The organism is Segatella maculosa DSM 19339 = JCM 15638, assembly GCF_000382385.1.
Lineage (GTDB): Bacteria > Bacteroidota > Bacteroidia > Bacteroidales > Bacteroidaceae > Prevotella > Prevotella maculosa.
Map to the genome: position 1 here is coordinate 1 of NZ_KB908327.1, position 115,343 is coordinate 115,343.

Here is a 115,343-nt window from a genome sequence, read left to right on the forward strand (position 1 = left end):
GTCAATGGGATTCAGCTTATTACCAAGCTGAAAAATAATATGAAAGGTGCGTTGATGAGCGTTCCCGATAAGTTACTACTCAGAAAGAGGGCCATCATAGAAACCATAAACGATGAACTTAAGAATATAGCGCAGGTAGAACATTCCCGACATAGGTGCTTCGACAATTTCATCGTCAACCTTCTGGGTGCCATTGCTGCCTATTGCCTATTTCCAAAGAAGCCATGCGTCAGAGTGCAAAGGACATTTGACACACAGCTTGCTTTATTCTAAATTCATCGAACTCACGTTAATATATTTAATCTGAATTATGACAATACGATAGAGAATAGCCTTGGAGAATATGAGGATGGATTTCCTCCAATCAAAGATGGAGAGGATTATAGCCGCTTTTCAGTAAAGCGTTATTATGAGAACAGAAGAGGAGTTTCAACAATAGCACATCTTCATGGTCAGATATTGTTCAGCGAGGTAAGGGAATACCCGTTTGATTATAGCATTCGGGATATGGTAAAGAACAGAAATTATCAGACTGCATGCAAAAACAGAATTGGAGGACAGTTCCCCCTTCTAATCAAGCGAAGGAAGAGTATTTACAGCCAGTCATTGTATCAGGTTCGAGGAAAACAGTAAAAATGACGTTTGCACCCAATAATGTGTATTTGTCTGACTTGGCAAGAAAGGTTGTTGAGAACAACCGCCTAATGGTTGTTGGCTATTCCTTCGGGGACTTATATCTGAATGAGATTTTGGGGTTGGGAATTGCTGCACATGGTGATGAATTCAAGGTGGTGATTATCGACAAGTTCCCTTCATATATAAACTCATATATCTCATGGTTTCAGCATCTGACTCATAGATGCAATCCACAAGAATACACTTTTGTGTCAAGGCTCGCTAAGGATAGGCTGTTTGTTGAAGTTGGGCAGCAAGAGTTTCCACTTATTGTTGGAGATTATGGTGAACCTGTGGTTTCAAGAAATGGTAAACTGATGATGTGTATAAATGGGTTCAAGGATGCGGTAGTGAACCATAAAGAAACGATACAGAGGTTTCTTGGGGTCTGATTTTGGGTACATATTATCTTTCTAATGGCCTTTCTGCTCATTGAGGGAGATGGAATTGGCACAACTATCATACCCCCGAACGGCTTGTAGTATGATGACTCGTCCAATTGCAGGATCATCTCCCATGAAACCTTTTTGTCCCTCGAGGAAAAAAGTGTAATCTTGGATCTTGGGGGAAAGCTGGGGGACAAATTGGGCTAAGAACGGCAAAAATGAAAGTGAAAAATCAAAAAACTGCAAATATAGACATAATTCTTAGCGTTTGAAATAAAGCGAATTATGAGCTATATTTGCAGATGGTATGCTTTTCTTTGCAAGAAATCACTTTCCCACGCAGAATCTACTTTCCGATGCAGAAGTGCTTAAAAATATTTCCAAGAACTTCATTCGTGGTTATCTGTCCGCCGGTAATCTCTGCCAATTGGTCAAGACAGATACGCAGGTCCTCACTGATGAGGTCTCCGCTAAGGCCGAGATTCATACCCTCAATAACGCGTTGAATGCTCTCATCGGCATGGGTCAGTGCTTCGTAGTGCCGGGCATTCGTTACGATAACGCTATTCTCGTTAATGTCGGGGATGTCGGCTGCACGATAGATGGCAGCCTCTAAGTCTTGAATATTCTGTTTTAGTTTTGCAGAGATAAAGACCGCGGGAGAATATGAGGCTGCAGTATTGGACTTTACAGTCATGCAATCCATCTTATTAAAAACGGTAATCAGTTTCTTTCCGGTCGTCAGACGCTGCATTCTTGCATATTCTTCGGCCAAAGGCTGTCGGTCGACGACCCATAGAACGATGAATGCCTCTTCCATTTTCTGATAGGCGCGTTCTATACCCAATTGCTCGACCTTGTCATCAGTCCTACGTATGCCTGCCGTATCGATGAACCGGAATGTTATCCCATTGATTTCTGTCGTATCTTCTATGACGTCACGGGTTGTTCCATGGATATCACTGACAATGGCCTTATCTTCGTGCAGCAGGCAATTAAGCAATGTGCTTTTCCCTACATTGGTTTTCCCTACGATTGCAACGGGCACACCTTTCTTCAAGGCATTACCTGTCTCGAACGAACGCGCAAGCATAGTGATTTGTTGATGGATTTGCGCTGCAAGTGCCTTTAATTCATCTCTATCGGCAAACTCCAATTCTTCATGGTCAGAGAAATCAAGTTCGAGTTCAAGCAAAGAAGTAATCCGTAGCAGCTGCTCACGAAGCACAGATAGTTCACTACTAAAATGTCCTTTCAACTGACTAAGTGCAAGTTTGTGTGAAGCCTTATTCGATGCAGCCACAAGGTCGGCAACGGCTTCTGCCTGACTCAAGTCCATCTTGCCATTTAGGTAAGCCCGTTTGGTGTATTCGCCGGGTTGTGCTTGCCTACACCCCGCATCGATGAGTGCTTTTACCACTTGATGCAGGATATAACCCGAACCATGACATGATATTTCCGTACTGTCTTCGCCCGTATAGCTGTGAGGAGTACGGAAAACACCAATGAGAACATCGTCTATAAGATTTCCTTGTTTGTCATGTAGTGCCCCGTAATGCAACGTATTCCCTTTGGCTTCCGCAAGTTTTTTGTTGCTTATACCATGGAAAACCCTTTCCGTAATCTCAATGGCCCTATCGCCACTGACCCTTACGACACCGATGGCTCCCCCTTCCGGAGTTGCCAATGCACAGATCGTCTCTCGGTCCATCAAATACGCTCCAACACTTTCTCTATCAAACCGTCAATGGTGTTCTTGTATCCTGTGTTTGCCTTTTGTGCGAGTCGGTTGGCTATCACCATACAGCAAGTCATGGCTTTGTGTCCCATCAACGCTGAAAGTCCGGCAAGTGCAGAGCTCTCCATCTCGAAGTTGGTAATGCGAAGCCCGTTATACTCAAAACGCTCTACCTTCTTGTTCTGTTCGGGATCGGCCAAAGGAATGCGCAACTCGCGGCCCTGAGGACCAAAGAAACCACCGCAAGCGATTGTAATGCCGCGTACCATATCGTTTTGAGCGATACGGTCTATCAGTTCCTTATCACCGTCAATCACATAAGGTGCACAAAGTTGCGGGTTCCAGTGCATATGCTTCGTGAATGCAGCTTCCAAATCCAAGTCGCAGACCTCGTTTCTTCCGGCATAGAAGTTGAGCAATCCATCAAAGCCAATACTCTTGATGCTGGCCACATACGTTCCTGAAGGCGTATTGGGCTGCAAACCGCCACAGGTCCCGATGCGTACCAAGGTCAACGTGCGATGCGTATCTTTCTCTGTGCGTGTTTTGAAATCAATATTCGCCAAGGCATCCAGTTCATTGAGTACGATGTCTATATTGTCACAACCGATACCCGTACTTTGCACGGTGATACGCTTTCCTTTATATGTGCCGGTTATCGTATGAAATTCGCGGCTTTCAACCTCGCATTCCTTGGTATCAAAGTGCGATGCCACCAAAGCAACCCTACCGGGGTCGCCAACCAAGATGACCTTATCGGCTAATTGTTCGGGTTTTAGATGCAAATGAAAGATACTTCCGTCCTCGTTGATGATCAACTCAGACGCTGCAAAATATTTCTTCTTGTCCATACGAAATGTTTATTTATGGTTTTCGATATTTCGGATTTCCTTTTCAAGTCTTGTTATCTGCAACTGCTGTTGTTCCAATTCTTTCTCCCTATCAAGGATTTGCTGCCGCATAGCCTGCTGTTTGCCGCGTGAAAGAGAGGCATAGTTGTCACGTAATAGCTGTAATTCAACTTCATTTTTAATGATGTTGTTGCGCAGCGCCAGCAACTTTGATACGTTCTGCCGGTTTTCTGCCTTGAAGTCGGAAATGTTTTCCAACGTCACGCCATCATTCACAACGAAATGCAGACCGGCCTTAAACTCATCGCCGACTTTTCCACGCGTCGCCAACTGCTTCAACCTACCGAGAGCGGCCTGTCTGTCGCCATTCTTCCATGTCATGGCTATAGACTGAATACGTGCCTGCGCCTCCAACTGCGACGGCGTCAGATGGTCGTCCGCATAGGACAGCCGTTGCTTGGTAGGAACAAAAGTATAGATGCACACTTTTCCTTCGGGCATGTTCCTATCCGTCACCAACCAGCCCAACTCGTTTGCATCGTCAATAGCCAACAGATAATCATTGGCCGTGGAGTTATAAGGGAGCCCCATGTTCTCGGGCGCATAGAAGCGATGCTCTTCACGGTTATATCGCGTCATAAACAAATCGTAACCTCCGATGCTGTTCACCCCTTGTGCCGCAAAGTACAGTGTCACGCCATCGCTCTGCACGAAAGGATAGTTTGCCAACCGATACTTGTCGTCGATGGCGGCTATTCGCACAGGCGCATCCCATTTACCACCGAGCCTGTCTGTGCTGTAGATTGCCGTCTGCACAGTGTCTCCGTCGGCGAAAAAGGCCTGATTGCCGATGCCATTGATGAAAGCCGACGCTTCAGGATACTGCGTCCGACCCAAGAACTCCTTTGTGGTAAGTATGCTACCTGACAACCGGCTCATGGGAATCTTCGACAGAAAGTCCTGCTTATCGACAACGACGCTATCGACGAACAGCACCTTGGCCGTGGCCGGAAGCAACTCACGAAACAGCGCATTCTCCGGCGACACGCGTTTTGCAGCTGCGGCAGTCGGCTTTATCGGCGCTTTCCGTCCCTTCGGCTTTGTCTGTGCCCCGACTGAAAAGGGAAACAACAGCCACACGATTAAAAGACTTATTACGATTTTCTTCATAGAGTTTCGTTCTTTATGCGTCACAAAGATAAGCAAAAAAATAATAATGATGAAACTTTACTGGGATTTTAGGGCTTCTTGCCATAACCTGTCATAAAATTCTATCCGAAAGATTTGGCTATATCATAAATTAGCCTTACCTTTGCCGCCGAGATGATATTAACAAGCAATCATAATAAAGGTGTGAAGCTGGTGCAAAGAAACTTTGATTTCTCTGCATCTTTTAACGCTTATTATTTGGTCAATCCAAATAATTTGCTAACACACACACACACACACACACACACACACACACACACACACACACACACACAGGCGAGCGACCTATAACACATTACGCGTACGCGCGCGAGGCATGCCTCGCAACCCTTATAGACAAAGGACTTCCACGGAGTTTCCTTTGCCCCATGACCCGTGTCCCATGATGAGCAAAAATAAACCGCTTTTCGCTGTAGGGACGCACGGCTTGTGCGTCCGCTCAATGCGGTTGACGAGTGAACAAGTTAGCAGACTATAGGAACGGACGCACGAGCCGTGCGTCCCTACATACAAACAAGGTAAAAACAAGATAGATTATGAAGAAAACAGAATTTGAAAAGCGGGAGTACGTAACCCCCGAGATTGAAGTGTTCCCCATGTCGGGAGACTGTCAGCTGCAGAGCACGAGTATTCAGCTTGATGCGCCACATTCTACGGAAGAAGAGTGGCAGGAAGAAGAAATAGACGCAGGAGAGGTGGAAATATAGGCTCACCCCCGGCCCCTCCCAAGAGAGGGGAATACGAACTCGCGGTAATCATAAAGTTCAATGTTCAAACATCAAAGTTCAAAGTAAATCAAAGTTCAATGAAGAAGATATTATTTATAGCAGGCCTTGTGAGCACGATGTTGCTCGCGGCATGCAGCAGCGAAGAGAGCGTCGTCAAAGAGGACGGCAAAGTAAATGCGGCGAAAGACATCACGTTTCAATTCACCGAGGAAGCCTATGTGCCGGGTAAAGTCTCAACTGATAAGGCGGGAGCCAAAGGCATATATGCAGCAGAACCGCAAGCGGTGGACTTAGGTGATGGTTTGATAGCCGAAGTGAGTCTCGAGCCCGACACCATGGGCACAGTCCAAACGCGTGCACCGCAACCGATGAGCGATGGTCACTACACCATCTATGCCGTTGACGCCTCCAATGTACGCCATGACGGGATATCAGGAACCGTTTCGGGTGGAACGTTTACTCCTGATGCCGCTAAAAACTTAGAACTCAACGCCGGCGAAACTTATACTTTCGTTTGCTTCAACGATGCCATTACGGACAACGGTACGGACCTTCAGGCTATCGAAGGAGTTGTGAACCCAATGATTGGTACTGCAATCCATACTGTCAGCACTTCCGCTCATGACGTAGTAACTTTCGAGATGAAGCATCTGATGGCACGCTTACGCATTCAGATAAGCTCTCACATGGCACCTCCACAGAACCTCACTATGAAACTATGGCTCCCATCTATTGCCGATAGGAATGAAACTTTCGACATTAAAGGCGTGCATATAAACTCTTGGAGCGATGGTAACGAATTTAACGGCCCGACAATACCATTTTCCACCAACAAGCCCTATGTCTATTCTGCCATTAGCCAAGACTATACGACCACAAGTGACTATGTATATGGCTCCCAAAGTATATTAGGCGAAAGCTATAGTTTCAACTTTACCGGCACACTTCATGGAGAGTCGCTTACGAATATGACCTTTCCTCCAGGAACTTATTTTTATAATAACCATTCTTACCTCGTCAAGGTCAAATACAAGAGTAAAGGCCCACTCTATCTCTATCAAGACGGCACCGTGGGCTACCTCGGCGATAAGGGCACGCGCACGCCCATCGGCGTGGTGGCTATAGAGAAGACCAATGCGACCAACGGCACGGCTGTAGCATTGAAAGAAGCAATACCTGGTTATGGAGGTTGTCCCTGGAGCGATTACGGCATTACCGATGGTAATACGACGAGGAGCAGTGACTTCAACACCAACTACAACGACTTGAATGGTTACAAGTGGACGTGGGACGCAGCAAGCAGCACGGACGGGAAGGTGAAAGCCAATGAACAGACGAAATACCAAGCCTTCTATCATGCTGCCAACTACAATCCCGGCGTCGGCATCACCGGGGCAAACGTGGGCAAATGGTATCTGCCTGCAGCCGGAGAATGGCTTAGGGCACTCGAACGACTTGGCAAAGCTGGAAAAGCAACGACCTTGGACTATCAGACCATGTATTATATTGATTGGAAATATCTGAACAAAGCCTTTACTGCTGCCGGTGGAGAGGCATTGACTAATTATTGGTATCACACCAGTTCCGAGATTTCGGCAATCAAGACCGTTACTATTACCTTTGACAGAAATGGTAGTAATCCGCCGGCCAACAAGTATGCGCTCACCGACATGGATAACAAAGGGGTTGAGAATGTCCGCTCGTTTATCCATTTCTAAGCGCACATCCCCCTCGGAAAGAATTCCGTGCCGCCACGAAATGAATTCCGACGCGGCACGGAATTCAATGCGAGGCGGCACGGAATAGAAACGATCATAAAACAGAAGATTTTTTATCTTTAATATCAAATATTTTTCAACGCTTAAAAGAAAGGAAAAACTATGAGCAACAAACCATTGCAGTATGTCTTGAAAATGCGCAAGCTGAAAGTGAAAGGCAAGGAGAACAAAGAAGAAATGCAGGTGGCCATGCCCACAGGGCGTAAGCGGGTGGACTTCCGCTCATTCTGCAAGCAGGTGGCCAACAACACGACGTTCTCGCCGCAGGAAGTGTATGCCGTGCTCAACCAAGCCATTGCCGCAGCACGTGACATCGTAGCCAACGGCGACTCGGTGGAGTTCGGCGATATGGGTACGCTGAAGCCCTCGTTCAAAAGTACGGCGGTGGCCAAGGACGAGAAGTTCAATGCCAAAAAGCACATCATCAAGCCCGTGGTCAGGCTGCTGCTCTCGAAGAAGTATTTCGAGCTGAACGACGTAAGCTTCGAGCAGGTGGAAGATAAGAAGAAAGGCAAAGGAGAGATAGGGCAGCACGGGAATTAAAAGCCCTCAAACCCACCCCCTGACACCCACCCCCGGCCCCTCCCGAAGTGAGGGGAGGAGCCACCCCCCAGCCCCCTCCAAAGGAGGGGGAGACCGAGCTTGCGAGGAATTAGTTTGCACGCTGTTTGTGCTCCCCTCCTTCGGAGGGGCTGGGGGAGGTTATTGGGGAGGGCGCACGACTTACCTGTATTTAGTCAAAATCAAAATTCACCTTATGATTAACTCGCTTGTCTGTGTGCCCTCCCCGTTTAAAGAAAAGCCTCCCCCCAACCCCCTCCGAAGGAGGGGGAGGCCAAGCTTGCAGGCAATGATGAAAAATGCATGATAAACAAAATAGACCTTGTGAACTAAAATGTTCGCAAGGTCTATTTGCATTTTACTCCCCTCCCTCTTCGGGGAGGGGTTGGGGGAGAGGCTTCTTCTCCCCTCCCTCGGGAGGGGCCGGGGGTGGGCTTCCCTTTTCAACCTTTTTTGTATTCCTTTGCTTGTTTTATCACTCCCGTCGGCCATAACCCCGGTTTTTTTTATACCTTTGTAGACTTAAAAACTTAAATATAATCGAACTATGAGACTGATTATTGAAAAAGATTATGATGCGCTGTCTGCATGGGCGGCCAATCATGTGATCGACCGTATCAACGCTTTCGGGCCGACGAAAGAACGGCCGTTCGTGTTGGGACTTCCCACGGGGTCTTCGCCCATCGGTATGTATCGGGCTTTGGTCAAGGCTTGCGCCGAGGGACGCGTCTCTTTCCGCCATGTCGTCACGTTCAACATGGACGAGTACGTGGGGCTGCCCGAGTCGCACCCCGAGAGTTATCATTCGTTTATGGCACGCAACCTGTTCGACCATATCGATTGTCCGAAGGAGAACATTCATATTCTCAATGGCAATGCCTCCGATCTTGCGGCTGAATGCGAACACTACGAGCAGATGATAGCCGAAGCCGGAGGCATTGATTTGTTTATCGGCGGCGTGGGTGTAGACGGGCATGTCGCTTTCAACGAGCCGGGGTCGTCGCTTACTTCGCGCACCCGACAGAAAACGCTGACTACGGACACGCGCATCGTGAACAGCCGCTTCTTCGACGGCGACGTGAACAAGGTTCCGGCCTACGCGCTGACGGTGGGCGTGGGCACGGTGATGGACGCCCGCGAAGTGATGGTGCTCATCAACGGCCACGCCAAGGCGCATGCGCTGCAGGCTGCGGTGGAAGGACCGGTGACGCAGATATTCACCATCAGTGCGCTGCAATTGCACCGGCACGGCATCATCGTCTGCGACGAGGCAGCCACCGAAGAGTTGCGCGTGGGCACGTATCGTTATTTCAAAGACATCGAACACCAACACTAAAAAGAGGAGTATATCATGAAATTAAACCTTAGTTCGCAAATCGTATTGAACAAAATACCCGAAGAGTTTTATCATCCGCGTACGGCCGTCGAGCGCTCCGAGCTGACGCGCTGCGAGAAGATTCCTACCGACATCTTTCCGAAGGTAGAAGAGGGTGCGGAGAACATTGCCGACGAAGTGATGCGGCTCATCAACCAGCGGCGGCACGAAGGCCGTTATTGCGTGTTGGGACTGGGCACGGGCAAGTCGCTCGCGCCTGTTTATGACGCGCTCATCGACCGCTACGAGCGTCGATTGGTGAGTTTCAGCAACGTCGTCGTGTTCAATGCCTACGAATACTTCCCGCTCGACACCACCTCTGCCCACAGTTCGATAGCGCAGCTGCACGACATGCTGCTCGACCATGTGGACATCAACGAGCAAAACATTTTCACGCCCGACGGCACGTGTCCGCAAGACGAAGTGCAAGAGCAATGCCGCCTCTACGAGCAGCGCATACAGAGTTTCGGCGGGATCGACGTCATGCTCCTCGGTATCGGCCGCATCGGCAACATCGCCACCAACGAACCGGGTTCGGGGCTCACATCGACCTCGCGACTGATGCTCATCGACGCCACGAGCCGAGAAGAGATGACGATGAGCTTCGGCTCGCAGGAGCCCGTGCCGCCATGCTCGATTACGATGGGCATCGCCACGATTCTCGCCGCGCGGAAGATATTTCTCACGGCATGGGGCGACGATAAGGCCGAGATTATCCGCCAGACGGTCGAGGGACCCATCACGGAGACAATCCCCGCCTCGTTCCTGCAGACGCACAACGATGCGCACGTAGTCATCGACCTCGCCGCGGGCGCACGGCTGACGCGCATCGTTCATCCGTGGTTGGTGACCGGATGCAAATGGACGGATAAGCTGACGCGGGCTGCGCTGACGTGGCTCTGCCAAAAGGTGCACAAACCGATACTGAAACTCACCAACAAGGACTATAACGAGAACGGACTCTCTGAACTATTGGCCCTCTATGGCTCGGCGTACAACGCGAACATCAAAATATTCAACGACCTGCAGCACACGATCACGGGATGGCCGGGCGGAAAGCCAGACGCCGACGACACGTGCCGGCCGGAGCGGGCCAAACCTTACCCCAAGCGTGTGATTGTGTTTTCGCCGCACCCCGACGATGACGTTATCTCGATGGGCGGCACGATACGCCGGTTGGTGCAGCAGCAACACGAGGTTCACGTGGCCTACGAGACGAGCGGGAACATCGCCGTGGGCGACGAGGAAGTGACGCGCTTCATGCACTTCGTCAACGGCTTCAACCAGCTTTTCATGGGGAGCGACGATGAGACCATCGCGCGGATGTACGGGGAAATCAAGAATTTTCTGGCCGCGAAGAAGGAGGGCGAGCCGGACACGGCGGACGTGCGCACCATCAAGGGGCTGATCCGCCGCGGCGAGGCGCGAACGGCATGCACGTTCAATAATATCCCGCTCGACCGCGTACACTTTCTCGACCTGCCGTTCTATGAGAGCGGAAAGATTGAGAAATTGCCGATGACGGAGAAGGATGTGGAAATCGTGCGGCAATTATTGCAAGAAGTGAAGCCTCATCAGATTTACGTGGCCGGCGACCTTGCAGACCCGCACGGCACGCATCGAAAATGCACCGATGCCGTGCTGGCCGCACTCGACCTTGAGAAGGAAGAGGGGGCGGAATGGCTCGCCGACTGCCGCGTGTGGATGTATCGCGGCGCGTGGGCCGAGTGGGAAATCGAGAACATCGAGATGTGCGTTCCGATGAGTCCGGAAGAGCTGCGCGCCAAGCGCAATGCCATTCTCAAGCATAGCTCGCAGATGGAGAGTGCTCCGTTCATGGGAAATGACGAGCGCCTCTTCTGGCAGCGGGCCGAGGACCGCAACCGCGGAACGGCCAAACTTTACGACGACCTCGGTCTTGCTTGCTACGAGGCCATGGAGGCGTTCGTTGAGTATAAAATGTAGAAAGATTCAAAAGAAGAAGGCCTCCCCTTTATGGGGAGGCTTTTTTTTGTGCAGAATTTTATGTTTGTTGCGATTTCCGAGTCATCGGAAAGCAAAAAATCCTCGAGCGACGCACTTTCCAACCCCTTGGAAAGTAAAAAATCCTCGGGCGACGCACTTTCCAACCCCTTGGAAAGCAAAAAATCATCGGACGACGCACTTTCCAACCCCTTGGAAAGCAAAAAATCTTCGGACGATGCACTTTCCAACCCCTTGGAAAGTAAAAAATCATCGGACGATGGCTTTCCAACCCCTTGGAAAGCAAAAAATCTTCGGACGACGCACTTTCCAACCCCTTGGAAAGTAAAAAATCATCGGACGATGGCTTTCCAACCCCTTGGAAAGTAAAAAATCATCGGACGATGCACTTTCCAACCCCTTGGAAAGCAAAAATCTTCGAACGACGCTATTCTAACTCTTTGGAAAGCAAAATCATCGGACGATAATGTTTCCGAGGCCTCGGAAAGTGAAAAATCATCGGACGACGGCATTTCCGAGGCCTCGGAAAGCAAAAAATCATCGGACGACGGCTTTCCGAGGCCTCGGAAAGTGAAAAATCATCGGACGATGGCATTTCCGAGGCCTCGGAAAGCAAAAAATCATCGGACGACGGCTTTCCGAGGCCTCGGAAAGTAAAAAATCATCGAACGATGGCGTTTCCGAGGCCTCGGAAAGCAAAAAATCATAGGACGACGGCTTTCCGAGGCCTCGGAAAGCAAAAAATCATAGGACGATGGCATTTCCGAGACCTCGGCTGATGAAAAACACTTTGCGACGGCTGAAAATAGTTGAATGATGTGGGGCGGGTTATGTGTGTTTGATTGGAAATGAAAAACAGACCTTGCGGAATGGTGTTTCCGCAAGGTCTGTTTGTGTTTTTTTGCCGCCTGATGGGTATGGCTGGCTGTCGGAGCTATCGGCTGTTCGCGCGCGATGGGTGGTTGCCTGGCGTTTCGCGTTTCCGGATATATTCGCGGCATTCTTCCATGAGCCACTTGGGTGTGCTTGTTGCGCCGCAGATGCCGACGGTTTCGGCGTGGTTGAACCATTGCATGTCGATTTCGGCTGCGCTTTCTATCTGGTGGCTGTTGGGATTGACGCTGAGGCACTCTTTGAAGAGTACTTTCCCGTTGGAGCTCTTGCGCCCGGCTACGAAAATCACGACGTCGTGGCGGCCGGCGAATGCGGCTATGTTTGGCATGCGGTTGGCGACTTGCCGACAGATGGTGTCGAAGCTTTTGAACTCGGCGCCGGGGGAAATGTGGGCGCGTATGTAGTCGATGATGTGGTGAAATTCGTCGAGGCTCTTTGTGGTTTGTGAGTAGAGGTAGATGTTGCGGGTGAAGTCGAGTTTCTTGACGTCGTCGAACTTTTCGATGACGATGGCTTTGCTGTGTGTTTGTCCGACGAGTCCGAGGACCTCTGCATGTCCGTTTTTGCCGAAAATGACGATTTGACGTTCGGAATCGTTGGTTGCTGCGTTGTTCTCGTGCTGTTTTTTGATGCGCCTTTGGAGCTGGAGGACGACGGGGCAGGTTGCGTCGATGATTTCGATGTTGTTGCGGCGTGCGATTGCGTAGGTTTCGGGGGGCTCGCCGTGGGCTCGAAGGAGTACTTTCGCGTTGTGCAGCCGGCGTAGTTGTTGGTGGTCTATGGTGATGAGTCCGCGGGCGTGGAGGCGTTCTACTTCCATTCCGTTGTGGACGATGTCTCCGAGACAGTAGAGTGTGCCTCCCTTTTGGAGTTCTTCTTCGGCTTTTTTGATGGCGGTGGTTACGCCGAAGCAGAATCCGCTGCCGTTGTCGATTTCTATTTGTAGCATTTAGTTGACGTTGATTTTGATGACGACTTTTGGTTTTCGGGGGTCGTTGGTGATCATGAGAATGCGTGGTGTGCGCTTCGCGGTTTTGAGTTGGTCGGCGATGGCTGTTATTTTGAGCTTCGCTTGTGTGTGGGGCTCGATGGTTGTTTTGCTGAGGGAAATTTCGAGGCCGGAGGTGAACATTTGGAGGTTGCGCACTTCGAGTGGTGCGTTTCCGATGTTACTGAGTTCGATTTCGCCTTTCAGCCGTGGCCGACCGTTGAAGCTTCCGAGTGTGAGGCTGTCGGCTGAAAGTTTTATTTGGGGTGCGAGGCTGTTGGGTTGTTCGGCGGTGTGTTGGAAGTGGGGCAGCAGTACGGTGGACACGGGAATGAGTGTTGCTTCGGAGACTTTTTCGCCGGGTGCAAATCCGAGGTAGATGTTTGTCTGCGTGAGTCCGAAGTCGCGTAGTTTTCGCGAGTCGAGGGTGAGGGTGGCTACTCCTGCGTGTCTCGGTGCTATGCGCGAGGGGGAAATTTCGGCTGTGAGGTAGTCGGGGAGGTGCATGAAGAGGGGCTGGGCTGTTTTGTCGGAGTTGTTGAAGATGTGTATGCGCTTTGTGGGTCGGTCGCCCTTGTTGACGTCGTCGAATTCGCAGTCGTTGGCGTCGGTCTTCAGTTCGCCGAGTGTGAAGGGGTAGTTTCCTGCGAAGTCCTTGATTTCGCTGACGACCTCGCCTTGCAGGGTGAGTATGAGCGGTTCTCGGCCTGCGTAGATGGCCAGCTGCTTGTTGAAGTGGCCGAGCGTTCGGGCATCATAGACGGCGGTGATGGTGAATTCCTTTCCCATTCCGACGGTTTCGGGGTATGCCGCCGTCGTGCAGCCGCAGCTTGTCTTTACTTCTCGGATGCGGAGTGTTTTGAGGCTTTTGTTCTTGAGTTTGAAGTCGGCACTGACGGGTGTCTTGTAGAGTACTTGGCCGACGTTGATGGTTTTTTGTTCGGTGCTGATCCGCTGCGCCTGCGCGGGAAGTAGGGCAAGCAGCATGCAGGTCGTTAAGAATTTATTTCTCATTGTTCAATTGAATGGCTTTGTCGCGTCCGGCGAATTCGGGGCTGTACGTGCAGCGCGCCGTGCAGATTCCGCTCGAATATGAGCCTTCGCGGTCGATGTAGTATTCGGTTTCTATGATATGTGTGCCTTTGGGGAGGCGGTCGAAATAATAGCGGGTTGCGCGGTCGCCGGGCGCGTAGTAGTATCGGAAATTGTAACCGCTGGTCTGATCAACGGGTTCGAGGCATGCGGGGCGCTTGTCTTCGACCTCCACGAAGTCATAGTCGCGGTCGGCTTTGAGCGTGATGCGCACTTTTATCTTGTCGCCCACCTTGAAATCTTGGTTGATTTTGGCCATCTTGCCGTCGGCGTTGATAAGCTGGCGCGTCACAGCAAGCTGCGTTGCCTGGCTGTCAATATCCTTGAGTTTCTGGTCATATTCCGCATAGATGGCCCCCCAACTGATGTTGTTCGATTGCTTTTCGGCCGTCAGCGTGCCAAACGTCTTGCCGGTTTTCTCGGCCTTCACGACGGCCCTTCCTGCGGTGGGCTCGGTTGTGCAGAGCTTCTCTCCGTTGAGTGTCAGCAGGGTGTTGTTACCGTAATTCGTGAGGCTTTCCTTGGTTTCGCCCTGCATGAAAGCATAAACGGCATCGACGCAGTTGATGGGCGTGTCCCAACTTTGCGTACGCTTGCTTTGCAGGAGCCAGCGTTGCATTTCGCTGATGGTCTGCTTGTCGTTTGGGGTGATAATCTTCAATGCCTCGATGGCCGCCACTTCAGTCGGTATGCGATAGTCGAACCACGAATATCCCGCCCGCTTCGTGTCGAAATAACGGCCCATCTCGTCAGTGTAGACCGTATATTCCTTGAGGCTCTTCAGATGTTCCTGTGCCAACTTCATGTTGTGCCCGTTTCGTCCCAAGATTACGGCCATCATAGCCTTTCCGTAGATGGTAAACAACGTATGACGCTTCTCCACAAGGTTCAACAGATATTTATTGTCGGCATTATCGAGGTTCTCTTTGCGCAGCGCACAGATATAAAGGTATTGCAAGTCCGTCTCTGAGGGCAGCAGGTTCTTATAGCCCTTGGCTTCCCACGCTTTGAGTCGTACCACATCTTTCTTTACCTCTTTGGCCATGAACTTCATGCTGTTGGCTATCAGATTGCGGGTAGCTTGCTGTTCGCCCGTCATCATATTGAGGCGTTGCAGCATCTCGGTCACGGCCACGGTCATATAGAGCGAACCACTCATGCCAGGCCACCAAGAGAATGAGCCGTCGGCGCGTTGCAACTGGCGTAGACCGAAGAGGGCTTCTTCCTTGTAGCGATTGGCAGCCTCTAAGGAGTCGGTCTGGCCGGCAAGCTGCATCAAATAGGCCGACAATGTGTTGGCATAATACTTGGCAGCAAGACTGATGGCATCTTTTGTCGATGCGTGGGCAACGGTCGGGAGAGCCTCGACCATCATCCATGCCGGATTGTTGGTGTAGCTGACGGTTAACTTGTTGCTATCTTCCTTGACGGGGAAGAGCTTGTCAATGTCAAATGTCTTCGTGCCCGGTTCATGTTGACTGAAAGCCAAGGTGGTCACAACGTGCTCCATGTCTGACAGGATTGGCAACAGATGCTGCTCACCGTCACTGAACGTCTTGCCTTCGATCGTCATACGGCAAACCACAGCATCACCTTGGTAACCCATGGAACGAAGCTGCGAAGGCACAAACACGAAGTTAGTATTTGCAGTGGCATTGGCTTCAAGTGTAATACTTTTCGTCTCTGCCATGAGCTGCTTCTCGGTCTTTGGATCAAGCAAGTGCATCTCCACCTGTGCCGAAAGCGGTTTGTCGGTGGTGTTGACAATACGATTGCTAAGCACGGCCTTGTCGCCCATTCTCACGAAGCGCGGCATGTTCGGCATAATCATCACGCTCTTCTTGGCCACAGCTGTAGCCTCGATAAGAGCGTCATTCATATCCTTATCGTGAGCATAACCAAGCAGACGCCATGTGGTCACACTCTCCGGAAGCGTGAACTTCAGGCTCACATTGCCCTTACTATCAGTCTGTAGTGCAGGGAAGAAGAAAGCCGTTTCATTGAAGTTCTTGCGCAGGGAGATTGACTTCTGTGGTTTCGGCATGTCTGCTTCACGCTTCTTCCGAGGTGCATAACCTGTGGTGACCACCTCCTCATGAAGTTCGGAGCTTCTCGCACCGAAAAGACTGCTTGCCACTTCTTCTTTGGCCAGAACTACAGTGTCGGACATGCTTTCGTTCTTCATACCCCTCAACCCATAGACCTTTCCTTGCAGGTGGGAAGCAATATCCCAACCGATATGCGTGAAGTTGAAACCACGCACGTTGAGAAGTTTCAGTGGCATCTCCCCATAGAACTGCCAATTGTCGAACCGGGTGCCTGCCCATTGAATGCTTGCCAAATCCCAACTAAACCTTACGCCTGTGTCCCAACTGTGCAGATAGATGTCGTCAAGACTCATGTCATACATCGTAGCCATGAGTTGTGCACGGGAAGGCTTCCCATCTTTGTCAGTGAGCTGCAAGGTCCATGTCTCGTGCTGTCCCGGTGTAAGTCTGTCGCGGAATGTAATCCACTTTGCGTGCAAATCCAACTGGGGGTCAGGTCTACGGATATTGATATTGTGACTATGGAGCACGCCGTCTTTCACCCACGCATAAGCCACTGTGATGCCATCGAGATAAGTCTCTTTGTATTTGAAGGCACGTGTGTACATCTCGTCATTCAGCGTGAAGGTGCCGCTTTCAAGCACCTTACTGCCCGATAGTATCGTATAGGCCACGTAGATATCTTTCAGACTGCTGCCCAACTGCACATAGACGGGTTTGCCGTCGTTGCCGAATTGGTTGCTCGTCGTATAGCACCAATCCGGTGTATTCTCGGCCGGCTTCTTATCTTTCAGTGAGAACAAGACGAACGACCTGCGCAAGGTGTCTTCTCCGCAGACGGCTTCCAAGGTGTGATGCCCACTCTTCATCTTCGGGTAGTCGAGCGAAACCTCTTCGTTGCTGTTGGCCTGATAGGGCGCATCGTCTACCTTATAATATACCTTAGCAGCCACATTCTCGCCTGCAAGGTTCTTATATATAAAGGTGAAGCGCGTCAGACTGTCGCGATTGATGCGTTCGGGCAGGTTGCAATTGAAGTAGACCGAACGGTTGCCGAATGGCAGCGCAATCGTTCCTTCGTGGCTCTCGCCTGCACCGTCTGTCACGGTGGCACTGATATCATAGGTATAGTAACGTGGCAGGTTGTTCTTTCCTTCGGGAAGATGCAAGGGAACCCGAATCACGAAGTGGCCGGCCTCGTCGGTCATCAGTGTATCTTCTTTAACCGTGACTCGGCTCTCGTCGCTCCCACGCCACCAAAACCAATTGGGTCTGCGCACCACAGAGCAGACCACCTTTGCACCCTGCACGGGCACGCCTGCATAGCTCTTGGCCGTGCCTTCCACGCTGATGGTGTCGCCATTCTTGTAGCTCTTCGTATAGGGTGTGAAGTCCACGGTGAACGTGGGCCGCTTGTATTCCTCAACATGGAAGCTTGTCTCAAAGTCGTCGTTGGCTTCGATGGTGAACAAGCCCGTCTTGCCCGACTTTGGAAGGTCGAACACGACGCTGGCCGTCCCATACTCGTCCGTGCGCACCTTCTTCGTCTCCGTTTCCTTGTAATCGGCATCGTAGAGCGTCAGCGCGATGCTGTCATTGGCATTGACGGAGGCTTTCTTCGTGCGGTCGTTGACGGTGAAGTCTACCATGCTCACGTGCACCTGCTGACCGGGACGATAGAGGCTGCGGTCGGTAAAGAGTTGCACCTGACGCGTGATGAAGTCCTCCTCGTCTTCCTTCCCATAGTCGTTGCCCGGTGCATAATAAGACGTGCTGCTGCACGGCGGACAGAAGTCATCGGCAGCCGTGAAGGCTTGGCAATACATGTCGTATTCCTCCTTACTCCTCTTGTAGCTGACCTCGCCTTGGCGGTCAACCGTCAACGTGGCCTTCAAGCTGCGCTTGCTTTCCTGATAAGTGCGCGAGAAGATGCGTATCTTGGCGTTCGCAACGGGCCGACCCGTAGTGGCACTCATGGCGATAAGCCTCACCCTGTAGTTGGGAAGCCTAGTCTCCAGCACATACATGTCCGACACGTGGAGCAGCATGCGCACGGGGCGAATGTCCTTATTGTCGGTCGTGAACTCAACGAGATAAACGCCCTTCTCCAACGGCCCCACCGTCATTGAGTCGCTGCTCACCTTATAGTTGGGCAGCCCCACGTAGCGGTGGGTCACCGAAGTCGTCGTCGGTGCCAGCAACAGCTTTTCTATCTTGGCATAGTCGTGCTTGTCGGCAGGATTGAGCGGGCAGTAGGCCTTCGTATTGAGGCGCGTCACGCTCATCGTGAGGCTCTGGATATTGGTCAGCTGTCGGATACGGACCACTCTCTCCTTATGGGGCAGCAGCACCTGCGGGCCACATTCGGCAAGGAAGCTCGGCAGCGTGAGTCGGCTACGGGCATTGCGCAGGATATTCATACGCGGCCACGTGCCCCACTTGGCAAGGGCATAGTTCAGATAGTTCATCTTCTCCTCGGCCGAAACATCGTCGGCCAAGTCCATGAACTCATAGCGGGCAATACCCAGTTCGCCACCCACGGGCAGGTCTCCATAGCACGTGATGAGCGAGTCGAGCCGTTGCAGATACTTCGACTTCTTCGATTCGAACACATTGTCCTGCCGTTCGTCCTTCAACAGCTGCAGGGCACAGTAGCAGGCGGCACTGCGGTTGCCGTGGGCGTCATACCATCGGTGGAGCGTCCGGTAGTCCTTGGTGACGAAGCCGAGCACGTGCAGCAGGTCGTTGTGGAAGATTTGGCTGTCACTCCCCCCTATCATCAGCGGCTCATAGTTCTCGGCCTTAGTAGCGGCCAGCAGTGCAGGTTCCTGCATCGATTTGCGCAGCAGCGCATCGGCCACTTCCATCGAGTCGGCATTCCCCGCGAACCTATCCCGATAGCGGCTTCCCAGCACACTGTAGTAGATGGCGGCAGCAGCACGGTCGGTCTTCTCGGCCCTCAAGGCCTCGCCACGCAGACGCTGCAGCTGTGGCCCGAGCGAGTCGGGCGCAAGGTCCTCCCACGCGTCCATCAAACCGAACTGTGCCTTGATGAGCTGCCCGTAGGCCTTGTCGGCCCTGGCCTTCGCCGCGATTTGCTCGAGCACATGGATAGCCGAGCGCGGCTGGTTCTTCCTCTGCAACAGTTCGTATTGTTTCCACAGCGAACCGTAACTGTCTGCCATGACGGCCAAGGGCATCATCAGGGCCACGACGATAGTGCATATTGCCTTCTTCATATCCATTCTTTGTTTAGAACTGCGCCCCCCGACGCACCGTTCGGCTCGGGGCGGCATTGCAAAGATAATGCTTTTTCGCAGTCTTGCCTAATTATCCGCCTGTTTTTTCTTCCGTACCGCCCTCTTTCTGCGCCTTCACAATGCGATACATCTTGCGGTAGCGCGTGCCCACGTTCTCCAACCGGCCCTCGGCTTCGAGCCGCCGAGCCAACCTGTAGGCCACGGGGCGCGAAAGGTGTAGTTCAGCCTGCAGGTCGCCCACGAAGATGTAGTCCGCCTCGTCGAACCACCGCTCAAGCGTGGCATCAATCTCCGCAGCCGTAGGCGTGGCATGCTGTTCATAGCGATAGGTCACATTCTCGAAGCGCGTGTCCTCCAGCGCCTGCATCAGCCCCTTCTCGGGCCGGAAGTTCACCGTGCGCACGTGCGGATAGCGCAGCCTCATCTTCTTCGTCTTCGGGTCTTCGTAGAGTTCGCCCCTCACGGCCAGCGAGAAGTATCCCAGTCCCGGCAGGTGTACGCGGTTGCCGAGTTTGAGCTGTTCGGCCAGCTCGTGTTTCAGCGCGATGAGCGCGCCCACGAGGTCGGCCACGGTCATCGCCGTCGCCGTTTCAATGCGTTCGCCCATGCGTTCCAGTCCCACGGTTTCATACTCGTCGAGCACCACGCGATGCTCCTTGTTGTGCGGCAGTTTCCCACCCGTTTTTAAGACTTTGTAAGGTACAGTCATCGTCTTGTGTTTTAAGTTAATGTATACTTGTCCTCCTTATAAACGTATGCTTGTCCTCCTTATAGGAGTGCGGCAGCCTTTATATCGTGTTTGTCATTGTCAATATACTTGAATCATCAAATTATCACCATGGTGAGAAATATTTATCACCATGTAGAGAATTTCGTCTCACCATGGTGATAAATATTTCTCACCATGTAGATAATTCTCATATCACGGTACAAAGATAATGACAATCACGGAATAATGCAAGCGATAGTCCTATAATATTTAAAGAGTAATCCAAAGGCCCACCCTCGACCCCTCCTAAGGCCCACCCCGGCCCCTCCTAACACCCACCCCAGCCCTCCCAAAGGGAGGGAGACCGAGCTTGCGGGCTAATTGAGGAATAAAGATAGACCTTGTGAACTGAAGTGTTCGCAAGGTCTATTCAATTCATAATAACCTTATCCATCATTAGCCCGCAAGTTCGGTCTCCCTCCCTTTGGGAGGGCCGGGGTGGGTGTTAGGAGGGGTTAGGGGTGGGCTCCTCCTCCCCTTCCCTCCCCTACCTTCTATCCAGCTTCCCGTTGAACGTGCGGCGGATATGGTCCGTCTGTTCGTAGAGGGCGGGAACTTTGTAGGCCTCGAGCAAGATGGCAAGATGGCGGGCAATGACTTTCGTGTCGGGCACGGACGACGGTTCGGCCACGAACAAGAGCTTCAGGGCGCTGCCCGTGACGGGATGCGGGACGGCGGTGCAGATGCAATCGACGATGCCGGGCAGGGCGAGTGCGGCCGCTTCGACCTCGGTGGGGGCCACTTTGTAGCCTCCGACGTTGATGATGTCGTCCTCGCGACCGATGATGCAGAGGCGGCCCTCTTCGTCAATATGGCCAAGGTCGGCGGTGAAGAGCGTGTCGTCGTGCAGTATCTGCCGGGTAAGCTCGGGGTCGCCTGCGTATCGGGTCATGAGCGTTGCGCCTTGGCAGGCAATGGTGCCCTTGTCGGTGATGAAGAAGCGCGAATGGGGCATGGCGTGGCCCACGCAGCCGCCGATGCACGTGTCGTTGTAGTCGAAGGTGGCAATGATGCCCGTCTCGGTGGAGGCGTAGGTGTTGTAAAGGCGCGTGCGGGGAAGCAGGGCGCAGAGGCGGCTCATGTCGTCGGGCGCAATGGGTGCGGCTCCCGTCTCGATGAAGTCGAGCTTGTCGGCATACCGTTGCAGTCGTTTGGCGGCAAGGAGGACGAGCATGCGAATGTTGGCCGGCACGAGGAACGTGGCCAGTCGGCACGAGGGATAGTCCAATGCACGGAAGAAGGCGTTGAGGTCGGTCATGCCCTGCAAGAGGTAGAGCGTGGCCCCGCAAACAATCGTAGGAAAGACCTTGGAGAGCGAGCCGAAATGACTGAGCGGGCCGCAGACGATGAAGACCGTGTCGTGACGATAGCCTTGTGCGGCGATGAGGTTCGCAGCATCGGCCATGATGGCCTTGTGGCTGATGACGACGCCCTTCGGTCGGCCCGTCGTTCCCGTGGTGTAGAGAACGTCGGCCGTGTCGTGGGCGAATGTCTCGGTTGACAGTTGTTCCTCGATGGTGCGGAAACGTCGGGGCGGTGCGTCCTTGTCTAACGGAACGGCAATGGCTCCGGCCCGGTGAATGGCGAGATAGGTGACGAGGAAGTCTATGGGCCTGCTGCTTGCGAACACGACGGCCTGCCCTTTCCTGTCGCTTAAAGCCTCGGCCTTCTCGCACACGGCTTGGTGGAGCTCGCGGTAGGTGAGCTGCTGCTCCGGCGTGACGACCGCAGGCTTTTCGGGATAGCGGTCGGCGTTCAGACAGAGATGTTCTTCAATCGTCTTCACTTCTCCTGTAGTTTGGCTTCGACGAGTGCGGCAAGGCTTTCGAGCGACTTGAGGTTCTTGGGTGTGGCGTCTTCCGACTCCAAGGTGATGCCGTAGTGTGCCGACAAGAGCATGAGAATGGTTGTAACACCCAACGAGTCCAGCTCGCTGAAGAGGAAGTCGGAGTCAAGGTCTACCAGCGGCAAGGCCTCTTCCAAAAGACTGCGTATGTCTTCTTTGCTAATCATCTGTTTTGTTTGATGGTTGAGAGGGCAAAGGTAAGAAAGAAAATCCTGCAAACATATATGTTTAAGGGTTGTTAACATGGTATCCCTGAAATACAATTATCAAGGTAAAATATTTGCAGAATAGAAAAATCCTATTACCTTTGCATTGCAAACTAAAGATTACAATCTATTAAAATGAGCAACAAGATTATCCATTCAGGTGTGATAAAGTCTATCGGCGTCGATTGTCTTTATGTGGAAATCATGCAGGCGTCAGCGTGTGCTGATTGTCGGGTTGCCGGGAATTGCCATGCATCTGAGGCGAAAGTCAAGGTGGTAGACGTGTATTGTCGTGATGTAGCCCGCTATCATGTCGGTGAACGAGTTATTGTTTCTACAACGAGTCAGGTAGGGTTAATGGCAATGCTTTATGCTTATCTCTTTCCTTTGATCGTTTTGATGACGACTCTTATCTTGGTTCGTATCTGCACGAGGAGTGATGGATGGGCCGCACTTTCGGCATTAGCCACTTTGATACCTTATTATATAGTGCTCTATCTCTTCCGTGAGAGAATAAAAGAGCAGGTGCACTTCAATATCGAACAAGAATCTAACTAAAACATATCAGAACATTATGAATTTTGTGTTGACAGCAGTATGTGTTCTTGGAGCTATCGCATTGGTTGCAGCCATTGTGTTGTATGTGGTTTCCAAGAAGTTTGCTGTGGAGGAAGACCCTCGCATTGGTGAGGTAACAGCACTTCTGCCCGGTGCGAACTGCGGTGGCTGTGGTTTTGCCGGTTGTTCGGGCATGGCCGGAGCATTGGTTTGTGGTGCAGACAAAGGCTCTATCGAGGGGTTGGTCTGTCCTGTCGGAGGTGAGGAGGTGATGAAGCAGGTTGCTGATGCCTTGGGTATTACAGTCGCAATAGCAGAAGCGATGGTTGCTGTTGTGCGTTGTAATGGTAGTTGTGCGCATCGTCCGCGTATTGCTGCTTATGATGGTTTGCATACTTGTGCCGCCATGCATGCCACAGGTGCAGGTGAGACCGGTTGTGGTTTTGGTTGTTTAGGTTGTGGTGATTGTGTGGAAGCTTGTCTGTTTGATGCTATCCATATCAATGAGGAAACCGGACTTCCTGAGGTTGATGAGAATAAATGTACCAGTTGCGGTGCATGTGTAAAGGCTTGCCCTCGCCATATCATTGAACTTAGAAAGAAGGGGCCTAAAGGTCGCCGTGTTTATGTGCAATGTGTCAATATGGACAAGGGGGCTGTGGCGAAGAAGGCCTGCGAGGTAGCTTGTATCGGTTGTGGGAAATGTGAGAAAGTTTGCAAGTTTGAAGCGATTACGATAGAAAAGAATCTAAGTTATATCGACTATAATAAATGTCGTCTGTGTACGAAATGTGTAGACGAATGCCCGACAGGTGCTATCGTGAAAATTAATTTCCCGTTGAAGAAGATGGTGAACACAGAAGTTGTGTCGCAAGAAAGCGAGGTGAAAGTATGAAGTTGTTTACATTCAGAATAGGTGGTGTGCACCCACAGGAACATAAGCTGACAGCTGATATTCCTACAAAAGAAGCGGCTTTGCCTAAGGCTGCAGTATTTCCTTTGGGGCAACATATTGGAGCACCGGCAAGGCCTGTCGTAAAGCGTGGAGATAAGGTAAAGGTAGGTACATTGATAGCTGAGGCAAATGGTTTTGTGAGTGCTCCTATCTACAGTTCCGTATCGGGAACAGTAGCAAAGATAGATACATCGATTGATGCAACAGGTTATCGTCAGCCTGTCATTATTATTAATGTAGAAGGTGATGAGTGGGAAGAAGGGATTGATAGAAGTAGTGAGTTGGAAAACATGGAAGCACATCCCGAACTGACAGCCGAAGAAATTATCGAACGAATAAAGATTGCAGGCATTACGGGAATGGGAGGTGCAAGTTTTCCTACTTTTATCAAATTGTGCCCTCCTCCAACTGCCAAGGCAGAATGTATTATTGTCAATGCAGTTGAATGCGAACCTTATATCACGGCAGACTATCGGCTTATGATGGAGCATGCGGCAGAGATATTGGTCGGCTTAAAATTATTAATGAAGGCAGCAAAAGTAGAAAAAGGCTATATCGGTATAGAAGAGAACAAGCCGAAAGCCATTGAGTTGCTGACCGAATTAACAGTAGAAGATTCACAGATTACCATTGTTCCGTTGGCGATGAAGTATCCCCAAGGTGGTGAGAAGCAGTTAGTTGATGCAGTGATAGGAAGGCAGGTCCCGGCTCCACCGGCTATACCTGTTAATGTTGGAGCCATCGTTCAGAACGTAGGTACGGTGTTTGCCGTTTATCAAGCTGTAATGAAACACAAGCCTTTGTTTGAGCGATATACGACTGTTACGGGCGAGCATATCAAACAGCCGGGTAACTTCTTGGTGAGAATGGGAACGCCTTTCAAGGACTTGATAGCAGCATGTGGAGGACTTCCTGATGGGGACAATAAAGTGTTGGCAGGTGGTCCGATGATGGGAAAATCGGTGATTAGCTTAGAGGTTCCTGTAACTAAAGGCACCAATTCCATTACTGTTCTAACAGATGCCGATGCACATCGCAAGCCTATTGAACCTTGCATTCGTTGCGGCAAGTGTGTGGAAGTGTGTCCGATGGGACTTGAACCCTATTTGTTAGCAACGCTTTCAGCTTTCAAACACTATGAACGTTTGGAGCAAGAAGATGTTGTTTCATGTATTTCGTGTGGTTCTTGCCAGTTTACTTGCCCTTCACATCGTCCTATACTTGATAATATCTTGCAAGGAAAGGGTGTGGTCATGAGCCGTATTAAGGCGAGGAATCAAAAATAATTGATGATTAAGATAATAATGGGGAATTTAATTGTTTCTTTAAGTCCGCATGCGCATGGAACCGAAAGCGTTGAGAAGAACATGTTTGGTGTCGTCATTGCGCTTTTGCCTGCAGTGCTGATTTCTCTTTTCTATTTCGGATTGGGAAGTGCAGTCGTATTGTTAAGTAGTGTGGCTGCATGTATGTTTCTTGAATGGGCCATTTCCAAGTATATACTGAAACGTCGACCTACGCTCTCTGACGGTTCAGCCATAGTGACAGGATTGCTTTTGGGCATGAATCTACCGAGTAATCTGCCGGTATGGATTATATTGATAGGTGCCTTGATGGCTATTGGCGTGGGGAAGATGAGTTTTGGTGGGCTGGGTAATAATCCCTTTAATCCAGCTTTAGTGGGGCGATGTATTTTGTTGGTGAGCTTTCCGGCGCAAATGACTTCATGGCCTGTTGCCGGTCAGATGAGTAGTTATTTAGATGCAGAGACAGGTGCCACGCCACTTAGTGTGATGAAAGCGGCTATTAAGACCGGTAACTCAGACTTGCTAACAACGCTTCCTGACACTTTCCACATGTTATTGGGCAATAATCCCTTGGGTGGAGCCGGTACAATTGGCGAGGTTTGCGCCATTGCTTTGTTGTTAGGCTTTATTTATCTGTTGTGGAAAAAAGTCATTACATGGCATATTCCTGTGACTATCATTACAACAGTGTTTGTTTTCAGTGGTTTGCTCCATTTGGCAAGTCCGGTATATGCAAATCCGTTTGTTGTAATATTGAGTGGTGGCATCATGTTGGGTGCAATCTTTATGGCAACCGACTACGTGACATCCCCAATGACCCATAAAGGGCAAATCATCTATGGCATTGCCATTGGTTTCTTGACTATTGTCATTCGCAACTGGGGCAGTTATCCTGAGGGAATGAGTTTTGCGATTTTGATTATGAATGCCTTTACACCGCTTATCAATCTCTACACGAAGCCAAAGAGATTTGGTGAAAAGTTAAATCGATAAACATTTAAAAGAATAAGAAAGATGCAGAAAATCAAATCATCTTTACCCAATATGGTGGGCGTGCTGGTAGGTTTTTCATTGCTGATAGGTGTAATCTTGGCTTCTGTTAACCAAATAACCGAAGGACCTATCAAGATAAAACAGGAGCAGACACTTGCTGCGGGCATCAAAACAGTTATGCAATGTCAGCAGATAAGTGTGGCGGCGCCACTTGAAGTAACAGATACCATAGACGGAAAGCTTTCTTCTTTCGTAATTCATGCTTGTGCCGGTGCAACGGGAGAAAGATTGGGAGCTGCTGTCGAAAGTTCTACAAATGCTTTTGGTGGCGAACTAAAAGTGTTAGTCGGTTTTGATACAAATGGGCATATTTTGGGATATACCATATTGGCCAGTTCAGAGACTCCGGGACTGGGAGCAAAGGTTGATCAATGGTTTCAAAAAGACGGAAAGGGAAACATCATTGGCAAAAATCCAAAAGGAGGCTCGCTTACTGTCAGTAAAGATGGTGGTGACGTAGATGCCATTACTGCCTCAACCATTACAAGTCGGGCTTTTCTGAAGGCAATTAATCAAGCCTACCGGGCTTATATGAAAATAGATTGGGCGCATGAAAAAGTTTGTTTTGAGCCGACGAATCAGTAGAACAAGAAAAACAAAGACGATGAGCAATATTAAAATATTATTGAATGGATTGATTAAGGAAAATCCAATCTTTGTGCTGTTCCTTGGTATGTGTCCTACACTTGCTACAACAACAAGTGCAATCAACGGTTTGTCCATGGGACTTGCTACAATGACAGTGCTGATATGTACGAATTTCGTGATTTCATGTATCAAGAAAGTTACACCCGACATGGTTAGGATTCCCGTTTTCATCGTTGTGATTGCGGCTTTCGTAACGATATTGCAGATGTTTATGAGCGCCTATGCGCCTGACTCTGTCAATAAGGCATTGGGTATTTATATCCCTTTGATTGTCGTGAACTGCATCATATTGGGTCGTGCAGAGAGTTTTGCCTGCAAGAACACTCCTTTGACCAGCATTTTTGATGCCATAGGAATTGGTTTAGGCTTCACTTTAGGGCTCACTTTGTTGGGAAGCGTCAGAGAATTGCTGGGTTCCGGAAGCCTTTTCGGTCTGCGTATGCTTCCCGAAACAACCAATATTCTGTTATTTGTTCTGCCACCGGGTGCATTTCTTACACTTGGATATCTCGTAGCAATCTTTAATAAAATCAGAACTTCTAAGTAATTTGAACGATGGAATACCTATTGATATTCGTTTCGGCAATCTTTGTCAACAACATCGTCTTGTCACAGTTCTTGGGCATCTGTCCATTTCTCGGGGTATCTAAAAAGATAGATACTGCCATAGGAATGGGAGGTGCACTGGCTTTTGTCTTGACTTTGGCCACCATTATTACATGGCTCATTCAGAAATATGTGCTTGATGCGTTGAATCTCGAATACTTACAGACGTTGGCGTTTATTCTTGTCATTGCAGCTTTGGTTCAGATGGTTGAAATCATCTTGAAGAAAGTTTCTCCTTCACTCTATCAGGCCTTGGGAATCTTTCTTCCTTTGATTACAACAAACTGTTGTGTGCTGGGTGTGGCCATTCTTGTCATCCAAAAAGACTACACATTGTTGCAAAGTATCGTCTATGCTTTCTCTACGGCACTGGGCTTTGCGCTTTCTTTAGTGCTGTTTGCCGGACTTCGTGAGCAGCAGGAATTGGTCAATATCCCGAAAGGTATGCGAGGAATGAGCATCGTTCTTGTCACGGCTTCACTACTTGCTTTGGCCTTCATGGGGTTCAGTGGCCTTGAGAGCGGATTGCGAGTTTTGTTTGGATTGGGCTAAAAATAATAAATATTTACTACAATGGTATATGATTTTTCGTTTAATTTATGTACCTTTGTTGCAATATAAACATAAACAATTGCTATGAAACAGACAATACTTGTTACGGGCGGCACGGGCTTTATCGGCTCGCATACGGCCGTAGAGTTGATAGAAGCAGGCTATGAGGTGGTTATTATTGACGACCTGAGTAACTCAAAACTGGAAGTGCTCGACGGCATCGAGCAGATAACGGGCACCAGACCTGCCTTTGAGAAGGTCGACCTACGGGACAAAACGGCTACCGAAAACGTTTTTAAGAAGTATCCAAAGATTGAAGGTATCATTCATTTTGCTGCTTCCAAGGCAGTCGGAGAGAGCGTTCAAAAGCCTTTACTCTACTATCGTAACAACATTGTTTCATTGATTAACCTGTTGGAATTGATGCCGAAATATAACGTAAAGGGCTTCATCTTCTCTTCAAGTTGCACGGTTTATGGACAGCCGAAACCCGAGAATTTGCCCGTAACGGAGGAGGCACCGCATCAGAAGGCCACCTCCCCATACGGCAATACCAAGGAAATCAACGAGCAAATCATCTATGATTACATTCATAGCGGAGCCGATATCAAGAGCATCGTCCTGCGCTATTTCAATCCAATCGGGGCGCATCCGTCTGCCTTGATCGGTGAACTGCCCAACGGCGTGCCTGCAAATCTCATTCCTTTTGTCACGCAAACGGCCATGGGTATTCGCAAGGAACTCACTATTTTCGGCAATGATTACAACACACCCGATGGTACTTGTATCCGCGATTACATCTATGTGGTCGACTTGGCAAAGGCACATGTAGCTGCCATGCGGCGCGTATTGGACGAGAAAACCGACCGTATCGAATACTTTAATATAGGAACCGGACACGGAAATACAACTAAGGAAATCGTCGAAACATTTGAAGAAGCGACGAGAGTTAAGGTGAACTGGAAGTACGGTCCACGCCGCGAAGGCGACATAGAAAAGATATGGGGCGACTGTACCAAGGCCAACAACGTACTCGGTTGGAAGGCCGAAACACCGTTGAAAGACGTACTTGCCAGTGCATGGAAATGGCAAAAGAAACTGCGTGAAGACGGTATCATGTAACAGAAATAAGGAAAACAATCCTGTCTGTAATGACTTTAGACGGTGATTTCGTTTCTCCTGCGGTCCGAGTCTGCGATGAATAGTCGCAGACTTTTTTGGTTAAATAACATTAAACATTGGCTTCTGCGAGACCGTAAGCACGCGTGTGCCGATAAATATTCATACCTTTGCACGCGCTGTCACGTGTTGGCAGCATTAATTCAAACCTAATTAAAATTTTAAGAAATGGCAACAAAAATCAGATTGCAGCGCGGCGGCCGTAAAGGCTATGCTTTTTATGGTATCGTAATCGCTGACGTTAGAGCACCACGTGATGGTAAATTTACTGAGAAGATTGGTACTTACAATCCAAATACCAATCCTGCTACCGTAGATTTGAATTTCGACCGCGCCCTCTATTGGGTGGAAACCGGTGCACAACCCACTGACACTGTCCGCAACATTCTCAAGAGCGAAGGCGTTTACATGATGAAACACCTCCGTGGAGGTGTTAAAAAGGGTGCTTTCGATGAGGCTACTGCACAGAAAAAGTTCGATGCTTGGAAGGAAAACAAGCTGAAAGGCTTTGAGGCTATCCGTGAGAAGGATGCGAAAACAAAGAAGGATGCCGAGAAAGCTGAGCTCGAAGCAGAGAAGAAGATGAATGAAGCTATCGCCAAAAAGGTAGCTGACAAGAAGGCTGCTGCAGCTGTTGAAAAGGCAGAAGCAGAAGCAGCAAAGCATGCTGAAGAGACGGAACAGCAACCAGAAGAGGCCGCTCCGGCTGCTGAAGCAGAGGCTCCTGTAGCTGAAGTGGAGGCTCCGGAAGAAGAAACAGAAACTCCGGCAGAAGCATAACACTTTTTTAACGGAATAAAGAAAAGGGGCGAACAGCATGTTCGTCCCTTTTTTAGTGACTTTATCCATTCGGTCGTGCCGGTTTATGGCCGAGATGGAAATGTAGGGATACACGATTCGTGCCTTCACTCAAGATGAATTGAAAGTATCCTTGACCTTTAAATTTCTTGAAAAAACTCAGAAAAGTTTACAATATCATTTCTCTTTGCTTTTCAATAAGGCGAGGTTATGGGACGATTTGGATTGTTCTGTCATGCAAAATGGGGTATATTGGCATACAAGATGGGCCATCTTAGCGTGCGAAATGCCCCATTTCGCGATGCAATATGGCCTGAATTGAAAAAGATTTCACCCCGTTCATCGTCTCGTTTGCAAGGTGATATGAAAAAGGGAAAGCATGATGACGCTTTCCCCTGATGCAAATATACGAAATATTGCAGGCGAATGCAAATCTATTGTGAAAGATATTGACAAACAAAAAGGCTTTCTTCAGCCGCAAGGAAAGCGGTGCATAAGAGGCGGAATAGGGAGATAGGGAAGGTATGGCACTTATTGAATCCGTTCATTCTCACCTGTTTTTAGAAGTAATTTGCTCTTTGAAAGTTTCTTAAAATCAGAAGACAGCCTCTTATTTTAATATAAATTAGTTGCTGTTATGGCTGTCTCTTGCCGATTTGTTGTAATTTTGCGTTCATAAAATTATAATTGAAACAAACAAATTATGGCTGAAACGTTAGACATTCGTGAACTGAATATGATGATAGAGCAGCAAAGTGGTTTCGTGACCAACCTTGTTGCAGGTATGGATCAAGTGATTGTCGGCCAGAAACACCTGGTAGATTCGCTGCTCATTTCGCTGTTAAGCGATGGTCATGTCCTATTGGAAGGCGTGCCGGGATTGGCAAAAACACTGGCCATTAAAACGCTTTCGCAACTGATAGAAGCCAATTTCAGCAGGATACAGTTTACGCCTGACTTGCTTCCTGCCGATGTTATCGGTACGCAAATCTATTCGCAGAAAGACGAAAGCTTCCATGTGAAGAAGGGACCTGTGTTTGCCAACTTCGTATTGGCAGACGAAATCAACCGAGCCCCGGCCAAAGTACAAAGTGCTTTGCTTGAGGCAATGCAGGAACATCAGGTGACTATCGGTGAAAAGACATTTTCTTTGCCGAGTCCTTTCCTTGTCATGGCAACACAAAACCCTATAGAACAAGAGGGAACCTATCAGCTGCCCGAGGCTCAAGTGGACCGTTTCATGCTGAAAGTCGTGATAGATTACCCCACGCTTGAAGAGGAAAAGCTGATTATCAAGGAGAACATTGCTGGCTGTTTCCCCACGGTCAAGCCTGTGACGAGCGCAACCGAAATCATGAAAGCCCGCGAGGTGGTCAGTCAGGTTTACATCGACGAGAAGATAGCACAGTATATTGCCGACATTGTCTTCGCCAGTCGTTACCCCGAACGTTACGGGTTGGGCGAGCTGAAAGACCTGATAACCTACGGCGGAAGCCCGCGTGCAAGCATCAATTTGGCCAAGGCGGCCCGTGCATATGCCTTCATCAAACACAGAGGATATGTGGTTCCGGAAGACGTGCGCGCTGTGGTTCACGACGTGATGCGCCATCGTATCGGCCTGTCCTACGAGGCCGAAGCCAGCAATGTCAGTGCAGAGGAAATCGTATCTAAGATAGTTAATAAGGTAGAAGTGCCTTGATGGATACATCAGAAATCATAAAAAAGGTCAGGAAGATAGAGATCAAGGCACGTGGCTTGAGTCAGAATATCTTTGCGGGGCAGTACCATTCGGCCTTTAAGGGGCGTGGAATGGCTTTCAGTGAAGTGAGAGAATACCAATATGGTGACGATGTCCGCGATATAGATTGGAATGTCACGGCTCGCTTTCATCGCCCCTATGTGAAGGTGTTTGAGGAAGAACGTGAGCTGACGGTGATGCTGTTGGTGGACGTCAGCGGCTCGCTTGACTTCGGAACTGTACGTCAGACCAAGCGTGAAATGGTGACCGAGATTGCTGCAACGCTGGCTTTCAGTGCCATTCAGAATAACGATAAGATCGGAGTTATCTTCTTTTCAGATCGGATAGAGAAGTATATCCCGCCCAAAAAGGGCCGCCGTCACATCCTTTATATCATTCGTGAACTGTTGGATTTCAAGCCCGTGAGTGTCCGGACGGACGTCGGTATGGCCGTGTCTTACCTTACGCGCATGATGAAGCGGCGCACAACGGCCTTCCTCTTGAGCGACTTCTACACGCGTGACGACTTCACAAAGGCTATGCAAATAGCCAATTCGAAACACGACATGGTGGCCATTCAGGTCTATGACCCACGTGCGAAGATGCTGCCGGATATCGGATTGATGAAGGTTCTTGATGCCGAAACAGGACATGAGATGATTATCGACACCGGTTCGGCTAAGTTGCGGCAGGCTCATACTCGCTATTGGGTGGAGCGCGAAGACCGACTTCATACGCTGTTTGCCAAGAGTAAGGTCGATTGGACTTCGGTGGCTACGAATGAAAACTTTACGAAAGCACTGATGCTGCTGTTTAAGAAAAGAGCATAAATGAGATTTTTAAGGAATATAATCATTGCGGTTGGAATAATGTTCTCGGCTGTAGGCCGGGCACAACAGGTGCAAGTGGAACAAACTATCGACTCCATTACCATTCTGATTGGGCAGCAAGCTCGCATGATCTTAGCTGTGACGGCCCGCCATGACGCAAAGATTGTTTGGCCACGTTTCAAGCCTTCACAATCTTTGGTGCCCGGTGTTGAGGTCGTAGAGCAGCATGACGGAGAGGTAACCGAAGTCGATGGCATGACAAAGGTCAGCCATGTTTACACGTTAACCAGCTTTGATGAGAAGCTTTATGCCATTCCTGCACTGACCGTAAAGGTAGACGGACGGACGTTTAAAGGCTCGCAATTGGCCTTAAAAGTGCTTACCGTTCCGGTCGATACGCTGCATCCTAATCAGTTTTTCCCGCCAAAAGATGTCCAAGACAATCCTTTCTTGTGGAGTGAATGGCGCATGGTATTTTGGCTGAGCATTGTCGTTGTGATGCTTTGTCTGCTGACTGGCTATTTATATGTGCGTTTGAAAAAGAACAAACCCATCATTACACGTATCAGGATTGTCAGACATGTGCCTGCACATCAAAAGGCGTTGCATGAAATAGAGGAGATCAAGGCTTCGCACATGGCAAACTCTGAAAATCAAAAGGAATATTATACAAGGCTTACCGACACCTTGCGAAAGTACATCGAAGAGCGTTTCGGCTTCAATGCCATGGAGATGACCAGCAACGAAATCATTTGTCGGTTGAGAGAAACCGGTGACCAAAAGGGCATTGATGAACTACATGAACTCTTTGAAACAGCCGATTTGGTGAAGTTTGCCAAGCATAATGCACTCATCAATGAGAACGATTTAAACCTTGTCAATGCAGCCAAGTTCATCGACGAGACCAAGACTGCGACGAAAGAAGTGGAAGAACGTATCGTTCCGAAGTTGAGTGAAGACGAAGAAAAGATGCGCAAGAACCGCGTAACGCTCAAGACCTTGATTTATACCTCGGTGGTCTTGGTGATTGTTTTGGTCGCTTATATTGTTTATCAACTGTCACAATTGTTAGGTTAAGCATCATGGAATTTGCAAATAAAGAGTATTTCATCTTATTGATATTGCTGATACCCTACATTTTGTGGTATTTCCTTTATCGCAACAAGCGTGAGCCTACGATGCTGATGAGCGACACTTTTGCCTATCGCCATGCGCCGAAGAGTTGGAAAATGAGATTGATCGATTTGCCAATGGGGTTGCGTTGCATTGCATTTGTGTTGATTGTCATCGTTATGACTCGTCCCCAGACCCACAACTCTTGGGACAATAAGCAGGTAGAGGGCATCGATATCATGCTGGCAATGGACGTCTCAACCTCGATGTTGGCTGAAGATTTGAAGCCTAACAGATTGGAAGCAGCCAAGAACGTGGCTTCGGAATTCATCGCTGACCGGCCCAATGACAATATAGGATTGACCATTTTTGCCGGCGAGGCCTTTACCCAATGCCCGATGACTACTGACCATGCGTCGCTGATAAACCTGTTGCAGAGCGTAAGAACCGATATAGCTGCCCGCGGATTGATTTCCGATGGCACGGCTGTCGGTATGGGATTGGCAAATGCCGTGAGCCGTTTGAAAGATTCAAAAGCCAAAAGTAAGGTTGTCATCTTGCTGACTGACGGTAGTAATAACATGGGAGATATTTCGCCGATGACGAGTGCACAGATAGCACGTAGCATGGGTATCCGCGTCTATACGATTGGTGTAGGGACGAACAAGGTGGCACCCTATCCGATGCCGGTGGCCGGAGGAACGCAATATGTGAATATTCCCGTGGAGATAGACAGCAAGACCTTGAGTGCTATTGCTGCCACGACAGAGGGCAATTTCTATCGGGCAACGAATAACAGGGAATTGAAACAGATTTATAAAGATATCGATCAGCTCGAAAAGAGCAAGATGGACGTGAAGAAATTCTCGAAACGCTATGAGGCTTATCAACCATTTGCGATTGCAGCACTCTTGGTTTTGTTGTTGGAAGTTATCCTTCGGACGACTGTTTTGAGAAGAATTCCTTAAAAGAAAAGGCATGTTAAGATTTGAAGATCCTGCATATTTGTGGCTGTTGCTCATCATTCCCGTTTTGGCAATGATGAGATTTGCGGTGTGGCGGCAGCGGAAAAAGAAACTGCGGAAGTTTGGTGACCCGGTCTTGCTGAAGGAGATGATGCCCGATGTTTCGGCATATCGTCCAACAATAAAGTTTTGGTTGCTGCTGACGGCCATCGCTGTTTTAGTGTTAATAATTGCACGTCCACAGGCAGGAACAAAGATTTCGCATGATAAGCGGAATGGCATCGAGGCTATCATAGCCTTGGATATCAGTAATTCGATGTTGGCCGAAGACGTTGTACCATCGAGATTGGAAAAGAGTAAACTGCTCGTCGAGAACCTTGTAGACCACTTCACGAATGACAAAGTAGGGCTTGTGGTATTCGCCGGTGATGCCTTCGTACAGCTACCGATAACAAGTGACTACGTATCGGCCAAGATGTTCTTGCAGAATATCAACCCTTCTCTGATAGCCACACAGGGAACCGATCTTGCACGTGCAATCACATTGAGTCAGAACAGCTTTACGCAACAGGATAATGTAGGCAAGGCAATCATTGTCATCACCGATGGCGAGGACCATGAAGGTGGTGCTTTGGAGGCGGCCCAGGCTGCCCATAAGAAAGGAATCAATGTCTTTATCTTGGGAATTGGTGACCCTAAAGGTTCACCGATACCTGATGGTGAGGGTGGTTACATGAAAGATAACAGCGGACAAACCGTGATGTCTGCGCTGAATGAGCAAATGTGCCGTCAGATTGCACAAGCCGGTAGCGGCACATATATCCATGTTGACAACACGAATGAGGCACAGGAGAAACTGAATGCGGAACTGTCTAAATTGCAAAGTGGGACAACTGACGTTGTCATCTATAGTGAATACAGTGAGCAATTTCAGGCTTTTGGTATTATTTTGCTGTTGCTGTTGGTGGCAGAAGTCATGTTGCTGGAATCAAAGAACCCGCTGTTGAAGAATGTAAGATTGTTTAAGAGAAAGCGATATGACAAATCCGTTGTTCTACTATTGGTCTGCATGTTGGGCGGAACAGTGTATGCGCAGACCGACAGACAGTATATTAGAAACGGAAATAAACTGTTTCGCGATCAGAATTTCATCAAGGCAGAAGTGGAATACCGTAAGGCCGTATCGAAAAAGCCGGATAATCCGCAGGCACTTTACAATCTTGGAACGGCCCTGTTGATGCAACAGAAGGATTCCTCTGCAACGGATATGCTGCAAAAGGCAGGAAAGTTGGAAACGAATAAAATTCGTAAGTCGCAGAGTTATCACAATATAGGGTATATCTGCCAGCGTCATCAAATGTATGCAGAGGCCATTCAAGCCTATAAAGAAGCCTTGCGCAACAATCCAATGGATAATGAGACGCGCTATAACCTTGCTTTGTGTAAGAAACTATTGAAGAATAATCCACAGAGCAAGAAACAACAGAAGCAGAAGGACAAGAAAGACAAGAATAACAAAGATAATAAAGACAAAAAGGACAAGCAACAAGATCAGAAGAAGCAGGATAAAAACGAACAGCAAAAGCCGAAAGATCGTATGAGTAAAGACAATGCTGAACAGTTACTCAATGCTGCCATACAGAATGAGAAAGCAACACAGCAGCGTATATCAAAGGCCATGCAACAGCGTGGTAGTCGTAGATTGCAGAAAAATTGGTAAGTAGTAGAGGTTGCTATGAGTAGACATATCAAGTATTTCATATTATTTTGGATTACCGTTATCTGTAGTGGTGACGCTTTTGCACAGCGTATAACGGTGGAAGTTCCTGCAAAAGTGGCTGCCGGAGAGAATTTTCGGTTGTCCTATATGGTCAATACGCAGGACGTAGAAGACTTCCGAGCTGGTAATATTCCGGCCGGTATCGAAGTCATAGCCGGCCCTTATACGTCGCAGCAGTCGAGCTATCAGATGGTAAACGGGCATACGAAGTCCTCTTCATCAATCACGTTCACCTACACATTGTATGCATCAAAGCAAGGCACATACACGATTCCCGCAGCACATGCAGTTATCAATGGGCGAAAAGTGGCCTCACGGACAGCGCAGGTTACGGTGGTAGGGCACGCTCGTAAAGGAAATACCGGCGGACAAGGCGAAGACGATGTGCAACTCCGTTCAGCCGGCTCTGGAATCTCCGGTAATGATTTGTTTATTCGCGTGAGTGCAAATAAAAAGCATGTGCATGAACAAGAGCCCGTTTTGCTGACTTATAAAGTTTACACATTGGTGGAACTGACCCAACTAAAGGGTGATATGCCCGATTTGACAGGGTTTCATACGCAGGAAGTAAAGCTTCCGCAGCAAAAAAGTTTCCATATTGAGCGTATTAATGGTCGTGCTTATCGGTGTGTCACATGGAGCCAGTATGTCATGTATCCACAGATGACGGGGAAACTGACGATTCCGAGCATCACGTTCAAAGGAATTGTCGTGCAGCAAAACAGGAATGTCGACCCGTTCGAGGCATTTTTTAACGGAGGCTCGGGCTATGTGGAAGTGAGTAAAGACATTAAGGCACCGGGTTTGACCATTCAAGTAGACCCGTTGCCCCACCGTCCTGCCGACTTCTCGGGTGGTGTGGGATCGTTTAACATATCGGCTCAAATCAATAAGACCGAAGTAAAAGCGGGAGAGCCATTAAATTTGCGGGTCGTGATTGGCGGAGTGGGCAATCTCAAGCTTATCAAGCAACCCGAAGTAGGCTTTCCGAAGGATTTTGATAAGTATGATGCCAAGGTAACAGACAAGACCCGACTGACAGTCAATGGGGTTGAAGGGAACATGGTCTATGATTTTCTGGCCGTTCCACAGAACCAAGGAGCGTATACCATACCGGCAATAACGTTTACCTATTATGATACGGCCGCACAAGGGTATAAAACGGTCAGGACGCAGCCTTTCCATATTAAGGTAAACAAAGGCGATGGTAAACGAAACAATGAGGCCGACTACGCTTTTGAAGACAAAGATATCCATGGCTTGATGAAAGGTGATGCCGATTTGCGTCCTGTTGGAGAATACTTCTTTGGCTCCATAGGTTATTTTGTCTCTTTGTTGTTGCCTTTGTTAGTTTTTGTTTTCTTGTTGATTGTGTTCAGAAAGCGGGCTATAGAGATGGCCGATATCGTGAAGCAACGAGGCAAACGGGCCAATAAAGTTGCAAGCAAACGACTTCGGCAGGCTGCAAAACTCATGCAAGCCGGTAAAGCTGACGAGTTTTATGATGAAGTATTACGCGCATTATGGGGCTATGTGGGTGATAAACTCAATATGCCTGTAGAACAACTCTCGCGTGAAAATATTGCTGACAAGCTGACCTTACATGATGTCAATGCCCACACAGTCAATAAATTCATAGAGGCTTTAGATGAATGCGAATTCGAACGCTATGCTCCGGGGGACATTGCAGGAAACATGAACAAGACCTTTGATTCTGCAGTCACTGCAATTACAGAGATAGAGCGTATTTTCAAGAAAAGAAAACATTGATATTGAAAGATAAAATGAAACGTTATATAACCCCAATATTACTACTGTTTGCATGCTTGTCGTTTGCGATTCCCATTGAAGCCCTGACAAAGCAAGAAGCAGACAAAGCCTATCGGGAGAGGAATTATCAGCAGGCAATAACAGATTATGAACATCTTCTGAAAGCGGGAGAGAGTGCTTCTCTCTATTATAATTTGGGGAATGCTTATTTTCGAACAGACAATGTGACGAAGGCTATCCTGAATTATGAAAGAGCATTGCTACTTGACCCGGGAAATCGGGACATTAGGTTCAACTTGCAGTTTGCAAAGAGCAAGACAATCGATAAATTTGCCGATGCCGACGAGATGTTTTTTGTGACGTGGTATAGAGAAATCGTGAACTTCATGAGTGTTGACGGTTGGGCTGTTACCAGTATTTTTACCATCATTCTTGCGCTTTTGGGATTCTTGGTCTATCTCTTTATTGATGCCGTCATGTTGAAGAAAGTCGGTTTCTTTGCCTCATTGACTTGTTTGGTATTGTTTGTTCTGAGTATCGTTTTTGCTTGGCAACAAGAAAACGCCTTGGAAAATCGAACCGGAGCTGTCATCGTTGCACCTACGGTGTGTGTCAGGAAGACACCGAGCAAAGCCAAAACCGAGTCGGACGAGTTCGTTATTCATGAGGGAACTAAGGTGGAAATGATAGACAAGAGCATGAAAGGTTGGCGAGAAATTCGTTTGCCTGACGGTCGGGAAGGTTGGATACCGGTTAGCAGTTTAGAGGAAATTTAACGAAAAGATTCATCTCTTGGACATAACGAACCTTATAGAATTAGACCGACGCATATTGTTTGCAGTCAATGGTTGCGACAATCTGATGCTGAATGGTATGATGGCAACACTTACAAGTGGTTGGTTCTGGATACCATTGTATTTATCGTTGTTCTATATTGTCATCAAGAATAATGAAACGATGGGGCAAATCGTGCTTGCCGTTTCTGGTTGTTTGTTAGCCGTTGTCTTGGCCGGCGGGGTAGACAACCTACTGGTAAAGCCATGGATTGCTCGTTTGAGGCCTTGTAATAATCCAGAAATCAAGTACCTTATAAATACGATTGTTTGGGTCGGTAAGGAACAATATAGCTTTTTCTCGGCCCATGCTGCCAATACTTTTGCCATTGCAACGTTTTTCTCCTGTTTGGTGAGAAGCCGGTCCTTGAATATAGCACTCTTCCTGTGGGCATTTACGAACGGCTTTACCCGTATTTATCTCGGTGTACATTATCCGTCAGATGTTTTGGTCGGAACTTTGTGGGGCATCATCTGTGGTTTAGTGGCCTATTCCGGCTATCATTATATTTATTTTAGAAGTAATCCACATGTGGATTATGTTTCCGGCCAATTCACTTCGACAGGATATAATCGTTCAGATGCAGATGTGGTTGTGGCGGTCTTGACTTTATTGATGATATGTGCTTGTATTGCAGGTACCTTTGTGCATCTCTGATGAAAAATAACAGAAAGAATGGATACGAAACATATTAAAACCGTCGACTATGATTATGCGCTGCCTGATGAACGGATAGCTAAATTCCCCTTGGCAAGGCGCGACCATAGCAAGTTGTTAATCTATGAGCACGGTAAGGTATATGAGGATATCTTCTATAACTTGCCTGATCATCTGCCGAAGCACGCGTTAATGGTGTTCAACAATACGCGTGTCATACAGGCACGTATGCATTTTCGTAAAGAGACGGGGGCACTCATCGAGGTGTTCTTGATGGAGCCTGCCGCCCCAACGGACTATGAACAGATGTTCCAAACCAAAGGGAAGTGCTCGTGGCTATGTATGATTGGCAATCTGAAGAAATGGAAGGAAGGTGCGTTGAAGCATGAATTTGCAATTAAAGGTGAGCCTCTTACGCTTTCTGTGACTATGAATCGTGAGAAGAGCGTACATCATGCGACGGGAACAAACTATCGGGTAGACTTCACTTGGGACAATACGAACATCAGCTTTGCAGAGATTCTGGAAGCCGTGGGTGAGTTGCCTATCCCTCCTTACCTGAATCGTGAGACGCAGGAAAGTGACAAGACCACCTATCAGACAGTCTATAGCAAGATAAAAGGTAGTGTTGCGGCACCAACGGCCGGACTTCATTTCACGGATGAAGTGCTGAAAGCCATTGATAATCGTGCTATAGAACGTGAAGAGGTGACATTGCATGTTGGTGCAGGCACGTTCAAGCCGGTCAAGAGTAAAGAGATCGAGGGGCATGAGATGCATACCGAATATGTTGTGGTGCATCGGCATACGTTGGAAAGCCTACTTAAGCATGACTGCAAGGCTATTGCGGTTGGGACCACGAGCGTAAGAACCTTGGAGAGTCTTTATTATATTGGGGTAAAATTAGCCTCCAATCCTGATGCTACAGAAGAAGAACTGCATGTGAACCAATGGGAACCCTATGAAGACGGGAGAGAGGGGAAGACGGTAAAGCACATCATGCCTGCCGAGGCCATTCGGAATATCGTCGATTGGCTTGACCGTTCGGGCACGGAGGTCCTGCATGGCAGTACACAGATTATCATTGCACCGGGCTACGAATACAAGATTGTCAAGATGTTGATAACGAATTTCCATCAGCCGCAAAGCACGTTATTGCTCTTGGTGAGTGCTTTCGTGAAGGGCAATTGGAAGAAAATCTATGACTATGCCCTGCATAACGGTTTCCGCTTCTTGAGTTATGGCGACAGTTCGTTGTTAATTCCATAGTCTGTTCCATATTCCTACAAACAACGAAATTGAAAAGAGATATGAAGAAAGGTGATAAAGTAAGATTTCTCAGTGAGACCGGCGGGGGAAAGGTTGTCGGTTTCCAAGGAAAAGATATTGTGCTCGTAGAAGATGAAGACGGCTTTGAGATTCCGTTCCCTATAAATGATGTTGTCGTAGTGGGTAATGAAGATTATACAACATCGAAACTTGTTCAGGCAAAGGCCGTCGCTGTAGAACAGAAGCCAGGCAATGCTATCATCCAAGACAATCGTAGTATTAAGTCGCTGATGCGCGAAGGACAGGACGAGATGGCTAATGCTTTTGACGGTCGGTATGACGTGATTGACGATACGAAAGCTGTCTCCTACAAAGCCCCGGCCGAGGAACGTAAGGGAGGCAATACGCTCTCTGCCTATATCGCCTTTGTGCCTGTCGATATCAAGGAAGTCACGTCTACCCGCTTTGAGACTTATTTCGTCAACGACAGTAATTATTACATGCAATTCAGCTATCTCGCAGCAGAAGGAAACAGTTGGAAACTGAAATATCAAGGCGAGGCAGAACCGAACACAAAGCTCTATATCGAGGAATTCGGGCGAGAAACATTGAACGACTTGACGCATATCGCTATTCAGTTGATTGCCTATAAGCGAGAGAAGAGTTTTATTTTGAAGCCAAGCATTGCTGTGCAGTTCCGTCTCGACCCTGTGAAGTTCTACAAACTGCACACGTTTCAGGACAATCCATTCTTCGAGTCGCCCGCTCTGTTGCATGATATCATCGTGAACGATGTCCCGGTCAAGCCTTTGGTTGTAGATGCCAAGGAGTTGAAGCATGAAATGTATGCCGGTGCGGCGCAAAAGATTGCAGCGCAAGCACAAGCCGACGGTTATGTCAGGCGTTATGAAAACAAGCAGAAGAAAGGCCATCCATTTCAGGCGAAGCATCGGAATGACGATATCGTCGTCATTGATTTGCATGCCGATGCCTTGCTTGACACGACGGCTGGCATGAGTTCCTTGGACATTCTCAACTATCAGCTGACGAAATTCCGCGAAGTCCTTGCCGAACATGAAGGCAAGAAAGGGCAGAAGCTCGTCTTCATTCACGGCAAGGGCGAGGGCGTTCTGCGTAATGCCATTGTGAACGAACTGCGCTATAAATACAAGAAATACACCTATCAAGACGCTTCATTCCAAGAATACGGGTATGGTGCGACACAGGTTACAATCCGATAAACTATGAACTACGGTTTTATCAAGGTGGCGAGTGCCATACCTTCAGTGCGAGTGGGCGACGTAAAGTTCAACACCCTGCAGATAGAGAACCTCATTGCACAGGCAGAGGGAAAGGGCGTCGAGGTTCTTGTGTTCCCAGAATTGGCCATCACGGGCTACACGTGTCAAGACCTCTTCCGCCAATCCCTATTATTGGACGAGGCCGACACGGCTATGATGGTGTTGCTTGATTTCACACGCAAGCTGAATATCATTTCGATTATCGGAGCGCCCGTTGTGGTGGGCAATCTGTTGCTGAACTGTGCGGTCGTCATTCAGCAGGGAGAGATTCTCGGCATCGTACCCAAGACCTATCTGCCCAACTATAACGAGTTCTACGAGAAGCGATGGTTCGCTTCGTCGCAGGACCTGCGGCCTACCGAAATCCGATATGCGGGCCACAAGTTGCAGGTCTCTGCCGCCCCAAAAGTTTTCGTGACATCACAAGGCGTGAAGTTCGGTATTGAAATCTGCGAAGACGTTTGGGCACCTACCCCGCCAAGCAACCACTTGGCCTTGTCGGGTGCCGACATCATCTTTAACCTTTCAGCCACCGACGAACTGGTGGGCAAGCACAGCTACCTCAAAAGCCTGCTTTCCCAGCAGAGTGCGCGTACGCTGTCGGGCTACGTCTACAGCAGTTGCGGCTTTGGAGAAAGCACGCAAGACGTGGTCTATGGCGGGAATGCATTGGTATATGAAAACGGCACACTGCTTGCCGAGGGCGAACGCTTCTCGTTGACGCCGCAGTTGGTCACAGCACAAATCGACGTGGAGCGCCTCCGTGTCGAGCGTCGCTACAATACGACTTTCTTCAACGCACAGCGAAACGACATGCCGACTGTTGAAACGACCGATTGCCACGGCATCGACGAGAAAGCTGACTTCAAGTTGGAGCGCACTTTCGACCCGCTTCCGTTCATTCCGCACACCGACAACATGGCCGAGGCTTGCGAAGAAATATTCAGCATTCAGGTGATGGGACTCGCCAAGCGCTTGGCGCACACCGCATGCAAGCACGTAGTCTTGGGCATCAGCGGCGGACTGGACTCTACGCTGGCGCTATTGGTCTGCATTCGCACGTTTGACAAGTTGCAGATAGACCGAAAGGGAATACTCGGCGTAACGATGCCGGGGTTCGGAACCACCGACCGAACCTATCGTAATGCCATGCGCCTGATGGAGGAAACGGGCATCACCATTCGCGAAATCAATATCGCCAAGAGCGTCGCCCTGCATTTCGAAGACATCGGGCACGACATGGCCGTCCACGACGTGACCTATGAGAACGCGCAGGCTCGAGAACGTACGCAAATCCTGATGGACATCGCCAACCAAGCGGGCGGCATGGTCATCGGTACGGGCGACCTTTCCGAACTTGCCCTCGGCTGGGCCACCTACAACGGCGACCACATGAGTATGTACGCCGTCAACGCAAGCGTTCCCAAAACGCTCATCAAGCATCTCGTGACCCATATTGCGAAGACGTTGCCACGTCCGTCGGCCGACATTCTTGCCGACATCGTCGACACGCCCATCAGTCCCGAGCTGATACCGGCCGACGCAGACGGCAATATCCGGCAGAAGACCGAAGACCTCGTCGGTCCTTACGAACTGCACGACTTCTTTCTCTATTATTTCCTGCGCTTCGGCTTCCGTCCCCGCAAGCTGCGCCTCTTGGCCTGCTCGGCCTTTGCCGACCGCTACGACGAGGCTACAATCACGAAGTGGCTCTCCACCTTCTGCCGCCGCTTCTTCAGTCAGCAGTTCAAGCGCAGCTGCCTGCCCGACGGCCCAAAAGTGGGAAGCATCAGCCTCAGCCCGCGTGGCGATTGGCGTATGCCGAGCGACGCCGCCGCCGAGTTGTGGGTAAAGGAAGCCTCAGAAATATAAGTACTCACAGGGAAGCCCACCCCGAAAGCCTCCCTAACACTCACCCCAGCCTCTCCCAAAAGCCTCTCCCCCAACCCCTCCCCGAAAAGGGAGGGGAGCCCAAGCTTGCGGGCTAATGATAAACAATACATAATAAACAAAAATAGGCCTTGAGAACTAAAGTGTTCGCAAGGTCTATTTGCATATTACTCCCCTCTCCTTGGGAGAGGGGCTGGGGGAGAGGCTTCATTCTCCCCCTCCTTCGGAGGGGGTTGGGGGGAGGCTTTTCTTTAAACGGGGAGGGCACACAGACAAGCGAGTTAATCATAAGGTGAATTTTGATTTTGACTAAATACAGGTAAGTCGTGCGCCCTCCCCAAGAAGCCTCCCCCAACCCCCGGGAACCTCCCCCGACCCCTCCGAAGGAGGGGAGGCCGAGCTTGCACCAAATTAGTTTACACGCTGTTCGCACTCCCCTCCCTTCGGGAGGGGCCGGGGGTGGGTGTCAGAGGGTGGGCTTTCGGTTTGAGGGCTCCTTAATTCCCGTGCTGCCCAATTCCCCCTTCCTCTTTTTTCTTCTTCTTCTTTTTCTCCTCGCCTTTCCATTCCTCCCATTCAATCGGCGTGTCGGTCAGACCGCGGGTAGCTACACGGCTGCCACCGCCGCGCTCGTAGTGGGTCTCGGGATTGAAGCGCACGCGCACGCCGACAATCTGATTGGCCGACACTTTCTCGGCCGCGTCCACACCGCCCTTGGCCGACACGGCCGTGAAGTAGAACGAGCCGATGCCGTCGAGTTTTACCGAGCGGCCCTGCGACATGTAGTCGGCCATCACCGGGCCGAGCGAGGTGAGCACTGCGGCCACGTCGGCCGGACTGACGGTCGACTCGGCGGCCAGTCGCTTGGCAACCTGTGCCGTCGTCACCGGATTGCCCACCAGTACCGATTGCGGGTACCACTTTTTGTTGATTTTTTTCAACATCTTCTTAAAAAATGCCATACGCAAAAATGTTAGTTGTCGGAATGCCGACTCCGAGGGCGTTTTGACAAGTATAGGACTTGTAGTCGACAAGTATAGGACTTGTTCCCCACAGGTATAGGACTTGTCATCGACGGGTATAGGACTTGTCATCGTGTCCTCCCATCTCCGTATTCATGTCCCTATATTTTTTGTCAAAACTTTTCATTGTCTTTATTCCGACGGGTTAATGATTATGTGAACTAAAAAATAAATATTTGTTTAACTGTTTTCTATTGATAAAGCGAAACTTATGAGGTTTATTTGAATGCCCCCACAGAAAAGCCATAGCTTCGAGCACTACTGTACCCCACAGCAATGTATCCCTTGATGAAGTCCAAGATATATGCACTATTGTTATTCTGTGGATGTGAACTCGATGACCAGTACATACCATCCTCGCTAATACTATAGAAGCTACTCCCGTCATACGAACCCAACGCAGGTAGGAAGAAATAGTCTGTATGATTAGGAACTGGACTTTTACTTGGTTCAGTTCGCATTGGCCAGGCCCCCGTTGATGTTCTCCAGTCGTGGGGGCTAACTTTCGGGTAGCCACTCTTCATCTGTGCTTCGGTAATGTGCTCATCGGCCATAATCTTGCTCTTCTTCTTCAACCAAACACCATTTATATATTGTAGATGACCTCCCACTGCATAGATCTCATTACCTCCTGTTCCCCAGTGAGCGTCGCCTTTGTAAGCATACCAAAACATCTCGTTCACATTAGGGCAATTCTTACAGGATTGAGTGGCACTGAAGGCACTACTCCCTTCGTGATAATAACGTGGATCTGAAGGCTCGTATGCATAATTACCATCGGGTGTCCCATCAGCCCTTAAATGCCCATACCAATAATCCTTTTTAGCATCCCACATATAGTATTTGTTACTATTTCTAGGCTCAACGTTAGCCGTGACATCATAGATATTGCCTTTGTCAAGGGTGATATTAGTCTTGGTATCCGTAACGACGGTCTCTAAGTTGGTCGTCGGGTCCTTGATGGTGTATTCTATTTTGAAGTCGTAGGTGTCGGGGGGAACAACGAGATAGGTGGCATTGTCCTCTTGGCGTGCGTCGGTGTAGAGAGGAAAGTTGGGAAGGGTAACCTCAATATAGTTGTTTCCAAAGGGAGAGCCTCCCCTCAAGAGGTTCTCACCATCAGTAAAGTTGTACAAATCTGCGAGTATGTTACGTCCTGCACCACCAAAATGGACTTTTGTTGCCGTAATTTTGATACTCTTCAGACGAATGTTTGGTGCAAGGTCCGCATTCTCACAGCGAGGTAGGAAACAGAGATAAGCAGGTTTATGCTCAAGTGTGAAATTGAATTTGTCGGGGTTGCCGGTATTACGTGCAACGCCCGAACCACAGTCGCCCCATTCGCCAGCCTTAGAGAAGTCATTAGCCGTAGTACGGGTCTGAGTGGGATAAACAGCAGTGGCAGTAGCTCTGTTATAAGCTCCATAAGAAGTGACAGAAGTACCCGTATAGCGCACTTCGCAGCCGTCGGCATAGTCTGCCTTGCTGCCGGGTAGGGTGAACTCGGCGCTGGCGCCGCCGTCGTGCAATGTTGTGCCCGTGCTCTTTTGCCATGTACCGTTTTTGTCTTTCACCCAAATGAAGTCGTCGCTCGTCCAATAGGCGTCGGCACCTTGGCCGGGCGTGTGCTTGATGTTCGTGCGTGTCTTCGCGTCTGCCGTCTCTTCCTCACCGTCTATCGACAGTCGCTTTGCCGAAGCCTTCGGTCCGTTGGCTGCGAAGATGACGCCACCCTTCGGTACTTCGGTTCCATTCTCTTTCTTTTTGTCCTGTGCAATTTCTTCATTGGCACAAGCTGCAAGCAATACCGCCATCATGAATAGTTGGCCAGTCTTTATTATTGTCTTTACTTTCATTTGCTCTTTCCTTTTAATTATTCTACAAGTTTATTCTCCCTCCCTTTGGGAGGGCCGGGGTGGGTATTATTCTTCCCACACATTATAGCTTGGCAGGGTGTTCTCCCCTCCTTCGGAGGGGTTGGGGGAGGCTTCCTCCCACTCTTCATCACTGCCTCGCTTTGCATTGCCAAAGCTACCACCTTGTCCGATGTGCTTGTGCTGACCGCTCACGGCCTGCAAGAGATTGTCATTCTCCATCGGATAAACCATCATCTCGGGCGTTGTGTATGCCCGCTTCTTACACTCCATTTTCTCCATATTTATTGTTGTTATCTTGATTTGTGCCACTTGCATGTAGGGACGCACGGCTCGTGCGTCCGCTCCAATGATATGTCCACTCGTCCATTTGCTCCGTGCTGAGCGGACGCACGAGCCGTGCGTCCCTACAACGTGTTGCGGTTTGCTTGAATGGACACCTACTTGCTCCCTTATTTCGTTCATTTTTTGCTCATAAAGGGATACGAAAATGCGAACAAAGGGAACTCCGAGAAGCCCTTTGTTTATTGGGGTTACGCGCTCTCCGCGCGCGCGTACGTGAAGACGTTTAAACGCCAGGTGCGCTAAGTGTGTGTGTGTGTGTGTGTGTGTGTGTGTGTGTGTGTGTGTGTGTGTGTGTGTGTGTGTGTTAGCAAATTATTTGGATTGACCAAATAATAAGCGTTAAAAGATGCAGAGAAATCAAAGTTTCTTTGCATCACCGTACACATCTTATTATCGTTGATTGAAAATATCATCTTGGCGGCAAAGGTAAGGCTAATTTCTGTAACGACCAAATGTTTAGACAGAAAAATCATTTTTGTTATCCACGGGATTGGAGTAGATGCCCAAGAAGATGTCTTTCAATACATCGGGCTCGTCAACGTCATACTCGTTCAGCCGGTTCATGTGGCGCAGAAAGGCATCACGCTCCACCTCGGTGTAGCAATCGCGATAGCGCGTCTGTCCGTGGCGCAGGTCGTGGGCGATGTAGTTATTGGGCCGGAGTTGATAGGCGCGCAGAATGCGGCGGTCTATCAAACGGGCCACGAGCCGATGGTATTCGTTGTTCGTGGTGCTGTCGAACTGACGCAGGTCGGCCTCGGTCAGTTCGTCGCAGAGCGAGATGTCGACACGGCCTTTGCGCTGCACGATGCCCGTGAGAATACTCGTGAGATCCTCGCCCGGCTTCTTGATATAACGCTCCGAACGACTTCCGTAGCATTCGATAGCTTTCAGGATATCGCAGCTTTCCCATTCGTAGCTGATGCTGACGGGAACGATGTGTAGACTGCTTAAAGCTTCGATTTTGTCTTCGGGCCGGCTCATGCAGAACATTTTTATAATGCCTTGGTCGGTATGGTCGTTGCCGTCTTTCGTCCGCCCATTGCGCTGGGCTATCCATACGCTCTGCCCTTTCTTCCCGATGGTATAGCGGATATAGTCGCTCAAATGGCGGGACGACATGTAGAAGTCTTTGAGTCGGCCGCCCCGCTCAACGCGGAACATCTTGTTGCTCTTTCCGATGTCGGTTACCAGTCCGGGCGTCATTAGGTTGGCTCCGAAAGTAATCTCCGTGGTGTCGCGTCCCCGTTCGGCAAAGAGATATTGCAACAGCGAGGCGTCGAGCATGATGTCGCGATGGTTGCTCACGAAGAGATATTGCTTATCGGGCGATAGCTTCTCGAAACCATGGAAAGAGAGTTCGGTGATGGACCGCTTCACCACCTGCTCGTTCACCGGCACCATGATGCCCAATTGAAATGCCCGCGTGGTCTTGAAAGAGAGCACGTGCTGCCGCACCTTCTCCAAGTCTTGCCCGGGAAATATCCACGAAGACAATAACGGAAAGGCCTCGCTGTAGGCGATACGCTGCATGGCCTCAGGGATTTCGTCATCATAATAGGGCCGAATGTCGTCGAATTCATTGTTCATGATAAAAGTGTTTTAGTTCCGGAATAAATGTTTAAGCCACTCCAAGAAGCGATTTTTCCAACCGATGGCCTCGCGGCTCGTCTTGGCCGCAGTTGTGCCGAAGCCATGTCCACCCGTGGCATATTGCAGGTAGAGATGCGGTTTGCGATGTGCTGTCAGTGCGCTGTCCATGAGCTCAGCGTTGCGATGGTCGACAACGGGGTCGTCTTTGCAGTTCATAAGAAAAACGGGGCAGGATATTCTGTCAGCATGCAGCTCCATCGACAATGAATCGCAGATTATCTTGTTTCGCCACCGACGTTCGCCCAGCAGCCCACGCCTACTGCGCCGATGCGTGCAAGGAGCCGAAAGGGAAACGACGGGATAAAGCGCAGCAACGAAGTCGGGTTGCAGCGATTTTGGCAAATAAGCTGCACCGCACAAAGCCAGATGCCCGCCCGCAGAGAAGCCCATCACCCCTACCCTTTCATAGCCTTTCGCCCGAACGGCCTGCATGGCGTAAGCGAGCGCACGAAGCTGGTCGGGATATTGACTGCCACGAAAGAGCAGACGCGTATGCCACGCATAGCCGGCCCACCCCGCCGTGGGATAATGAAGCACATAAGCCGCCATGCCGTACGAAACGAGCCATCGGGCAACCTCGCTGCCCTCATATTTCTTGCTCAACCAGCAGTAACTGCCGCCAGGGCAGACAATAACGGCAGTTTGCCCGACACCACCGGGTAAGTATTCATAAAGACGCTTGCACGTGGGGACAGCCTGTTGTGCCATGACCGACACCGGCAGTAGCAGCAAGAAAAGAAGACGTTTAACGCTGTGCATAGGCTTCGTTGATTTTATTCACGATTACGTTTCTCCCCACGATGGCCTCTGCCGTCTGAATGGCCGTCAAGGGTACGCCGCAAAAGCCGTGGAGATTGACATTCTGGCCGGTCATCCACAGATTGCTCACCTTGGTAAACACCGGCACCTGCGATTGAGCAATATTGTTACAATCGCGGAAAAGTCCGTAGAGGGCTCCCTCCGGTTCGCCGTAATAATCGCGAATCGTCAGGGGAGAGGAAGCGAAACGGTGAGCCACCATGCCGTTGAAGCCCGGATAAATCTGCTCCATCAGTTGGGCAATCCGCTCCAGATGATTCTCTTTCCATTCTTCATAGGCTGCGCCACGATGTCCCGTCTGCGTTTCGGCCCAACACTTTGTAATGTCATAAGGCATGATAGCCGTGACGATGAGTTTAGTGGCAAACTTGCCTTGATGAAGCTCTGCGGGCGTCATATACATGAAACCGCGGGGCCAGTCCTCGGCATTGTATTCCCTATAGTTCCAGATGTATCCATAGTCTTTCTGAAAATAACAAGTATGGTTGATATAAGGGAAACGTCCGGGTTTGAAAACAAAATAGGCACAAAAGGAAGAATAACTGTTGGGTGCCTCGGCTATGCGGCGTCGATAGGCTTTAGAGAAAGCCCTGCTATCCGTGAGTTTCAACATCTCGGCCGGATGAATGGCGGAAATATAATGGTCGGCAACATAGCTACGGCCTTCTTCCGTTTTTACAAATGAGACCCGACGGTCGTCTATCTGCATGGCATTCACTCGGTCACCGGCGACAACCTTTCCCCCTGCGTCTTCGATTATCTTCCGCAAGGCTTCGGCCATCTGCTGGCTATCACCGGCAAATCTGCCCGGCCCACTGATGCAAAGAACGTTGATGAGCGCATGGATATAAGTCGGCGTCTTACCCCCCACTCCTCCGAACATGGGATTCATATAGCTGAGCACGTCGCGCAGTTTCGGATGACGGACATAATGGGCCACAAAACGATTGGCCGCCCACATAAAGCTTTCTGAATGTGTATAGACATGCTCGTTGGTCGGACGGAGATGAAAGAAATCTATCTCATCAACCATGTCATGCAAGGCCTCCACGTAAGCCCTTATGCCCGCCGCCTCTTCAGGAAACAACTTTGAGAAATAGGAAATAAAAGCCTCTTTGCCTTCGGGCACACGGTAGACCATGCCGTCAGACGCATACATCACCTGATCCATACAATCGTGGTCGACATCGCGGATAGCCAGCTTATCCAGCAGCCCCAGATAATGACACACCTTATGCATCGGGCCTCCGGGGCGAATGCCTCCTAAAATATGCATACCCGTTTCAAATCCGAGTCCATAACGACGGAAAGTCTGCAGGCCGCCGCCGATGACGCTGTTCTTCTCGAGCACAGTGACGCGACAGCCCTCCCTACTCAGGAAAGCCGCCGTAAAAAGTCCTCCCATTCCGCCACCGATCACGACAACGGTCCTGCAATTACGATTTTCTTCCATGTTTCTGTTCATCTATCTGCTGCTTTCACCCCAAATGCCCACCGGAAAGCCTTGCGCCCTAAGGCGATGTTAACGCAGCTTAACAGGCGAGACTTTCGTACCCCTACGATGTTAACGCAGATTAACAGGCGAGACTTGCGCACGTTGCGCAGTTAACACAGATTAACAGGCGGAACTTTCGTACCCCTACGATATTAACGCAGCTTAACGGGCGGAACTTTCGCACCCCTGCAATGTTAACGCAGCTTAACAGGTGGAGCTTTCGTACCCCTACGGAAGCCACTTTTCCTTCCGTTTGACATTTACGCACGCGAGCAAGGCTAACGCCCGATTTGCCCGAGCGCTTCCGCTCCGATGATTTCACCGCAGGTGACAAGCGTTCCTACCAGCACGCCCAAAACGCCATGGCTATTGATGTTCTGCCCCGTGAGCAACAGGTTAGGTATCTTCGTGCGATGATGCACACGCGAGGCCGGCCCCAACGAGATGTCCTTGGCAATGCCATACATGCCTCCACGCTCCGCACCGGTGTAGTCGCGATAGGTCAACGGCGTGCTGGTGTAGTAGCTTTCAATCTGCGAAGCGAGTCCGGGAAATTCTTCTTCCACAGCGGCAATCAGTCGCTCGGCATGCTCTTTTTTGAAAGCTTCATAGTCGGCTCCACGATGCCCCACGCGCGTATTTTCCCACTTTTCCACTTCCTCATAACGCATATAGGAAATAATCTGTCCGCTCTCGGCATAGCGTTGACCGTCTTCATCGCAAAAATGCATGTAAAGATAACCCATGGGCCAGTCGGCCTCGGTATATTGCTCGCAATTCCAAGGCGAAGCTTGCCGATAACCGAAGAAATTGCTGTTCATATAAGGCACCGTTTGGGGTTTGAACTTCAGATAGACCGTGAAGCAGCCCACCGTGTTGGGTAGTGCGGCAATTCTTCGGCGATAGGCCGGGCGCAAGAGGGGCGAGGCCGTCAGTTCCATCGTGCGTTTCGGGTGCAAATCCGAAATCACGAAATCGGCCTCCCACAGTTTCTCGTCGGCAGTCGTCACCCCTATGGCGTGCGTGTCGTCACACACGATAGCAGAAACCGACTGACGCGTGACGACCTTGCCGCCATATCTCTCTATCGTCTCGATAAGACTTCGGGCGATATGGTCACTGCCTCCCACGATGCGATAGGCACTTTGCTGGTAAAAGTCGGTTACGAAAGCGTGGACGGAAAAAGGAGTCTTCCCCCATTCGGCCGCATAAAGCGGGAGCGTTCCCATAAGCACATTGCGCAACTGCTCGTCGCGAACAATCTCGTTCATCACCTCGTCAATGCTCCGCAGCAGATAAGAAGCCGTCAAGACATCATCAATTGGTAGTGTCGACAGATGATGAAGCGAGGAAGCATGCGCCACACGTTCTATCAGATCGTAATACCGATTCAATTCATCAACCGACGATGGGAAAGAGGCAGACAGCTGTTTGATAAAAGCCTCACGCCCATTTGCTAACCGATAATGGCGACCTTCCAAAGAAACAACTTCATAACCTTCCTTATCCAAGGGGCTCAACTGCACGCGGTCCTTGATTTCAAGATAACGAAGCAAACGGTCCAAGGTCTGTCCCGGAGCCGCACTGCCTACGAAATGCATTCCGGTCTCAAACTTCACCCCTCCTCTATGAAAGCATTGCAGACAACCTCCCGGCTGATGTTCTTTTTCGAGTACCGTCACCCTGTGACCGTTCTTGGCCAGAATGGCTCCGCAAGCGAGTCCGCCCAATCCACTGCCTATGATGACACAGTTCTTCATTGCTCCTCCTTGATGATTTGAAAGTTATTCGGCAAGTAAGCCATATGCGCTACCAAGGCCTCGTCGTCAGGATCGTCAATTGTGACCATCACTTGCGTCTCCGCATGAACCAGTGCATAGAGATAGGGGAGTTCGCACTGACCGGCATGCCTGAACAGACGGGTTTTCAGACCACGTTCCTCAGGCGCATCAATTAAGTCCGAATAGCAATTGTTCCGCTGCAACAACCGATGGCAACGACGTTCGACACCGGCTCCCTTATAAAGATACTGATACTTCAAATAAGCAGCATAATAATGGGCATCTTCGTATTGCGCTCTCATCTTTTTGTAAGTTTCAAGATAAAGCTGATGAATATTACGCGTACGTTCCCGGTAACCATTACCCATGGTCACCGTGTCGGTTGACATGATACGCTTGAGAATGCGCATCGTCATGATTCCCTCACGCAACATAAAGTCATTCTTAGGCAATACGTGGTCCATACCATGGATAACGACCGGCACAATATCGGCATCAAGCTGTTCTGCCAAATAGAAAGCTCCTTTGTGAAAACGATGAATACGATGATCAACCGTACGTGTACCTTCCGGAAAAATACAAATGGAATAGCCCCGTTGAAACAAAGAACGCAGCTCGTCAAGATGGGCTTCCATTCCATCTGAAGCCGGAATAAACTCGGCATGATGAATAACCGACCGATACAAAGGATTGTTCCATGCCCATTGATTCGTCAAAAAGATAATCTTGGGGTGCAAGGCCATCAAACATAATGTGTCGAAATGGCTCTGATGATTGCATGTAATGATAGCCGGACGGTCGAATCGTTCCCCTCCTGCATTCTCTAATCTAAACTTCACGCCGGGTATTTTATTCACAATGAAACGAGCCATGGCATAAAGCAGACGGTGATATCTCAGCCGTTTCCTCTCTGTCGTACTACCTATATGGAAATAAAACCACGTGAAAGGTAACACAAAAATAAACATCATGAAGAGATAGAACAGCAGAGCCCAGACAGAACGGACTAATCGCTTCAAGGTTAGCGGAACTTCACGGGGAACGCCTTTCTTCATCGTCAACCAATTAAAGACAAGAGGCGGAAGATAATAAGCCATCAGAACGACTGTCGTCATTCCAAGAATAGTGACAAGTGCCAAAGAACGCAAAGCCGGATGACGAGCTACGATTAAACTCCCTATACCAATAAACATCAGTATAGCCGAAATTGCTATACTATGACGATAGGAAGCCAATCGCTTTTTCCCCGTAGCATGTTCATACAGCAATCCCTCGGTCATAAAAATGGTATAGTCGTCGCCCTGTCCGAAGATGAAGGTGGCAAGAATGATATTGACAATATTGAAATGAATATCAAAAATATGCATCAAACCCAATATCCACAACCAACTGACGGCCAAAGGCAGAAAAGACAACAAAGATAGTTCTATTTTACCAAACGAGAGCCACAAGAAGAAAAAGACAACAAAACCACAAACAAAACCAATATAATTAAACGAATCATTCAGGATCCGAACTAATTGACTACTGACATCTTTTGCTGAAAACACAAAATAGTTATCCTTATGCTCTCCTATAACCTGTCGGAGCTGAGACTCATTGGCCGTAGATGGTAGATAGTTGACAATAGTCACTTTCTCGGATTGATGACGAATATAGGTTCCTTCCAACAACTGCAATATCGGTTTGAAATAGGATACTGGTTGTACGGTTAATGAATCACCTTGTACATTAGCATAGAAAGGAGCAAAGGTGTCTTTTGTAAATCCTTGCGACATTGCCGCATGACGCACCTCGGAAACAACATCGGGATGGGTTGACTGCCAAAAATACCGCCACCGTTGTAAAGCCGCACGCTGCTTTTCCGGTGTAGGTGCAAAAGAACCTATGCCCTTTACCGTTGAATCGGCAACGGAGAGTTGTTTCAACAATTCTTCATTGTTCCGCAGTGCCGCTTCCAAATCCTTCCCTGTAGCAACTGCATATACCGGAGACGCCGGCATCGAAGATGTCAACAACTGCATATCCGAACGTTGTTCGGGCGTCATATAGTTGATATGGGAAAGGTCGCTGTCAAAAGAGGTCTGCAAAGAAAAGTATCCCAAAACAAGCGTCAGTATTGCCACAATGGGAAATGCGCAGCGGGTAAGCGCACGCGGGAAATGCAGTCGACTACCTAAAGAGACCGGTAAGGCGGTTGACTTCACCGCCTTTTGATAACTTCGGGCATAAAGTGGAAGAAACACGAACACGAACAGTAGCGTACCAACTAATACCAGCGAGCCAAAGACACCCAGATCGCGCATGGCTTTGGCCTCCAGCCATACCAAACACAAGAAGGCTGCAACCGTCGTAATATTCCCAATGAGAAGTGGCGACACCATTTCTTTCAAGGCAGTCTTCCGGTCGGAGACTTCACGTATATGGTCCAGAAAATGCAAGGGATAATTCACCGCAATACCAATGATAACCGAACCTATACCCAAGACTATAATTGAGACTTCATCTTGAAACAGAGCCATACCAGCAATTGCAAACAGGCAACCGAAGCCCACTGAAGCACCAATCCATAGAATATAGCTTAACCGTTGATAATGCCAAATGAGTATAGCCAAAATCAGAACACTCGCTATGGCCAAGGCAATGAGAGCGTCTGTTTTGATTTGCTGTGCATTGGTGACTGCTATCAAAGGCGCTCCGATGGCACTGACACGGATATCACGATACTGCTTTTCGGTCTTTTGGATTGCGTCTTGCAACAGTTCTGCTATCTCGGCATTCCGTTGCGTTTCGCTGGGACCAAACCTACTGTTCATCGTTATCAGGCCCGTCCGACCGTCAGCCGTGAACAGATAGCCGTCCGTTATCTGAAAAGACGAACTCAACTGAAATTGCTGCATACGCTTTAATGCAGGTGTAAAGAGATGCAATGGGTCGTGACGCATGGTCTGCATGGTTACTCCCGCAGTGGGTAGCATCATCAGTTTTTTATTTTCCAGCATCTGTTGTGCCACATACCCGGGTTGCTTCAACAGAGAATCGGCGTACCGATAATCCTGCGGCGTCAGGAAACGAGGCAGATTCTTACTGACAAAGTCCACGATATTCATCATGCCCGCCTCGTCCACCTCCACCTGTAACCGTGCAACAAGAGCCGACGAAGCCAAATATCCCCCCGTGGTCTCCATGGCCTCTTCCAAGCGTTCGGCGCTCACTTGGCGGTTCGTATCCCGCGAAGTAAACAGTACTGCAATGCGGTCTTGCTGTGCAAACTGTTCGTAGACCTCCTGATATTGCTGCATCTCGGCATCATGTGGCAGAAACTTGGCAATATCTTCTTCATAATGAATGCGTGTTGCCAAGAAAACAAAAACCGCACACAAACCGAAGAGCAAAGTGCCGGCCGTCAAGCGATGCCTGTTGAGATATTGATAGATATATAACATGCGTTCGATAAGATGGAAAGGATTTTAATATCCCTCTCGGTTTGGCATTTTCCTCCATGGGGGAATTAACTTCCTTTTAATTTTAGCGTCTTCCTCCATGGATGAGTTAACTTTATTTTGATTTTAGCATCTTCCTCCACGGGGGAATTAACTTCATTTTTGTTTTAGCATCTTCCTCCATGGAGGAATTAACTTCATTTTCATTTAACCTTCTTCCTCCATGGAGGAACGAATTTTCCTTTCAGTTTGACGGCTTCCGCCCCGGGGAGGACAAGGAACAACGTTGCCATTCTTTCAAGCGAAACCACAACGACCGTGGAAAATTATAAACCAACAACTTGGGAAGATAGAAAAACAAGGCCCCGACGCACAACAATGTGTTGAGCACACTGATACGGGCAAAGTCTAAGCCCGGTCTGAAATGCGTCACTCGTTCATGCTGTGGAGGATAATGCACCCGCACATCTTTCTGGCAGATTTCAACATCGAGCCAAGCTGCAAGCACCAGCAGTCCGAGCTCGGCCTCATAACGAGACGAAACAATCCACCAATCCTTCATGCGGCTCAAAGGATAGAGGCGGAAACCACTCTGCGTGTCGGCAACCCGCTGCAGAGTCTGTATGCAGAACCAGAAGTTTGAGAAACGGTTGGCAAACGTGTTGCCCCGCGGCATGTTGTCTTCCGTCAGATTACGCACTCCAACGATCAGCGCCTGCGGATATTTCAGGCAGACCTCAAGCAACAACGGAATGTCCTCCGGGAAATGCTGTCCGTCGGCATCAAGCGTTACGGCATAACGGAAACCAAGCTCGCGTGCTTTCCTTAAACCCTGCTTCAAGGCATGGCCCTTCCCCCGGTTGCGGTCGTAGCTGACAAGGATAATGTCAAAAGGCTGCAATGCGGAAAGCGTGTCGTCATCGCTCCCGTCGTTCACGACTATCACATGAGGAGTCTGTTGCAAGGCACGTGCAACGACATCGGCCACCGTCCCACCATTATTATATGTCGGAATGATGACGCAAGTATGATTGATGACAGTCTCGGACTTTTCCATTTATACGTATTGATAGACAAGCGAAAACTTTGTATAGACTTGCTCGCCCTGAACAACTACTCCTTTTACATGAATACCGGTCTCTGTCTCAGTTCTCTTATCAAAACGAATTGTCACGGTCGGAACGTCTGTCGGAATGATCGGAGCCGCAAACTTCAGGTTCTTCACCACTGCAAGTCGCAACCTCTTTTGCCCTTGTAACTCCAGCAGTTCAGCTATCATTTTCAGAATGCAAACGCCGGGCGTGATAGGATTGCCGGGAAAATGGGCGCGATATATGGGATGGTCGGCATGAAAGCGCACCGTTACACAAGCCTCGTCTTCTCGTTCCACCACACTGAAAAAGCTATCAATCAGTCTCATCTTTATGCTCTTTGATGGGAGTAAGCTTATAGCAAAGCCCAAACTTCCGATTATTCATAACGATACTGTCTGCTTCCCGACTAACAACCCGCTTATCGCGCTCAAGCGTCAAGTCGGTTTCGCGGGCTGCAAACAGATATTGCAGGTCCGCCGTCAGCACTTTCCGGATATACCACTTGTCGAGAAACGACACGACATCAACCAATACGACACGACTACGGTCGGCTGTCAACCGGAAAGTAAGCGCACTAATGCCAAACTCATTCATCAAGGCCGCCCGAAAACCTTCGATGCTGTCACGCCTGACAATCAACACACCGTCCACCTCGCCCGCTTTCACTCCGATTGTCATCTTGTATTCACAACGAGACCAGCCGTCGGGCAAGGGCACCACATAATCGTTCTGCGCATGCCCCCATAAGGAAGCCAGAAACAGACTAACGACCAACAAAAATCTGTTCAGGTATTGTTGCATTAATCTTCACGTTTGAGAGTGTTATCACGGTCGTATCGCCCGACGGCTCGGTCATGACGACGCGTGACACCATGCTATGCTGTTCATTGAAATAGAGCGTCACGCTCTTGAACATCTTTCTAATCTGCGAACGCCGTGGCGTCATGATGGCAACCCATTCACGACCTTGCAAATAAAGTCGGGACGTGAAGTCACGATTGTCCATCAGGTTCCGTCCCGTGATGCTGTTCATCATCATGCGCGCGATGCTCTTGAACATTTGACTGCTCTTGACGTCGATTGTCTGACTGCGCTTACCGTTCTTAATATGCACCTTCTCACCATTGATAATGAAAGTATATTGATAGGGAGAAATATATTCCCACCGCAGCTGCTGCTGATTGGTGAAATACAGATTGCCCGTCGACCTCACTTTATCGTTCAAGAAAGAGATGGTCTTCACTTGGGTGAAACTGCTTGTGATGCTTGTTATTTTCGAAGCAGCGGCATTGATTGTCTGGAACATCTGCGCCTGCTGCCGGGCTGGGACACTCTGCAACTGCTGTGCCCCAAGTCCGAGGCACGACGACAGCAACAGAACAGCGAATATTATTCTTTTCATTATTTCAAAAGTTTTATTTAACAACAAGAAAGCAACCTGCCATAATCAGCAACACGCCGGCCCATCTCGTCAAAGGAATTGTTTCGTGGAAGAAACACATTGCGGCAAACATTCCAAATACATAACTAAGACTGACCATTGGATAAGCCATAGAAAAAGGAAATGTGCGAACGATATACATCCACATCACCGTGGCCATACCATAACATATTCCGCAGCCAAGCCACCACCAGTTTGTAAGCTGATGGCCTAAGAATTGCCATGTCCATGCAAAATCGCCCATCTTCTGCAAAGCTAATTTCAACAACACTTGCCCACTGCACAGCAGCACACTTTGAACGATAGAAAGAAGTATCAGTCGCATATCGGCACGGTTTTTATTTCAGCATGGTCACCTTTGCTGTCGTGCCACACGCACACATCAACAAGCTCTTGCAAGGCCCGCCCGTTGTTCTCTACCGACAAGATGAGTCCCCGGCTTTCGTCGCTCACGCCAAGTTGCGCTCCAGTTTCAGCCATATTGCGCTGCAATTCAGCTGTTATTACGTCGTTATATGACACATATGACGTCCTAATATGGCCCATCTTGAGTTGCAAGAAAGCGTCCATCAGCGCACACTCAAATGACACGTTCCCTTGCGAGTACGTGCAATTGTAGCCGTGGTTGTGCGTGTAGAGGGCTATCAGCGCGGCCACCGTATTATGCGTAGACTGCATGAAGTGGGTAGGCATGCTCACGCTTTCTCCCTCCTCAGCCAACCCACGCAGCAAGGCCTCCGAATCAGCCACACAACCCAATGCCGTACCGTTGATGATAGCGTCGGGCTGTTCAATGCCACTCTCTTTCATGGCCTTGAGGGCCGTGACAAGCGCACGCTTGAACAATGGACCATAGCGACGAGTACGCCTCGGATCAAGATATAGGCCATAGTCTTCAGCCGAAACCTCACGTATGTCGGCAAGTATATAGACTTTATTCTGCATCATTTGACAAGATTAGAGAAGAATCATTACCCCCAAAACCGAAAGCATTACAGAGCACGTGGCGGAGCGACCCAGACTCACCGCCCACGTAAGGACAAATGCACGCCTCGTCGGGCACCTCCCAACCGAGATTGCGTGGAATGAACCCGTGTCGCAAGGCAAGCAAGGAGAACACGGCCTCGATGCTGCCCGAAGCACTCGTCGTGTGGCCGGTGTACATCTTGGTAGACGAGACCGGCGGAACAGCATCGCCGAATACTTCGCGGAGTGCCATGCTCTCACTGGCATCATTGTTGGGCGTGCCCGTGCCGTGCGCATTCACATAGTCGATTTCTCCCGGTTCGAGCCCTGCCTCACGCAACGCTTGACGCATAGCCAGCACAGCTCCCTCACCGTTCTCTGAAGATGCCGTCTGGTGGAAAGCATCGCAGGCGTTGCCCGTGCCGCTAAGTACGCCCAAAGCCTCCGCACCGCGCCTGCACCGGCTCTCTTCGGACTCGAGCACGAGATAGGCTGCACCCTCGCCGAGGTTCAGTCCCGCCCGTCGCGCATCGAAAGGGCGACAGACGGCCTCGTCGAGTATCATCAGCGACTTGAAACCGTTGAGATGGAAGCGACTCAAGCTCTCGCTCCCGCCCACGACAACGATGTCGCGAAGCCCACTCTCTATCAGTCGGGCACCGAAGATAACGGCGTTCATGGCCGAAGAGCAGGCCGTCGACGGTGTCGAAACAAAGTCGAACAGGCCGAAATAATCGGCTATGGCATCGCTGCAGGCCCCGCAATCATGCCGCATGAGCACCTCGGCATTGAGATTGTCTGGATAAAAGCGTTCGGTACGGTCCATTCCTCCCACGGTAGTTCCGGAGACAAGCGCCATGCCGTGCCGTTCTGTAAGGCCCGCCTCCTGCAAGGCTTCGCGCAACGCAAGAATACCTATCAGTTCGGTTCTGCTCACACGGTCGGTATAAGGAATATCGAGCAGGCGGCACATTTCTTCGTTGCTCAACTTGACCTCGCCCACTGGAAACTCCTTGTGGACGGTGGAAAGATGAGTGACGCGGCCCACGCCGGAACGTCCCCGGCGCAAGGCCTCGCACGTCTGCTGCTGGCCGACGCCGATAGCTGACACCACACCAACCCCTGTTATCGCTATCCGCCGCTTCATTTCAGTCGGTTCTTCGCCACGAAGTCGGCCATCGTGTCAATCGACTTGAAAACATCCTTACCGGCCTTCGGGTCTTTGATCCTGATGCCGTAGTTCTTTTCGAGCAACACGATAAGTTCCAAGGCGTCGATCGAGTCGAGTCCGAGTCCCTCATCACCGAACAAGGGTGCATCGTCGGCCAGTTCTTCCGGCTTCACATCGTCGAGGTTGAGTGCCTCGATCACCTTCTTCTTCAATTCTTCTTTCAGTTCCATAATTATATCATACATTTCTTTGTCGTTTACCATTCATTTACGCGAGGCCACTCCCAAGGGTGTTAAACACTCACCATCATGAGTACGGAACACTCACCACTGTGAGTACGGAACAGTCATCATCATGAGTACGGAACACTCGTCTTAGCGAGTACGGAACACTCACGTGCAAAGGTGTATTACACCTTTAGTTGGAGGTACGCTACACCTTTGATTAGAGGTACACTACACCTTTGGTCGGAGGTACGCTATACCTTTGGTTGGAGGTACGTTATACCTTTGGTCGGAGGTACGCTATACCTTTGGTCGGAGGTACGCTATACCTTTGATTGGAGGTACACTACACCTTTATTTGCGAGCATTAGCTCTCCCCTCCTTTGGAGGGGTTGGGGGAGGCTCACCCCTCCCCTCGGGAGGGGTCGGGGGTGGGCCTCAGATTCCGTTTGCAATCCACACTTCCGCCTCAAATCTATCCTCGCCTTCCGCATCAATCCAGCCCGTAATCACACTTCGGCAAGTGCTGTCGGCAAGCACACCCTCAATCTGCCGCTCCATCAGTTCGTCGTTGCGCCGAGTCAACAGCATCAGGTTGGTCTCGCCGTGATAGCGGTTGCGCATGGCGATTTCGCCCGTGACGATGTTCGGCAACGTGTAGACAAAAGCTGCAGGACTGGGGAAACAGGCCTCGCGGTGGCGGATTGTCTCTTCGAAGAGCATGTCGGACAGACAAGAGCCCGAACAACTGAACAGCACCACGGCACGGTCGTCACCTTCCTCGAAGCGTGGCTTTCCCTCGGCCTTGAGCAGCAGTTCCGTGGCCACGAAGCCCAGTCGGCAGAGCATATCCATCTTAAAGAAGCGGGGATAGTCACCGACTTCATCGTTGTAGAGTTCTGTCAGCAGTGCTTTGCCACAACTTTTAACTCGCCGTTCCACTCCGTCTATCACGACTTGATTGTGGGTGATATGCACCGTGTGTAACCTTTTCATCATCGTTTGTTCATCAATATTGCAGCATTGCAGCCTCCAAAACCCGACATCATCTTGATGAAAGCGTGCTTGCGCGTGGGCGTGGGCGCCGTGACAACAACCAGTTTGCATGACACTCCCAGCTCATCAAAGCCGCGCGTGGGCAAAAGCGTCCCCTTGTCGAGCGCATGCATCGTCAAGATGGTTTCAAGCACACCGGCAGCTCCCATCGTATGGCCATAGATTCCTTTGTAACCATTGACAGGAACAGCATCAAGACCTGCACGCTGAATGGCCACACTCTCCATCTCGTCGTTATAGAGCGTAGCTGTGCCATGCGTGTTGATGACGGCCAACGCTTCGGCATCAAAACCTTTCATCACAGCCCGCAAGACCCGGTAGCTTCCCTCGGCCTGTCGCGACGGACTCGAGAGATGATAGGCGTCATTCCTGATAGCTCCGGCCTGCAAGGTCCAGCCTTCCCGAGCTGTGTCGCGCGCCATGACGACCGTGGCAGCAGCTTCTCCTAAATTCAACCCATGCCGATTGACGCTGAAGGGTCTACAGGGTACCGACGAAAGTGCCTTAAACGACTGGAAACCGCTCACGATAAATGCACTCTGCTCGTCGCCCCCTATCACGACTGCGTTATCATAGGCTCCGCTTTGCAGATTACGTTGGGCTACAATTATTGCACAAACACCGGATATACAGGCGTTGGATACAACTAATGGCAGATTGGGATTACCGAAGAAACGTGCTATTCTCTCAGCAGCTATACTTAAATGAGTTGCAGAATCCGTAACGGCGCAGCTGTTATTTTCAAGTAATGAGACATTCCCCTTTGTCGTGGACAGCACCAAGAGTGTGCGAGGGGACGAAGCGTCGATACCGCTTTCGGCAACAGCTTGTGTGGCCGATAGCAACATCATCTGTTCAAAACGGCTGTAGTCCTCGGCCTGCGGATAGGCCGAAGCGAACCTGCCTTCAATCTCGCCTTCCTCAAACAGCGAGGCCATGAAAGCTTCGGGCAATCCCCACTTTCCTTCATGGAGTCGCAACCGACTGCGCCCTTGAAGCACGGCATCGTAGTTCTCGGCCGTGCCCGAGCCTAACGGCGAATAGATGTTATCAGCAATTATCTTTATCATCGGCCAACCACTTTTGCTTCCATGCTTCGTAGAAAGCAGGACTTTCCCACATCAACTGATAGTCTCTGTCCAAGAACACCTGCACGCTGTGCCCCGTAACCAATAGTTCATCTGAGACAGCGTCATGAATCTCATAGTCGAAAACGATCTTGGCTGCTTCTGTCGGACGGTAGATAATGTCTATACGTGGTTGAGTTCCATAACGCATCGGCTTGTTATAATGGAAACTCAAATCAACCAATGGGGCATAACAACCGTTATTGAAAATCGTCATGTAGCCAAGGTCGAATTGCTTGCCGAAAGCCTCACGGGCATCTTCGAAATAAAGTGAATAAGAACCATGCCAAACAAATTGCATGGAATCAACCTCACTGAAACGGATATCAAACAGTTTGGATACTCTCAGTTCTTTCATGCTTCCTCTATTTCATTAGCCAGCGCAATCTTCATCTCTGCCGTTGCCAGCGTCTGACTCCCACTGCGCACCGTTGCCTTGACAAGCGTCAGGTCCAACACCTGTTCTATCACTTCTATTGTGGTCTCAAGCGCGTCTCCCACCCGTGGGCAAGCAGTTACTACCATATTCTTGACCGCTCCGATGAATCCAATCTGAATTCCACGCTTAAGGATATACTTATTGACATAACCCAAGCGGGCTGCACACGTCTGAGCCATGTTCTCTGCCAAAGCGCAAGCGTCCATCACGCCGTCTTCCACAAACAAGTTGTCTACCCGAACAACGAAGCGGGTCGATGTGCGCTGCTCATCGAAGAAGATCAGTCTGTCCACCATGATAAAAGGCTCACGCTGTGGCAGCAGTTCGTGAATATCTATCGTTTCAAGCTTCATCTTTCCAAAATTCAAAGTAGTTGAACCATTGGGTGGGATATTGCATCACTGTCTCTTCTAACTGTTCCGCATACTGCAAGGCAAGGTTTCGGGCACGCTCTCTGACACTCCCTTCACCACCCTCCAACCGTTTGATATAGATGCGGTAATGCTTGACCGAAGTCTTCATCACATGAATGGTCAGTACGGGAACCTCATGTTGGGCAGCCAAAACGAAAGGTCCCATGGGAAAGGCTGCCTTTTGACCAAGGAAAGACAAATCATAATGCCTATTACTTCCGAATATCCTATCGGCAGGTATACTGAGACTTTCGCCATCGGCAAGAACGTTGTTCATCTCAAAGAGATGGCCCATATCCTCACGCACCACAATCATGTGGAGATTGTTTGCTTCGAAAATCCTTTCCCGGTTAGCCATCACCGTCTCGGCTTCTTTGCCATACACCAATGTATTAAAACGCTTGTCGCGTGCTTGTAGCGCATAGCCTGCCACCTCATAGTTACCGACATGGGCACTCAAGACAACAAAGCCGCCATCGCCTTCGGCAAGCTGCTGATAGACCTGCTGATTGGAAATATCAAACTCAAACCGCCCTCCTGCATAGACATAGAAGCGGTCGAGGATAATCTGCGCAAACCTACAATGGTTCACGTAAGTGTGCCAAAAGGCAGTCGGCCAGCGTTCCTTTCTTATCCGTCGGAAGAAATGATACTGCGCCAAATAACCCCGATGGGAGAACAGCATACAGAAAGGAATAACGAAGACTGCGGCAAAGAGATATGCACCCGACAACGGGAGATATCGCATAAGCCCCACCAAACTATGATGCATCCAACGTGCACCCCATGTCGTTCCTTTCCACTTCTGTCCTTCCGTCATTGTCTCTACCGTGACAACTAAGCGTTTACCTTCGTCTCTATATAGTCGCAGAAGTCCTTGAGTGTCTTCACGCCTGCCATTTCCTCGGGCTTGATCTTGAAGCCGAACTTCTTCTCTACAATAACGACGATATCCACGAAGTCAAGACTGTCTATCCCGAGGTCGTCCTTCAACAACGCCTCCGGAGCAATCTTTTCCTCTTCCACTTCAAGGTCGTCAATCAAGAACTCCCTTACTTTCTCTTCAATTTCTGTTCTTTCCATTTTCTTATAATTATATGTCATTATTTATCAAACAACCTGTCAAGGCGTCTATCCATTTACTCGTCAACTCCTCTTCACCTTTATAATACTATGTCCCTGCCCCAGTCCATCGACGATTTCCTCCACCTCCAAGCCAGCCTTCTCAATCAAGGCTATCAGGTCGTCAGAGTGATACATCTTACTGTTTCCGTTGGCAATAGCCGTGAAATAGAGGCTGACCTGCGTCAGGCAGAACGCAGCCGGCTCGAAGCGCTGGCGGTCCCAAAGGGTCTCCATGATGTAAAGTCGGCTGTCATTGTCCATCACACGCGCAGCCCGACGCAGTATACTCGTTATTTGCTTCTCACTGAAGCAATCCAGAAACTGACTCATCCAGATAGCGTCCCAATGTCGGTCGGCAGGCAACAGACAGGCTTCGTCAAGCAGATTGGCTGCATGACCGCGAATACGGTCGGCCCCTTCCTTGCCCGAAGTCTGCCGGCGCATCAACTCCAACTGTTGCGGCAAGTCAACAATCGTTACCTCTACCTCCTTGTCATGCGCCACGCACTGCATGGCCCAACGTCCTGTGTTTCCGCCGACATCCATCAGCGTGCGCGGACGGTTCGCGAAGACGAGCCGCAAAGCATCGTCGAACGAACTTTCACTATAGAAATGGTCAAAGGCAAACCAACTGCGACGGGCATCTTCAGGCAGTCGGGACAAGCCTTCATAGACCGTTGGCCAGTCGCCCAATCGCTTCAGACCGGCAGGGCGACCCTCTCTCAATGCCGCCTCAAGGTCGTACATACCCAAATAGTTCACGTCGTGATTGAAATCAAGGTTCACGCGTGTGGCCGGGTCGTTCAGCAGGAACCAGCCCGTCTTCGATATGCCATACCGCCCGGTCTCCGGCTCCACGAGCACGCTCCCTATCGTCAGCGAAGCCTCCAACAGGCACTTGGCCGCATAAGGAGAGATGCCCACGCGTTGCGCAATCTCATCGGAGGTGAGGGCCTCGTCGCGCAGAAGCTCGAGTATCCCCCACTTCACCATCAGGCGCGACACCTGAAAGACAATCGGACCGAAGGCTATGAACTCCGCCTGCCGCTGTGCCTCACGTGCCGAGCACTGTTCGTCGGCGTACTGCCGTAAAGGTTCAGACAAGTGCATCATCGTTCGTTCGTTTCAATACCAATGCCGAGTTCGTTCCCCCGAAGCCGAAGGAATTGGAGAGCACGATATCCACGTCGGTCTCTATCGTCCGCGTGGCGAGGTTCAAAGGCGCGCTATATTCATCAGCATGCTCAAAGTTGATGTTGGGCGCCACGAAATGATGCTGCATCATCAGAATGGAATATACCGCCTCGCTCGCACCCGCCATCCAGCACTCGTGCCCCGTCATGCCCTTGGTCGAAGAGATGAGTGCGTGCCGACCGCGGAACATGCGGTCGAGCGCAATGGCCTCGAACATGTCGCCCTGATGCGTACCGGTGGCATGGGCATTGACGTAGTCCACGTCGTCGGCCACGATGCCAGCATCTTGCAGGGCACGTGTCATGGCCGTCACGCTGCCGTCGTCGGAAGGCTGCGAGATGCCTCCGCCGTTGGAAGAAAAGCCATAACCGCACACCTCGGCCAATATCGTCGCCCCGCGCTTCACGGCATGCTCATAGTCTTCGAGCACCAAGGCAGCCGCACCGCCACTTGGCACGAGTCCGTCACGGTCACGGTCGAACGGGCGCGAGGCCTTCTGCGGCTCTTCCATGCGCTTGGAGAAGGCCCCGAGCGCATCGAACGTCGCCATGCTGTAGAAATTCACTTCCTGCGCACCGCCGCAGAGCACGCAGTCCTGCAGCCCCTGCCTTATCATCATGCAGCCCAGTCCAATGGAATGACTGCCGCTGGCACACGCCGCACTCACGCTGAAGTTCACGCCACGCAACCCGAAGATGCTACTGAGGTTCATGTTTACCGTCGAGTTCATCGCCTGAAAGATATATCCCGAACCCAAGAGCTGTGTGTCGTGCTTCTCGGCCATGATATTGGCAGCCTCGATCACGGGACGTGCCGAAGAGTCGTTACCGAAGATGATGCCCACCTCGTGCGTCCGCAGGTAATCCTCGTCGATATGGGCCTGCCCGAACGCCTCGAGCGACGCCATATAAGCATACTCCGCCTCCTCGGGCAGTCCCACGCGATACCGCCGGTGCAGCAACCCTTTGAGCCGAGGCCGTTCAACGACGCCCGTCAGTCCGCTCTGATAGCCATACTCCAGCCGCTCTTTCTCCATGCCGATGCCCGAACGCCCCGACCTCAGGGCCTCCGTCACCTGCTCCTTATCCGTTCCCAGGCACGACCATATGCCCATGCCCGTCACAACCACTCTTCTGCTATTCATCATCATAAAGTATTATTAACTCCATCTCCCCTCCTTTTGAGGGGCCGAGGGAAGCTGTCTTCACATGCCCCCGTCTACTTCGATTACTTGTCCCGTTACATACGCGGCCTCGTCACCGACGAGAAAGTCAACCACCGCAGCCACCTCCTCGGGCCTACCGAAGCGGCCGGCCGGAATCAGCGTCTTTATCTGCTGCCCGTCAAGGTCGGTCGTCATGTCCGTCAGGATAAACCCCGGGGCCACCGCGTTCACCGTCACCTTGCGCGCCGCCACCTCCTTGGCCAACGCCTTCGTGGCCCCGATCAGCGCCGCCCGGGCTGCCGAATAGTTCGTCTGGCCGGCCATACCGCGAAGCCCCGACAACGACGTGATGTTGACAATGCGTCCGTTCCGCTGCGTCAGCATGTCCTTCAACAGCCGCCGCGTCACGTAGAAGAAGCCGTTCAGTGTCGTGTCCGTCACCTCATGCCACTCCTCGTTCTGCATGAACACCATCAGGTTGTCGCGCCGCACACCTGCATTGTTCACCAAAACCGAGATATAATCCTCGGGATGCCGATCCTGCCACGCAGCCAGAGCCGCCTCGATGGCCTCGGGACGGGCGACGTCGAACGGCAACAGCTCGGCCCGTCCGCCCGCCGACTCAATGGCCTGCAGCGTCTCGCGCGCAGCCTCTTCGTTCGATTTGTAGTTGATGACAACCGTATATCCCCGTGCGGCCAACCGCTGGGCGACGGCCCGTCCGATGCCACGTGAGCCACCTGTTACAAGTGCATATTCCATTGTTTACTCGATTTTTATATAACTCTTCGTGCCATGCACATCCCATTCTCGGTGCACAGCCATTTGCGTTGCAAAAGTACGACATTTATTCATCACCGCCAAGGAAATCGCAGAAAAGGACGACCAAAACGGCGCTTCCTTTCGTCCGATAGATACGGGACAACGCCCCACATCGCAGCAGCCTATACATTCCCAAATACCGGGACGGTGTGTTTCTCGGTCTGGAACCGAGCGTTCCTCCTATTGGAACTGTGAGTTCCATATACTGGAACTGTGCGTTCCATATACTGGAACTGTGTGTTCCATATACTGGAACTGTGTGTTCCAAAGCATGGAACTTTCTTGGAACACAACTTCACTCGTACGCATAACGGTCGATATAGCCGTCGAAGTCCCGTTTCGCGGTGTAACCATAGGTACGGAAGATGTCGAAGATATCATTTTGCTGCTCGGGCGTGAGCGTGAGTACGCCGTTCATGTAGCGGTAGTAAGTTGTCCGACTGCCGAGATATTCTTGTATTTCGCGACGTATCGGCGTGTCGTCCACGCGTTTCACGTCGAGGAAGAGTTTGCTGAAGCCCCACGCCGAGCGTATGATGCGCTTTTCCACGAATAGCTTGCACTTGCCTTTTTGCAAGGCTGCGGGGTAGACGGCAGGGCCTTCCACTCTGTCGGTCAGTATGTGACGGCCGGCGAAATGCCGCATGCAGGTGTCGTGCATCGGGCAGGTGTCGTTGAAACAGAGTGCCCATGTAGGCGGGAAGGATTTGAAGTCGAAAGGAAGCGTGTCGGTTGTCATATTTTGATGATACGTTGTTTGAAGCGGATATAATTCAGCAATGCCCGCAGCCGGTATTTGAGTGGAATGTCGAGCTGCATCATTTCGAGGTAGCACTGGCAGGTGGCCTTGGGACTGTTGTGCCTGATTTCGACAATCTTCGAGGTGAGACCGCCGTCCAGATAGTCGCGCAGATAGACGACTTGGCCGAACACCTTGAGCTTGTACTTGCGGGCGATGCGGTTCCACACCAGTGCTTCGGGTACGAACCGCTCGCCGGGGTATTCGGGGAACGGGAACTCGCGCAGGACCGAGGTTTTGTAGATTTCGCACATGTCGCCCGTCACGCCGTATCTGTAGCGCAGGTCGATAGACGTGCACTGCACTTCCATGCGGGGCCGGCCAATCACGCTGCCGTCGCGGTGGGCCATATAGCCGCAAAGGCCGCCGAGTTCTTCCTTATCCTTGGTTTCGCTCCACTGGCTGGCGATGATGGCTAAGGCGTCGGCGGGGAGTTCGTCGTCGGAGTCGAGTATCAGCGTCAGCTCCCCGTGCGCGACCTTCACGCCTGCGTTGATTGCCGTGTGCTTCCCGCCGTTCTCCTTTCTGACGTAGCGAATGGGGAAGTCGGCTGCGGGCAAGGCTGCGCATGTGGCCTCCGTGTCGTCCGTCGAGCCGTCGTCTATCACCAGCCACTCGAAGTCGCGGCAGTGTTGGCGGCAGAGGCTCCGGTAGATTTGAGGAAGGAAGCGCGCCCTGTTGAAAGTGGGCGTCAGGATTGTTATCAACATAGTGACAGGGTTGTTATTCTATAAAGTAAGCGAGCCAATGGAAGCCGGGCTTCTTGCGTAAGAAGTCTATGCCAACCGCGATGCCCCATGTGAGAAAGAAGACAATAGGGAGCATCAGATAAACAGAGTTGGACTTCATGTCAATAGAGCATATTTCTGAGAGAACGAAATACAAAAGCACGATGACAAACCAATGGAGTTGTATTTTGCTAAAAGAGTCATTGTTCAGAAGCGTGAGGAATTCAAAAAGGGAGATATTATTTATGTTTATATGGATACGATGCCACAGAAGCACGATAGTCCGCAATTTCCTTTGCAATTGTCTGTGTGAATTTTGCGGCTCCCGTCATGTTCAGATGATATGGATCCATGAAGTACTCATAGTGGCTTGAAAAAGTCGTATCACTGTAGTGGTTGAAAACTGGCATATTGTATTTGTGACAAATCGTAATAATAGGCTTAAACAGTTTCCCATCTTTGTTCTTATACGATGGAGATACTGTAAAATAAATAGACATTTTGTCTTTATTCTCTTTAATTAGCTTTTCGAAATAATATAATTTCACCGAATCCACTTTAATACTTTCCATACTCTGTACATTGACATTCCTATCCGAAACCGTATGTCCTAACACATACTGCCCTTTCTTAAAATAGTTAGTATGGTGGATATTATCAGCAATATAATCAATAAATTCAGAATTGTATTTATATAAACTTGAGAGCATTTTTAACCTCAAGGTTGGATCTATACGCTCGTACATTTCAGAGACATTCTTATCGTTATAATACGGTTTTAGGGTCTTAAGGCTTCTCAGTTCCAAAGATTGGATAAGATCTTCATAATATAAATCGTAAATGATAATTTTCGGTGTATACCTCTCTTTGATTATATTAAGTCTGGGATAACATAACATGATACCACTTGCTGATTCACCACAATTGTAACATGACATATTCATATATTTCTCAATGGTATCGGGGACAAAATTGTCTAATGCACGTGAAGAACCTAATACAAGAATGTCTTCTTTTGTTTTTGAGTAAATATAATCATAACGTGCAGTATTCCCACTAATAGCATGGTGATAAGCGAGATTTAATCCCTTCCCTATAAGGAAATCTGTAATTATCAGAATAAAAAAGAAAAGGATTATTTTTAATATAAACTTTTTCATATCAGAAATTAACATAAATGAATTGAGTTGAATCAAACACGCCTGCCAATAAAATCAGAATCATACATATGAGATAAATACTCCACCTCACCAATGTAGACTTACTGGAAAAGAACTGAAGTTTTTTTAATTGGAATTCATCGACAATATCTTTTCCTATGACGACAGATAACGAAAGAATAATAAAAAAAAGAGACTGCCAAGGGAGATTCAAACTGTAGTTGTGATCATTAAAGATCTTAGAAATCTGTAACCAAGCATCATGAATATTAGCACTTCGGAAGAAAATCCACAAGAGGGTTAATATAAAAAAATTGATAACAGTTCGGGATAATCTAACAATTCCTGAAGAAATAATCTTATTAAGTCCAATAATTTTCTCTGCTATCTGGAATACTCCATGAAGAACTCCCCAAAAAATGAAAGTCCAGCTTGCACCATGCCAAACACCGCTAACAAGAAACGTTACAAATATATTGAAGTAGCTGCGTACTTTACTGCATCTACTACCTCCTAACGGTATATAAATATAATCTTTGAGCCAAAGAGAAAGTGAGATATGCCAACGATGCCAAAATTCTGTAATGCTTTGGGAGAAATAGGGCCTTTGAAAGTTATTAATCAAATCAAATCCCATTACCTTACCAATTCCCATGGCCATAAAAGAATATCCTGCAAAGTCACCATAAATTTGAAATGAATACAATATACTAAGTGTCAAAGTCATACCACCATTCAATGACGCTATATCTGCAAAAGAAGTGATATATGATCCTAATCTGTCGGCTAAAACAACTTTCATAAACATTCCCCAAAGCAACCACTTCAGGCCTTCAACAGCCTTTGGATAATCAAAGGATCTCTGCTTTTTTATCTGTGGCAATAAATCCTTGGCTTTACTGATCGGTCCAGAAGCGATCTGAGGAAAGAAACTGACAAAAAGCATGTAATCAAGTAAGTTTCTTTCTGCCTTTATTTTTTGATAATACACATCTACGAGATAACCAATTGCTTGAAAAGTAAAGAAACTTATTCCTATTGGTAAAGCCCAATTCAATCCTGGAAGTCCAATCTTAATACCACAACATTCGAATAGTGAACAAAGATTGTCGTGAAGGAAATTATAATACTTGAAAATTATGAGTGGAAGAATGCCAAGACAAATGCCGGCAGTCAAAAAATATCTTTTTCTGTAGTTTGTGCTTTCTTCCACCAATATACCGAAATAATAGGTAATCCATGTGATACCCAATAATAAAAACACATAGATCGGATTCAGCTTGATATAAAGAAGATAACTCAGACACAATAATGCTATGTTTTCTATTTTCCGGTCTCTCCTTTTATGGCGAACCAAAAACACGATTCCATAATAGAAAGCAAAGACCATCGGGAACAACCAAATAAAGTCAAAGGAGTTAAAGAGCATAGTTAAATAAATAAAGTTCTAAAAATAGTGTCGAATAGTGATCTCATTTGTTGTGCTTCCCACCCTAATTATAACACATTCTCAAACTGGAAATGAAACGCTGTCCTACCCAGCAGTTGGGTAGAAGAGGATATATTCGCTGGGTACAAAAGGAAGTGCCATAGGTTAATTAGTTTGTGCCGTCGAAGGCTTCCATCGTGGCAGAGCCTTCGTGGGAGATGCCCTCGCGCTTCAACACGCTGCGGAGCGTCAGCCAGACGACTTTGCAGTCTGTCAGGAACGAGACATGGTCGACGTACCACACGTCGTAGGCGAACTTCTCACGCCATGTGAGTGCGTTGCGGCCGTGGCACTGCGCCCAGCCCGATATACCGGGGCGCACTTCGTGACGGCGGGCCTGTTCGGGGGAATAAAGCGGCAGATAGCGCACGAGCAGAGGACGGGGGCCGATGAGACTCATGTCGCCCTTGAGCACGTTGACGAACTGTAGGAGTTCGTCGATGGAGGCGGAACGAACGAAACGCCCCACAGGAGTGAGGCGTTTTTCATCGGGCAACAGGTTGCCGTCGGCGTCTCTCGCATCGGTCATCGTCTTGAACTTGACGACTCGGAATATCTTTCCGTCCTTCCCCGGCCGCTCCTGCAGGAAGAACACGCCAGCCCGCTTGTTCACGACATAGAGCAGGAGGCTGACCCAAAGCAGGAAGGGGCTCAGGCATAGGAGTGCCATAAAAGATATGATGATATCCAACAGGCGTTTGATGAAACCACGATAGAGCATATAGTTTATTTGTTTAATGATTGATACATCTTCGCCAACTCGCACCACACATCGCGCTGCTCGAACTTCGCCCTAATGCGCTCGCGGGCATTGAGACCCATACGGCGACCTTCGTCGGGGTGCTCCAGCATCCACTTCATCGTATGATAGAGGGCTTCGGCATCGCGTGGCCGGATTATCTTACCGTTTAATCCGTCTTCGATGATTTCGTTGCAACCGTTGATATCGGTCACGATGCTCGGCAATTCCATGCTTCCGGCCTGCATGGGGACGTTGGGAAAACCCTCGCGATAGCTTGGGAAGACCAGACAGTCGGCTTGCGACAGATAGGGGCGCACGTCTTGTTGCCAGCCGACGAACTCCACCTGCGTTGAATGTATCAGGAATTCTTTATCGGCCTCGTCCACCGGGTCGCCGTCTTCAAAGGAACCAACGAGCAACAAGCGTGCGTCGGGGAGTCGCCTCATGGCAGAGACGAGTTCGCGAATACCCTTGTCGCGCACGATACGGCCGATGAAGACAAAGGTGTAAGCGTCGTGTGGCGTGCGCGTCGCCGTCTTAAAGAAGTCGGTGTCTATTCCGTTGATGTTCCCGTTATGGATAACACGTAATGGTTTGCCTGTGATATGGTCTGCCTGCAGGCAATGTAGAACACCATTGCCCTCGGGGATAACTTTCGTGGCACACAGACAGGTGATACGCTCCATGGTTTTCAAGACAAAGCGCAACAGACCGGACGCTCCCTGATAGCGCAAGCCGGTGACGGTATAGATACGGTGAGGAACACCGGCCAGTTTGCCGGCAATCATCGCCAGTAAGCTGCCTTTCGGGGTGTTAGCGTGCAGGATATCAGGACGCTCTTTGCGAAACAAACGGTATAGCGCCCACAAGGATTTCACATCGTCGCGCAGTGCTATCTCGCGCTGCATGGGAATGTTTATCGTGCGAATACCTTCGCGCCGGCTAACCTCTTCCAGCACACCCGTATCAGAAGCAACACCGACCACTTCGAAGATTTGGTTCAGATATTGCAATTGCCCTTTCAAAAGATTGAGCAAAGAAATATCGACCGTGGTCAACCTGATAATCTTTAGTCTATGATGCTGCATACTTGGGATAGCTTTTGCACACGGTATCGAGGTTGGAATTCTTTAGCGACGTCCATGTCCTGTCGATGGATATTCCGCCCGTCATCAAGCAGGCAAACGGTCGTCCAGCCTCTTTCGTTGGCCGTAACGAAGTCTTTTGTGACGTTGTCGCCAATGTAATAATACGCACAATCAGGATATTTTACTTCAAAGAACCTGTATACTTGCGGAGCAGGCTTACCGTAACCGAATGCTTCGGAAACAAGAATATCTTCCTGTTGTATGAAAGCGGTCAGTCCCAAGGCTTGGATTTTATTCCATTGCGTCACCGTTCTTCCATCAGTAATCAGGCCGAGATGAGCCTTTTCCTTCAGCGTATTCAGGCATTCTTCGGTATCGTTGTCCAAACATATATCCGGAATGTGACTGCGATAAATCTGCAAGAGTTCGGATATGCTGTAACCAATAGAATATTTTGCCGTCAGCTTTTCAAAGGCATTCTCTCCGTGCTGCAGCCAGTTCAGCAACTCGTCTTGCGCCCCTTCTATTCCTATTGCAGAGGCAATCGCACGAAACCCCGACTTAACAAAGTCAATCTCTTTATAAAGCGTGTCATCTAAATCAAAGACAATAACCTTATTTTTCGTAGACAATGATATCTTTGTCATACCTCAACATCAAGGTTTTATCAGTCCAATCTTCCGAATAAGCAATCGTTTCACCCAACAAATATTCGCGAATAATGTATTCAGCATAATTGGCTTTGGCATAATAGGTCAAAGGATAACCACCTCCGAACCGCGGATTGATTTCGATACCCAAGACTTCGCCGTCTGCTTCTCGGTAAAACAATTGAATGCACATCGTGCCGATAGCCCCGGGAATCGTAGCCATTCTTTCATATAAATAAGGAACTATCGCATTCTTACGCGTAATTCCTTTGTTGATTTCGCCGGCACGGATCTTGATCCGCTCACGCGGAACGATGCACTTCAACCGATAATCCTTACCATAATAAAGGTCTACGGTGAACTCTTTGTATACTTTCGGGTCTATATATTGCATGAACAACAACTTCGGGTCGTTCATAATCTCTTCCGTCATTTCCTCTTGTGAACGGATAACGTGCAGGTTTGTGCTCAGCGAACCATCGTAAGGCTTAGCAAACAAGGGGAAAATAGGGTGAAACTTATCTACGGGCTTCGGATAGGCAATCTTCATCTTGTCAAACAGTTCCATTGTGTTGCGCTTGTCACGACAAGCCTTTATAAAGGCTTCATCAGAGACAATGACATCTATTCCGGCCTCCTTGAAACGCCTTTTATTCCTTGCCAACACCATCAGTTCGGTATCTATCGTCGGGACAATAACTTTTATGTCATGTGCTTGGCAAAGCTCCAGTAACTTGTCAATATACATAGGATCTGTACAGCAGCATACCTTGAAACACTTGTCTGAAACATAGCCAGCCGGTGCCAAGCGAGGAACCATATCGGTTGTAAATACTTTTCTCTCTAACTGCAATTCAGCAAATGTATGCTGAAATATCTGCACCAAAGTTACACGTTGACCAGCAGATGTAATCAATATGTTATTCATTCTATATATCTAATTCTATTAGTAATCAAAAAAGTGATTAGTTCTTATAAATCTCAAATAGCGAATCAAATTACACCATATTTGCTAAGCCAGCGTTTAAGCCTATATTTCTTGAAACCATCCTTCCTAAAAACTAATAGAGGTAAAACTAAGATATTAGCCACATCCTTCAAAAAAAGTTCTATAAAGTCAGGAATAAATGGACGAACATAAGTGTTTAAATAAAAACGTAGTTTCATTCGTTGTAATTGACGAGCCTCAGCCTTACTAATAATTGTCTTCTTCGGATTAGGAAAACCAGACAACTCTACATATTTCCAATAATAATCACCATCAGGAATACTAATATTAAGCCAAGGTTTTGTAAAAGATGCATAGTGAAGAATGCTCGGAAAAAAGACATATTCTAATATATCAGCCTTCTTTTGAGTTTGATCTATCACAGCCAAAGCCATAGGGAATTTGCTATATTTATGTGCTAATTGAAACCAGTGCTTATGAAACTCATGATTTAATACATCCTGATCTTCCAACACCAACCTATCGCCCATCTTATTAATATATTCCAGCATATTCTGCTGACAATTGTGTTTTCTCCAGTATGCCAAATTAATCATCAGCACACCTGCACAGAATGCAATATCATTTAATTCTAAGCCCATAATCAGACGATGATAATTATTAGCCGGTGTAGCATCCCTGACTGCTGCTACACCATATCCATCAAGATCCAAATTATAAAGCTCCATAATATTGTCAAGAACAATCACATCACAATCCAAATAGAGTAATCTATCTATATCATCATTCAACAATGAGGGAAGAAGAAGTCTATAGTAGGTTGCAACAGACAAATTAGGATGGTCTTCACTAATTCTGAACTCTGCAGTAAGTTTCTCATCAATATCATAGAATGTAATTATATTCTTATAACTTCCACAGAGTTTTGTTATCAATCCTTGTCCTTCAACAGACAAGCCATGATGTAACAAATGAACATTAAAAATATAATCCTTATTATTTTCAAACAAAGAGCATAGCATTGCCATACAATGTTGAACATAGTTACTATCTGTACTACAGGTAATGTGATATATCTTCATTTTATCTTCATTTTTTTTCCATATACTTTTAAAAAGGCTTTAATTTCATTATGAAAAGAAACCTTCATAAATTGCATTATACGCATTCATCATTTTATTGATGTCAAATGCTAAGGCCCGTTCATAGCAACGCCGGGCTATCTGATCGGAATACATAGCTTCCTGCTCCAAGTGCATGATTTCTCTTGCCAAAGCTCCGGCGTCTTCATGGGGAAACAGGATACCGTAGCCTTCAGTCACTTCCTTCAGTCCATTCACATTGCTGGCGATGAAAGGTTTACCTGCACTCATGCCTTCAACATTGCTAAGACTTAAACCTTCCCAATGAGAGGACATCACTATCATATCCGCTGCCTTGAGCACTTGAGGAACATCAGTCCGCAGGCCTAAAAAGCGGATATTCCTTTCTACGCCCAACGAAACGGCCAACTGCCTGACACTATCAAGTCGTTCTCCCGTACCGGCAAACCAAACCTCAAACTTACTTTTATCCAACAAAGTCATGGCTTTGACCAATGTGTCTTGGTCTTTCTGCTTGCGAAAAGCAGCCACCATCAAGATTACTTTTCGCCCTTGTTTCAGCTTGATCAAGTCAGAAGCGGGTCGTGCCTGATGAATTGTTTCCACGTCAACCCCGTTATTGATGGTCGTCATGCGATGATACACTGCCGTCTTTTGATTGAGCCAATCCCCTCCCATGTATTCCCTTAGTTTGTCTTCTGCAACCTTACTGATACAAATAATATGGTCGTAGCGACGATACATCCAACTTTCAATGAAGCGATACCATTTCCATTGGCGCTTACGGTTAGAAGTGTTATGCTCCGTTGTCACGAGTTTCACATGGTTTGTCAAACCAGCTATGGCCACAAAGAGCTGAGGAGAGGAGTTATGCGTATGGACAATATCATACCCACGCATCAGTTTCGCCAACTTGAAAACATAGCATGGCTGATAATATCCCGTTCCCAACTTATAAATCTTCGCCTCCGGGACATTACTTCGTAACTGCTTCATCAAAGGAGTCTCCTTGCCATTGAACACACAGACATCAACCTCGTGGCCCATTCGACGGAGTCTGGTCGCAAGATTAACGACAATAACCTCTGCCCCACCCTGCTCCAAAGACGTTATGACTTGTAATATCTTCATTTGTTCGCTATTCTTTTCCTGTTTACACCCAAACAATGCCGCAATATACGCACCACACGTTGCGTATTCACCTCAACTCCCTGCTTATTCAAATGATACACCGTATTATACAGCAGACTGTCGGGATAAGCAAGGCTGTCGGGGCGCGCCACATAGGTAAAACCGGCAGTCTTCATTCGCTCAATAATCAACGTAATCTGCTTGCGGTTGAGCGCAACATTCGCCCTACTCGTAACAGGCGGCAGCCATATCACCTGCACACCATGATGCTGTAAGCGGCGAACCTGATTGAACAGATGCCGGGCATAGCCTGCGTTGAACTTTCCCGACACCGTATAAGCACCCGTATTGTTGATGTTCGGGGGCAACGAACGGTGGGAAACCTCATCACCTAACCTATTAAAGCCACTCATCTTGTATTCAAATACGTTGCCCTCCTTGCGAAATGAATGCAACAACTTATAATAAAGCCCTTTCACACTAATTTGTAAAGTGGTCTTGAAAAAGCCTGTCACGACAACATTCCACTGCTTGAGGTTCAACAAAGAGGGAGCAAAATCAGACAAATAGGGCAAGTAGCCGGCCGTTTCCGGGTTCCCATAGGTCACATCACCATAGAAATGGTCATATTCAGGCATCAATATCAAAACATCTCCACGCCTGAAATAGCTTTCATAACGGTCCATCGTGTAACGCAATCCCATGCCGGCAAGCAGCCCGGCATTGATGACGGGCAGCCCGATACTGTCGGAAATCGTCTGAGAGTCGATACCGAAAGCGACATTGCTCCCCCCGACGAACACCACCTTGGGCGAAGGTGTCTGTCGGATTAAGTTTCCTTTCACCGTAAATTCATCGTTGTAGTGGTCGGTAGCCAAGAAAGAAGCATTCAACCAAACCAACAATCCGAAGGCACATGAGAAGAATGCCGCGAATGAAAGTATGTTGCCGAGAATCGTTTTCATTGCCTAAGCCCTAAAAGTTCTGATAGATAAACTGTCCATCGCCCGAATGAAAATAAAAGAAAATGGCAAACAACAGCACGACATATACCGACCAACGATACAATCTGGGCTTTCCTTGCACGAAAAGCAGGCCAAAGTCACGGCTATGCCCGGCCCATTCCATACAAACAAACATCAAGAGAAGCAGGAAAAACACAGGGGCCATCGTAATGGATATGAAGCCGAAGCTGACAGGACGGCCCACATTGACCACAAGACAGCGCAGAATGTCGAAAGCTTGGGCAAGAGAATCGGAACGAAAGAATATCCAACAAAGCGTAATTCCGCCAAATACCAACAACATGTGGCCTATATTGACGGCATTCAACTGTAAAGGAGTACTCTTCCAACGGGCTTTACTACCGGCATTCAGCAACAACGGAATGAACAATACGCCGCACAGAAAGCCCCAAACAACGAAAGTCCAGTTGGCACCGTGCCAAAGTCCGCAGAGCGTAAAGACAATAAGCGTGTTGAAAATCGTGCGACGTGTGCCCTTACGGTTGCCTCCCAAAGGGATATACAAGTACTCCGTGAACCACGATGTCAGCGAGATATGCCAGCCTCGCCAGAACTCTGACACCGTACGGCTGAAATATGGGAAGCTAAAGTTGCGCATCATGCGAATACCAAAAAGCTTACCCGTGCCGATAGCAATGTCAGAATAGCCCGAAAAGTCCGTATAAATCTGTATTGAATAGGCTATCGCACCCACCAGAATAACAAGTGAATTCTGCTGATCGTAGCTACTCCACACTGCTCCCACAATGACATTCAGGTTGTCGGCTATGACTAATTTCTTGAAATAGCCGTAGAGCATCTGCCGTAAGCCCTCTGTGAAGAGGCCTGAGTCGAAGATACCGATTGATGACAACTGTGGTATAAAGTTCCGGGCGCGGTCTATCGGTCCTGCTACCAAATGGGGAAAGAAACCGACATAGACCGAAAAGTCGAGCAATGTCGGCGTTTTCGTGATGGTTTTCCTATAACAGTCAATCACATAACTGACCGACATGAAAAGATAGAAGCTGAGTCCAATCGGCAGCAACAACCGGAATGTAGGCCCCTGTTGCCCGAAAACAGAGGCAAAACTGCCGGCAAAGAATGTCAGATACTTGAAAATGAAGAGAAGGACGATGCACACTGCTACATAGCCTATCACAATCGGTCTGCCACGTCGCGGGCGTTCTCCCTCGAACTTCAAGAGATACGCCCCACATACGTATGCACTGACCGTGGCCAACAACAGAAACACAGGGAAACGCCAATCAAGCAAGCCATAGAATCCATAGCTTGCCACCAACAACACGACCTTCCGCAGCGTCTGCCACCTTGAAGGAAAGCTCCAAAACAGGGCGCAAAGCCCTACGAGACACACCAAAAACAATAAAGATTCGAACTGCATCTCTTAAACTAAACAAATATTTTCTTCTTCTACGTGGCTCATATCATTCACGGCTGAAACAAGATAATGACACAATGTTGTCTTCTCCGAATACCGAACTGATTGACAATGTGTTACAATATCAGCCGTTTTACCCTGTAACATCAGCCATTTTACCTCGCAATATGATTGCTATAGAGTGGTAAAATGGCTGATAATACAACACCATATTATAGCGTACAACCTTTTACCTATAAAACTTATCTTTATCATATTTGAAATCGTATTCATAGTTTTCAAATATCTGATCATTCTCACGATGGCCATTCGTCAAGAATGTCTTGTAGGGATACAAAAGCTGTAAGCCACCTTCTCCCCAACCTTTCAATATCCGAAAATACAAATAAAAACTCAATAGGAGAAGAAAAGCGTGATAACCCGTAAAAACGGCTGTACGTATCAAGAGACCGTTCTCTATTCGGCCTTTGTAAACGGCAATATTACTTAGCGTCGCAACAACACCTATCGCATAATACCAACTCATTCGCCCTCCATTTTCTGAACGTACAAAAAGCAATAAAATTGCACAAAATAGTAATGAGACATTCAACAACACAATGTCCTTCTTTGTATCTGGTATGAAATCATAGTTCTGTAGAATAATATAGACGAAAAATACGGCTTCTACAAGATAGCCAAAACGAAAATTCTCTTCACTTATGGACAAAGTTGCAGCACGTTCACTATCAAATGTGTCACCATACGAATCATAGAGAAAAGACGATATTCCAAAAATTCCTAATAACAGACATATTCCTAAGATAAACAATACGGAATTGATTGTCATTTTTTTGTGTGGTATAAAATACACAGGGAACAATATCAATGCAGAGTTGTGCATGGAAAAAGCTATCAATATGATCAATGCAAACTTCCAAAAACTCCTGTCGTAGATATATCTAATGCCCAACCACGCTATGCTGATTCCCAACATCTGTCTAAGATAAGTGAATGTAAAGAAGAACATGATCCCCATAAAGACAATGAGAGCCAATATATTGTTTTTTGCATACTGACGAATGGAAATATACAACAGAACGTAAATAATTACCGTGAGAATCAGAATAAAAATATATCGGTTACTCGTGAGAAAAGAAATTAAGACATTCAACCATCCGAACCCTTTTTCACCGGGCCACTGTCGGAAAATCCCACACTCCTTCAGATAATCAGGTGTTGCCGTCTTTCCAACATCTGCCACCTGATCAAAAAACTCTGAGTAAATATAACGATCATACCCCCCCAACATATCAGACAAGCCGACAAAAAGAGCTACAGCCATCATGATGATAAAAAACAACTTGTTGTTGCAACCTCCATGACGTGCAGTGAGCAGATAGATACCTACGAGCGTAAAGAAAATTAAGAGATAGATTAACATTAGAGATGCAGTTTAGCAAAGGAAATCTTGTGAAGAAAACAGAGATTGAGCTATCAAACGCCGATCATGATACTGCAAGACACTCTCCTGTCCTAATTGAGCCATCTCCTCATAAAGCGTGGGGTTACTAGCAATCCGTCTGAAAATGTTCAATAACTCTTTGGCCTCATGATAGATAACACACGACACTCCATCTTCAACCGCAATATTTTCTAAGGCATAAGGCGTACCTATTTCTAGCAGGCCGTTAGCAATCGCATCTAATACCTTTCCTTTTGTTCCTGTACCGATAGACAAAGGATTAATCTGAATGTCATGTTTTGTAATTTCTTCAATATAATCTGGTACAAAACTTATCCATTTTACTGACAGACCAGCATTCTTCACTTCTTCGATCTTTTGCTGCCACCCTTTTCCAAGTATCGTCAATTCAAAATGTTCATTGAGAAAGCATTTATCCTCTTCTTTCAACAGTGCCAATTCGGAAAACAATTCATCAGAAGCTTCAAATGAATATAAATCATATCGTCCAGCCAATATAAGGCGAATTTTAGGATGATGGAAATGAATTTCTCTTTTCAAATTCTTCACTTCATAATGGGGATGATGCAAGAAACGTGCATGAATGGATGGGCACAAACGTTTTGCAAATTGTACATCATCCTTGCCAACGAAATGATACCATATATTATCACTACTATCATAAGCATGTTCCATCCTATAATACTTTTTATAGTTCAACACAACCTTAAAATACTCACTGTTATGTGATAAAGTTAGAGGTCGTCCCAATCGACGATACCAATGTAGACAATAACTGTCCGGAACCGTATGTAGACGTTTGAACTCCTTGAACTGTGAGAGTATACCAGAGAATTCCTGACAATAGCCCCAAATTAAATCTGGTTGACTTTTTCGAATCTCCGTGACCACGCCCTTCGGAAGTCGTATATAATAATTGATAGGAAATTTTAAAAGTAGGCGAATAAATGTCAGATGTAGCCGAAACACCAACTTATACCACCAGGGAGGTCTGATAACTTTAATCTTAATATCAAGTTCCTTCTCAACTTCACTAATTGTTTCTGCAGAAAGAAGATTCTGATTAAAAGTATAAACAGTGACACCTATACCCGATGGTCGTTCTATCATCAGGTGATAAGGATGCCCGGAAGGACCACCCATATTTTCCCTGTAAGGGGTGACCGGTGAAATAAAAGTAACTTTCATACCTCTGTTTCTCGAAATAGATTGGAAACACACTTCAAAAGGGCTGAAGGCTTGTTAGTTTCTATCAAAAGAGTTTTCTTACAACCGGCATTACGCCCTGCTTCAATATCCTGTTGACTATCACCAATCATGACAGACTGACTCAAATCAATATTCAAATCATGTGCAGCACGCAACAAAAGACCAGGCTTAGGTTTCCGACAGTCGCAATCAACTTTCAATTCAATGTGTTCCCCTTCAAACCCTTTGTCCGGATGATGCGGACAATAATAAATGGCATCAACGAAAGCACCCTCATAGCCTAACAATGTTTCTAACTTGTTGTGAATTTCGTCCAATTCTTCAAACGTACATTCTCCACGCGCAATAACAGGCTGATTACTGACAATAACCGCAAGATAGCCCGACTTGTTAATCATTCGAATTGCCTCTGCTGCACCGGATATCAGTTCTAACTGATCCGATGAATTCAAGAAACCAATATGCTTATTAATAGTTCCATCACGATCTAAAAAAACAGCCTTTTGCTTATTTCTCAAATTGCGTGATGCCACTTTGCCTTCCAAAATGTCGGTCTCCGTCTCACGAAAACGTTCAGGTGTCCCCATGTCCTTAATGTATTCGGGTGTATCATAGGCAAAAATCTTTCCACTATCTATATTGGGACACAAGACATCCCTGTCAAGATCTATTCTCTCCGGAAACTTCTGTCGTGAGGCTGCATACTTTTCGCGGACTGCATGAAGCAAATAAGGAGAAATGATTTCAATGCCAGCATTGACACGGTTCTTGTAATAACCATGTCTGTCTTCCTTAACAATCCATGCCGTCACCCGATGAGTTTCCTTAAGAAACCGTCCGCCAACAACAACAGTCTGCTCGGTGACCAAAATACTGCTATCATGCGGATGTCCGTTTGGATGTGAAATCAAACTTGCCCAGGAACTATGCTCATGATGGAACTGTATAAAACGGTTAAAGTCGATATCAATCATGATATCACCACACATCAGCAAGAAGTCTTCATTCAAATTTGGAATTCGGAATAATGCTCCAGCAGTCCCCAAAGGGTGTTCTTCTGTGAAATAGCTGATTTCAACGTTGAACTTACCTCCATCTTCAAAATACGACTTAATCTTATCGCCAAGATGACCCACCACCAAGATGATATCTGTCAACCCACAATCCCTGAGGTTCTCTATTTGCCACTGCAAGATTGGCTTACCACTCACTTCTATCATCGGTTTTGGCACATCATTTCTGACGGAAGCGATACGCGTACCCTTTCCACCTGCCATGATAACAACTTTCATAGACTCATGCTTTGAAAAAAAAATCTTCTAACATCATGCACAGACAATGATAAACCGGAAGATGCAGTTCTTGTATCTTATAGGTTTCTGTCTCAGGCACATGAATACAGACATCGCATAACAGTTCTAATTTGTTCTGCTTCGAACCGGTTAAACCAATAAGTGATAATTCCTGCGCCTTAGCTGCGACGGCTGCATACAATACATTCTGGCTATTTCCAGATGTAGAAATGCCAAGGAAACAATCTCCCACCTGACCATACCCATATACTTGCTGAGCAAAGACCAACGCAGGCACACAGTCATTCATGTAAGCTGTAGACAAAGCCGTTTGGGCTGTCAGCGCAATAGCAGGCAAAGCTCCCTGCAGATGCTCAGCAAGTACGCTTCCCATCTCAGAATCTACACTTTTATAATGCGATGCCCTATCTTCTGACATTCTTCGACTAAGCATAAAACTCTTCATCAGTTCACCAACAATATGTTCAGAGTCAGCAGCTGACCCACCATTACCACAGACAATCAGTTTATTACCACTCGAATAGCATTCTTTCAGTAGCTCATAGGCCTTAATAATTTCATCTCTACATACACTCAGCTTTGAATAATTCCGAACAAGTTTGTCTACATGAATATATATATCTTTTTCCATAGGTGTTTAACATTTTAAAAACGTTTCACTTCATCCTGAGAATAAATGCGCCAACCATGAGCACCACTATCGGTAAACGAGAATGGAACAACAAACCCTTCCAACTTAGATAAGGCCTTTTCTACAGCTTTTTTCTTTGTTGGATCAACGATAAACATGGTAAAGCCTCCACCACCGGCACCACTTACCTTTCCGGCCAAGGCCCCTTCATGTTGAGCAACTTTCATAGCCTCCTCAATAACTGGGCTTGTCACATGGGCAGATTGCTTTTTCTTGTTTTCCCAAGCCGTTCTCAGCAGCCGTGCCATCGCTACAATATCACCTTTCAGCAAAACTTGCTTCATATCACTCGCACCTTGTTTAATTTTATGCATGGCTTGAATGATATCTTCTTTTTGAGATGATGTGTTTCTTTTCTGTTCGTCAATAATCTTTGCACTGCTTCGACTTGCTCCTGTATAGTACAAAATTGTTGAAGCTTCAAGTTCATCAACTATCCAGCGTTTGATTTTCAATGGATTAACAATAACGATATCATTTGACAAAAACTCCATATAATTGAAACCACCGAAAGCCGCAGCATATTGATCCTGCTTTCCTCCCGACAACAGGAGATCAACGCGTTCAATCTCATAGGCTAAACGAGAAATCTCATAATCACCCAGGGGTAATGACAACCACTCAACAAAAGCCTTTAAGATACAAACAACCATGGTTGAAGATGTTCCCAACCCAGAGCCGGCAGGAGCATCATTGTAGGTCGTTATCTTGAATGACAATGGTGATAGGCCAAAATCTTTCACAATCCGATTGTACACGCCTTTGATCAGCGTCGCTTTGCCATCAATCACTAATTCCCTTGCTGATGAAAATGAAGCCACATAATCATTGTCATAGGAATAGATGACAATCTGCTTATTCTCCGTTACTTCTATCGTGCAATATGCATAAAGATTAATGGTTGCATTCAACACCAAACCTCCGTATATATCGCTGTACGGAGACACATCCGATCCTCCTCCAGCAAGTCCTAATCGCAAAGGCGCTTTACTACGTATAATCATCTGCTGTTTTTCCTTTAAAAATGAAACTTCAATATATTTTCAATGCGATAAGATTCTAAAAAACAAATAAAACAGATTATTCTCTCATAATATTTTATATGTAAAACTCAGATTGCTCCCAAATATCAAACGAAACTTATAATAGCTATAGGCAAATATTATGTCATTGGTTCCATATGCTTCTTCAATATATAGATGATTTTTCATTCCATATCTTTTTTGGCTGTATTACCAGAACTCTCCACTTCAAGATGAATGATTTTAGGGGCATTCATAAACATACATTTATAACCTTTTTGCATCATACGACATTGCAACACTCCCTTCTCACCATAGAGGACAAAAAGATCTTCCAACTACATATAGAAACAAACTCATGTTTATGTTTCAAAAGACCATCTATTTCCCCTTAAACAATATTCGTAAAATTCTTTTATTTATTCTTTTTACAGATAACCAAATTGCTTTCAAAATATAAAAATAAAAATAAAGTTGTCTGCCATACCACTTAAAAAGAATATGCCAAGCTCCATCTATATAATACCCTCCTCTCAGACCTTTTTTTTCATTTTTCTTTTTTAGTTGTCTGCGTAAAATAAGTAACTCAGCAATGTGAAACTTTATATATTTTCTACAAGTATTTTTTTTAACTTCCTCAAAACATTTATGAGTAATTGATCCTTTTCTTACAAATTGATGCCATAAATTAAACTGATTATCAACAAAAACCTTAAAAAAATTATACCCTCCATTTGTGTTATATAAAGGTTCCTCTAGCATCTTATCATAAATCATGACACTTTTATCGTGTGCGATAGCTGATTCTATAAAAAAGGGAATTTGCATCAAATACGAATGAAGTAACTTATCATTGACATTTACTTTTGATACATCTTCAGATTGGAAAACATTTGCACTTATAAAAGTAATCCAATAAGAAACACTTGCCAAAAATACGTTTACATTACTATAAACTTCAAAACCTGATTTCTGAGACGAGTCCATTACAAAATGTATCAATCCATAATCGTCCTCCTTTATAATATTCAAAAGATATGAAATTGCACCTCTGCTTACAGGATCATCGTCACTAAGAAGCCAAACATATTTTCCATGTACAGCTTGAAAACACTTCAAAAAATTTCTGTCTGGACCTAAATTCCTTTCATTACAATGATATTCAATATGAATATCCGGATTGACAAAACGCTGGACAATCTCTCTTGTATTATCAGTTGAAGCATTGTCCGAAATGAATAACGAAACTAAATCTTTATTCTCAAGTTCAGCAATTTGATTAACAATTCTCTTTAGCGTTACTTCCAATATTCCCGCTCGATTATACGTCGGAATACAAATACTCAATAAAGGCTTATTCTCCATGCCATTCTTTCTTTTTGGTTTTGAAAATCCATACTCCCCAAGGAAACATCAAACATTGAACGGAAAAATAACCGCCAACAACACCATAAAGGCCGAAATACTTTCCTAATCCAAACGTTGACAACATTGTTAGGATACCGGTACAAACTGAATTCAATAACCAGGGTTCCTTTTTATGACAACGCAAATAGGTGGCCCATGCATTTACCAACACCCCAAATATAATTGTAACCGCTAACAACACTGTAGGTAAATAGCCTAAAAAACGATGAGCGATAACATTTCCCCGAAAAGAAAGTCCTGTTAAATTCAAAAACCAAAGAAAGATAAAAAAAGTGACTAATAATGCAAGACAAACTAACATCATTTGCCTAACGGTTCTATTGAATATATTATCAAGAGCCACATAATCTTTCTGTGCTATTAATTTTGACATGGAAGGAATCTTCGTCGTAATCCAACTCAAGGAGAATCCTGTTATAGAATTCAATGCATTCAGTGTCATTCCCATTTGCCCTGCAACAACAGCTCCTTCCGTGGCAAACAAAACCGGATTGAACAACTGAAAAATAAAATATCCACTTATCCAACTAATGGCTATTTTCCATTGATAAGGAAATATCTCCTGCATATAGGAAATCCATTCGGTAACATTTGTCTTCCAGAGATTTTGAAGGAGTTCCCATAAGAATGAATGACGCACATAAATAAACCAAACCAGAACAGAAAGTAACGTACTGATTCCTACGACATACAATTTAAAACTCAAAAACAGTCCTAACCATGTTGAAGTAGGGATAATAATCTGTTGCCAAAAGCTAACACGACTCATCTCGGCCACATAGCCGAGTCCCTCTATAAAGGAATTGAAAGGTGCCTGAAAAAGTTTGATTGCAGAACCGGCACAAATGAGTAGCCATGGAATTCTCCAAGAAACATTAGTATGCTCCTTACTGTATCTACTGAAGAAAATAAAACCAACAATTACCAATGAGAAAAAAAACAAAGCTGCTATAACAAGATACCATTTCACACAAAAATGGAGCAAATAGGCTAATCTAGACTTATGTCTATCATCTCCTATAATCTGTTCATGTTCTACATGCAAAAAGGAATCTTCATGTGCTACATATTGTGTAATAATGTTTGTTAAACCTAATTCAAAGAAAATCTGAATAGCAACAATGCTCCCGAAAGTGAAATAAAAACCCTGTTCAACTCCTGTAAGAAAAGCTGAGAAGAAAAAAATACTGCCAACACTTACAAGAGCTTGTATAACACGTGCTCCTGAAGAATAAGCTATAGATTTGTCTATCCCTAACTTCGCAGCGATAGTCAACAGTGCACCTCTCATATTTCTAAAAATGATCAAAGTTCATAACTTCAAGCCTTGAACTGAATATTTGCTTTCTCATCATCTGGTAAAAAGGGAATAGGATTTTCAATCGGTTGGTTATATTCTAATTTTGGAGAAACCGTGGTCAATCCCTCTATGAGATACTCTATTACATCTGCACCCTCTATTATTTTGCGAAACCGTAAACTATCGTTAAGGTCTGCTTTTGTCATTCTTGCATATTGTATACCATAGGCTTTTACCATTTCTTTGAAACTTGGAACTATATAGCCCCCCTCTTTCGTCGTACCAACCATGTTGTCTTTAAAATATAGATGTTGAAATTGAGTTATCATACCTAAAGATACGTTATTCATTATAATAACTTTTATTGGTAAATGATATTGTGCAATAATACCTAATGCTTGCAAAGAGATATGAAAACCTCCATCACCACATAAACAATATGTTCTGTGTCGTACATCCGTAAAGTTTAATCCTATAGCAACAGGCATAGAATATCCCATAGGTGCCAAACCGCCACTCGTTACAAACTTCATTCTTCTTTTGAGCTTAACAGTCTGTGCTGCCCACATTTGATTCTGTCCTACGTCTGTTGTGACAATATCTCCTTCTTCTAAAATCTGATTGAGGGATTGTATAAAGTGATAGGGAGCTTTATTTTGTACAAAACGAGTAATCTCTTCATTCTGGTTATAGTGATTTTTAATACGCCTAACATAATTCAGCCACTCTATAGATGGATTGAATTGCACGTTGTCGGACTTTAATTTCCTCAGAAAATCCAAAACCAACATATTGATATGTAACTGATTTTTTATACGATGGCACTTTAGTTCATTATCATCAATATCCACGTGGATAATATGTCCTCCCTTCAAAAATGTTTCGATTTTAGCACCAGTCTGACGAGTGTCCAATCGAGAACCTAAGACAAGTAGCACATCAGCCTGGGAAATCGTTATGTTTGCACATCGATTTCCATAGCTTCCAACCATTCCAACATAGTATTTATAGGTTTCATCTATTACACCTCTCCCCATGAGTGATGTAACAACAGGGACTTGATTAGCAGAGAAGTATTCATTCAGCAATTCAGAAGTCTCCCGACTCTGGCAACCTCCACCAAGAAGCACCATCGGTGACTTGGATTTTTCTATCAAGTATTTTATATCTTTCATGTGTGATACTTGTAAATCTTGAGTAATATGAGGAACTACAAATCTCCTCATACTATCAGGAGTTATATCCGCGCGCTGAACATCCATCGTGATATCAAGGAGTACCGGGCCTTTCCGTCCTTCCTTTGCTATATGTATTGCCTTCTCAAGTTCATATCTTAAATTTTGGGCATCATCGACTAAAACGGCATATTTTGTTATTGACTTGACAATATCAATAACATTTGTTTCCTGAAATCCTTGTTGTCGAATAGGCTTATCATACTTATATTCATAGGAATTAACCTGTCCTGTAATGTAAAGAACAGGAACAGAATCAAAATATGCATCAGCAATACCTGTAATCATATTAGTTGCTCCTGGACCACTTGTGGAAATTGCACACCCAATCCCATCACTTCCAATAGCATATCCTTCTGCAGCCATAGAAGCTGTTTGCTCATGATAAGTCTGGATAAACTGAATTCCTTGACATTTATCTAATGAATCCGCAAGATGAGTTATCATTCCACCCATATATCCAAAAACCGTATCTATTCCTTGATCACGAAGAAAAGTTGCTATATAATCAGATGATTTCATTTATAGTTTTAGCTAAGGAATATTTTTCTACTTATTTATGGGAAAAAGAAGCTATTGTTCTTGTAAATCCTTCGTAAATTGTTATAACTGGCTTATACCCCAAATCTACTGTTTTATCCATATTAGGAATAGAAACAGATAATGGCGATTTCATTTTTCCTGTTCTCATATCTTCCATATTTATATCATACACTACTTTAAGTTTTTTTTCTGGGTATAAACCTATCAATTGATTAGCTAAATCACGGATAGTTATGGCGTTACTATCATTTCCTATATTATAAGCTTCGCCATCAATACCATCCAAAAGTACTTTAAAAAGTTCTATAGTTGCATCAGAAATATAACAAAATGCCCTAATTGCAGTTCCATCACTCCGCAGAACAATATCTTTATCCTCTAATATACTGAAAACAAGGTCTGCAAATACACGTCCATCGTCCTTTAACAGCCCAGGCCCGTAAGTATGAAATGGGCGAACAATTTTTGCATGTGTTCCATACTGATAGTTCCAACACGTACAAAGATTCTCTCCCATCCGTTTGCTTTCTCCATAACAGGAGCGAACTTTTAGAGGATCTATCAACCCATAATCCGTTTCAGAACTTGGTTTCGTTTTATTAATAATTCCGTAAACTTCACCCGAACTGAAATATAAATAAGATTCACAATGGTGTTCGTGTGCAAGTTTCAACGTATTTGTAGTTCCAAAAAGATTAGCATCAATTGTGCCAACAGGATCTGTTCCATAATACTTGGGACTTGCTTGACTTGCAGCATGGATAATGAAGTCTATATGTTCTTTACAGAAAATTTGCTCTGCTACATCTTGTACCAAAAAAGTCAAATGATTATCAGTTAGATAATCTGCGAACTTAGTTTTTGCCTTATTGATATTCCGCACTAAAGCAATAACTTTTACATCAAAATTATACTTTTCATTAAGATATAATAAAGTAAAAACCATATATGCGGGAAGCATTCCATTGGCACCTGTTATAAGTATCTTTTTATGATTAAATCTTGACCAATCTACTATTGTGTTAGAACATATAAATTCAAGGTCTCCTCTTAAGATATGATTCATCTGATGAAATTATTGATTTGCTCTATACAAAGATTATGAATATTCTTCTTAGTATATTTTTTATACCACTCTGCAGTCAGTTTACAACACTCCTCAATACCTGTTCTTGGCTCCCACCCAAGTTTAAATTTAGCTTTACTGATATCTAACATCAGAAGATTGGCTTCATGAGGAGCTTGATCATTAGAAACATCTTTCAATTTCCCAGTCCCATAATGAGAAACTATTTTAGAAGCAACCTCCCATACAGAGCAAATACTATCCGATTTCGGCCCGAAGTTCCATCCCTCGCAATACTCTGTCGGTTCTTCCTGCATTCTACTTGCAAGAAGGAGATAACCACTTAAAGGCTCCAAAACATGTTGCCAAGGGCGAATAGCCTTAGGAGAACGAATTTCCACCGTCCTGTTTGTCTCCAATGAACGAATACAATCCGGAACTATACGATCCTTTGACCAATCTCCCCCCCCAATCACATTACCGGCTCTTGCACTGGCTATTGCTATATGATGCTTGATACCATAGTCCTTTGGATTGAAGAAACTACGTCTCCAACTCTGGATTGCTATTTCAGCAGCTCCTTTGCTTGAGGAGTAAGGATCGTAACCTCCAAAAGGTTCGTTTTCACGATAACCCCATATCTGCTCTTTATTCTCATAACATTTGTCAGTTGTTATCATGACAACTATTCGCACACTATCCGTAGTGCGGGCAGCTTCCATAATGTTGATACTTCCCATGACATTGGTTTGATAGGTCTCAACAGGTATTTCGTAACTGAGACGAACCAAAGGTTGAGCTGCAAGATGGAAGACTATCTCCGGACGATATTCTGTAAAAATATCTTTCATGGCTTTCAAATCACGAATATCAGCTCGTATATCTGCTTTTATACGATTGCCTATCCCTGAAAGCACAAAGTTATCCTTCTCAGAGTATGGTTCAAGTCCTACACCGACGACCTCAGCGCCCAACTCATGAAGCCAAATGCTAAGCCAACTTCCTTTGAAGCCCGTATGCCCTGTAACGAGTACACGCTTGCCATTAAAAGCCCCATTAAATATATCTACATTCATACTATAGTTCTTTCGGTACCTCTCGTTCCCACCTTTTCCATGGTGCTTTTCCCGTGGAAAGAAGCTTATCAAGTTCTATCTTCTCACGCATACTGTCCATACATTGCCAATAACCTCGATGAATATAAGACATCAACTGCCGTTCTGCAGCTAATGTCTCTAAAGGTTCTTTCTCAAATACCGAATTATCTCCTTCTATATAATTAAGAACCTCCGGATTGAGCACCATATAGCCGGCATTTATTGGAGTTCCATCTAAGATATTCTTTTCCCGAAATCTCCTCACAGCATTATCACCACCGATATCAAGGACACCCTTAGACTGGTCTTGCTTAACTGCTGTCAGTGTGGCAATCTTACCATGTGATAAATGAAACTCCAAGAGTTTATTGATATCAACATCACAGACACCATCCCCATAGGTCATAAAGAAAGGTTCTCCGTCCAAATACTTTTGAACACGCTTGATACGTCCTCCCGTCATAGTATTATAACCAGTATCTACGACTGTTACCTTCCATGGTTCTATATTTGTATGATGAAGCGTTAGCTCTTCTTTCCCATTTGTATAATCAAAAGTTATATCACTATTATGTATAAAATAATTTGCAAACCATTCTTTTATATACTCTTGCTTATAACCGGCACAAATAATAAATTCATGATGTCCATAATAGCTATATTCTTTCATGATATGCCAAAGTATTGGCATCCCTCCAATCTCAATCATCGGTTTGGGACGGTATTGGCTTTCCTCACTAATACGAGTTCCAAAGCCACCAGCTAAGAGTACAACTTTCATAATCTATGTTTCTCCGTAAGTACCTAATTATTTCCCAGCAATAAAAGACTTAATTGTGTCAACCATATACTGTAGTTTCTCTTTGGTCATGCCCGGATAAACGCCAAGCCAAAAGCTATTAGTCATAATCTTATCCGTAACGGGAAGTTCACCTATTACCCGATAATCCTTATCCTTCTCATATTGGTCAAAAGCCGGATGCTTGAGAAGATTACCCGCAAAGAGATTACGAGTCTGAATTCTGTGTTCTTCCAAATATTCAGTCAGCTCATTGCGTGTGAAACCAGCATCATCTTTAACCGTAATAAAGAAGCCAAACCACGACGGTCTGCTATTCTTTTGTGGTTCAGGAAGAAGAAGTCCTTTGATATCCTTCAATCCCTCATGGAGAAAAGTAAAGTTTTCTCGGCGACGCTTAATGATAAAATCTAATTTTTCAAGCTGAGCACAACCAATGGCCGCCTGTAAGTCTGTTGCCTTGAGGTTATATCCCATACGACTATAAACATACTTATGGTCATAACCAATGGGAAGATTTCCAAATTTACCATTGAAACGCTTTCCACAAGTATTGTCTACTCCACCGACACACCAGCAGTCACGTCCCCAATCACGGTAACTGTTAACAAGCTTATGAAGCAAAGCATTGTTCGTATAGACTGCACCTCCTTCTCCCATTGTCATATGATGAGGAGGATAGAAACTACTCGTACCAATATCACCAATAGTCCCCGTCTTCTTCCATTCTCCGTCAATAAAATATTCTGAACCTAAGGCATCACAATTATCTTCTACGAGCCATAAATTATGCTTACGACAGAAATCCAAGACAGCTTGCAGATTGAAAGGATTACCCAAGGAATGTGCCACCATGACAGCTTTTACCTTATCACTATAAGCCGACTCCAATTGAGTTGTATCTATATTGCTTTCGGCAATATCCATATCGACGAAAACAGGAACGGCACCATATTGCAAAATGGAAGAAACTGTTGTCGGGAAACCTGCAGCAACCGTTATAACCTCGTCACCTCGCTTGATTTGTCGCTCCCCCAATTCCGAAGCCGTAAGTGCAGAGAATGCCAACAAGTTTGCAGAAGACCCTGAATTACAAAGACTGCAATGCTTAACACCCAACCATGCCGCAAAATGTTTCTCAAACCGATGCGCCCAAGGGCCTGCTGTAAGCCAAAAATCAAGAGAAGCATCAACCAAATTCACCATCTCGGCGTCGTCAAAATAGCGTCCACCATAATTGACTCTTGTCTTACCCGGAACAAACGCTGCCCCTTCTGCATGCACCTCTTTATAATACTCTTTCGTAAGCTCTAATATCTTAGCCTTCAAATATTCTTTTTTTTCCACCATTCTTTGTTTTATTTTATCTTTCTGTTATCAATAACCATCATCCGAATACGACACCTCGTTATCACATCAAACCAATGATATGTTCATATATCCTTCATATTTCCTTTTAGAATAAAAAGATTGAGATACAAAACGCCCCTCCTCCATCATCAACCATTCAGGAGAAATCACGCTACTTATGTGCCATCCGCATAGAGTTAAGATGATATAACACGCAGGAGCATCAACGATGTTTCGTAAACATAAGCCGTGGTTGAGTTGAACACTCTATAAATATTTTGCAAAGGTAACTATTTTCCGTATAAAAAGCAAATTTATCCATAGAAATATCAATCCCGTAAAGACACCGAAACATGAAGATTTTCCTGCTACACAGCAAATCCGATGCGCAAATATTTGTATATGTCGTGGAAAATTGCGAATATTGCAACCGAAAAGCAAGCAAGAAGCCGCTTGCTGAACTAAGAATATTATCAACAGCACAGTATATCAGGAACATGGAAGAGATAAAATATCATCACCGGCTGCCGATTCAGCTCAGATTTACAGATGCCGATCAGTTCGGACACATCAACAACACGGCCTATTTTCAATATTATGACACGGCGAAAATCGACTATGCACGCAGCGTTTGCAACATTCCCAACGGGAATTATGCTATTTTTGCCGTACATGTCGAGGCCGATTTCCTCTCACAGGTGCATAATACCGACCGCGTGGAAGTCCAAACTGCCATCTCAGAGATAGGAACCAAGAGTTTCACACTCCATCAACGGCTTGTGGATAGCGACACAAACGAAGTGAAATGTATCGGGAAAACCATCATGGTAGCATTTGACCTTGCACGGAACATCTCCATTCCCATGCTGCCGGAGTGGGTGGATGCCATCTGTAAATATGAAGGACGAGACGTGCGGAGGAAAGAAAAAGCCGACCTCGCCTGCCATTCTTGAACGGAAGCACAGGACGTACACTCTCACGTTCATACAAACTGACAGTCAAAGCCTTACACCTTGCCATTCAATCTCACCCATTTCACCGTGCAATCTCAGTCATTTTGCCGCACAATATGGCTAAGATTACACGGTAAAATGGGTGAAACAAAAGGGCAGAATTTATCAATATGAAAAATGAACTTGGGAATAGCGGCCTATTTGTTATCCCATTCTATGATGCCACCCCGCAGATTAATCACCTTGAAGCCCATGCCTGCAAGAATGCCGGCAGCCGTCAGACTGCGCTTACCCGACCGACAATACACGTAGGCCGGCTTTGATGCATCGAGCATCGCACTTGCCTTGTCCTTGAAGTCGGGCTGCATCACGTCGATGTTGACGGCATACAGGATATGATGGTCGGCATATTCCTCGGCCGTACGCACGTCAACCAGCTGCACACTGTCTTTTGTGACGGCGCGTTCAAAGGCAGCTGCATCGACAGTCGTGATGTTTTCACTCCGGGCACAAGCCGCCAATGTTGCACCGAACAGCGCACTAAAAATCATTTTCAGTTTATTCATTCCGTTGTTTTTATTGATAAAGCGCGGCAAAGGTAAACAAAAAAGGGGAATACGGCAAAGAAACCGAACATGATTTCCATGTTTTTCGAACGAAAGCCAACCGTTCCTGCGATGCATGAACGCTCATAAGTGGGTGTCCAACATTGGACATATTGATTTATTTTGCATGATTCTCTTCCACTTTATCAATATCTTAAGCCCCTTTTTCGCCATTCCACCGGCTTTCATCAGCCGTATAGACTGCCACACGCTTTCTTTAAGCCGGCAGACTGATTAAAAAACAAGCTCAAATCTATCGGCAATGAATGATAAACACCTACTTAACAGGCTATCATCAAGCTATGTTTTTCAGCATATACGGATTATTTTTAAGGCAATAATTTCTTTCATTTGACAAAAGTTAGTACCTTTGGCAAACTAAAAGACCACATCATGAAAAAAATAACAGCAGAAAACTTCGATGAAGTTTATGTCGATAAGATTGAATTAGCCGAGATAGATAAATTCGTTTGCAATGAGATGAGCCGACAAATCCATCGCTACATCAAAGGAATGTCTGGTTCGAAGACTATCATGCTGCGGTTCGAGGAGTCGCTTTCCAAGCTCAGTGTCCCCGAAAAGGAGAAAGCCATCGCCCGATATATCGACCTTAACCGCAAAGCCATCAGCGGACTCGATTGGAAGATGGTGATTGTCAGGGCCGCGGCCAACTATTGTGATACCTATAGCTATTGGCATCAGATGATTAATAGCCCGCGGAAGATAGTTGCCTACCTACAACGTATCAAGAAGAAATATATCCGTTTCCACAAAATATTCGAGGAAAACGGGAAGTTCGGCATCAAAGACCACGAAGGAAACATTCTCATTCATCCGCTTTATGACTTCCTTCGTACGCCTTATGTCTATGTTGACGACCTCTGTATGATGCCCGTTATCGCCGAAAAAAACGGGAAAATGGGGCTTATCCTGCCCGACGGGAAGGACACAGTGATTGCCGAATTCGTTTATGACGACATGCAATTACGCGCCGAACCACCTTATTTCGAGGGCATACAGGGCAAGAAGCATACACTCATCGACCGTTACGGGATGAAACGGTAAAACAAAAGAGATGGAAACCCATGGCTTCCATCTCTTTTTCTTTATAAGAAAACCGTATTATTCGCTCATAAGTGCCTTGCGAGCCTCCTCAAATCCACGAGGACAGTTGCCGATAAAGCACATGTTGACCAAGCAATTGGCCAAGATTTCCACGTCGGTGAGGTCTACACCTCGCTCTCGAGAGACCTCTTTGCCCAGAAGGACCTCCCAATTGCCTTTGAAGTTGGTATCTTCAGCACCCATATACTGTTCTTCGCCCTTGCCTTTGATAATTTTATAGCGAATGCTTTTGCTCGAAGCCACGGGCTTCATATTGAGCATCATCTCATAAGCCGTCTTCAAAGGCTCGCGGTATTTGGCCGTTCCCGGAAACATTTCATTGATGACCGGCATGAGTTCGTCGAACTCATAGGCCTGCAAAAGCTGATAAAGTTTCATTATCTTGTCAGAATTTAGCCATCTTGATAGCGACGATAGCACACTCATCGCCCTTATTCCCGAGCCTTCCGCCGCTTCTGTCTTGCGCTTGTTGCAGGTCATTGGTCGTCAGTAAGCCATAGATAACGGGTATTTCCTGCGTGGCATTCAGGTGTGCGATACCCTCGGTAACGCCCTGACAGATATAATCAAAGTGTGGAGTCTCACCACGAATGACGCTTCCCAAGATGATGACGGCATCGTAACCGCCATGCAACACCATCTGATGTGCACCGTAAATCAACTCAAAACTACCCGGAACCGTCTTCACATGAATGTTCTCAGGCAGCGTCCCATGCTTCTTCAATGTAGAGACGGCACCGTCGAGCAAGGCTCCCGTAATCTCCGGATTCCACTCAGCTACCACGATGCCGAAATACATATTGCTCGCATCGGGCACCGCTTTAGGGTCGTAATCCGACAAATGATGTAGTTCTGTAGCCATTATCTTGAAGCTCTTTCGATGTATTTGTCAATCTCTTGACTTTGTACAAGTGCCGCATTGACATACTTTTTCTTGATGTCCTGATAGATTTTCAGTGCATCATCTTTCTTGCCTTGGCTCTCTAAAAGGATTGCGGCCTGCAAGCGGAAAGTAGGAGAAAGCGAGTTGTTAACGCCGTCTCGGCCCTCGCTGTCGGCCATATCGGCAGCCTTCTTCAGGTTATCGATGGCCTTGTCGAGCTGCTTGACGTGCGCATAGGCATTGCCCAAAGCGGCAACGGCGGCAGGACTGACCATGGCATCGTTTGAAGGAGAATACTCGTCCAGATACTTCACGGCATCATTCCACTTGTTCATGTTAGCATAGCAGAGGCCGGCATAGAGGTTGGCCAGATTGGCTGCATCGGTACTTCCATAATTATTGATGACATTCAACAAGCCCGTGTAGCCTGCACCGTCACCGTTGAGTGCCTTATCGAACTGCTCGGCATTGAAATATTGCTGTCCCTTTGCGAGTTCCGTGCTTGCCTTTTCCTCACGTGGCGCAGACACGTAGGCCTTATAAAGGAAGAACCCCGTGACGATGACGATGACTGCCACGACAGCGATGATGATAGTCTGTTTGTACTTCTCGATGAAAGCTTCTGACTTGATGAGCGTCTCGTTGTCGAGCACGCCCTGTTCGTTTTTGTTTGCCATTGTTTATTCTGTTGTTTTTATTTTATTTCCCCACTCGTTGTGTTTCTCCACCCGAAAAGCGGGCCGGATAGAACGTCGCAAAATTACGTAAATAATCTCACATGGTGAAATTTATTCTTTCTTTTTTTCGTTTTTCGGACGTAAACCGGTAACTTTGCAGCCAAGATTATGATACTGAACAGACTCTCTATCCTCAACTACAAGAATATCCGCGAGGCAACGATTGCCTTGTCGCCGAAGCTGAATTGCTTCATCGGGAGCAATGGCGTGGGCAAGACCAACGTGCTCGATGCCGTGTACTACCTATCGTTCTGTCGCAGTGCATTCAACCCCATCGATGCGCAAGTGATTACACACGAGCAGGACTTCTTCGTGCTCGAAGGTAATTATACCACCGATGCTGGCGAGGAAGAAAACATCTATTGCGGCATGAAACGCGGCACGAAGAAGCACTTCAAGCGCAACCAAAAGGAGTATCGCCGCCTGTCGCGACACATCGGACTGATACCGCTGGTGTTTGTCTCGCCCTCCGACTCCGCCCTTATTGAGGGAGCGAGCGACGAACGCAGGCGACTCCTTGACCTTGTCATCTCGCAATACGACCATGCCTACATCGAAGCTCTCGCGGCCTATAACAAAGCCTTGCAGCAGCGCAATGCCCTCTTGAAACAGGACGACGAGCCAGACACAGCCCTCATGGATATTTGGGAGGAGCAGATGGCCGTAAACGGAGAGACCATCTATCAGAAACGCGATGCCTTCATTGCTCAACTCGTCCCGGTGTTCCAAGACATCTACGACCGCATCTCGAACAAACACGAGACTGTTTCGCTCGACTATGTGTCGCACGGCCGACGCGGTCCGCTGCTTGATACCATCCGACGCGACCGCCACAAGGACCGCGTTGTAGGCTACTCGCTCCACGGCATCCACCGCGACGACCTCGAGATGCTGCTCGGCGGCTACCCGATGAAGCGCGAGGGCAGTCAGGGACAGCATAAGACCTTTGCCTTGGCCCTGAAGCTGGCGCAATTCGAGTTCCTGCGTCGCACGTCTGACAGTACGCCCTTGTTGCTCTTGGACGACATTTTCGACAAACTCGATGCCGACCGCGTGGAACAAATCGTGCAACTCGTGGGCGGAGAGAGTTTCGGACAAATCTTCATCACCGACACCAACCGCGACCATCTCGACCGTATCCTTGCCGGCGGCGACTTCGACTACCGGCTTTTCGCAGTCGACGGGGGTGAAATAGAGCGAAAAGACTGATGTTCAAGCGCGACGTGAAATCTTTGGCCGAGGTCCTACAAACCGTGCTCCGCAAGGAAGGACTCGAGACGCCGCTCCGGCAGAAGCGGCTCGTCGCGTCGTGGGACACGGTGGTGGGCCCATCGATTGCCCGCTACACGGGCGACAAGTTCATCAAGAACCAGACGCTTTTCGTCAAAATCCTCAATCCCGCCTTGCGACAAGACCTCAGCATGATGCGCACGCGGCTCGTGCAACGGCTCAACGCGCAAGTCGGTGCCTACGTCATCAGCGACATCAAGTTCTATTGAGAAGTAAAAAACATGCAACGTAAAATTAATTGTAATAAAGATGAAAACAAAAATGCGATCAAAACGTAATCTAAAAGTGATGGCGAGCCTGCTGCTGGCCCTCGCCCCAACGGCGACATTCGCCCAGTTCAACCGCACGACCTACTTCATGGAAGGCGTGCAGCTCAGACAGCAACTCAATCCCGCCCTGATGCCGTCGCGCGGATACATCGGCATTCCCTTCATGGGAGCGATGAATGCGGGGATAAGTTCCAATTCCATCTCGTCGGATTATCTGGCAGACATCGTTGACAACAGCAGTTCGGCAGATTATTTCACCAGCGACAAGTTCATCAACCAGCTGAAACACGACAACCACCTCAACATTTCGGTAGCCAACGACTTGCTCTCGGCGGGTTGGTATGCCGACAAAGGCTTCTGGAACGTAAACCTCAGCGTGAGGGTCGACGCAGATGCCAACATCAAGCGCGACGTGTTCGAGTTCATACGCGCTTCGCGAGGTCTGAGCGACCAGTCGTGGGCCAACGCCAACCTGCACACCGACGGCTTTCGGGCCAAGGTGAGCTCCTATATGGAAGCGGGCGTGGGCTACGCAAGACCGTTCGGCGAACGCCTCGTGCTTGGCGCGAAAGTCAAGTTGCTCTTCGGTATTGCCGATATCGACGCCAAAGTCGAAGACGTGACCATGAAAACCAACTTGCGTGGCATCGCGCCCAACCAAGACTGGTCAACCATCACCGACGAGCAACTGAAACGGGTGAAGGGCAAGGCCGTCATCAGATCGCGGGCATCGCTGCGAGGCTCCATGACAGGCCTGTCGCTCGCCACCGACCGCAACAATTACGTCGACGACATTGAGCGCAGCGGCAGCATAGGCTTCGCAGGCTACGGCATCGGCGCAGACTTCGGAGCAACCTACAAGCTCGGTCACGACGTCACGCTGTCGGCGGCCCTGCTCGACTTGGGCTTCATCTCGTGGGGCAAGAGCAACACGGTCAGCAGTTCGTCCGACGTTGAACGCGTCTACGACTTCGACGGCGTGCACGCCGGAGAGCATCGCGAAGAGTTCCGAAAGACGATGGAAAGCGGTGAGATATTCAACTCCGACCTCTGGAATCTGAAAGGGCAAGAAAGCAAAACGCGCACCACGTCGCTGCGCACCACCATGGTACTGGGCGCACAATACAAGCTGCTCGACGACAAACTCACGCTCGGCGCACTTTCGACCACGCGCTTGGGCGAGGTGAACACGCAAGCCGAACTCACGCTTGCCGGCAATTACAGCTTCAACCGCCACATCGGCGTCGCCCTCAGCTACTCAATGCTCCAAAGCCAAGGCAAGGGGCTCGGGCTCGGACTGAAGCTCGGGCCGGTCACGCTGGCCACCGACTACATGTACTTCGGCAAAGACTCGCGCACCGTCAGCGCACTCGTCGGCATCAGTATTCCCATAGGAAGCCGTCACGAAAGCAGCCTCTGACACCCCATTCCACCCCATCGACCTTTATTTCGAGCCGCATCTGATTTCTGTCAGATGCGGCTCTCTTTTTAATCAGACATAGCTCTCATTTAATTCCGACGCGGCACAGAATTGTTTCCGACGCGGCACGGAATTTCATGAGAGGGGGATGTCGCAATCGCGAGACCCGGGTCTCGCAAGCGCGAGAGGGGGATGTCACGAGCGCGAGACCCGGGTCTCGCGAGCATGAGAGGGGGATGTCGCGACAAGGCGGTCTGCATGGGGCACGAAAAAGGGCCGTTCCGGCGGTCGAGCGGAGGCGCGTCAAATACCGGAGCGGCCCGTAACAAAAGGGGCTTTGCGTCAGTTCTGCAGGTCGTGCAGCAGCCGTGCGGCCTTGTCGCGGTCGCTATCGAAGGTGAACGCCTGATAGATGTCGTAGGCGTTCTGCGGGTCTACGATTTGGCGCGCCATGAAACGGAGGGCCTTCAACTTGGCGTCACTGAAAGAGAAGAGCTGTAGCAGTCGGGCGCATTGCCGGCAGGTGAAAAGGCTGCGCAGGCTGGCCACTTCGACCAGCGCGAGCTTGTTGTCGTCGAAGTTCGCCTTTGTGATGCTGTTGCTGACAATGGCAAACTCTTCCTCGCTCAGGCAGTCGGCGTAGAAACCGGGGGCGGGGCGGCGGAAACCGTCGTCGGGCACGAGGATATCAGCGTTGCGGTTGTCGCCACGCGGAATGATGGTCTCCTGATAGTTGACCACCCGGTCGCGCGCGTCGAATTCCACGCGGATATGAATGTCGTAGTTGTCTATCAGCCGGCCCTTGATATATTCCCAGCGCGTGCCCGCTTGGTCGAAGCTCGCAGCCTTCGGTTTGCCGAGAATGTCCGTCACTTGTTGCTTTGTCATGCCGCGCTCCACGGTACGTCTGCTTGCGGCGGTAGCGTTAAGGCTGAACACGGCAAGCAGCAGCGTGAGCAGCAGCATCTGAAATCTTTCTTTTTGTTTCATCGTCGTATTGTTTTTGGTTGGTTGTAAAAGGATTATCCGCAGAGCACTTCGTCCATGGCGACGTCGGTCGGCCCGACGGGCACGGTCTCCGTCATCTGGAAACCGAAGCAGAGGCCGAGCTTGTAGGCCTGTGGAACCTGCCGCAGGAAGCGGTCGTAATAGCCGCGGCCACGGCCCAGTCGGTTGCCTTTGCCATCGAAAGCCACGCCGGGCACGATGACGAGCTCGATGGCTTGCAGGTCGGCGAAAGCCTCTCCCACGGGCTCCATGATGTGGAAAGCATGGCTTTCGCGAAGCCGCTGCGGACCTTCGTAGCGTCTGATTTCGAGCTCGTCGCCCAAGGTCACGGGCAAGAGGACGGTCTTTCCCTGCCGATATAGCCGGTCGATAAGGTCGTGGGTGTCCACTTCGTCGGGCATGGAATGATAGAGCAGAATGGTGCGGGCTTTTCCGACGCGGGGGTGGTCGAGCACTTTCCGCACGATGGCGAGCGACTGTTCGCGCAGCCCGTCGGCGGTGAACCGGCACTTGCGCGCCTTGATTTCCTGTCGCAGTTCGCTTTTAAGCATGGGCCGTCAGATTGCGTTGCAGATGGAACTGAGGACAGCCCTGCACCGTTGCCACCTTTCCTCTGGCCGGCTTGGGCTGCGGCTTCTTGGGGAAGGCAGCATGGTTCCGAAACACGCGAAGGGCTGTTGAGATGACGGGGTCGTCTTGGTTGATATATTCGTTCCACGCTTCCTCGTCGAGCATGTTGTAGATGATGCGACTGTTGATGTAACGATTGAGTAGTTTGTGGCTTTTCTGTATCATCAGGTTGCGCCGCTTCAGGCCGTGGCTGTCGGCGTAGTTGGCGAAACGCTCCACCATGTTCTGCTTGGCCAGATAGTCGCTGAGCTGCATCATCTCCTTGAAGTTGTTGAGCTTGATGCGGTTGTCGTCGGTGTAGGTGAAGGCGAACTGCAGAATCAGTCCGCTCATGGCCGCCTGCTTGTAGTAGGAAGTGATGTTCGTCGTGTCTTCGGGCACGAAGATGTCGGGCGTGATGCCACCGCCGCCGTAGACCACGCGTCCGATGCCGGTGTGATAGGCGGGGCCGGTGTGCTTGATGCTGTCTTGCGAGAAGAACTCGCCGTGCTGATAGCGCGACATGAGGTCTTGCTGGTATTCGGGATCTTCGCCGTTGGTGTAGGGTTTCTGTATGCATCGTCCCGAAGGCGTGTAGTATCGGGCGATGGTCAGGCGAACCATGCTGCCGTCGGGGAATCCGATCTGTTGCTGGACGAGTCCTTTGCCGAACGAGCGGCGCCCGATGACCGTCGCGCGGTCGTTGTCCTGCATGGCGCCGGCAAAGATTTCTGAGGCAGAAGCCGAGCCCTCGTTGATGAGCACGATGAGCGGAATGTTTTGGTAACTGCCCCGTCCGTCTGACCGATAATCCTGCCGCGGACTCTTGCGTCCCTGCGTGTAAACAATGAGCTTGTTGTTCGGCAGGAACTCGTTGGCCATCTGCACGGCACTGTTCAGATAGCCTCCCGCGTTGTCACGAAGGTCGATGACAAGGTTGCTGAACCGCTCCTGAGAGAGTTTGGCCAGCGCAATGAGCAATTCGGGATAGGTGGTCTCACCGAAGCTCTTGATGCGGATATAACCGGTGTCGTCGTCGAGCATATAGGTAGCCGAGATACTCTTTGTGGGTATCTCGCCGCGTGTCACGGTGAAATACTTCACGACTTTATGTCCATAACGCATCACGCCGATTTTCACTTTCGTGTCTTTCGGACCTTTCAATCGGTGCTGCGCTTCCTCATTCGTAACGACCTTGCCAACGAAAGGCTTCCCGTCAACACTTACGATCTTGTCACCAGCCAATATTCCGGCACGTTCGGCAGGCCCATTCTTGATGACGTTCTGCACATGAATGGTGTCCTGCCGGATTGTGAACTCAATGCCAACGCCCGAGAACGAACCGCGCAAATCATCGTTGGTGGCCTGCACGTCTTTTGCATTGATGTAGACCGAGTGGGGATCAAGCTCTGCCAATATCTGCGGAATGGCCTTATCGACAAGGGAATCGATGTTCACCTTGTCAACGTATTGGTCGTCGATGATATGCAACAGATTGTTGAGCCGGTTGCTTCCCGAGTTGATGATGTTGAGTCGGTTGCCAGAGAAATGATTGGCATAAAAGGTTCCGATAAAGATGCCCACGATGACACAAACGGCCATGATGAGCGGCATCCAACGGTTATTTTTCTTCTGCTCCATAATTATTGTCCTGTTTCATATAAATCACTTCTATTCCCGCCTTACGCAACAGGTCGATACCGTCTTCCAAACGATATTTCTCCCCATAGACCACACGCCTGATACCTGCTTGGATAATAAGCTTGGCACATTCTATACAAGGCGATGCCGTCACGTAGAGCGTACTGCCGTCGCTATTGTTGTTGCTGCGTGCCAGTTTGGTTATCGCGTTTGCTTCGGCATGCAACACGTAGGGGAAGGTGGCGTTGGCCTCATCTTCGCAAACGTTGTCGAAGCCGCTCGGCGTACCATTGTAGCCGTCGCTGATAATCGTTTTATCTTTTACGACCAAGGCACCGACCTGCCTGCGCTTGCAATAGGAGTTCTCTGCCCATATCTTTGACATGCGGAGATAGCGATGGTCCAGCTTTTTCTGTTTCTCTTCAACGGTCATATCGTTATCATGTTTTATTTATCTCAAATCGGTCATTGGGACGTTTGCCACGGTGTGGTAAGTCTGCCGTCGTTTGCTTTGACGTTTGCCGAAGCTCGGCAAGGCTCCCGTCATTTGTCGCGACGTATTCCGTTCCGCTCCAACAAGGCATCTATGGTTGGTTCTTGTCCTCGGAAGCGTTTGTAGAGCGTCATCGGATGTTCTGTTCCACCACGCGAGAGGATGTTGTCGCGAAAGCTTTGTGCGGTCTTCCGGTCGAAGATGCCTTGCTTCTTGAACACGCTGAAGGCGTCGGCATCAAGCACTTCGGCCCATTTGTAGCTGTAGTAGCCGGCAGCATAGCCCCCTGCCATGATGTGGCTGAACTGCACGGTCATGCAAGTATCGGGCAATTGTTCAAGGAGGATAGCCTTCTTCCACGCCTTCTTCTCAAACGGAATGATGGCCTCGTCGAATGGCTCTTTTTGGGTATAGTAAGCCATATCAAGCAGTCCAAAACTCACTTGTCGCATGCAGGCATAAGCCGCCATGAAGTTACGGCTCTTGACAATACGCATTATTAGTTCGTCGGGGATTGGTTCTCCCGTTTGATAATGGAAAGCGAAAGTGCGCAGAAATGCTCTCTCTACCGCATAGTTCTCCATGAACTGTGACGGGAGTTCTACGAAATCCCACCACACATTGGTGCCACTGAGACTTTCGAAACGTGTGTTAGCAAACATGCCATGGAGCGAATGCCCAAACTCATGCAGGAAGGTTTCCACTTCGCTCAAAGTAAGCAAAGCCGGCTTGTCTGCCGTGGGTTTGGTAAAGTTCATCACCAAGCTGACGTGGGGACGGCTGTTACGCCCCTTGTGGTCTATCCACTGTCCTTTGAACTCCGTCATCCAAGCCCCTCCTTGCTTGCCCTTGCGAGGGTAGAAGTCCGCATAGAGCACCGCAAGAAAACTTCCGTCTTCGTCATAGACTTCGTAGGCCTTTACGTCAGGGTGATACACCGGTATTTCCGCATTGGGCTTGAAGCTGATGCCATAGAGTTTGGTGGCCAGCCCAAACACACCCTTGATGACATTTGAAAGTTCGAAATACGGTCGGAGCATTTCGGCATCAAGGTCATACTTCTCTATTTGAAGCTTATGCGAATAATAACTGAAGTCCCACGGCATCATGTTGAAATCTTCTCCTTCGAGCTTTCGGGCAAGAGCCTCTACCTCTTTCACCTCGTTGACAGCTGTTGGTTTATAGGCATCGATAAGTTCATTCAACAGTTGATAAACGTGGTCTACATTGCCGGCCATACGATGCTTCAACACGTAATCAGCATAAGTCTCAAAACCTAAAAGCTGTGCTATCTCGCGGCGTAGATTGACAAGTCGCTTGCAAATATCAAGATTGTTCTCGCTATTGTCATGCGTGCATTCCGTGTTGCGAGCCATGTACATCTGCTTACGCAGTTCGCGTTGCGTAGAATAAGTCATAAAAGGATTAAAACTTGGAAAGTCAAGCGTAAAAATCCAGCCTTCCTTTTCTCTCTCCTTTGCAGTTTGCGCTGCGGAATTCTTTGCCGTCTCAGGCAGACCATCGAGCAGCTGTTCATCGGTGATATATAGTTCGTAAGCCTTTGTCTCTTTCAAAAGATTTTGCGAGAACTGTAAAGCCAACATACTTGCTTCTTCTGTTAGCTTACGTAACCGTTCCTTGCCCGCCGTATCTAATAGTGCACCGCTTCTGACAAAGCTGTCGTAACTCTTTTCCAGCAGCATCTGCTCTTCGGGAGTCAGTTCCCGATGGTGTTCATACACATATTTAACACGTTCAAAAAGTTGCTTGTTCAGACTGACATCATTGGAATGCTTTGTAAGAATAGGGCTCAGTTTTTGGGCAAGTGCATCAAGCTCGTCGTTTGTCTCTGCACTGAGCATACACGAAAAGACATTTGACACACGATCGAGCAAATCATAATAATGTTCTCCCTTCTCCAAATCAACACGTGCAATCGTATTCTCGAAAGTTGCTTCTTCCGGATCGTTAACTATTTTATCTATCTCTTCATCATCACGACGGATACCTTCCAAAAAGGCCTCTTCATAATCTACAGTCTGTATCTTGTCAAAGGGTACGGTATAATGCGGTGTACCATAGTCTTCGTAGAAAGGGTTACTTCTTTTTTTCTCTATATTTTCAGTCATACTTGATATTGTTATTTATTGTTGGATATATTGTAGTGCCACCTCTAATCTCTCTATGTCGATATAGTTACGTCTGAGCGCCACGACACCATTTTCTTCAAGATGGTTCAAAGCCTTGGATATGTCTAAGCGACTGTCGTTAAGTTCCAAGGCCAATTGCCTCATCTTGATTTTGACAGTCTTTTTCCCTGCCGGACGCAGACAACGATCTGCAATGAAACGTATAACCCTCCCTTCGAGACTTTCCGGATATCGTCTGAGGAGCATTCGTTCATTCTTTTGGGCATAGGTGGAAAGCATATTCAGGAGATTAATCCTGAAAATCATATACGCATCACTGAGCCGCATGACCTCATCCTTTTCCACGCAAAGGATATTACAAACCGTCAGTGTTTTGAACGTTTTTGTAAAACGCTGTGTCAATCCAAACAGACGCTCAGGTTGTAATAACTCCGGTGCTACAAGTTCTTCTTTGATTTGATAACCATGACTGGCTGAAGTCGTAATGACCTCTATCTGCCCGTTTAGAAGAAAATGCAGTCTGTTGCATATATCGTTCTCGCTCACGATGTCCTTTCCAGCTTCAATCTTATGAAAGCCGAACTTCGTATGGGCAACGACCTCCTCCAAGTCTGCTTTGCCCAGTCCTTGGAACAAAGGCAGACCTAACAGTTTCGTATAAAGTTGTAGGTCGTTTCCCATTTCTCTTTATTTTTCCACTTTCTTCTTTAAAGAAGATGAATACCAAACATTCATCTTCCCATCTTTGTCTGCATAGATAAAGTATGCCATCAGTTCGGGATGTTGCGCTAATACAGCCTTGGCTCTCTCAACACCCAGCACCATGAAGGCTGTGGCATAACCATCGGCTTCTGCACAGCTGTTAGCCAATACAGTCGAGGATAGCAGACTATGCTGCACGGGATACCCTGTGCGTGGGTCAATGGTATGAGCAAACTTCTTTCCTTTTCTATAATAGAAGTTTCGATAATTACCACTGGTTGCCATGGCTTTATCCGTCACGTTCAAAACTGTCTGGAGTTCTTGGTTGGTATTGAGATTGTCATCACTCGGTTTTGTTACACCAATCTTCCATGGCAAGCGCTGTTCGCTTAATCCACTGGTAACAATCTCCCCGCCAATCTCTATCATGTAGTTTTTAATGTCATGGCGACGCATCACCTTAGCTACCATATCACTCCCATAGCCCTTAGCTATCGCACTGAAATCGAGCATGAGATTCTTATGATTGGTAGAGACTATTGTCTTCTTCCCTACATTATCTATATTAATATAGTGCATACCTACCAGTTTGCGAAGACTGTCTACTTGTTGTGGCGTGGGCATCTGTTGATGCTTGAAACCAAATCCCCATGCATTGACCAAAGGAGCTACAGTAATATCAAAAGCACCGCCAGTCTCTCTATTGATTGTTTGCGAAAGTGTGAGCACTTCCATGAACATTCTGTCGGCTTCTATTCTCTTGCCCCGATTAAAAGCCGAAACGGTCGATTGCTTATTGAACATCGAGAACGTGGCATCAACTTTATTCAACTCTGCAACAATCTCTTCGTTCAAGTCCTTGTCATACTGATAGGTCGCATGATAAACCGTTCCAAAGATAAAACCTTCATTATGCTGATAAGGCATATCCCGCTGCTGTTTGATAACAAAGACCGTCCCTATGATCAGAAAGACAAGGAAAGTGGCCTTGATGTATGTCTTCTTTCCTTTTCTCATAATTCCACTATCAAATTATACTCGCCTCCAAGCCAGCTATTACCATTTCTGCCATAGCCGGGAACAAACCACGGTTCACCGATTTCATCATGGCTGTGATAGAGACGTCGCTTGTAACGCACACTCCAACCCATTCTCAACGGTCCCCAAATCTTGGCGTCAATGGAGAACGCAAACTCCAACCAATGATAACCGGCTTTCTGACGATGGGCAGCAATGTCTATCTTATCCCCCCATATCGGGTCTGTAATGTCACGACCGTCCACATCGTATTTGAAAGAAGTGTAGGCATATCTCAATCCACCATAGATACGATAGATATCATGCTTGTTCTTGCTCAGGTTCCAATCCATACCTATTCTTCCGTAGGGTGCATTCGTCTTGTATGCCATCTTCGTGGAAATATCCTTGGCATCTGCTTTCCCATAGCCCAATTCAATAATTGGGAACCATTTGTCTTTCAAGTTTACCCGCAATGCTGCCTGATATTGTCCATAATCACCAAAGACCAACTGTGCCGGCCCTACCACGTCTGTCGACACGGCGACTCCTCGGAACAAAGGCACCGTGTCTCGTTCGGCAACGACCATCTTCTTCTTTTGCTGTGCTCCAACAGACAGTGGCAACACGAGCAGCAGACTAATTACCAGTGTTCTTGAAATAGATGAGGAATGTGCTCTTTGTAACATTGTTTGTCACATTTGGATGATTGATAATTACAGAATCAATTGCATGTCGGGTGCAGTTCACGTCAGTTATACGATGAAAGAAGACAGGGTTACAATCTACCGACTCGAAATGCGGCTCATTGGTCTTCGACACTTTCAACGTGTCTTTGCTTACCTGCGAGCCACTCTTTATCTCAATATAAAAGGTGTCAATAGGCCGCCGGTAGCTCATCGGAAGTTCAAAGCTGTCCGTCTTCTCGGCCTTGTTGATAATGACCGAGTCGTTTCCATCGCCCAAATCGGCTGCTATTGTCAATGTCTTATTGAGTGTCTTCACCTCGCCCGCCAATTTATATTTGGCATAGACGCGATTATTGAGTGGGCAGTCTATCGTAGAGCAACCCAAGACAATAAGAACCATTGCCAACAGGCCTGTAAAATACGTTTTTTTCATTCTGTATAAAAGAGAAACATTAAATCTTCTTTTCTATTTGATAATCGTTTCGGTTCGGGCTCTGTCGGCTGATCAAATCCCCAAGGAAGCCGGCCAAGAAGAACTGACTGCCAAGGAGCATCGTCGTTAAGGCGATGAAGAAATAAGGCGAGTCGGTGATGAGCCGCTGCGGGATATGGTTGAGCAAAGCATAGGCCTTGTCTGCACCGATACAGATAACGGCGACGAAGCCGATGAAGAACATCACGCTACCCAGAAAACCGAACACGTGCATCGGCTTCTTACCGAAATTGCTCAGGAACCACAGTGTGATCAAGTCAAGATAACCATTGAAGAAGCGGTTCAGTCCGAACTTGCTCTTGCCATATTTGCGCGACTGATGGTGCACGACCTTCTCTCCGATCTTGTCGAAGCCCGCATTCTTTGCCAGATAAGGGATATAGCGATGCATCTCGCCATACACTTCGATGTTCTTCACAACGGCCTTCTTGTAGGCTTTCAGTCCGCAGTTGAAGTCGTGCAGGTTGTGAATACCGCTGATCTTGCGTGCCGTAGCATTGAAAAGCTTGGTAGGCAACGTCTTCGACAAGGGGTCGTAGCGCTTTTGCTTGTATCCCGAGACCAAATCGTAACCCTCCTCCATAATCATGCGATACAATTCGGGTATCTCGTCGGGAGAGTCCTGCAAATCGGCATCCATCGTGATGACGACATCGCCTTCGGCCTCGGCAAACCCGCAATAAAGTGCAGGGCTCTTGCCATAATTACGGCGAAACTTGATGCCCTTCACGTTCGGGTCTTTCTTCACCAAGTCTTCAATCACATCCCACGAGCGGTCGGTACTGCCGTCGTTCACGAAGACAATCTCATAACTAAACTTATGCTCCTCCATTACACGCTTGATCCACGCGTGCAGTTCGGGCAGGGATTCTTCCTCGTTATACAGAGGTATGACAACTGTTATATCCATGATTCCAAAATAAATCAACGTTTGAGTTTTGCGAAAGCGGCAATGAAGACCGAGCATACCCAGCCCACCAGCGTGCCATAAACAGCAAATGCGAAAGCTATCTCCAACGGTTTGAGCTCCGACAGCAGGCCAAGCGCAGCCGTGAGTTCTTCGGTGCTGATGCCGCTCCGGTTATACAGAGGCGTCAATTGGATAACCATCGTATTAATGATTCCCAAGAACCTGCCATTGTCAATGAAACGAAAATAAACGAACAAGGCCACACCGAACAGGAGCGAGGCATAGAAGAACGTGTAAATGCAATAGACCAGCGCCTTGCGATAGCTCATCACGCCCTCGAGCGCATAGTTGCGGAACCGAATCATCCGCCACGCCACAAAGAACGGGGTGGAAAGCATGAGCATTCCGCCGACGTCTGACGAAGGCGCATAAACAACCGTGGCAAAGGTGACAATCCACAACATGCTCAAGAACACGCCGTCTTGTCTTGCAAATGCCTTCGTCTGCGTAATGGCATTAAAATCTATCATCAACCGAAATTTATGTTTATAAACAATGCAAAGGTAACGTTTTTCCACCATATACTTACATCTCGCCTTTACTTTTTGCCTTATTTTACTTTTTTCTACGATGCCAAACCACGGCACAGCCCCGCGGCACGACGGCATGATTACCGCCCACGACACGACCATTCTCCGCCATACGACACGACCTCACAGTTTTCGGGTTTTCATACCAAACTGCTGGGCAGCGTCGTACCCAGCTGTTGGGTAGGTCGGTACCCAGCTGCTGGGTAGGTGAGGATATATTCGCTGGGTAGGCTCATACCCAGCAGCTGGGTAGAACGACACACAGCAGCTGGGTGCAGAACATGCCATTCGCAGGGGAGAAAACACAAGCCACTGAACGAATAGGCGAGGACTTATTTTGCCGTGCTGACATTATTTTATTACCTTTGCAGCCGATAAAATGCAGTTATGATATATCCCGATAATTTCGAAACAAAGACAGGGTTCGCCGAAATCCGGACCATGCTGCGCGACTTGTGCCTTTCGCCATTGGGGCAGACCGAGGCCGACGGCATGTGCTTCTCGAGCGATGTTGAAGCCGTGAACGAGCTTCATGCACAGACCAATGAACTGCGCCTGCTGCTGGAAGCGAACCCCGACTTCCCGCTGAACAATATTTTCGACACACGCGAGAGCGTGAGCCGTGCACGCATTGCCAACACCCATTTGGAGGAGAGCGAGTTCTTCGACCTGCGCCGCAGTCTCGACACCGTCCACAAGATAGTAGGCCTGCTCCACCCCGACGACCCGGCACAGATGGCAGGCAGGGCACTGTTCCGGCTGTCGGACGGTATTGCCGTCTTTCCCGGCTTGGTGCAACGCATCGACCAAGTGATAGACAAGTACGGCCACATGCGCGACACAGCTTCGCCCGAGCTACTGCGGCTGCGACGCGAACTGGCACGCGCCGAGGGCTCCGTCTCCCGCATACTTCATGGCATTCTTCGTTCCGCACAGGCCGAAGGGCTGGTCGAGAAAGACGTTTCCCCGGCAGTGCGCGACGGGCGGCTCGTCATTCCGATTGCACCGGGACTGAAGCGGCGCATCAACGGTATCGTGCACGACGAGAGTGCGACCGGGCACACCGTTTTCGTCGAACCTACGGAAGTAGTTGAGGCAAACAACCATATTCGTGAACTTGAAAACGAGGAGCGGCAGGAGGTCATTCGCATTTTAACGGCCCTTACACAGCATGTGCGGCCGAACGTGGCAGAGATACTCGACTCGCTGCACTTCCTCGGTATCATCGATTTCATTCAGGCCAAGGTGCGGCTGGGCAAAAGGCTGCGTGCCGTCTCGCCCGTTGTGAAAGCCTCGCCCTGTATTGACTGGATTGAAGCTCGCCATCCTTTACTCGAACTGCAACTCACGGCCCGTGGCCACAAGATTGTCCCGCTGGGCATCACGCTCACCGCCGAGAAGCGCATCTTGGTGATATCGGGGCCTAATGCCGGTGGTAAATCCGTATGTCTGAAGACGGTGGCCCTGCTGCAATACATGCTGCAATGCGGCCTGCCCATTCCCGTCAGCGAGCGTTCCTCCTGTGGCTTGTTCAACGATTTAATGCTTGACATCGGCGACGAGCAGAGCCTCGAGAACGACCTGTCCACTTATTCTTCCCATTTGCTCAATATGAAGCATATGATGCGACAGGCCACAGACCGCACGTTGATTCTCATCGACGAATTCGGCACAGGTACCGAACCACAGATAGGAGGTGCCATCGCCGAAAGCGTGTTGGATAAGTTCTGCAGCAAGGGAGCATGGGGCGTCATCACCACCCACTACCAAAACCTGAAACATTTTGCCGACACACACGCCGAAGTGGCCAACGGCGCGATGCTCTACGACCGCCACGAGATGCGTGCGCTCTTCCAACTGGCCATCGGCAGGCCCGGCAGTTCGTTTGCCATTGAGATTGCACGGAAGATAGGTTTGCCCGAAGATGTCATTACCGAAGCCTCGGAAATCGTGGGCAGCGACTATATCCAAAGCGACAAATACTTGCAGGACATCGTACGCGACAAACGCTATTGGGAAGGCAAACGCCAATCCATTCACCAACGTGAGAAGGAACTGGAGAACACCATCACCCGATACGAAGAGGAAATACAAGACCTCAGAAAGCAACGGCGCACGATAGTCGCCAAAGCCAAAG

At 47.9% G+C, this 115,343-nt stretch carries 109 protein-coding genes (1 of these 109 running past the window's edge); 34 read left to right on the forward strand and 75 right to left on the reverse strand.

Features of this window, described 5'->3' with window-relative positions; translation table 11 throughout:
* Both H164_RS0108525 and H164_RS0108530 read left to right on the forward strand, forming a co-directional pair.
* The coding region (locus tag H164_RS0108525; RefSeq protein WP_019968222.1) for a transposase at positions 1 to 273 on the forward strand (273 nt) is incomplete at its 5' end.
* A 263-nt stretch (positions 274 to 536) separates the two neighbouring features.
* Positions 537 to 1,067, forward strand: a complete 531-nt coding sequence (locus tag H164_RS0108530) for a hypothetical protein (protein WP_248616189.1) — start codon at positions 537 to 539, stop codon at positions 1,065 to 1,067.
* 340 nt (positions 1,068 to 1,407) lie between these two features.
* Here H164_RS0108530 and mnmE read toward each other — a convergent pair whose 3' ends face one another.
* Genes mnmE through H164_RS0108550 form a run of 3 tightly spaced genes read right to left on the reverse strand, consistent with a single transcriptional unit; the run spans position 1,408 to position 4,820 of the window.
* The gene (gene mnmE / locus H164_RS0108540) at positions 1,408 to 2,772 is read right to left on the reverse strand and encodes a tRNA uridine-5-carboxymethylaminomethyl(34) synthesis GTPase MnmE (protein ID WP_019968225.1); all 1,365 of its coding nucleotides are present in this window, start codon (positions 2,770 to 2,772) and stop codon (positions 1,408 to 1,410) included.
* Positions 2,772 to 3,650 carry a nucleoside phosphorylase gene (locus tag H164_RS0108545; protein ID WP_019968226.1) on the reverse strand — a complete coding sequence of 293 codons (879 nt, stop codon included), beginning with the start codon at positions 3,648 to 3,650 and terminating at the stop codon, positions 2,772 to 2,774. Before H164_RS0108545 ends, mnmE begins: the two co-directional genes overlap by 1 nt.
* 9 nt (positions 3,651 to 3,659) lie before the next feature.
* On the reverse strand, positions 3,660 to 4,820 hold the full coding sequence (locus H164_RS0108550) for a hypothetical protein (RefSeq protein WP_019968227.1): 1,161 nt from the start codon (positions 4,818 to 4,820) through the stop codon (positions 3,660 to 3,662).
* 575 nt (positions 4,821 to 5,395) lie between these two features.
* Here H164_RS0108550 and H164_RS15705 point away from each other — a divergent pair.
* From H164_RS15705 to H164_RS0108565, 3 genes are all read left to right on the forward strand, one after another.
* Positions 5,396 to 5,566 (forward strand): hypothetical protein, encoded by a 171-nt coding sequence (locus H164_RS15705; RefSeq protein ID WP_019968228.1) that lies wholly within the window; start codon positions 5,396 to 5,398, stop codon positions 5,564 to 5,566.
* Positions 5,567 to 5,664: 98 nt separating this feature from the next.
* On the forward strand, positions 5,665 to 7,305 hold the full coding sequence (locus H164_RS14890) for a hypothetical protein (protein ID WP_019968229.1): 1,641 nt from the start codon (positions 5,665 to 5,667) through the stop codon (positions 7,303 to 7,305).
* A gap of 162 nt (positions 7,306 to 7,467) precedes the next feature.
* Positions 7,468 to 7,908 carry an HU family DNA-binding protein gene (locus tag H164_RS0108565; RefSeq protein ID WP_019968230.1) on the forward strand — a complete coding sequence of 147 codons (441 nt, stop codon included), beginning with the start codon at positions 7,468 to 7,470 and terminating at the stop codon, positions 7,906 to 7,908.
* 207 nt (positions 7,909 to 8,115) lie between these two features.
* Here H164_RS0108565 and H164_RS0108570 read toward each other — a convergent pair whose 3' ends face one another.
* Entirely contained in the window at positions 8,116 to 8,418 is a 303-nt protein-coding gene (locus H164_RS0108570) for a hypothetical protein (protein WP_019968231.1), read from the reverse strand.
* A 55-nt stretch (positions 8,419 to 8,473) separates the two neighbouring features.
* Between H164_RS0108570 and nagB the strand changes: the two genes are divergently transcribed.
* From nagB to H164_RS14485, 3 genes are read left to right on the forward strand one after another with little or no spacing between them, the layout of a single operon-like run.
* Positions 8,474 to 9,262, forward strand: coding sequence for a glucosamine-6-phosphate deaminase (gene nagB / locus H164_RS0108575; protein ID WP_019968232.1), 789 nt, complete (start codon positions 8,474 to 8,476; stop codon positions 9,260 to 9,262).
* A 15-nt stretch (positions 9,263 to 9,277) separates the two neighbouring features.
* The gene (locus H164_RS0108580; protein WP_008563669.1) at positions 9,278 to 11,266 is read left to right on the forward strand and encodes a glucosamine-6-phosphate deaminase; all 1,989 of its coding nucleotides are present in this window, start codon (positions 9,278 to 9,280) and stop codon (positions 11,264 to 11,266) included.
* Between the two features lie 30 nt (positions 11,267 to 11,296).
* Positions 11,297 to 11,653: a hypothetical protein gene (locus tag H164_RS14485; protein WP_248616190.1), complete on the forward strand. Its 357-nt coding sequence runs from the start codon at positions 11,297 to 11,299 to the stop codon at positions 11,651 to 11,653.
* Positions 11,654 to 12,218: 565 nt separating this feature from the next.
* Here the strand turns inward: H164_RS14485 and H164_RS0108590 are convergent.
* The 6 genes from H164_RS0108590 to H164_RS0108615 all read right to left on the reverse strand — a co-directional run bounded on the left by H164_RS0108590 (position 12,219) and on the right by H164_RS0108615 (position 22,348).
* Complete coding sequence (locus H164_RS0108590; RefSeq protein ID WP_019968235.1) at positions 12,219 to 13,127, reverse strand: 4-hydroxy-3-methylbut-2-enyl diphosphate reductase; 909 nt, start codon at positions 13,125 to 13,127, stop codon at positions 12,219 to 12,221.
* The gene (locus H164_RS0108595) at positions 13,128 to 14,180 is read right to left on the reverse strand and encodes a DUF1573 domain-containing protein (RefSeq protein ID WP_026356302.1); all 1,053 of its coding nucleotides are present in this window, start codon (positions 14,178 to 14,180) and stop codon (positions 13,128 to 13,130) included.
* A complete protein-coding gene (locus H164_RS0108600; protein ID WP_026356303.1) occupies positions 14,170 to 19,545 on the reverse strand; it encodes an alpha-2-macroglobulin family protein in 5,376 nt (1,791 codons plus the stop codon). The genes H164_RS0108595 and H164_RS0108600 overlap by 11 nt, the downstream gene beginning before the upstream one ends.
* Positions 19,546 to 19,636: 91 nt before the next feature.
* Positions 19,637 to 20,275, reverse strand: coding sequence for an HU family DNA-binding protein (locus H164_RS0108605; RefSeq protein ID WP_019968238.1), 639 nt, complete (start codon positions 20,273 to 20,275; stop codon positions 19,637 to 19,639).
* A 547-nt stretch (positions 20,276 to 20,822) separates the two neighbouring features.
* A complete protein-coding gene (locus H164_RS0108610; RefSeq protein ID WP_019968239.1) occupies positions 20,823 to 22,121 on the reverse strand; it encodes a class I adenylate-forming enzyme family protein in 1,299 nt (432 codons plus the stop codon).
* Positions 22,118 to 22,348: an acyl carrier protein gene (locus H164_RS0108615; RefSeq protein ID WP_019968240.1), complete on the reverse strand. Its 231-nt coding sequence runs from the start codon at positions 22,346 to 22,348 to the stop codon at positions 22,118 to 22,120. The genes H164_RS0108610 and H164_RS0108615 overlap by 4 nt, the downstream gene beginning before the upstream one ends.
* 174 nt (positions 22,349 to 22,522) lie before the next feature.
* On the opposite strand from H164_RS0108615, the gene H164_RS0108620 reads away from it, so the two are divergent.
* The 20 genes from H164_RS0108620 (at position 22,523) to H164_RS0108720 (ending at position 44,172) form a co-directional block, all read left to right on the forward strand.
* Positions 22,523 to 22,945 carry a SoxR reducing system RseC family protein gene (locus H164_RS0108620; protein ID WP_019968241.1) on the forward strand — a complete coding sequence of 141 codons (423 nt, stop codon included), beginning with the start codon at positions 22,523 to 22,525 and terminating at the stop codon, positions 22,943 to 22,945.
* Positions 22,946 to 22,961: 16 nt separating this feature from the next.
* Positions 22,962 to 23,840, forward strand: a complete 879-nt coding sequence (locus tag H164_RS0108625) for a Fe-S cluster domain-containing protein (protein ID WP_025830333.1) — start codon at positions 22,962 to 22,964, stop codon at positions 23,838 to 23,840.
* Positions 23,837 to 25,186 (forward strand): electron transport complex subunit RsxC, encoded by a 1,350-nt coding sequence (gene rsxC / locus H164_RS0108630; RefSeq protein ID WP_019968243.1) that lies wholly within the window; start codon positions 23,837 to 23,839, stop codon positions 25,184 to 25,186. The genes H164_RS0108625 and rsxC overlap by 4 nt, the downstream gene beginning before the upstream one ends.
* A gap of 18 nt (positions 25,187 to 25,204) precedes the next feature.
* Entirely contained in the window at positions 25,205 to 26,200 is a 996-nt protein-coding gene (locus tag H164_RS0108635) for an RnfABCDGE type electron transport complex subunit D (RefSeq protein WP_019968244.1), read from the forward strand.
* Between the two features lie 21 nt (positions 26,201 to 26,221).
* Complete coding sequence (locus tag H164_RS0108640; RefSeq protein WP_025830335.1) at positions 26,222 to 26,845, forward strand: RnfABCDGE type electron transport complex subunit G; 624 nt, start codon at positions 26,222 to 26,224, stop codon at positions 26,843 to 26,845.
* Positions 26,846 to 26,864: 19 nt separating this feature from the next.
* Complete coding sequence (gene rsxE, locus H164_RS0108645) at positions 26,865 to 27,455, forward strand: electron transport complex subunit RsxE (protein ID WP_008563654.1); 591 nt, start codon at positions 26,865 to 26,867, stop codon at positions 27,453 to 27,455.
* Positions 27,456 to 27,463: 8 nt separating this feature from the next.
* A complete protein-coding gene (gene rsxA / locus H164_RS0108650; RefSeq protein ID WP_019968247.1) occupies positions 27,464 to 28,066 on the forward strand; it encodes an electron transport complex subunit RsxA in 603 nt (200 codons plus the stop codon).
* Positions 28,067 to 28,150: 84 nt separating this feature from the next.
* Positions 28,151 to 29,188: a UDP-glucose 4-epimerase GalE gene (gene galE, locus H164_RS0108655; protein WP_019968248.1), complete on the forward strand. Its 1,038-nt coding sequence runs from the start codon at positions 28,151 to 28,153 to the stop codon at positions 29,186 to 29,188.
* 225 nt (positions 29,189 to 29,413) lie between these two features.
* Positions 29,414 to 30,025, forward strand: coding sequence for a 30S ribosomal protein S16 (locus tag H164_RS0108660; RefSeq protein WP_019968249.1), 612 nt, complete (start codon positions 29,414 to 29,416; stop codon positions 30,023 to 30,025).
* 721 nt (positions 30,026 to 30,746) lie between these two features.
* Positions 30,747 to 31,742, forward strand: a complete 996-nt coding sequence (locus H164_RS0108670; RefSeq protein ID WP_008563646.1) for an AAA family ATPase — start codon at positions 30,747 to 30,749, stop codon at positions 31,740 to 31,742.
* On the forward strand, positions 31,742 to 32,611 hold the full coding sequence (locus H164_RS0108675) for a DUF58 domain-containing protein (RefSeq protein ID WP_019968251.1): 870 nt from the start codon (positions 31,742 to 31,744) through the stop codon (positions 32,609 to 32,611). The genes H164_RS0108670 and H164_RS0108675 overlap by 1 nt, the downstream gene beginning before the upstream one ends.
* Positions 32,612 to 33,688, forward strand: a complete 1,077-nt coding sequence (locus H164_RS0108680; protein ID WP_026356304.1) for a hypothetical protein — start codon at positions 32,612 to 32,614, stop codon at positions 33,686 to 33,688.
* A gap of 5 nt (positions 33,689 to 33,693) precedes the next feature.
* Positions 33,694 to 34,692, forward strand: a complete 999-nt coding sequence (locus H164_RS0108685) for a vWA domain-containing protein (protein ID WP_019968253.1) — start codon at positions 33,694 to 33,696, stop codon at positions 34,690 to 34,692.
* Positions 34,693 to 34,702: 10 nt separating this feature from the next.
* The gene (locus H164_RS0108690; protein ID WP_019968254.1) at positions 34,703 to 36,409 is read left to right on the forward strand and encodes a VWA domain-containing protein; all 1,707 of its coding nucleotides are present in this window, start codon (positions 34,703 to 34,705) and stop codon (positions 36,407 to 36,409) included.
* Between the two features lie 15 nt (positions 36,410 to 36,424).
* Positions 36,425 to 38,239, forward strand: a complete 1,815-nt coding sequence (locus H164_RS0108695; protein WP_025830336.1) for a BatD family protein — start codon at positions 36,425 to 36,427, stop codon at positions 38,237 to 38,239.
* A gap of 14 nt (positions 38,240 to 38,253) precedes the next feature.
* Entirely contained in the window at positions 38,254 to 39,015 is a 762-nt protein-coding gene (locus tag H164_RS0108700; protein WP_211214769.1) for a tetratricopeptide repeat protein, read from the forward strand.
* Positions 39,016 to 39,031: 16 nt separating this feature from the next.
* The gene (locus H164_RS0108705) at positions 39,032 to 39,730 is read left to right on the forward strand and encodes a phosphatase PAP2 family protein (RefSeq protein WP_025830337.1); all 699 of its coding nucleotides are present in this window, start codon (positions 39,032 to 39,034) and stop codon (positions 39,728 to 39,730) included.
* 18 nt (positions 39,731 to 39,748) lie between these two features.
* Positions 39,749 to 40,999: an S-adenosylmethionine:tRNA ribosyltransferase-isomerase gene (locus tag H164_RS0108710; protein WP_019968256.1), complete on the forward strand. Its 1,251-nt coding sequence runs from the start codon at positions 39,749 to 39,751 to the stop codon at positions 40,997 to 40,999.
* Positions 41,000 to 41,040: 41 nt separating this feature from the next.
* Positions 41,041 to 42,240 (forward strand): DUF2027 domain-containing protein, encoded by a 1,200-nt coding sequence (locus H164_RS0108715; RefSeq protein ID WP_019968257.1) that lies wholly within the window; start codon positions 41,041 to 41,043, stop codon positions 42,238 to 42,240.
* Positions 42,241 to 42,243: 3 nt separating this feature from the next.
* A complete protein-coding gene (locus tag H164_RS0108720; protein ID WP_019968258.1) occupies positions 42,244 to 44,172 on the forward strand; it encodes an NAD(+) synthase in 1,929 nt (642 codons plus the stop codon).
* Positions 44,173 to 44,687: 515 nt separating this feature from the next.
* Here H164_RS0108720 and H164_RS0108725 read toward each other — a convergent pair.
* The 50 genes from H164_RS0108725 to rfbH all read right to left on the reverse strand — a co-directional run bounded on the left by H164_RS0108725 (position 44,688) and on the right by rfbH (position 95,622).
* Positions 44,688 to 45,152: an HU family DNA-binding protein gene (locus H164_RS0108725; RefSeq protein ID WP_019968259.1), complete on the reverse strand. Its 465-nt coding sequence runs from the start codon at positions 45,150 to 45,152 to the stop codon at positions 44,688 to 44,690.
* A 278-nt stretch (positions 45,153 to 45,430) separates the two neighbouring features.
* Positions 45,431 to 47,068, reverse strand: a complete 1,638-nt coding sequence (locus H164_RS0108730) for a hypothetical protein (protein WP_036887856.1) — start codon at positions 47,066 to 47,068, stop codon at positions 45,431 to 45,433.
* A gap of 66 nt (positions 47,069 to 47,134) precedes the next feature.
* Positions 47,135 to 47,551 (reverse strand): hypothetical protein, encoded by a 417-nt coding sequence (locus H164_RS15915; RefSeq protein WP_019968261.1) that lies wholly within the window; start codon positions 47,549 to 47,551, stop codon positions 47,135 to 47,137.
* 336 nt (positions 47,552 to 47,887) lie between these two features.
* Positions 47,888 to 49,021 (reverse strand): 1-acyl-sn-glycerol-3-phosphate acyltransferase, encoded by a 1,134-nt coding sequence (locus H164_RS0108740; protein WP_019968262.1) that lies wholly within the window; start codon positions 49,019 to 49,021, stop codon positions 47,888 to 47,890.
* A gap of 12 nt (positions 49,022 to 49,033) precedes the next feature.
* Positions 49,034 to 49,843: an alpha/beta hydrolase family protein gene (locus H164_RS0108745; RefSeq protein ID WP_036872905.1), complete on the reverse strand. Its 810-nt coding sequence runs from the start codon at positions 49,841 to 49,843 to the stop codon at positions 49,034 to 49,036.
* Complete coding sequence (locus H164_RS0108750) at positions 49,830 to 51,368, reverse strand: phytoene desaturase family protein (protein ID WP_019968264.1); 1,539 nt, start codon at positions 51,366 to 51,368, stop codon at positions 49,830 to 49,832. The genes H164_RS0108745 and H164_RS0108750 overlap by 14 nt, the downstream gene beginning before the upstream one ends.
* Positions 51,369 to 51,676: 308 nt before the next feature.
* Positions 51,677 to 53,158, reverse strand: a complete 1,482-nt coding sequence (locus tag H164_RS0108755) for a phytoene desaturase family protein (RefSeq protein ID WP_019968265.1) — start codon at positions 53,156 to 53,158, stop codon at positions 51,677 to 51,679.
* Positions 53,155 to 56,625 carry a 1-acyl-sn-glycerol-3-phosphate acyltransferase gene (locus tag H164_RS0108760; RefSeq protein ID WP_019968266.1) on the reverse strand — a complete coding sequence of 1,157 codons (3,471 nt, stop codon included), beginning with the start codon at positions 56,623 to 56,625 and terminating at the stop codon, positions 53,155 to 53,157. The genes H164_RS0108755 and H164_RS0108760 overlap by 4 nt, the downstream gene beginning before the upstream one ends.
* 241 nt (positions 56,626 to 56,866) lie before the next feature.
* Positions 56,867 to 57,679, reverse strand: coding sequence for a glycosyltransferase family 2 protein (locus H164_RS0108765; protein WP_019968267.1), 813 nt, complete (start codon positions 57,677 to 57,679; stop codon positions 56,867 to 56,869).
* Positions 57,680 to 58,042, reverse strand: a complete 363-nt coding sequence (locus tag H164_RS0108770; RefSeq protein ID WP_019968268.1) for a hotdog family protein — start codon at positions 58,040 to 58,042, stop codon at positions 57,680 to 57,682. It lies immediately after the preceding gene.
* The gene (locus tag H164_RS0108775) at positions 58,029 to 58,517 is read right to left on the reverse strand and encodes a hypothetical protein (protein WP_025830066.1); all 489 of its coding nucleotides are present in this window, start codon (positions 58,515 to 58,517) and stop codon (positions 58,029 to 58,031) included. The genes H164_RS0108770 and H164_RS0108775 overlap by 14 nt, the downstream gene beginning before the upstream one ends.
* Positions 58,480 to 59,118 (reverse strand): outer membrane lipoprotein carrier protein LolA, encoded by a 639-nt coding sequence (locus H164_RS0108780; protein WP_019968270.1) that lies wholly within the window; start codon positions 59,116 to 59,118, stop codon positions 58,480 to 58,482. Before H164_RS0108780 ends, H164_RS0108775 begins: the two co-directional genes overlap by 38 nt.
* Before the next feature lie 13 nt (positions 59,119 to 59,131).
* Positions 59,132 to 59,482, reverse strand: a complete 351-nt coding sequence (locus H164_RS0108785; protein ID WP_008563565.1) for an EamA family transporter — start codon at positions 59,480 to 59,482, stop codon at positions 59,132 to 59,134.
* A complete protein-coding gene (locus H164_RS0108790) occupies positions 59,473 to 60,105 on the reverse strand; it encodes a beta-ketoacyl synthase chain length factor (RefSeq protein ID WP_202898932.1) in 633 nt (210 codons plus the stop codon). Before H164_RS0108790 ends, H164_RS0108785 begins: the two co-directional genes overlap by 10 nt.
* Positions 60,092 to 61,270, reverse strand: a complete 1,179-nt coding sequence (locus tag H164_RS0108795; protein WP_026356310.1) for a beta-ketoacyl-[acyl-carrier-protein] synthase family protein — start codon at positions 61,268 to 61,270, stop codon at positions 60,092 to 60,094. The genes H164_RS0108790 and H164_RS0108795 overlap by 14 nt, the downstream gene beginning before the upstream one ends.
* On the reverse strand, positions 61,267 to 61,524 hold the full coding sequence (locus H164_RS0108800) for a phosphopantetheine-binding protein (RefSeq protein WP_025830068.1): 258 nt from the start codon (positions 61,522 to 61,524) through the stop codon (positions 61,267 to 61,269). Before H164_RS0108800 ends, H164_RS0108795 begins: the two co-directional genes overlap by 4 nt.
* Before the next feature lie 432 nt (positions 61,525 to 61,956).
* A complete protein-coding gene (locus tag H164_RS15785) occupies positions 61,957 to 62,517 on the reverse strand; it encodes a beta-ketoacyl-[acyl-carrier-protein] synthase family protein (protein WP_202898933.1) in 561 nt (186 codons plus the stop codon).
* Positions 62,514 to 63,644: a beta-ketoacyl synthase N-terminal-like domain-containing protein gene (locus H164_RS0108810; protein WP_026356312.1), complete on the reverse strand. Its 1,131-nt coding sequence runs from the start codon at positions 63,642 to 63,644 to the stop codon at positions 62,514 to 62,516. The genes H164_RS15785 and H164_RS0108810 overlap by 4 nt, the downstream gene beginning before the upstream one ends.
* The gene (locus H164_RS0108815) at positions 63,625 to 64,059 is read right to left on the reverse strand and encodes an acyl-CoA thioesterase (RefSeq protein WP_008566220.1); all 435 of its coding nucleotides are present in this window, start codon (positions 64,057 to 64,059) and stop codon (positions 63,625 to 63,627) included. Before H164_RS0108815 ends, H164_RS0108810 begins: the two co-directional genes overlap by 20 nt.
* Positions 64,056 to 64,493: a pseudouridylate synthase gene (locus H164_RS0108820; RefSeq protein ID WP_019968271.1), complete on the reverse strand. Its 438-nt coding sequence runs from the start codon at positions 64,491 to 64,493 to the stop codon at positions 64,056 to 64,058. Before H164_RS0108820 ends, H164_RS0108815 begins: the two co-directional genes overlap by 4 nt.
* Positions 64,483 to 65,373 carry an LpxL/LpxP family acyltransferase gene (locus tag H164_RS0108825; RefSeq protein WP_019968272.1) on the reverse strand — a complete coding sequence of 297 codons (891 nt, stop codon included), beginning with the start codon at positions 65,371 to 65,373 and terminating at the stop codon, positions 64,483 to 64,485. The genes H164_RS0108820 and H164_RS0108825 overlap by 11 nt, the downstream gene beginning before the upstream one ends.
* 17 nt (positions 65,374 to 65,390) lie before the next feature.
* Positions 65,391 to 65,636: an acyl carrier protein gene (locus tag H164_RS0108830; protein ID WP_008566224.1), complete on the reverse strand. Its 246-nt coding sequence runs from the start codon at positions 65,634 to 65,636 to the stop codon at positions 65,391 to 65,393.
* A 63-nt stretch (positions 65,637 to 65,699) separates the two neighbouring features.
* Positions 65,700 to 66,788, reverse strand: coding sequence for a methyltransferase (locus H164_RS0108835; protein ID WP_025830071.1), 1,089 nt, complete (start codon positions 66,786 to 66,788; stop codon positions 65,700 to 65,702).
* Positions 66,775 to 68,019: a beta-ketoacyl-[acyl-carrier-protein] synthase family protein gene (locus H164_RS0108840; protein WP_019968275.1), complete on the reverse strand. Its 1,245-nt coding sequence runs from the start codon at positions 68,017 to 68,019 to the stop codon at positions 66,775 to 66,777. The genes H164_RS0108835 and H164_RS0108840 overlap by 14 nt, the downstream gene beginning before the upstream one ends.
* A 57-nt stretch (positions 68,020 to 68,076) precedes the next feature.
* Positions 68,077 to 68,799: a 3-oxoacyl-ACP reductase FabG gene (gene fabG, locus H164_RS0108845; RefSeq protein WP_019968276.1), complete on the reverse strand. Its 723-nt coding sequence runs from the start codon at positions 68,797 to 68,799 to the stop codon at positions 68,077 to 68,079.
* 355 nt (positions 68,800 to 69,154) lie between these two features.
* Positions 69,155 to 69,598, reverse strand: a complete 444-nt coding sequence (locus tag H164_RS0108850; RefSeq protein ID WP_019968277.1) for a DUF6078 family protein — start codon at positions 69,596 to 69,598, stop codon at positions 69,155 to 69,157.
* Complete coding sequence (locus H164_RS0108855; RefSeq protein ID WP_019968278.1) at positions 69,595 to 70,368, reverse strand: glycosyltransferase family 2 protein; 774 nt, start codon at positions 70,366 to 70,368, stop codon at positions 69,595 to 69,597. Before H164_RS0108855 ends, H164_RS0108850 begins: the two co-directional genes overlap by 4 nt.
* Before the next feature lie 13 nt (positions 70,369 to 70,381).
* The gene (locus H164_RS16075; protein ID WP_019968279.1) at positions 70,382 to 70,507 is read right to left on the reverse strand and encodes a hypothetical protein; all 126 of its coding nucleotides are present in this window, start codon (positions 70,505 to 70,507) and stop codon (positions 70,382 to 70,384) included.
* A gap of 118 nt (positions 70,508 to 70,625) precedes the next feature.
* A complete protein-coding gene (locus tag H164_RS0108865; protein WP_154652133.1) occupies positions 70,626 to 71,546 on the reverse strand; it encodes a hypothetical protein in 921 nt (306 codons plus the stop codon).
* A 1-nt stretch (position 71,547) separates the two neighbouring features.
* Positions 71,548 to 72,759 carry an MBOAT family O-acyltransferase gene (locus tag H164_RS0108870; protein ID WP_248616191.1) on the reverse strand — a complete coding sequence of 404 codons (1,212 nt, stop codon included), beginning with the start codon at positions 72,757 to 72,759 and terminating at the stop codon, positions 71,548 to 71,550.
* A 385-nt stretch (positions 72,760 to 73,144) separates the two neighbouring features.
* Complete coding sequence (locus H164_RS0108875; protein WP_019968282.1) at positions 73,145 to 73,756, reverse strand: sugar transferase; 612 nt, start codon at positions 73,754 to 73,756, stop codon at positions 73,145 to 73,147.
* A gap of 5 nt (positions 73,757 to 73,761) precedes the next feature.
* On the reverse strand, positions 73,762 to 74,865 hold the full coding sequence (locus tag H164_RS0108880) for a glycosyltransferase family 4 protein (RefSeq protein WP_025830074.1): 1,104 nt from the start codon (positions 74,863 to 74,865) through the stop codon (positions 73,762 to 73,764).
* Positions 74,847 to 75,512 (reverse strand): HAD family hydrolase, encoded by a 666-nt coding sequence (locus H164_RS0108885; RefSeq protein ID WP_026356314.1) that lies wholly within the window; start codon positions 75,510 to 75,512, stop codon positions 74,847 to 74,849. Before H164_RS0108885 ends, H164_RS0108880 begins: the two co-directional genes overlap by 19 nt.
* On the reverse strand, positions 75,481 to 76,443 hold the full coding sequence (locus H164_RS0108890; RefSeq protein WP_019968285.1) for an ATP-grasp domain-containing protein: 963 nt from the start codon (positions 76,441 to 76,443) through the stop codon (positions 75,481 to 75,483). The genes H164_RS0108885 and H164_RS0108890 overlap by 32 nt, the downstream gene beginning before the upstream one ends.
* A 65-nt stretch (positions 76,444 to 76,508) precedes the next feature.
* A complete protein-coding gene (locus tag H164_RS0108895; protein ID WP_081622279.1) occupies positions 76,509 to 77,546 on the reverse strand; it encodes a glycosyltransferase family 8 protein in 1,038 nt (345 codons plus the stop codon).
* Between the two features lie 48 nt (positions 77,547 to 77,594).
* Complete coding sequence (locus H164_RS0108900) at positions 77,595 to 78,698, reverse strand: glycosyltransferase (protein WP_019968287.1); 1,104 nt, start codon at positions 78,696 to 78,698, stop codon at positions 77,595 to 77,597.
* Positions 78,695 to 79,663 carry a hypothetical protein gene (locus H164_RS0108905; RefSeq protein WP_019968288.1) on the reverse strand — a complete coding sequence of 323 codons (969 nt, stop codon included), beginning with the start codon at positions 79,661 to 79,663 and terminating at the stop codon, positions 78,695 to 78,697. The genes H164_RS0108900 and H164_RS0108905 overlap by 4 nt, the downstream gene beginning before the upstream one ends.
* 10 nt (positions 79,664 to 79,673) lie before the next feature.
* Positions 79,674 to 81,107, reverse strand: a complete 1,434-nt coding sequence (locus H164_RS0108910; protein ID WP_019968289.1) for an MBOAT family O-acyltransferase — start codon at positions 81,105 to 81,107, stop codon at positions 79,674 to 79,676.
* Positions 81,108 to 81,333: 226 nt separating this feature from the next.
* On the reverse strand, positions 81,334 to 82,527 hold the full coding sequence (locus H164_RS0108915) for an EpsG family protein (protein WP_019968290.1): 1,194 nt from the start codon (positions 82,525 to 82,527) through the stop codon (positions 81,334 to 81,336).
* 12 nt (positions 82,528 to 82,539) lie between these two features.
* On the reverse strand, positions 82,540 to 83,757 hold the full coding sequence (locus H164_RS0108920; RefSeq protein WP_019968291.1) for a glycosyltransferase: 1,218 nt from the start codon (positions 83,755 to 83,757) through the stop codon (positions 82,540 to 82,542).
* Complete coding sequence (locus H164_RS0108925) at positions 83,754 to 85,070, reverse strand: HAD-IIIA family hydrolase (RefSeq protein ID WP_019968292.1); 1,317 nt, start codon at positions 85,068 to 85,070, stop codon at positions 83,754 to 83,756. The genes H164_RS0108920 and H164_RS0108925 overlap by 4 nt, the downstream gene beginning before the upstream one ends.
* Before the next feature lie 4 nt (positions 85,071 to 85,074).
* Positions 85,075 to 85,722, reverse strand: coding sequence for a D-sedoheptulose-7-phosphate isomerase (locus tag H164_RS0108930; RefSeq protein WP_019968293.1), 648 nt, complete (start codon positions 85,720 to 85,722; stop codon positions 85,075 to 85,077).
* Positions 85,723 to 85,736: 14 nt separating this feature from the next.
* Entirely contained in the window at positions 85,737 to 86,786 is a 1,050-nt protein-coding gene (locus H164_RS0108935; RefSeq protein ID WP_025830075.1) for a GHMP family kinase ATP-binding protein, read from the reverse strand.
* 399 nt (positions 86,787 to 87,185) lie between these two features.
* Complete coding sequence (locus H164_RS0108945) at positions 87,186 to 88,169, reverse strand: glycosyltransferase family 2 protein (RefSeq protein WP_019968296.1); 984 nt, start codon at positions 88,167 to 88,169, stop codon at positions 87,186 to 87,188.
* Complete coding sequence (locus H164_RS0108950; RefSeq protein WP_019968297.1) at positions 88,159 to 89,523, reverse strand: lipopolysaccharide biosynthesis protein; 1,365 nt, start codon at positions 89,521 to 89,523, stop codon at positions 88,159 to 88,161. The genes H164_RS0108945 and H164_RS0108950 overlap by 11 nt, the downstream gene beginning before the upstream one ends.
* A gap of 29 nt (positions 89,524 to 89,552) precedes the next feature.
* Positions 89,553 to 91,289 (reverse strand): thiamine pyrophosphate-binding protein, encoded by a 1,737-nt coding sequence (locus tag H164_RS0108955; RefSeq protein WP_019968298.1) that lies wholly within the window; start codon positions 91,287 to 91,289, stop codon positions 89,553 to 89,555.
* Between the two features lie 31 nt (positions 91,290 to 91,320).
* Positions 91,321 to 92,376 carry an NAD-dependent epimerase/dehydratase family protein gene (locus H164_RS0108960; protein WP_019968299.1) on the reverse strand — a complete coding sequence of 352 codons (1,056 nt, stop codon included), beginning with the start codon at positions 92,374 to 92,376 and terminating at the stop codon, positions 91,321 to 91,323.
* Complete coding sequence (gene rfbG / locus H164_RS0108965) at positions 92,373 to 93,452, reverse strand: CDP-glucose 4,6-dehydratase (protein ID WP_019968300.1); 1,080 nt, start codon at positions 93,450 to 93,452, stop codon at positions 92,373 to 92,375. Before rfbG ends, H164_RS0108960 begins: the two co-directional genes overlap by 4 nt.
* 1 nt (position 93,453) lies before the next feature.
* Positions 93,454 to 94,254 carry a glucose-1-phosphate cytidylyltransferase gene (gene rfbF, locus H164_RS0108970; RefSeq protein WP_019968301.1) on the reverse strand — a complete coding sequence of 267 codons (801 nt, stop codon included), beginning with the start codon at positions 94,252 to 94,254 and terminating at the stop codon, positions 93,454 to 93,456.
* A 27-nt stretch (positions 94,255 to 94,281) separates the two neighbouring features.
* On the reverse strand, positions 94,282 to 95,622 hold the full coding sequence (rfbH, locus tag H164_RS0108975; RefSeq protein ID WP_019968302.1) for a lipopolysaccharide biosynthesis protein RfbH: 1,341 nt from the start codon (positions 95,620 to 95,622) through the stop codon (positions 94,282 to 94,284).
* Between the two features lie 497 nt (positions 95,623 to 96,119).
* On the opposite strand from rfbH, the gene H164_RS0108980 reads away from it, so the two are divergent.
* On the forward strand, positions 96,120 to 96,575 hold the full coding sequence (locus H164_RS0108980; RefSeq protein ID WP_026356315.1) for an acyl-CoA thioesterase: 456 nt from the start codon (positions 96,120 to 96,122) through the stop codon (positions 96,573 to 96,575).
* A 197-nt stretch (positions 96,576 to 96,772) separates the two neighbouring features.
* Here H164_RS0108980 and H164_RS0108985 read toward each other — a convergent pair whose 3' ends face one another.
* Positions 96,773 to 97,141 carry a rhodanese-like domain-containing protein gene (locus H164_RS0108985; RefSeq protein ID WP_025830078.1) on the reverse strand — a complete coding sequence of 123 codons (369 nt, stop codon included), beginning with the start codon at positions 97,139 to 97,141 and terminating at the stop codon, positions 96,773 to 96,775.
* Between the two features lie 432 nt (positions 97,142 to 97,573).
* Between H164_RS0108985 and H164_RS0108990 the strand changes: the two genes are divergently transcribed.
* A complete protein-coding gene (locus tag H164_RS0108990) occupies positions 97,574 to 98,245 on the forward strand; it encodes a hypothetical protein (protein WP_019968305.1) in 672 nt (223 codons plus the stop codon).
* A 57-nt stretch (positions 98,246 to 98,302) separates the two neighbouring features.
* Here H164_RS0108990 and H164_RS0108995 read toward each other — a convergent pair whose 3' ends face one another.
* Genes H164_RS0108995 through H164_RS0109005 form a run of 3 tightly spaced genes read right to left on the reverse strand, consistent with a single transcriptional unit; the run spans position 98,303 to position 99,865 of the window.
* Positions 98,303 to 98,683, reverse strand: a complete 381-nt coding sequence (locus H164_RS0108995) for a hypothetical protein (protein WP_019968306.1) — start codon at positions 98,681 to 98,683, stop codon at positions 98,303 to 98,305.
* Positions 98,684 to 98,690: 7 nt separating this feature from the next.
* On the reverse strand, positions 98,691 to 99,167 hold the full coding sequence (gene ribH, locus H164_RS0109000) for a 6,7-dimethyl-8-ribityllumazine synthase (RefSeq protein WP_019968307.1): 477 nt from the start codon (positions 99,165 to 99,167) through the stop codon (positions 98,691 to 98,693).
* A complete protein-coding gene (locus tag H164_RS0109005) occupies positions 99,167 to 99,865 on the reverse strand; it encodes a tetratricopeptide repeat protein (RefSeq protein ID WP_019968308.1) in 699 nt (232 codons plus the stop codon). Before H164_RS0109005 ends, ribH begins: the two co-directional genes overlap by 1 nt.
* 168 nt (positions 99,866 to 100,033) lie before the next feature.
* Here H164_RS0109005 and recF point away from each other — a divergent pair, with 168 nt between their 5' ends.
* The 3 genes from recF to H164_RS0109020 all read left to right on the forward strand — a co-directional run bounded on the left by recF (position 100,034) and on the right by H164_RS0109020 (position 102,904).
* Positions 100,034 to 101,134, forward strand: coding sequence for a DNA replication/repair protein RecF (recF, locus tag H164_RS0109010; RefSeq protein ID WP_019968309.1), 1,101 nt, complete (start codon positions 100,034 to 100,036; stop codon positions 101,132 to 101,134).
* Entirely contained in the window at positions 101,134 to 101,424 is a 291-nt protein-coding gene (locus H164_RS0109015) for a DciA family protein (RefSeq protein WP_008566269.1), read from the forward strand. Before recF ends, H164_RS0109015 begins: the two co-directional genes overlap by 1 nt.
* A 190-nt stretch (positions 101,425 to 101,614) precedes the next feature.
* A complete protein-coding gene (locus tag H164_RS0109020; RefSeq protein WP_238315223.1) occupies positions 101,615 to 102,904 on the forward strand; it encodes a DUF5723 family protein in 1,290 nt (429 codons plus the stop codon).
* Positions 102,905 to 103,246: 342 nt separating this feature from the next.
* Here H164_RS0109020 and H164_RS0109025 read toward each other — a convergent pair whose 3' ends face one another.
* The 11 genes from H164_RS0109025 to H164_RS0109075 form a co-directional block, all read right to left on the reverse strand.
* Complete coding sequence (locus tag H164_RS0109025) at positions 103,247 to 103,894, reverse strand: DUF4476 domain-containing protein (RefSeq protein ID WP_019968311.1); 648 nt, start codon at positions 103,892 to 103,894, stop codon at positions 103,247 to 103,249.
* Between the two features lie 32 nt (positions 103,895 to 103,926).
* On the reverse strand, positions 103,927 to 104,463 hold the full coding sequence (locus H164_RS0109030) for a 5-formyltetrahydrofolate cyclo-ligase (protein ID WP_019968312.1): 537 nt from the start codon (positions 104,461 to 104,463) through the stop codon (positions 103,927 to 103,929).
* Positions 104,456 to 106,162: a S41 family peptidase gene (locus H164_RS0109035; RefSeq protein ID WP_019968313.1), complete on the reverse strand. Its 1,707-nt coding sequence runs from the start codon at positions 106,160 to 106,162 to the stop codon at positions 104,456 to 104,458. The genes H164_RS0109030 and H164_RS0109035 overlap by 8 nt, the downstream gene beginning before the upstream one ends.
* Entirely contained in the window at positions 106,143 to 106,595 is a 453-nt protein-coding gene (locus tag H164_RS0109040) for a deoxycytidylate deaminase (protein ID WP_019968314.1), read from the reverse strand. The genes H164_RS0109035 and H164_RS0109040 overlap by 20 nt, the downstream gene beginning before the upstream one ends.
* Positions 106,596 to 106,705: 110 nt before the next feature.
* Entirely contained in the window at positions 106,706 to 108,784 is a 2,079-nt protein-coding gene (locus H164_RS0109045) for a M3 family metallopeptidase (protein WP_019968315.1), read from the reverse strand.
* Positions 108,785 to 108,799: 15 nt separating this feature from the next.
* The gene (locus H164_RS0109050; RefSeq protein ID WP_019968316.1) at positions 108,800 to 109,486 is read right to left on the reverse strand and encodes a Crp/Fnr family transcriptional regulator; all 687 of its coding nucleotides are present in this window, start codon (positions 109,484 to 109,486) and stop codon (positions 108,800 to 108,802) included.
* Between the two features lie 6 nt (positions 109,487 to 109,492).
* Positions 109,493 to 110,524, reverse strand: coding sequence for an FAD:protein FMN transferase (locus H164_RS0109055; RefSeq protein ID WP_019968317.1), 1,032 nt, complete (start codon positions 110,522 to 110,524; stop codon positions 109,493 to 109,495).
* Positions 110,521 to 111,213, reverse strand: coding sequence for a DUF6048 family protein (locus H164_RS0109060; protein WP_025830082.1), 693 nt, complete (start codon positions 111,211 to 111,213; stop codon positions 110,521 to 110,523). Before H164_RS0109060 ends, H164_RS0109055 begins: the two co-directional genes overlap by 4 nt.
* Positions 111,164 to 111,646, reverse strand: coding sequence for a DUF6452 family protein (locus H164_RS0109065; protein ID WP_008566280.1), 483 nt, complete (start codon positions 111,644 to 111,646; stop codon positions 111,164 to 111,166). Before H164_RS0109065 ends, H164_RS0109060 begins: the two co-directional genes overlap by 50 nt.
* A 19-nt stretch (positions 111,647 to 111,665) precedes the next feature.
* Positions 111,666 to 112,616: a glycosyltransferase family 2 protein gene (locus H164_RS0109070; RefSeq protein ID WP_026356318.1), complete on the reverse strand. Its 951-nt coding sequence runs from the start codon at positions 112,614 to 112,616 to the stop codon at positions 111,666 to 111,668.
* A gap of 14 nt (positions 112,617 to 112,630) precedes the next feature.
* On the reverse strand, positions 112,631 to 113,146 hold the full coding sequence (locus H164_RS0109075; protein ID WP_019968320.1) for a DUF4199 domain-containing protein: 516 nt from the start codon (positions 113,144 to 113,146) through the stop codon (positions 112,631 to 112,633).
* Positions 113,147 to 113,593: 447 nt separating this feature from the next.
* Between H164_RS0109075 and H164_RS0109080 the strand changes: the two genes are divergently transcribed.
* Positions 113,594 to 115,343: the 5' portion of an endonuclease MutS2 gene (locus tag H164_RS0109080; RefSeq protein ID WP_019968321.1), read on the forward strand. 764 nt of this gene lie beyond the right edge of the window; only the first 1,750 of its 2,514 coding nucleotides appear in the window; its start codon is at positions 113,594 to 113,596; its stop codon lies off the right edge, out of view.

What these genes read in the sequence shown, in the direction of transcription:
- H164_RS0108570 (WP_019968231.1), bottom strand. Translation starts at nt 8,418, where the DNA reads ATGGCCGACGGGAGTGATAAAACAAGCAAAGGAATACAAAAAAGGTTG.
- H164_RS15915 (WP_019968261.1), bottom strand. Translation starts at nt 47,551, where the DNA reads ATGAACGAAATAAGGGAGCAAGTAGGTGTCCATTCAAGCAAACCGCAA.
- H164_RS0108710 (WP_019968256.1), top strand. Translation starts at nt 39,749, where the DNA reads ATGGATACGAAACATATTAAAACCGTCGACTATGATTATGCGCTGCCT.
- H164_RS0108740 (WP_019968262.1), bottom strand. Translation starts at nt 49,021, where the DNA reads ATGAACAATGAATTCGACGACATTCGGCCCTATTATGATGACGAAATC.
- H164_RS0108865 (WP_154652133.1), bottom strand. Translation starts at nt 71,546, where the DNA reads ATGAAAAAGTTTATATTAAAAATAATCCTTTTCTTTTTTATTCTGATA.
- H164_RS15785 (WP_202898933.1), bottom strand. Translation starts at nt 62,517, where the DNA reads ATGATGAAAAGGTTACACACGGTGCATATCACCCACAATCAAGTCGTG.
- H164_RS0108985 (WP_025830078.1), bottom strand. Translation starts at nt 97,141, where the DNA reads ATGAATAAACTGAAAATGATTTTTAGTGCGCTGTTCGGTGCAACATTG.
- H164_RS0108595 (WP_026356302.1), bottom strand. Translation starts at nt 14,180, where the DNA reads ATGAGAAATAAATTCTTAACGACCTGCATGCTGCTTGCCCTACTTCCC.
- H164_RS0108720 (WP_019968258.1), top strand. Translation starts at nt 42,244, where the DNA reads ATGAACTACGGTTTTATCAAGGTGGCGAGTGCCATACCTTCAGTGCGA.
- H164_RS0108695 (WP_025830336.1), top strand. Translation starts at nt 36,425, where the DNA reads ATGAGTAGACATATCAAGTATTTCATATTATTTTGGATTACCGTTATC.
- H164_RS0109030 (WP_019968312.1), bottom strand. Translation starts at nt 104,463, where the DNA reads ATGCTTAAAAGCGAACTGCGACAGGAAATCAAGGCGCGCAAGTGCCGG.
- H164_RS0108680 (WP_026356304.1), top strand. Translation starts at nt 32,612, where the DNA reads ATGAGATTTTTAAGGAATATAATCATTGCGGTTGGAATAATGTTCTCG.
- H164_RS0108790 (WP_202898932.1), bottom strand. Translation starts at nt 60,105, where the DNA reads ATGATGCAGAATAAAGTCTATATACTTGCCGACATACGTGAGGTTTCG.
- rfbF (WP_019968301.1), bottom strand. Translation starts at nt 94,254, where the DNA reads ATGAAAGTTGTACTCTTAGCTGGTGGCTTTGGAACTCGTATTAGTGAG.
- H164_RS0108980 (WP_026356315.1), top strand. Translation starts at nt 96,120, where the DNA reads ATGGAAGAGATAAAATATCATCACCGGCTGCCGATTCAGCTCAGATTT.
- H164_RS0108755 (WP_019968265.1), bottom strand. Translation starts at nt 53,158, where the DNA reads ATGAAGAACTGTGTCATCATAGGCAGTGGATTGGGCGGACTCGCTTGC.
- H164_RS0108675 (WP_019968251.1), top strand. Translation starts at nt 31,742, where the DNA reads ATGGATACATCAGAAATCATAAAAAAGGTCAGGAAGATAGAGATCAAG.
- H164_RS0109025 (WP_019968311.1), bottom strand. Translation starts at nt 103,894, where the DNA reads ATGAAACAAAAAGAAAGATTTCAGATGCTGCTGCTCACGCTGCTGCTT.
- H164_RS0108550 (WP_019968227.1), bottom strand. Translation starts at nt 4,820, where the DNA reads ATGAAGAAAATCGTAATAAGTCTTTTAATCGTGTGGCTGTTGTTTCCC.
- H164_RS0108840 (WP_019968275.1), bottom strand. Translation starts at nt 68,019, where the DNA reads ATGATGAATAGCAGAAGAGTGGTTGTGACGGGCATGGGCATATGGTCG.
- H164_RS0109060 (WP_025830082.1), bottom strand. Translation starts at nt 111,213, where the DNA reads ATGTTACAAAGAGCACATTCCTCATCTATTTCAAGAACACTGGTAATT.
- H164_RS0108765 (WP_019968267.1), bottom strand. Translation starts at nt 57,679, where the DNA reads ATGGAAAAGTCCGAGACTGTCATCAATCATACTTGCGTCATCATTCCG.
- H164_RS0108955 (WP_019968298.1), bottom strand. Translation starts at nt 91,289, where the DNA reads ATGAAATCATCTGATTATATAGCAACTTTTCTTCGTGATCAAGGAATA.
- H164_RS0109015 (WP_008566269.1), top strand. Translation starts at nt 101,134, where the DNA reads ATGTTCAAGCGCGACGTGAAATCTTTGGCCGAGGTCCTACAAACCGTG.
- H164_RS0108725 (WP_019968259.1), bottom strand. Translation starts at nt 45,152, where the DNA reads ATGGCATTTTTTAAGAAGATGTTGAAAAAAATCAACAAAAAGTGGTAC.
- H164_RS0108905 (WP_019968288.1), bottom strand. Translation starts at nt 79,663, where the DNA reads ATGAAAACGATTCTCGGCAACATACTTTCATTCGCGGCATTCTTCTCA.
- H164_RS0108920 (WP_019968291.1), bottom strand. Translation starts at nt 83,757, where the DNA reads ATGAAAGTTACTTTTATTTCACCGGTCACCCCTTACAGGGAAAATATG.
- H164_RS0108900 (WP_019968287.1), bottom strand. Translation starts at nt 78,698, where the DNA reads ATGAAGATATTACAAGTCATAACGTCTTTGGAGCAGGGTGGGGCAGAG.
- H164_RS0108625 (WP_025830333.1), top strand. Translation starts at nt 22,962, where the DNA reads ATGAATTTTGTGTTGACAGCAGTATGTGTTCTTGGAGCTATCGCATTG.
- H164_RS0108780 (WP_019968270.1), bottom strand. Translation starts at nt 59,118, where the DNA reads ATGAAAAGAATAATATTCGCTGTTCTGTTGCTGTCGTCGTGCCTCGGA.
- H164_RS0108830 (WP_008566224.1), bottom strand. Translation starts at nt 65,636, where the DNA reads ATGGAAAGAACAGAAATTGAAGAGAAAGTAAGGGAGTTCTTGATTGAC.
- H164_RS14890 (WP_019968229.1), top strand. Translation starts at nt 5,665, where the DNA reads ATGAAGAAGATATTATTTATAGCAGGCCTTGTGAGCACGATGTTGCTC.
- H164_RS0109035 (WP_019968313.1), bottom strand. Translation starts at nt 106,162, where the DNA reads ATGGAGCAGAAGAAAAATAACCGTTGGATGCCGCTCATCATGGCCGTT.
- H164_RS0108910 (WP_019968289.1), bottom strand. Translation starts at nt 81,107, where the DNA reads ATGCAGTTCGAATCTTTATTGTTTTTGGTGTGTCTCGTAGGGCTTTGC.
- H164_RS0109075 (WP_019968320.1), bottom strand. Translation starts at nt 113,146, where the DNA reads ATGATAGATTTTAATGCCATTACGCAGACGAAGGCATTTGCAAGACAA.
- H164_RS0109070 (WP_026356318.1), bottom strand. Translation starts at nt 112,616, where the DNA reads ATGGATATAACAGTTGTCATACCTCTGTATAACGAGGAAGAATCCCTG.
- H164_RS0108700 (WP_211214769.1), top strand. Translation starts at nt 38,254, where the DNA reads ATGAAACGTTATATAACCCCAATATTACTACTGTTTGCATGCTTGTCG.
- H164_RS0108580 (WP_008563669.1), top strand. Translation starts at nt 9,278, where the DNA reads ATGAAATTAAACCTTAGTTCGCAAATCGTATTGAACAAAATACCCGAA.
- rfbG (WP_019968300.1), bottom strand. Translation starts at nt 93,452, where the DNA reads ATGAATGTAGATATATTTAATGGGGCTTTTAATGGCAAGCGTGTACTC.
- H164_RS16075 (WP_019968279.1), bottom strand. Translation starts at nt 70,507, where the DNA reads ATGAAGTCCAACTCTGTTTATCTGATGCTCCCTATTGTCTTCTTTCTC.
- H164_RS0108890 (WP_019968285.1), bottom strand. Translation starts at nt 76,443, where the DNA reads ATGAATAACATATTGATTACATCTGCTGGTCAACGTGTAACTTTGGTG.
- H164_RS0108895 (WP_081622279.1), bottom strand. Translation starts at nt 77,546, where the DNA reads ATGAAGATATATCACATTACCTGTAGTACAGATAGTAACTATGTTCAA.
- H164_RS0109050 (WP_019968316.1), bottom strand. Translation starts at nt 109,486, where the DNA reads ATGGGAAACGACCTACAACTTTATACGAAACTGTTAGGTCTGCCTTTG.
- H164_RS0108590 (WP_019968235.1), bottom strand. Translation starts at nt 13,127, where the DNA reads ATGCTACAAATAGAAATCGACAACGGCAGCGGATTCTGCTTCGGCGTA.
- H164_RS0108820 (WP_019968271.1), bottom strand. Translation starts at nt 64,493, where the DNA reads ATGAAGCTTGAAACGATAGATATTCACGAACTGCTGCCACAGCGTGAG.
- H164_RS0108935 (WP_025830075.1), bottom strand. Translation starts at nt 86,786, where the DNA reads ATGATTATACGTAGTAAAGCGCCTTTGCGATTAGGACTTGCTGGAGGA.
- mnmE (WP_019968225.1), bottom strand. Translation starts at nt 2,772, where the DNA reads ATGGACCGAGAGACGATCTGTGCATTGGCAACTCCGGAAGGGGGAGCC.
- H164_RS0108745 (WP_036872905.1), bottom strand. Translation starts at nt 49,843, where the DNA reads ATGCACAGCGTTAAACGTCTTCTTTTCTTGCTGCTACTGCCGGTGTCG.
- H164_RS0108880 (WP_025830074.1), bottom strand. Translation starts at nt 74,865, where the DNA reads ATGCAGCATCATAGACTAAAGATTATCAGGTTGACCACGGTCGATATT.
- H164_RS0108750 (WP_019968264.1), bottom strand. Translation starts at nt 51,368, where the DNA reads ATGAACAGAAACATGGAAGAAAATCGTAATTGCAGGACCGTTGTCGTG.
- H164_RS0108660 (WP_019968249.1), top strand. Translation starts at nt 29,414, where the DNA reads ATGGCAACAAAAATCAGATTGCAGCGCGGCGGCCGTAAAGGCTATGCT.
- H164_RS0108620 (WP_019968241.1), top strand. Translation starts at nt 22,523, where the DNA reads ATGAGCAACAAGATTATCCATTCAGGTGTGATAAAGTCTATCGGCGTC.
- nagB (WP_019968232.1), top strand. Translation starts at nt 8,474, where the DNA reads ATGAGACTGATTATTGAAAAAGATTATGATGCGCTGTCTGCATGGGCG.
- fabG (WP_019968276.1), bottom strand. Translation starts at nt 68,799, where the DNA reads ATGGAATATGCACTTGTAACAGGTGGCTCACGTGGCATCGGACGGGCC.
- H164_RS0109065 (WP_008566280.1), bottom strand. Translation starts at nt 111,646, where the DNA reads ATGAAAAAAACGTATTTTACAGGCCTGTTGGCAATGGTTCTTATTGTC.
- H164_RS0108825 (WP_019968272.1), bottom strand. Translation starts at nt 65,373, where the DNA reads ATGACGGAAGGACAGAAGTGGAAAGGAACGACATGGGGTGCACGTTGG.
- H164_RS0108685 (WP_019968253.1), top strand. Translation starts at nt 33,694, where the DNA reads ATGGAATTTGCAAATAAAGAGTATTTCATCTTATTGATATTGCTGATA.
- H164_RS0108930 (WP_019968293.1), bottom strand. Translation starts at nt 85,722, where the DNA reads ATGGAAAAAGATATATATATTCATGTAGACAAACTTGTTCGGAATTAT.
- H164_RS0108530 (WP_248616189.1), top strand. Translation starts at nt 537, where the DNA reads ATGCAAAAACAGAATTGGAGGACAGTTCCCCCTTCTAATCAAGCGAAG.
- H164_RS0108995 (WP_019968306.1), bottom strand. Translation starts at nt 98,683, where the DNA reads ATGAAACTTTATCAGCTTTTGCAGGCCTATGAGTTCGACGAACTCATG.
- H164_RS0108960 (WP_019968299.1), bottom strand. Translation starts at nt 92,376, where the DNA reads ATGAATCATATCTTAAGAGGAGACCTTGAATTTATATGTTCTAACACA.
- H164_RS0108600 (WP_026356303.1), bottom strand. Translation starts at nt 19,545, where the DNA reads ATGAAGAAGGCAATATGCACTATCGTCGTGGCCCTGATGATGCCCTTG.
- H164_RS0108690 (WP_019968254.1), top strand. Translation starts at nt 34,703, where the DNA reads ATGTTAAGATTTGAAGATCCTGCATATTTGTGGCTGTTGCTCATCATT.
- ribH (WP_019968307.1), bottom strand. Translation starts at nt 99,167, where the DNA reads ATGGCTACAGAACTACATCATTTGTCGGATTACGACCCTAAAGCGGTG.
- H164_RS0108875 (WP_019968282.1), bottom strand. Translation starts at nt 73,756, where the DNA reads ATGCTCTATCGTGGTTTCATCAAACGCCTGTTGGATATCATCATATCT.
- H164_RS0108545 (WP_019968226.1), bottom strand. Translation starts at nt 3,650, where the DNA reads ATGGACAAGAAGAAATATTTTGCAGCGTCTGAGTTGATCATCAACGAG.
- H164_RS0108635 (WP_019968244.1), top strand. Translation starts at nt 25,205, where the DNA reads ATGGGGAATTTAATTGTTTCTTTAAGTCCGCATGCGCATGGAACCGAA.
- H164_RS0108785 (WP_008563565.1), bottom strand. Translation starts at nt 59,482, where the DNA reads ATGCGACTGATACTTCTTTCTATCGTTCAAAGTGTGCTGCTGTGCAGT.
- galE (WP_019968248.1), top strand. Translation starts at nt 28,151, where the DNA reads ATGAAACAGACAATACTTGTTACGGGCGGCACGGGCTTTATCGGCTCG.
- H164_RS0108925 (WP_019968292.1), bottom strand. Translation starts at nt 85,070, where the DNA reads ATGAAAGTTGTTATCATGGCAGGTGGAAAGGGTACGCGTATCGCTTCC.
- H164_RS0108775 (WP_025830066.1), bottom strand. Translation starts at nt 58,517, where the DNA reads ATGCAACAATACCTGAACAGATTTTTGTTGGTCGTTAGTCTGTTTCTG.
- rsxE (WP_008563654.1), top strand. Translation starts at nt 26,865, where the DNA reads ATGAGCAATATTAAAATATTATTGAATGGATTGATTAAGGAAAATCCA.
- H164_RS0108615 (WP_019968240.1), bottom strand. Translation starts at nt 22,348, where the DNA reads ATGATTAGCAAAGAAGACATACGCAGTCTTTTGGAAGAGGCCTTGCCG.
- H164_RS14485 (WP_248616190.1), top strand. Translation starts at nt 11,297, where the DNA reads ATGGGGAGGCTTTTTTTTGTGCAGAATTTTATGTTTGTTGCGATTTCC.
- H164_RS0108855 (WP_019968278.1), bottom strand. Translation starts at nt 70,368, where the DNA reads ATGTTGATAACAATCCTGACGCCCACTTTCAACAGGGCGCGCTTCCTT.
- H164_RS0108850 (WP_019968277.1), bottom strand. Translation starts at nt 69,598, where the DNA reads ATGACAACCGACACGCTTCCTTTCGACTTCAAATCCTTCCCGCCTACA.
- H164_RS0108605 (WP_019968238.1), bottom strand. Translation starts at nt 20,275, where the DNA reads ATGACTGTACCTTACAAAGTCTTAAAAACGGGTGGGAAACTGCCGCAC.
- rsxC (WP_019968243.1), top strand. Translation starts at nt 23,837, where the DNA reads ATGAAGTTGTTTACATTCAGAATAGGTGGTGTGCACCCACAGGAACAT.
- H164_RS0108715 (WP_019968257.1), top strand. Translation starts at nt 41,041, where the DNA reads ATGAAGAAAGGTGATAAAGTAAGATTTCTCAGTGAGACCGGCGGGGGA.
- H164_RS0108760 (WP_019968266.1), bottom strand. Translation starts at nt 56,625, where the DNA reads ATGTTATATATCTATCAATATCTCAACAGGCATCGCTTGACGGCCGGC.
- rfbH (WP_019968302.1), bottom strand. Translation starts at nt 95,622, where the DNA reads ATGGTGGAAAAAAAAGAATATTTGAAGGCTAAGATATTAGAGCTTACG.
- recF (WP_019968309.1), top strand. Translation starts at nt 100,034, where the DNA reads ATGATACTGAACAGACTCTCTATCCTCAACTACAAGAATATCCGCGAG.
- H164_RS0109055 (WP_019968317.1), bottom strand. Translation starts at nt 110,524, where the DNA reads ATGAGAAAAGGAAAGAAGACATACATCAAGGCCACTTTCCTTGTCTTT.
- H164_RS0108815 (WP_008566220.1), bottom strand. Translation starts at nt 64,059, where the DNA reads ATGAAAGAACTGAGAGTATCCAAACTGTTTGATATCCGTTTCAGTGAG.
- H164_RS0108835 (WP_025830071.1), bottom strand. Translation starts at nt 66,788, where the DNA reads ATGCACTTGTCTGAACCTTTACGGCAGTACGCCGACGAACAGTGCTCG.
- H164_RS0109020 (WP_238315223.1), top strand. Translation starts at nt 101,615, where the DNA reads ATGCCGTCGCGCGGATACATCGGCATTCCCTTCATGGGAGCGATGAAT.
- H164_RS0108565 (WP_019968230.1), top strand. Translation starts at nt 7,468, where the DNA reads ATGAGCAACAAACCATTGCAGTATGTCTTGAAAATGCGCAAGCTGAAA.
- H164_RS0108640 (WP_025830335.1), top strand. Translation starts at nt 26,222, where the DNA reads ATGCAGAAAATCAAATCATCTTTACCCAATATGGTGGGCGTGCTGGTA.
- H164_RS0108770 (WP_019968268.1), bottom strand. Translation starts at nt 58,042, where the DNA reads ATGAGACTGATTGATAGCTTTTTCAGTGTGGTGGAACGAGAAGACGAG.
- H164_RS0108670 (WP_008563646.1), top strand. Translation starts at nt 30,747, where the DNA reads ATGGCTGAAACGTTAGACATTCGTGAACTGAATATGATGATAGAGCAG.
- H164_RS0108945 (WP_019968296.1), bottom strand. Translation starts at nt 88,169, where the DNA reads ATGGAGAATAAGCCTTTATTGAGTATTTGTATTCCGACGTATAATCGA.
- H164_RS0108730 (WP_036887856.1), bottom strand. Translation starts at nt 47,068, where the DNA reads ATGAAAGTAAAGACAATAATAAAGACTGGCCAACTATTCATGATGGCG.
- H164_RS0108800 (WP_025830068.1), bottom strand. Translation starts at nt 61,524, where the DNA reads ATGGAACTGAAAGAAGAATTGAAGAAGAAGGTGATCGAGGCACTCAAC.
- H164_RS0109005 (WP_019968308.1), bottom strand. Translation starts at nt 99,865, where the DNA reads ATGGCAAACAAAAACGAACAGGGCGTGCTCGACAACGAGACGCTCATC.
- H164_RS0108915 (WP_019968290.1), bottom strand. Translation starts at nt 82,527, where the DNA reads ATGTTAATCTATCTCTTAATTTTCTTTACGCTCGTAGGTATCTATCTG.
- H164_RS0108795 (WP_026356310.1), bottom strand. Translation starts at nt 61,270, where the DNA reads ATGAAGCGGCGGATAGCGATAACAGGGGTTGGTGTGGTGTCAGCTATC.
- H164_RS0109045 (WP_019968315.1), bottom strand. Translation starts at nt 108,784, where the DNA reads ATGACTGAAAATATAGAGAAAAAAAGAAGTAACCCTTTCTACGAAGAC.
- H164_RS0109040 (WP_019968314.1), bottom strand. Translation starts at nt 106,595, where the DNA reads ATGACCGTTGAAGAGAAACAGAAAAAGCTGGACCATCGCTATCTCCGC.
- H164_RS0108950 (WP_019968297.1), bottom strand. Translation starts at nt 89,523, where the DNA reads ATGAGAGGTGCACTGTTGACTATCGCTGCGAAGTTAGGGATAGACAAA.
- rsxA (WP_019968247.1), top strand. Translation starts at nt 27,464, where the DNA reads ATGGAATACCTATTGATATTCGTTTCGGCAATCTTTGTCAACAACATC.
- H164_RS0108810 (WP_026356312.1), bottom strand. Translation starts at nt 63,644, where the DNA reads ATGATAAAGATAATTGCTGATAACATCTATTCGCCGTTAGGCTCGGGC.
- H164_RS0108990 (WP_019968305.1), top strand. Translation starts at nt 97,574, where the DNA reads ATGAAAAAAATAACAGCAGAAAACTTCGATGAAGTTTATGTCGATAAG.
- H164_RS15705 (WP_019968228.1), top strand. Translation starts at nt 5,396, where the DNA reads ATGAAGAAAACAGAATTTGAAAAGCGGGAGTACGTAACCCCCGAGATT.
- H164_RS0108885 (WP_026356314.1), bottom strand. Translation starts at nt 75,512, where the DNA reads ATGACAAAGATATCATTGTCTACGAAAAATAAGGTTATTGTCTTTGAT.